The sequence below is a fragment of the Psychrobacter sp. PP-21 genome (assembly GCF_033790785.1).
Classification (GTDB): domain Bacteria; phylum Pseudomonadota; class Gammaproteobacteria; order Pseudomonadales; family Moraxellaceae; genus Psychrobacter.
In genome coordinates, this window is sequence record NZ_JAMYEB010000002.1 from 57,672 (window position 1) to 173,014 (window position 115,343).

At 44.5% G+C, this 115,343-nt stretch carries 95 protein-coding genes and 2 riboswitches (1 of these 97 only partly in view); of the genes, 54 read left to right on the forward strand and 41 right to left on the reverse strand.

The genetic code is table 11. The features are described from left to right. Positions 1-190: 190 nt before the first annotated feature. The 4 genes from ppnP to NJD71_RS03125 all read right to left on the reverse strand — a co-directional run bounded on the left by ppnP (position 191) and on the right by NJD71_RS03125 (position 3,186). Complete coding sequence (gene ppnP, locus NJD71_RS03110) at positions 191-475, reverse strand: pyrimidine/purine nucleoside phosphorylase (RefSeq protein WP_319050494.1); 285 nt, start codon at positions 473-475, stop codon at positions 191-193. Positions 476-536: 61 nt separating this feature from the next. Then, a protein-coding gene (gene prfB, locus NJD71_RS03115; protein WP_319050495.1) for a peptide chain release factor 2 occupies positions 537-1,632 on the reverse strand; the annotation gives its coding sequence in 2 pieces (ribosomal slippage) (positions 537-1,559 and positions 1,561-1,632; 1,095 coding nt in all). A 124-nt stretch (positions 1,633-1,756) separates the two neighbouring features. Beyond that, positions 1,757-2,467 carry an HAD family hydrolase gene (locus NJD71_RS03120; RefSeq protein ID WP_319050496.1) on the reverse strand — a complete coding sequence of 237 codons (711 nt, stop codon included), beginning with the start codon at positions 2,465-2,467 and terminating at the stop codon, positions 1,757-1,759. 182 nt (positions 2,468-2,649) lie between these two features. Continuing rightward, on the reverse strand, positions 2,650-3,186 hold the full coding sequence (locus tag NJD71_RS03125; protein ID WP_319050497.1) for a gamma carbonic anhydrase family protein: 537 nt from the start codon (positions 3,184-3,186) through the stop codon (positions 2,650-2,652). Positions 3,187-3,699: 513 nt separating this feature from the next. Here NJD71_RS03125 and carA point away from each other — a divergent pair. The 7 genes from carA to NJD71_RS03160 all read left to right on the forward strand — a co-directional run bounded on the left by carA (position 3,700) and on the right by NJD71_RS03160 (position 14,677). Next, positions 3,700-4,941 carry a glutamine-hydrolyzing carbamoyl-phosphate synthase small subunit gene (carA, locus tag NJD71_RS03130; RefSeq protein ID WP_319050498.1) on the forward strand — a complete coding sequence of 414 codons (1,242 nt, stop codon included), beginning with the start codon at positions 3,700-3,702 and terminating at the stop codon, positions 4,939-4,941. A 155-nt stretch (positions 4,942-5,096) separates the two neighbouring features. Then, a complete protein-coding gene (gene carB / locus NJD71_RS03135) occupies positions 5,097-8,351 on the forward strand; it encodes a carbamoyl-phosphate synthase large subunit (protein ID WP_319050500.1) in 3,255 nt (1,084 codons plus the stop codon). Between the two features lie 342 nt (positions 8,352-8,693). Continuing rightward, complete coding sequence (greA, locus tag NJD71_RS03140; protein ID WP_057760725.1) at positions 8,694-9,170, forward strand: transcription elongation factor GreA; 477 nt, start codon at positions 8,694-8,696, stop codon at positions 9,168-9,170. 551 nt (positions 9,171-9,721) lie between these two features. Then, positions 9,722-10,624, forward strand: a complete 903-nt coding sequence (locus NJD71_RS03145; RefSeq protein WP_319050503.1) for a hypothetical protein — start codon at positions 9,722-9,724, stop codon at positions 10,622-10,624. Between the two features lie 305 nt (positions 10,625-10,929). Next, entirely contained in the window at positions 10,930-12,198 is a 1,269-nt protein-coding gene (locus tag NJD71_RS03150; protein WP_319050504.1) for a putative DNA modification/repair radical SAM protein, read from the forward strand. A gap of 77 nt (positions 12,199-12,275) precedes the next feature. Beyond that, the gene (locus NJD71_RS03155) at positions 12,276-13,148 is read left to right on the forward strand and encodes a TIGR03915 family putative DNA repair protein (protein WP_319050505.1); all 873 of its coding nucleotides are present in this window, start codon (positions 12,276-12,278) and stop codon (positions 13,146-13,148) included. 149 nt (positions 13,149-13,297) lie between these two features. After that, on the forward strand, positions 13,298-14,677 hold the full coding sequence (locus NJD71_RS03160) for a glycosyltransferase (protein ID WP_319050506.1): 1,380 nt from the start codon (positions 13,298-13,300) through the stop codon (positions 14,675-14,677). A 132-nt stretch (positions 14,678-14,809) separates the two neighbouring features. On the opposite strand, the gene NJD71_RS03165 is transcribed toward NJD71_RS03160, so the two are convergent. The 3 genes from NJD71_RS03165 to NJD71_RS03175 form a co-directional block, all read right to left on the reverse strand. Continuing rightward, positions 14,810-16,252 carry an APC family permease gene (locus NJD71_RS03165; protein WP_319050507.1) on the reverse strand — a complete coding sequence of 481 codons (1,443 nt, stop codon included), beginning with the start codon at positions 16,250-16,252 and terminating at the stop codon, positions 14,810-14,812. Positions 16,253-16,544: 292 nt separating this feature from the next. Further along, positions 16,545-17,804, reverse strand: a complete 1,260-nt coding sequence (gene gabT / locus NJD71_RS03170) for a 4-aminobutyrate--2-oxoglutarate transaminase (RefSeq protein WP_319050508.1) — start codon at positions 17,802-17,804, stop codon at positions 16,545-16,547. Between the two features lie 136 nt (positions 17,805-17,940). Next, on the reverse strand, positions 17,941-19,404 hold the full coding sequence (locus NJD71_RS03175; protein ID WP_319050509.1) for an NAD-dependent succinate-semialdehyde dehydrogenase: 1,464 nt from the start codon (positions 19,402-19,404) through the stop codon (positions 17,941-17,943). Positions 19,405-19,625: 221 nt separating this feature from the next. On the opposite strand from NJD71_RS03175, the gene NJD71_RS03180 reads away from it, so the two are divergent. Continuing rightward, positions 19,626-20,396: an IclR family transcriptional regulator gene (locus NJD71_RS03180; protein WP_319050510.1), complete on the forward strand. Its 771-nt coding sequence runs from the start codon at positions 19,626-19,628 to the stop codon at positions 20,394-20,396. Between the two features lie 51 nt (positions 20,397-20,447). Here NJD71_RS03180 and NJD71_RS03185 read toward each other — a convergent pair whose 3' ends face one another. Further along, entirely contained in the window at positions 20,448-21,656 is a 1,209-nt protein-coding gene (locus NJD71_RS03185) for a CaiB/BaiF CoA transferase family protein (protein WP_319050662.1), read from the reverse strand. A 205-nt stretch (positions 21,657-21,861) separates the two neighbouring features. Further along, on the reverse strand, positions 21,862-23,046 hold the full coding sequence (locus NJD71_RS03190; RefSeq protein ID WP_319050511.1) for an acyl-CoA dehydrogenase: 1,185 nt from the start codon (positions 23,044-23,046) through the stop codon (positions 21,862-21,864). A gap of 205 nt (positions 23,047-23,251) precedes the next feature. On the opposite strand from NJD71_RS03190, the gene NJD71_RS03195 reads away from it, so the two are divergent. From NJD71_RS03195 to NJD71_RS03205, 3 genes are all read left to right on the forward strand, one after another. Further along, positions 23,252-24,079: an IclR family transcriptional regulator gene (locus tag NJD71_RS03195; RefSeq protein ID WP_319050512.1), complete on the forward strand. Its 828-nt coding sequence runs from the start codon at positions 23,252-23,254 to the stop codon at positions 24,077-24,079. A 157-nt stretch (positions 24,080-24,236) separates the two neighbouring features. Beyond that, a complete protein-coding gene (locus NJD71_RS03200; protein ID WP_319050513.1) occupies positions 24,237-26,063 on the forward strand; it encodes an FMN-binding glutamate synthase family protein in 1,827 nt (608 codons plus the stop codon). A gap of 106 nt (positions 26,064-26,169) precedes the next feature. Further along, entirely contained in the window at positions 26,170-26,982 is an 813-nt protein-coding gene (locus NJD71_RS03205; protein WP_319050514.1) for a phosphodiester glycosidase family protein, read from the forward strand. 117 nt (positions 26,983-27,099) lie between these two features. Here the strand turns inward: NJD71_RS03205 and NJD71_RS03210 are convergent, their stop codons facing one another. From NJD71_RS03210 to NJD71_RS03225, 4 genes are all read right to left on the reverse strand, one after another. Continuing rightward, complete coding sequence (locus tag NJD71_RS03210; RefSeq protein ID WP_319050515.1) at positions 27,100-28,323, reverse strand: vWA domain-containing protein; 1,224 nt, start codon at positions 28,321-28,323, stop codon at positions 27,100-27,102. A gap of 57 nt (positions 28,324-28,380) precedes the next feature. Then, complete coding sequence (locus NJD71_RS03215) at positions 28,381-29,229, reverse strand: AAA family ATPase (RefSeq protein ID WP_442967641.1); 849 nt, start codon at positions 29,227-29,229, stop codon at positions 28,381-28,383. A gap of 349 nt (positions 29,230-29,578) precedes the next feature. Then, positions 29,579-30,271 (reverse strand): hypothetical protein, encoded by a 693-nt coding sequence (locus tag NJD71_RS03220; protein WP_319050516.1) that lies wholly within the window; start codon positions 30,269-30,271, stop codon positions 29,579-29,581. A 269-nt stretch (positions 30,272-30,540) separates the two neighbouring features. Continuing rightward, the gene (locus NJD71_RS03225) at positions 30,541-30,861 is read right to left on the reverse strand and encodes a YcgL domain-containing protein (protein ID WP_319050517.1); all 321 of its coding nucleotides are present in this window, start codon (positions 30,859-30,861) and stop codon (positions 30,541-30,543) included. A gap of 261 nt (positions 30,862-31,122) precedes the next feature. Beyond that, positions 31,123-31,274: riboswitch (glycine riboswitch) on the forward strand. A 67-nt stretch (positions 31,275-31,341) separates the two neighbouring features. Further along, positions 31,342-31,490: riboswitch (glycine riboswitch) on the forward strand. A 168-nt stretch (positions 31,491-31,658) separates the two neighbouring features. Here NJD71_RS03225 and gcvT point away from each other — a divergent pair. The 5 genes from gcvT (at position 31,659) to NJD71_RS03250 (ending at position 38,267) form a co-directional block, all read left to right on the forward strand. After that, positions 31,659-32,831: a glycine cleavage system aminomethyltransferase GcvT gene (gcvT, locus tag NJD71_RS03230; protein ID WP_319050518.1), complete on the forward strand. Its 1,173-nt coding sequence runs from the start codon at positions 31,659-31,661 to the stop codon at positions 32,829-32,831. Positions 32,832-32,948: 117 nt separating this feature from the next. Next, positions 32,949-33,329 carry a glycine cleavage system protein GcvH gene (gene gcvH, locus NJD71_RS03235; protein WP_057760766.1) on the forward strand — a complete coding sequence of 127 codons (381 nt, stop codon included), beginning with the start codon at positions 32,949-32,951 and terminating at the stop codon, positions 33,327-33,329. A gap of 318 nt (positions 33,330-33,647) precedes the next feature. Then, complete coding sequence (locus NJD71_RS03240) at positions 33,648-34,421, forward strand: nitroreductase family protein (protein WP_319050519.1); 774 nt, start codon at positions 33,648-33,650, stop codon at positions 34,419-34,421. A 64-nt stretch (positions 34,422-34,485) separates the two neighbouring features. After that, the gene (gene gcvP, locus NJD71_RS03245; RefSeq protein WP_319050520.1) at positions 34,486-37,383 is read left to right on the forward strand and encodes an aminomethyl-transferring glycine dehydrogenase; all 2,898 of its coding nucleotides are present in this window, start codon (positions 34,486-34,488) and stop codon (positions 37,381-37,383) included. A gap of 194 nt (positions 37,384-37,577) precedes the next feature. Continuing rightward, complete coding sequence (locus NJD71_RS03250; RefSeq protein WP_319050521.1) at positions 37,578-38,267, forward strand: esterase/lipase family protein; 690 nt, start codon at positions 37,578-37,580, stop codon at positions 38,265-38,267. A gap of 48 nt (positions 38,268-38,315) precedes the next feature. Here NJD71_RS03250 and NJD71_RS03255 read toward each other — a convergent pair whose 3' ends face one another. The 4 genes from NJD71_RS03255 to NJD71_RS03270 all read right to left on the reverse strand — a co-directional run bounded on the left by NJD71_RS03255 (position 38,316) and on the right by NJD71_RS03270 (position 42,211). Continuing rightward, positions 38,316-39,626: a ribonuclease D gene (locus NJD71_RS03255; protein WP_319050522.1), complete on the reverse strand. Its 1,311-nt coding sequence runs from the start codon at positions 39,624-39,626 to the stop codon at positions 38,316-38,318. 124 nt (positions 39,627-39,750) lie between these two features. Next, positions 39,751-40,344, reverse strand: a complete 594-nt coding sequence (gene recR / locus NJD71_RS03260; protein ID WP_319050523.1) for a recombination mediator RecR — start codon at positions 40,342-40,344, stop codon at positions 39,751-39,753. A gap of 118 nt (positions 40,345-40,462) precedes the next feature. Further along, positions 40,463-40,792, reverse strand: a complete 330-nt coding sequence (locus NJD71_RS03265) for a YbaB/EbfC family nucleoid-associated protein (RefSeq protein ID WP_319050524.1) — start codon at positions 40,790-40,792, stop codon at positions 40,463-40,465. A 111-nt stretch (positions 40,793-40,903) separates the two neighbouring features. Further along, positions 40,904-42,211 (reverse strand): O-succinylhomoserine sulfhydrylase, encoded by a 1,308-nt coding sequence (locus tag NJD71_RS03270; RefSeq protein WP_319050525.1) that lies wholly within the window; start codon positions 42,209-42,211, stop codon positions 40,904-40,906. 423 nt (positions 42,212-42,634) lie between these two features. Between NJD71_RS03270 and NJD71_RS03275 the strand changes: the two genes are divergently transcribed. The 3 genes from NJD71_RS03275 (at position 42,635) to dusA (ending at position 46,904) form a co-directional block, all read left to right on the forward strand. Beyond that, positions 42,635-44,278: a phospholipase D family protein gene (locus tag NJD71_RS03275; protein WP_319050526.1), complete on the forward strand. Its 1,644-nt coding sequence runs from the start codon at positions 42,635-42,637 to the stop codon at positions 44,276-44,278. 224 nt (positions 44,279-44,502) lie between these two features. Then, positions 44,503-45,807: an MFS transporter gene (locus NJD71_RS03280; protein WP_319050527.1), complete on the forward strand. Its 1,305-nt coding sequence runs from the start codon at positions 44,503-44,505 to the stop codon at positions 45,805-45,807. A 113-nt stretch (positions 45,808-45,920) separates the two neighbouring features. Next, entirely contained in the window at positions 45,921-46,904 is a 984-nt protein-coding gene (gene dusA / locus NJD71_RS03285; protein ID WP_319050528.1) for a tRNA dihydrouridine(20/20a) synthase DusA, read from the forward strand. A gap of 84 nt (positions 46,905-46,988) precedes the next feature. On the opposite strand, the gene NJD71_RS03290 is transcribed toward dusA, so the two are convergent. The 4 genes from NJD71_RS03290 to NJD71_RS03305 all read right to left on the reverse strand — a co-directional run bounded on the left by NJD71_RS03290 (position 46,989) and on the right by NJD71_RS03305 (position 53,244). Then, entirely contained in the window at positions 46,989-47,807 is an 819-nt protein-coding gene (locus NJD71_RS03290) for a CPBP family intramembrane glutamic endopeptidase (RefSeq protein WP_319050664.1), read from the reverse strand. A gap of 100 nt (positions 47,808-47,907) precedes the next feature. Then, positions 47,908-48,798, reverse strand: a complete 891-nt coding sequence (locus NJD71_RS03295) for an alpha/beta fold hydrolase (RefSeq protein WP_319050529.1) — start codon at positions 48,796-48,798, stop codon at positions 47,908-47,910. A 264-nt stretch (positions 48,799-49,062) separates the two neighbouring features. Next, complete coding sequence (gene sppA, locus NJD71_RS03300) at positions 49,063-50,118, reverse strand: signal peptide peptidase SppA (protein WP_319050530.1); 1,056 nt, start codon at positions 50,116-50,118, stop codon at positions 49,063-49,065. Positions 50,119-50,307: 189 nt separating this feature from the next. Then, a complete protein-coding gene (locus tag NJD71_RS03305; RefSeq protein ID WP_319050531.1) occupies positions 50,308-53,244 on the reverse strand; it encodes a ComEC/Rec2 family competence protein in 2,937 nt (978 codons plus the stop codon). 299 nt (positions 53,245-53,543) lie between these two features. Between NJD71_RS03305 and NJD71_RS03310 the strand changes: the two genes are divergently transcribed. Continuing rightward, entirely contained in the window at positions 53,544-54,119 is a 576-nt protein-coding gene (locus NJD71_RS03310) for a DUF2062 domain-containing protein (protein ID WP_319050532.1), read from the forward strand. Positions 54,120-54,169: 50 nt separating this feature from the next. Here NJD71_RS03310 and NJD71_RS03315 read toward each other — a convergent pair whose 3' ends face one another. From NJD71_RS03315 to NJD71_RS03325, 3 genes are all read right to left on the reverse strand, one after another. Continuing rightward, positions 54,170-54,478, reverse strand: coding sequence for a hypothetical protein (locus tag NJD71_RS03315; RefSeq protein WP_319050533.1), 309 nt, complete (start codon positions 54,476-54,478; stop codon positions 54,170-54,172). 165 nt (positions 54,479-54,643) lie between these two features. Next, on the reverse strand, positions 54,644-55,324 hold the full coding sequence (lolD, locus tag NJD71_RS03320; protein WP_319050534.1) for a lipoprotein-releasing ABC transporter ATP-binding protein LolD: 681 nt from the start codon (positions 55,322-55,324) through the stop codon (positions 54,644-54,646). A 44-nt stretch (positions 55,325-55,368) separates the two neighbouring features. Beyond that, the gene (locus NJD71_RS03325) at positions 55,369-56,604 is read right to left on the reverse strand and encodes a lipoprotein-releasing ABC transporter permease subunit (RefSeq protein WP_319050535.1); all 1,236 of its coding nucleotides are present in this window, start codon (positions 56,602-56,604) and stop codon (positions 55,369-55,371) included. 444 nt (positions 56,605-57,048) lie between these two features. Between NJD71_RS03325 and NJD71_RS03330 the strand changes: the two genes are divergently transcribed. After that, positions 57,049-58,023, forward strand: coding sequence for a hypothetical protein (locus tag NJD71_RS03330; RefSeq protein WP_319050536.1), 975 nt, complete (start codon positions 57,049-57,051; stop codon positions 58,021-58,023). Positions 58,024-58,163: 140 nt separating this feature from the next. Here NJD71_RS03330 and NJD71_RS03335 read toward each other — a convergent pair whose 3' ends face one another. Next, positions 58,164-58,553: an SCP2 sterol-binding domain-containing protein gene (locus tag NJD71_RS03335; RefSeq protein ID WP_319050537.1), complete on the reverse strand. Its 390-nt coding sequence runs from the start codon at positions 58,551-58,553 to the stop codon at positions 58,164-58,166. A gap of 854 nt (positions 58,554-59,407) precedes the next feature. Here NJD71_RS03335 and ccoN point away from each other — a divergent pair. The 6 genes from ccoN (at position 59,408) to NJD71_RS03365 (ending at position 65,473) form a co-directional block, all read left to right on the forward strand. After that, positions 59,408-60,889: a cytochrome-c oxidase, cbb3-type subunit I gene (gene ccoN / locus NJD71_RS03340; protein ID WP_319050538.1), complete on the forward strand. Its 1,482-nt coding sequence runs from the start codon at positions 59,408-59,410 to the stop codon at positions 60,887-60,889. A gap of 9 nt (positions 60,890-60,898) precedes the next feature. After that, on the forward strand, positions 60,899-61,537 hold the full coding sequence (gene ccoO / locus NJD71_RS03345) for a cytochrome-c oxidase, cbb3-type subunit II (protein ID WP_201601089.1): 639 nt from the start codon (positions 60,899-60,901) through the stop codon (positions 61,535-61,537). After that, a complete protein-coding gene (locus tag NJD71_RS03350; RefSeq protein WP_194197257.1) occupies positions 61,537-61,719 on the forward strand; it encodes a cbb3-type cytochrome oxidase subunit 3 in 183 nt (60 codons plus the stop codon). Before ccoO ends, NJD71_RS03350 begins: the two co-directional genes overlap by 1 nt. Further along, complete coding sequence (gene ccoP, locus NJD71_RS03355; protein ID WP_319050539.1) at positions 61,716-62,861, forward strand: cytochrome-c oxidase, cbb3-type subunit III; 1,146 nt, start codon at positions 61,716-61,718, stop codon at positions 62,859-62,861. The genes NJD71_RS03350 and ccoP overlap by 4 nt, the downstream gene beginning before the upstream one ends. A 439-nt stretch (positions 62,862-63,300) precedes the next feature. Continuing rightward, a complete protein-coding gene (ccoG, locus tag NJD71_RS03360; RefSeq protein ID WP_319050540.1) occupies positions 63,301-64,713 on the forward strand; it encodes a cytochrome c oxidase accessory protein CcoG in 1,413 nt (470 codons plus the stop codon). Positions 64,714-64,891: 178 nt separating this feature from the next. Then, entirely contained in the window at positions 64,892-65,473 is a 582-nt protein-coding gene (locus tag NJD71_RS03365) for a FixH family protein (RefSeq protein WP_319050541.1), read from the forward strand. A gap of 108 nt (positions 65,474-65,581) precedes the next feature. Here NJD71_RS03365 and ttcA read toward each other — a convergent pair whose 3' ends face one another. After that, the gene (gene ttcA / locus NJD71_RS03370) at positions 65,582-66,760 is read right to left on the reverse strand and encodes a tRNA 2-thiocytidine(32) synthetase TtcA (RefSeq protein WP_319050542.1); all 1,179 of its coding nucleotides are present in this window, start codon (positions 66,758-66,760) and stop codon (positions 65,582-65,584) included. A gap of 342 nt (positions 66,761-67,102) precedes the next feature. On the opposite strand from ttcA, the gene queC reads away from it, so the two are divergent. From queC to NJD71_RS03430, 12 genes are all read left to right on the forward strand, one after another. Next, positions 67,103-67,822, forward strand: coding sequence for a 7-cyano-7-deazaguanine synthase QueC (gene queC / locus NJD71_RS03375; protein WP_319050665.1), 720 nt, complete (start codon positions 67,103-67,105; stop codon positions 67,820-67,822). Between the two features lie 230 nt (positions 67,823-68,052). Then, entirely contained in the window at positions 68,053-68,382 is a 330-nt protein-coding gene (locus NJD71_RS03380; protein ID WP_319050543.1) for a hypothetical protein, read from the forward strand. Between the two features lie 175 nt (positions 68,383-68,557). Further along, positions 68,558-69,055, forward strand: coding sequence for a peroxiredoxin (locus tag NJD71_RS03385; protein WP_319050544.1), 498 nt, complete (start codon positions 68,558-68,560; stop codon positions 69,053-69,055). Positions 69,056-69,194: 139 nt separating this feature from the next. Next, positions 69,195-70,682 carry a dihydrolipoyl dehydrogenase gene (locus NJD71_RS03390; RefSeq protein ID WP_319050545.1) on the forward strand — a complete coding sequence of 496 codons (1,488 nt, stop codon included), beginning with the start codon at positions 69,195-69,197 and terminating at the stop codon, positions 70,680-70,682. A gap of 159 nt (positions 70,683-70,841) precedes the next feature. Then, entirely contained in the window at positions 70,842-72,005 is a 1,164-nt protein-coding gene (locus tag NJD71_RS03395) for a mechanosensitive ion channel family protein (protein ID WP_319050546.1), read from the forward strand. Positions 72,006-72,305: 300 nt separating this feature from the next. After that, positions 72,306-74,612 carry a bifunctional 23S rRNA (guanine(2069)-N(7))-methyltransferase RlmK/23S rRNA (guanine(2445)-N(2))-methyltransferase RlmL gene (gene rlmKL, locus NJD71_RS03400; RefSeq protein ID WP_319050547.1) on the forward strand — a complete coding sequence of 769 codons (2,307 nt, stop codon included), beginning with the start codon at positions 72,306-72,308 and terminating at the stop codon, positions 74,610-74,612. Positions 74,613-74,845: 233 nt separating this feature from the next. Continuing rightward, entirely contained in the window at positions 74,846-75,421 is a 576-nt protein-coding gene (locus tag NJD71_RS03405; protein ID WP_319050548.1) for a TerD family protein, read from the forward strand. A gap of 237 nt (positions 75,422-75,658) precedes the next feature. Continuing rightward, positions 75,659-76,726 (forward strand): DUF475 domain-containing protein, encoded by a 1,068-nt coding sequence (locus tag NJD71_RS03410; RefSeq protein ID WP_319050549.1) that lies wholly within the window; start codon positions 75,659-75,661, stop codon positions 76,724-76,726. A 224-nt stretch (positions 76,727-76,950) separates the two neighbouring features. Further along, entirely contained in the window at positions 76,951-77,880 is a 930-nt protein-coding gene (locus NJD71_RS03415; RefSeq protein WP_319050550.1) for a glutaminase, read from the forward strand. Positions 77,881-78,187: 307 nt separating this feature from the next. Further along, entirely contained in the window at positions 78,188-78,763 is a 576-nt protein-coding gene (locus tag NJD71_RS03420) for a TerD family protein (protein ID WP_319050551.1), read from the forward strand. A 164-nt stretch (positions 78,764-78,927) separates the two neighbouring features. Further along, on the forward strand, positions 78,928-79,680 hold the full coding sequence (locus NJD71_RS03425; RefSeq protein ID WP_319050552.1) for a TIGR00266 family protein: 753 nt from the start codon (positions 78,928-78,930) through the stop codon (positions 79,678-79,680). Between the two features lie 60 nt (positions 79,681-79,740). Next, positions 79,741-80,349, forward strand: a complete 609-nt coding sequence (locus tag NJD71_RS03430) for a TerD family protein (protein WP_319050553.1) — start codon at positions 79,741-79,743, stop codon at positions 80,347-80,349. Between the two features lie 150 nt (positions 80,350-80,499). On the opposite strand, the gene NJD71_RS03435 is transcribed toward NJD71_RS03430, so the two are convergent. Beyond that, positions 80,500-81,774 (reverse strand): TerD family protein, encoded by a 1,275-nt coding sequence (locus NJD71_RS03435; protein ID WP_319050554.1) that lies wholly within the window; start codon positions 81,772-81,774, stop codon positions 80,500-80,502. A 294-nt stretch (positions 81,775-82,068) separates the two neighbouring features. Here NJD71_RS03435 and NJD71_RS03440 point away from each other — a divergent pair, with 294 nt between their 5' ends. After that, on the forward strand, positions 82,069-83,214 hold the full coding sequence (locus NJD71_RS03440) for an ATP-grasp domain-containing protein (RefSeq protein ID WP_319050556.1): 1,146 nt from the start codon (positions 82,069-82,071) through the stop codon (positions 83,212-83,214). Positions 83,215-83,378: 164 nt separating this feature from the next. Here the strand turns inward: NJD71_RS03440 and NJD71_RS03445 are convergent, their stop codons facing one another. Further along, positions 83,379-84,119 (reverse strand): MHYT domain-containing protein, encoded by a 741-nt coding sequence (locus tag NJD71_RS03445; RefSeq protein ID WP_319050557.1) that lies wholly within the window; start codon positions 84,117-84,119, stop codon positions 83,379-83,381. Between the two features lie 122 nt (positions 84,120-84,241). Next, positions 84,242-84,949 carry a hypothetical protein gene (locus NJD71_RS03450; RefSeq protein WP_319050558.1) on the reverse strand — a complete coding sequence of 236 codons (708 nt, stop codon included), beginning with the start codon at positions 84,947-84,949 and terminating at the stop codon, positions 84,242-84,244. Between the two features lie 793 nt (positions 84,950-85,742). Between NJD71_RS03450 and NJD71_RS03455 the strand changes: the two genes are divergently transcribed. The 6 genes from NJD71_RS03455 to NJD71_RS03480 all read left to right on the forward strand — a co-directional run bounded on the left by NJD71_RS03455 (position 85,743) and on the right by NJD71_RS03480 (position 92,759). Continuing rightward, positions 85,743-86,966, forward strand: coding sequence for a S1 family peptidase (locus NJD71_RS03455; RefSeq protein ID WP_319050559.1), 1,224 nt, complete (start codon positions 85,743-85,745; stop codon positions 86,964-86,966). 60 nt (positions 86,967-87,026) lie between these two features. Next, a complete protein-coding gene (locus tag NJD71_RS03460; protein WP_319050560.1) occupies positions 87,027-88,115 on the forward strand; it encodes an NYN domain-containing protein in 1,089 nt (362 codons plus the stop codon). Between the two features lie 48 nt (positions 88,116-88,163). After that, positions 88,164-89,507: a phosphoribosyltransferase domain-containing protein gene (locus tag NJD71_RS03465; protein ID WP_319050561.1), complete on the forward strand. Its 1,344-nt coding sequence runs from the start codon at positions 88,164-88,166 to the stop codon at positions 89,505-89,507. 42 nt (positions 89,508-89,549) lie between these two features. Then, positions 89,550-90,368, forward strand: coding sequence for an HAD hydrolase family protein (locus NJD71_RS03470; RefSeq protein ID WP_319050562.1), 819 nt, complete (start codon positions 89,550-89,552; stop codon positions 90,366-90,368). Between the two features lie 74 nt (positions 90,369-90,442). After that, entirely contained in the window at positions 90,443-91,624 is a 1,182-nt protein-coding gene (locus NJD71_RS03475; RefSeq protein ID WP_319050563.1) for a cysteine protease StiP domain-containing protein, read from the forward strand. A gap of 70 nt (positions 91,625-91,694) precedes the next feature. Beyond that, positions 91,695-92,759, forward strand: a complete 1,065-nt coding sequence (locus NJD71_RS03480) for an HpcH/HpaI aldolase/citrate lyase family protein (RefSeq protein ID WP_319050564.1) — start codon at positions 91,695-91,697, stop codon at positions 92,757-92,759. 132 nt (positions 92,760-92,891) lie between these two features. On the opposite strand, the gene NJD71_RS03485 is transcribed toward NJD71_RS03480, so the two are convergent. Continuing rightward, positions 92,892-93,704: an alpha/beta fold hydrolase gene (locus tag NJD71_RS03485; RefSeq protein WP_319050565.1), complete on the reverse strand. Its 813-nt coding sequence runs from the start codon at positions 93,702-93,704 to the stop codon at positions 92,892-92,894. Positions 93,705-94,031: 327 nt separating this feature from the next. Here NJD71_RS03485 and NJD71_RS03490 point away from each other — a divergent pair, with 327 nt between their 5' ends. Then, the gene (locus NJD71_RS03490) at positions 94,032-94,829 is read left to right on the forward strand and encodes an enoyl-CoA hydratase/isomerase family protein (RefSeq protein WP_319050566.1); all 798 of its coding nucleotides are present in this window, start codon (positions 94,032-94,034) and stop codon (positions 94,827-94,829) included. A gap of 157 nt (positions 94,830-94,986) precedes the next feature. On the opposite strand, the gene NJD71_RS03495 is transcribed toward NJD71_RS03490, so the two are convergent. Then, positions 94,987-95,430 carry a PACE efflux transporter gene (locus NJD71_RS03495; protein ID WP_319050567.1) on the reverse strand — a complete coding sequence of 148 codons (444 nt, stop codon included), beginning with the start codon at positions 95,428-95,430 and terminating at the stop codon, positions 94,987-94,989. 230 nt (positions 95,431-95,660) lie between these two features. Continuing rightward, entirely contained in the window at positions 95,661-98,264 is a 2,604-nt protein-coding gene (acnB, locus tag NJD71_RS03500; protein ID WP_319050568.1) for a bifunctional aconitate hydratase 2/2-methylisocitrate dehydratase, read from the reverse strand. A 325-nt stretch (positions 98,265-98,589) separates the two neighbouring features. Between acnB and NJD71_RS03505 the strand changes: the two genes are divergently transcribed. Beyond that, positions 98,590-99,000, forward strand: a complete 411-nt coding sequence (locus tag NJD71_RS03505; RefSeq protein WP_442967642.1) for a carboxymuconolactone decarboxylase family protein — start codon at positions 98,590-98,592, stop codon at positions 98,998-99,000. Positions 99,001-99,148: 148 nt separating this feature from the next. Continuing rightward, on the forward strand, positions 99,149-100,192 hold the full coding sequence (lipA, locus tag NJD71_RS03510) for a lipoyl synthase (RefSeq protein ID WP_319050569.1): 1,044 nt from the start codon (positions 99,149-99,151) through the stop codon (positions 100,190-100,192). A gap of 146 nt (positions 100,193-100,338) precedes the next feature. Here the strand turns inward: lipA and NJD71_RS03515 are convergent, their stop codons facing one another. The 3 genes from NJD71_RS03515 to NJD71_RS03525 are packed head-to-tail and all read right to left on the reverse strand — an operon-like array spanning position 100,339 to position 103,904. Next, complete coding sequence (locus NJD71_RS03515) at positions 100,339-102,375, reverse strand: TRAP transporter permease (protein ID WP_319050570.1); 2,037 nt, start codon at positions 102,373-102,375, stop codon at positions 100,339-100,341. After that, entirely contained in the window at positions 102,347-102,907 is a 561-nt protein-coding gene (locus NJD71_RS03520) for a DUF1850 domain-containing protein (RefSeq protein WP_319050571.1), read from the reverse strand. The genes NJD71_RS03515 and NJD71_RS03520 overlap by 29 nt, the downstream gene beginning before the upstream one ends. Continuing rightward, complete coding sequence (locus NJD71_RS03525; RefSeq protein WP_319050572.1) at positions 102,885-103,904, reverse strand: TAXI family TRAP transporter solute-binding subunit; 1,020 nt, start codon at positions 103,902-103,904, stop codon at positions 102,885-102,887. The genes NJD71_RS03520 and NJD71_RS03525 overlap by 23 nt, the downstream gene beginning before the upstream one ends. Positions 103,905-104,507: 603 nt before the next feature. On the opposite strand from NJD71_RS03525, the gene mtnP reads away from it, so the two are divergent. Then, on the forward strand, positions 104,508-105,401 hold the full coding sequence (gene mtnP, locus NJD71_RS03530; protein WP_319050573.1) for an S-methyl-5'-thioadenosine phosphorylase: 894 nt from the start codon (positions 104,508-104,510) through the stop codon (positions 105,399-105,401). 127 nt (positions 105,402-105,528) lie between these two features. Here the strand turns inward: mtnP and NJD71_RS03535 are convergent, their stop codons facing one another. From NJD71_RS03535 to NJD71_RS03560, 6 genes are all read right to left on the reverse strand, one after another. After that, a complete protein-coding gene (locus tag NJD71_RS03535) occupies positions 105,529-106,572 on the reverse strand; it encodes a methyltransferase domain-containing protein (protein WP_319050574.1) in 1,044 nt (347 codons plus the stop codon). Between the two features lie 72 nt (positions 106,573-106,644). After that, entirely contained in the window at positions 106,645-107,322 is a 678-nt protein-coding gene (locus NJD71_RS03540) for a TIGR04282 family arsenosugar biosynthesis glycosyltransferase (RefSeq protein WP_319050575.1), read from the reverse strand. A gap of 115 nt (positions 107,323-107,437) precedes the next feature. Then, on the reverse strand, positions 107,438-108,160 hold the full coding sequence (locus tag NJD71_RS03545) for a TIGR04283 family arsenosugar biosynthesis glycosyltransferase (RefSeq protein ID WP_319050576.1): 723 nt from the start codon (positions 108,158-108,160) through the stop codon (positions 107,438-107,440). Positions 108,161-108,199: 39 nt separating this feature from the next. Continuing rightward, positions 108,200-109,021, reverse strand: a complete 822-nt coding sequence (locus NJD71_RS03550; RefSeq protein WP_319050577.1) for a DUF547 domain-containing protein — start codon at positions 109,019-109,021, stop codon at positions 108,200-108,202. 210 nt (positions 109,022-109,231) lie between these two features. Beyond that, on the reverse strand, positions 109,232-110,227 hold the full coding sequence (gene arsS / locus NJD71_RS03555; RefSeq protein WP_319050578.1) for an arsenosugar biosynthesis radical SAM (seleno)protein ArsS: 996 nt from the start codon (positions 110,225-110,227) through the stop codon (positions 109,232-109,234). Between the two features lie 221 nt (positions 110,228-110,448). Beyond that, complete coding sequence (locus tag NJD71_RS03560) at positions 110,449-111,603, reverse strand: FAD-dependent oxidoreductase (protein WP_319050579.1); 1,155 nt, start codon at positions 111,601-111,603, stop codon at positions 110,449-110,451. Between the two features lie 554 nt (positions 111,604-112,157). Here NJD71_RS03560 and NJD71_RS03565 point away from each other — a divergent pair. From NJD71_RS03565 to NJD71_RS03580, 4 genes are all read left to right on the forward strand, one after another. Continuing rightward, the gene (locus NJD71_RS03565; RefSeq protein WP_319050580.1) at positions 112,158-113,114 is read left to right on the forward strand and encodes an alpha/beta fold hydrolase; all 957 of its coding nucleotides are present in this window, start codon (positions 112,158-112,160) and stop codon (positions 113,112-113,114) included. A 263-nt stretch (positions 113,115-113,377) separates the two neighbouring features. Further along, positions 113,378-114,199: a 2,3,4,5-tetrahydropyridine-2,6-dicarboxylate N-succinyltransferase gene (dapD, locus tag NJD71_RS03570; protein WP_319050581.1), complete on the forward strand. Its 822-nt coding sequence runs from the start codon at positions 113,378-113,380 to the stop codon at positions 114,197-114,199. Between the two features lie 235 nt (positions 114,200-114,434). Next, a complete protein-coding gene (gene queE / locus NJD71_RS03575; RefSeq protein WP_319050582.1) occupies positions 114,435-115,166 on the forward strand; it encodes a 7-carboxy-7-deazaguanine synthase QueE in 732 nt (243 codons plus the stop codon). Between the two features lie 70 nt (positions 115,167-115,236). Continuing rightward, positions 115,237-115,343, forward strand: partial view of a multidrug resistance efflux transporter family protein gene (locus NJD71_RS03580; protein ID WP_319050583.1) — the 5' end (the start) only. The gene runs 994 nt beyond the window's last position; 107 of the gene's 1,101 nt are visible here — the first part of the coding sequence; it begins with the start codon at positions 115,237-115,239; its stop codon lies beyond the right edge, outside the window.

Genomic DNA, 115,343 nt, shown 5'->3' on the forward strand with positions numbered 1-115,343 from the left:
TTCATGGTCTTAGCATAATTAATGAGTGTTTTTTTTGCTGTTTATTTGGCACAGACAAAGTGTAATGCTGTGTAAAATAGGGTTTTTAAAATGGTAGCTTAAACCTCATTTAAAATACGACACATAAAAAAACGCCAAGCATAAAATACTTGGCGTTTTTCGTTTTGATACTGCTATAACTTAGAGCTTACTATTTACCATACACGCATAAGTAAGCGGTTTCGACATCTACTTTCACTTGGAACTTTTGATTGGCTTCAACCGTGAATTGCTCACCAGCATTAAACGTTTGCCACTCATCACTCTCTGGTAACTTGACGGTTAATGCACCGCTTACCACACTCATGGTTTCAAATTCACTGGTGCCAAACTCATACTCACCACTCTCCATAACGCCGACTGTCGCAGGCTTTGTCGCTGTTTGAAAGGCGATAGAAGTCACTTTATCATCAAAATAGTTATTAACGCTTGGCATAATTTTCCTTAATTAAATGTGGGTAGATATATTAAACAGTTATGAATATCTCGATTCTGTTTTATAGTCCTGCTTTTAGACTGGCTTCGATAAATTGATCGAGGTCGCCATCTAGCACAGCACCAGTATTGAAGGTTTCAACACCAGTGCGCAAGTCTTTGATACGAGAGTCATCGAGCACGTATGAGCGAATTTGACTGCCCCAGCCGACGTCAGACTTACCATCTTCGACCGCTTGCTGTGACTCCATACGTTTTTGCATCTCAAGCTCATAGAGCTTAGCACGTAGCATTTTCATTGCGGTGGCTTTGTTGCCATGTTGACTACGCTCATTCTGACAGGTTACTACCACGCCCGACGGCTCATGGGTAATACGTACCGCAGAATCTGTGGTGTTTACGTGCTGACCACCCGCGCCAGATGAGCGATAGGTATCGATACGCAAATCAGCTGGATTGATATCAATTTCGACATTGTCGTCAATCTCAGGCGACACGAACACCGCAGCAAACGAGGTATGACGACCATTATTACTATCAAATGGTGACTTACGTACCAAACGGTGAACGCCAATTTCGGTGCGCAACCAGCCAAAGGCATAGTCGCCTTTGATCTCAATCGTCGCCGACTTGATACCAGCCACGCTACCTGAGGATACTTCAATCACGTCGATCTTAAAGCCATGCGCTTCCGCCCAGCGTGTATACATACGCAGCAGCATTTCAGCCCAATCTTGCGCTTCAGTACCGCCACTGCCCGACTGGATATCCAAGTAGCAGTTATTTGGATCCATCTCACCGCTGAACATCCGGCGGAACTCTAAATCAGCCACGCGTTTCTCAGCGCTATCTAGCTCGCTCTGCACGTCAGCTAGCAGTGATTCATCTTCTGCTTCGACAGCCAGCTCTAGCATGGCAGTAGCGTCTTCTAACGTGTTTTCAAGTGAGACCACCACATCGATAACACCATCAAGGTGGCTCTTTTCTTTATTAATTTTGGTCGCGCGCTCTGGATCATTCCATAGCTCTGGATTTTCTAATTCCAAATTGACTTCTTCTAAGCGTTCTTGCTTACCATCGAAGTCAAAGATACCTCCGCAAGTCCTGCCCACGCTCGGATAAGTCTTTGATCTGTTCTTGATACGGATTAATTTCCATAAAATTTCCTGTTTTTTCTAAAAAATAAATAACGAATACGGCGCTATTTTAAATGAGATTAAGTATGAATAATTGGCTAATTATCATTATTGTTAGTATTTCTGTTATGTCTAAACCAAACCCTCTACAAAGACCAATCCTCTACTGCCCAGCGATGTGCCAAGGCATGTGCATGTAGCGCATCATCAGGCGATACACAAACGGCCACATCAGCCCATTCGAGCAGTGGAATATCGTTTTTGGAATCTGAATAGGCGTATGTTTTTTCAAAAGTAATGCCAGCAGCTTGTTTATCATTCAGCCACTTGTCTAAATGGTAGATTTTGCCTGCTTGAAAGTTTGGTTTGTCAGTGAGCTTACCTGTATAGCGATCATCTTTAATCTCAAGCGGCGTTGCCAATACATTGGCGGCTTCAATACCAAAACGCTTGGCAATGGCGGATACCACAAAGTCATTGGTCGCAGAAATAATCACCACATGGTGCCCTTGCTCGATATGCTGACACAATACTTCCATCGCTTTTGGACGAATATTTGGCTCGATTTCGCTCTTGATATAATCTTCTCTTAACTCATCAAGTCGATCAAGCGGCAGACTGCTCAAAAATTGCGCGACAAACTCATTGTATTCTGTTGCGTCTAGCGTGCCCTCTATATAATCATTATAAAATTTCTGATTGGCAGTTCGGTACTGAGCCTCATCGACAAGGTCATGCTTGACGATATATTCGCCCCAGAGATAATCGCTATCGACATCGAGTAACGTATGATCTAAATCAAATAATGCCAGTTGTTTTTGTTGTTTTTGTTGTTTTTGTGCTGGATCTGCCTGCATGGTGAGACCTTATCGTTAATTGCGAAAAAATATGAGTGATTTGATAAAAGTGATCTAATAAAAAAGTACAAGAAATGAGGGTGGTCACTAATTAAGAATGACAGCATCAAGCAAGCCCAGCTGCCACCTTATAATATTTTTTTAGAGTCTGCTTCGTCTATATAGACTGGTTTTGTCTGTCTTTAATCAGGCATTGCCACTTCTGTCAGTCCTGTTTTGAACTTCTGGCAACGCTCAGCATAATGTAGCGCTGACATTTTTAGCATAGCAGCTTGCTCATCGGTTAGTGTTTTGACAACTTTTGCAGGCGCGCCCATCACCAGAGAGTTATCTGGAATGACCTGCCCTTCAGTAACCAAGGCCTTTGCCCCTATGAGGCAGTTTTTACCAATCTTGACATTATTGAGCACCACGGCACCAATACCAATAAGACTGTTATCACCAATCTCACAGCCGTGTAGCATCGCCAGATGGCCGATGGTAACATAATTGCCAACTGTGACCTTTATGCCTGCATCGGTATGAATCACACTGTTTTCTTGAACATTACTATAATCACCGATATGAATGCGATCATTATCACCGCGTATCACGGCACCAAACCAAACATTGGCTTGATGACCCAGATACACATCACCCATCACTTGCGCTGAATCTGCTACCCAACCATTGAATGGCGCGGCAAACTCAGGGGTTTTGTCCAAATACTGATAAATCATAACGACTCCTTGTTATCTCCATTTTTGTTATAACAAACGATCATAAAAATTGAGTATATCGCTGCGCTGTTCATTGTGGCAAAGCCAACTGCTAAAATCCAGCGCTATTAATGGCTGATGAATATCGACGTTACTGAAATTCTGGTCGCAAAGTTACTTATTTTAACGCTTAGGCTATTTTAGCAAGCCTATATTGTCCATAAAAACTCAGCTTTCCCTTATATAATGACTATTAATCCAAAGAATCGGCTAGCCATACTCGTCTATTTTATATATAATACGCAAAATCTGTGCCTAAGCGAGCGGACATGATGCAAGTTACCTATTCACTATCTAGTGGGTTTTGTAGTTTTCATCAATAATGTCTTCTCGCTTTTTTGTGGAAAATTTTTGTGTATCGCCCTTTTATGAGCTTTATGTGACAGTCGTCAGATGCCGTAAATAAAAGGATACGGAGCAATATATTGACTAGCGAAACATGATGGCACTCACCAATAATAGCGGAGGCAATCCTTGAATTCATCAGCAGAAACACAAGCAATTTTGGCACTAGCAGACGGTACAATTTTTCGCGGTGTCAGTATAGGCAGCCTAGGTCATCGTGTTGGTGAGGTCGTATTTAATACCGCCATGACAGGATACCAAGAAATCCTAACTGACCCAAGTTATGCACGCCAGCTGGTGACCCTAACGTATCCGCATATCGGTAACACAGGTACCAACGCTGAGGATACTGAGTCTGGTAATGGTCACAAGGTGTGGGCTGAAGGTCTAATCATTCGTGATGCAACGATGGTCACCTCTAATTTTCGCAACTCAGAATCTGTAAGCGACTATCTACAGCGTAATGAGACCGTTGCTATCGCTGAGATTGACACGCGTCAGTTGACACGCCTGTTACGTGATAAGGGTGCGCAAAGTGGCTGTATCATGACCGCATCAGATGGCGAGACTATCAGCACTGATGATGAGCAAAAAGCAATTGAGTTGGCTCAAGGCTTTGCTGGTCTAAAAGGTATGGATCTAGCAAAAGAGTGCTGCACGACAGACAGCTTTGAGTGGACGGCAGGCACATGGGATCTATCAGATACCCTACTCAATCGTGATATCCCTGGTAGCCATGACAGCGGTACGGGCGGCTTCTTTAAACAACTCGGCACCCATGTTGATGCCAAATTCAATGTCGTTGCTTATGACTTCGGTAGCAAAACCAATATCCTACGTATGCTCGTCGACCGTGGCTGCCACGTAACGGTTGTACCAGCACAGACGCCTATCGCAGACGTGCTAGCCATGAACCCAGATGGTATTTTCTTATCAAACGGCCCTGGTGATCCTGCTGCATGTGATTATGCAATCGATAGCGTGCGTCACATTATCGAAGAGACTGATGTACCAACGTTTGGTATTTGCTTAGGTCATCAGCTGATTGGTCTGGCTAGCGGTGCAAATACCATCAAGATGAAAACGGGCCATCATGGTGCCAACCATCCCGTACAAGATCTAGCGACTGGCACGGTCATGATCACCAGTCAGAACCATGGTTTTGCCGTTGATGAAGACACGCTACCTGATAACGTTAAATCTACCCATCGCTCACTATTCGATGGTACTAACCAAGGTATCGAGCTGACCAACAAACCTGTATTTAGCTTCCAAGGTCACCCAGAAGCCAGCCCAGGCCCACATGACTGCGCGCCATTGTTTGATAAGTTTGCTGAGATGATGGAAGCGGCTAAAACTGCGAAAGCTTGAGTGGTTGCTTATTAATAATAAATGAAAGCTTGAATCGCACATTGCGATTCAAGCGACACTGAATAAAAGTAAAACACTACAAGCATAAAACGCTAGACGCGTTATTGAAAATAAAGATTACTCAAAATATCACCCAAACGAAGGTAGCTCTAATTATGCCAAAACGTACCGACATAAAAAGCATTCTTATCATTGGCGCAGGCCCTATCGTCATCGGCCAAGCATGTGAGTTTGACTACTCAGGCGCACAGGCGTGTAAAGCACTAAAAGAAGAAGGCTACCGTGTCATCTTGGTCAACTCAAACCCTGCGACCATCATGACCGATCCTGTCATGGCGGATGCCACCTATATCGAGCCGATCACGTGGCAGACGGTTGAGCAAATCATTGCCAAAGAGCGCCCTGATGCGATCTTACCAACCATGGGCGGACAGACTGCCCTAAACTGCGCACTAGACCTAGACAAGCACGGCGTATTAACCAAATATGACTGCGAGCTAATTGGCGCGACCAAAGACTCAATCGAGATGGCAGAAGATCGCGACTTATTTGACAAAGCGATGAAGCGCATCGGCCTTGAGTGCCCACGCGCTGAAACCGCTGAAACGATGGAAGAAGCCTTTGCCACTCAAGAAAAAATGGGTTATCCCTGTATCATTCGCCCTTCATTCACTATGGGCGGTTCAGGTGGCGGTATCGCGTATAACCGCGATGAGTTCATTGAAATCTGTGAGCGCGGTTTTGATCTATCACCAAACCATCAGCTGCTTATAGATGAGTCATTGATTGGTTGGAAAGAGTACGAAATGGAAGTGGTTCGTGACAAAAACGACAACTGCATCATCATTTGTGCCATCGAAAACTTTGATCCAATGGGTGTGCATACAGGCGACTCAATCACTGTCGCGCCAGCGCAGACATTGACGGATAAAGAATATCAAATCATGCGTAACGCATCACTCGCGGTACTGCGTGAGATCGGTGTAGAAACAGGCGGCTCAAACGTACAGTTCGGTATCAACCCTGATACGGGCCGCATGGTCGTCATCGAGATGAACCCACGTGTATCGCGCTCGTCTGCCCTAGCCTCAAAAGCAACTGGTTTCCCAATTGCCAAAATTGCAGCAAAACTAGCGATTGGTTATACGCTAGATGAATTGCAAAACGACATCACGGGTGGCAAAACGCCAGCGAGCTTTGAGCCTGCGCTTGATTATGTCGTCACCAAGATACCTCGCTTTAACTTTGAAAAATTCCCACAAGCGGACAACATCCTATCGACTCAGATGAAATCGGTCGGCGAAGTCATGGCGATCGGTCGTAATTTCCAAGAGTCTATGCAAAAAGCACTACGCGGTATGGAAACAGGCGCGGACGGTTTTGATGAGCAAGTTGATTTATCCAAAGTAAGTGCTGAAAAGGCTCGTAGCGAGATTATCAATCGCTTAACCATTCCAACTCCTGATCGTATCTACTACGTTGCTGATGCATTCCGCGTCGGTATGAGTGTCGATGAAGTGTTTAACTTTACCAAGATTGACCCATGGTTCTTGGTACAGATCGAAGATATCGTTAAGACAGAAGCCACTGTAAAATCACTGGGTTTTGGCGGGTTAACCGAGAAAAACTTGCGTAGCTTTAAACGTAAAGGCTTGTCAGATTTGCGTTTGGCTAAATTGCTTGGTATCTCACAAAAGCAGCTACGCAAAAAGCGTTGGGATCTAAACGTCTATCCAGTCTATAAGCGTGTTGATACCTGTGCAGCAGAGTTTGCTACTAGCACGGCTTACATGTACTCGACGTACGATAGCGAATGTGAAGCGAATCCAACAGACAAAAAGAAAATCATGGTTATCGGTGGTGGTCCTAACCGTATCGGCCAAGGTATCGAGTTTGATTACTGCTGTGTACATGCAGCGCTTGCCATGCGTGAAGATGGTTACGAGACCATCATGGTCAACTGTAACCCTGAAACGGTTTCAACCGATTATGACACTTCTGACCGTCTATACTTTGAGCCAATCACGTTAGAAGACGTGCTAGAAATCGTCCGTATTGAAAACCCTGATGGCGTGATCGTACAGTTCGGTGGTCAAACGCCATTGAAACTTGCTCGTGCACTAGAGTCAGCAGGCGTTAAAATCATCGGTACGAGTCCTGATGCAATTGACCGTGCCGAAGATCGTGAACGCTTCCAGCATATGATTCAGCAGCTGAATTTAGTACAGCCATCAAACGCACTAGCAACGAGCTTAGAAGACGGCTTGGTGAAAGCAAAAGATGTAGGCTATCCATTGGTTGTACGTCCATCTTATGTATTAGGTGGACGCGCGATGGAAATCGTTTATAACGAAGACGAGCTAAGACATTACCTACGTACTGCGGTACAAGCCTCGAACGAAGCGCCTGTCCTACTAGATCGTTTCTTAGATGATGCTATCGAAGTCGACGTAGACTGTGTATGTGATGGTACTGATGTCGTTATCGGCGGTATCATGCAACATATCGAACAGGCTGGCGTTCACTCAGGTGACTCAGCATGCTCACTACCACCATACTCACTGTCTAAAGAGTTATGTGACGTGATGCGCGCACAGACAGTTGCTATGGCAAAAGAGCTAGGTGTTATCGGTCTAATGAACGTACAGTTCGCGGTAAAAGGCGAAACCGTATATATCCTAGAAGTGAACCCACGTGCTGCACGTACAGTACCGTTTGTTTCTAAGTGTATCGGTACTTCGCTAGCACAGGTTGCTGCTCGCTGTATGGCTGGTACTTCGCTTAAAGATCAAGGCTTTACCACTGAGATTGTCCCGGCATTCTATGCGGTCAAAGAAGCGGTATTCCCATTCGCTAAGTTTCCAGGTGTTGACCCAATCTTGAGTCCTGAGATGAAATCAACGGGCGAAGTCATGGGCGTGGGCAAGACCTTTGGCGAAGCATTTTACAAAGCCATCATCGGTAGTAACGAGCGTCTGCCAGGTCTACCCACTGAAGGCGAGACTAAGACCGTCTTTATCTCAGTACGTGATAGTGATAAAGCGCAAATCGCTCCAATCGCTCGTCAGCTGGTAGACTTTGGCTTCAAAATCGTCACAACGACTGGCACAAAAAAGGTACTGAGCGACGCTGGTATCGAATGTCAGCAAATCAACAAGGTCACTGAAGGTCGCCCGCATATCGTTGACGCCTTGAAAAACGGCAAAATTGACCTTATTATCAATACGACTGAAGGCAAGCAGGCACAAGAGGATTCGTTCTCTATCCGCCGTAGTGCGCTACAGGGCAAAGTCTTCTATGTCACGACACTAGGTGCGGCAGATGCTGTTTGTAAATCTTACGCGATTGACTTACCGTTTGATGTCTATAAGTTACAAGATTTGCACGAGCAAGCAAAGTCTATTGGCTAGTTCTATTGACTTGGTAGAATAATTTCAGTAGATTAAGCATAACCATTAGGCTTGCCTAATCGCTCACAAAGGCATCGCTAAATACAACCGAGCGCTGCCAGAGAGCGACACCTTTATCATGATAGACCCAAAAGCATAGTGGCAATATTGCGACTATGCTTTTTATTACGTAAGCTTAAGTGTGGCTATGCTTGAATTGAGGTGAGATACACTCATAAATGATAGTCAGCTTACTTATTACGACGTCTTAATTATCATTCTTTTATATTTTATATCCATTGCAACAGCACTGACACCATCTCATTATGAGGTGGTGTGGTGTTATTGGTTTAAGGAAAAAACATGCAACGTTACCCAATGACTCCGCAAGGACATGCGGCTTTAGAAGCCGAATTAAAACAGTTGAAAAGTGTTGACCGTCCACGCATCACAGCATCAATTGCTGAAGCGCGTGAACATGGCGATCTAAAAGAGAACGCTGAATACCATGCTGCTCGCGAGCAACAAGGGTTTTGTGAAGCACGTATTCGCGATATCGAAGCCAAACTTGGTGGCGCTCAAGTCATCGATCCTTCGACACTACCAAAAGAAGGTCGTATCGTCTTTGGCGTGAGTGTCGTGATCGAAAATATGGACACTGAAGAAGAGAAGCAGTACAAAATCGTTGGTGATGATGAGGCTGATTTTAAAGCAGGTAAAATCTCAGTCAACTCACCAATCGCGCGCGGTCTGATTGGTAAGTTTGAAGGCGACGAAGTACGCATCGAAACCCCAAAAGGTGTGGTCGAATACGAAGTCATGAAAGTTATCTACGATTAATCATACGCTCTGAATGGTAGACAATTTAAGCAGTACATTATTAGTTAAGGCTTTATATTGCCAGACAATAAACATTTACTTTGTAAGTAGCCGCTCGATTCAATTGTAGACATTTTTCATCATCATAGATGCGACTGTCGATCTAGTGCGTGTCCTCAATGCAACCCATGTTATAACGAAAAGTGACATTACGCATTGATAGCATTTATACCGCTTTGGTTACACAATGCAGCTTTTATACATGATTTGTTTTGGCGCATAATTATTTGAGTTTATGAGTGCGCAATTATTGTGATATTGAGCATCGTTGATATTGAACACAGTCGACGCTACGTCATATCCATGAGCTTTCGAATAAGTTCATACTGCGTTGCTCATTACTCAAGATAATGATGGTCTGATCATAGACACCGGCTATCGTCAGTACTGATACCCTCGTTATTTGGCATACTTTGTGGTGTCAATTGGCGGGGGTTTCGCTTATCTGGGCGTTATTTATTGCTGCTTTACTTACTGCTACTTTGTTTATTGATACTGCTAAGGAGTCTATTATGACCATGAGAACTTATATACCAACAGCGCTAACCACCACTGTATCTGCTATATTCGCAGGTACGATACTTGCCGCCTCTTCAGCACATGCTGCGCCTGAAATCGCTATCAGCTCATCTGCGGGCAGTAGCACTACCGTGGTTGAGCAATACTCCAATGGTCAAACAGCCACTATCACGGCAACACCGAACGGTATTACAATGCAAAATGGCATGCCTTATGCGGTGACGCAGGTCACGAACGTGCCACGCTATGTCGTTCGCCAAGGTGCCAACAGCGCAGTCATCACTCAAGGTAGCACGACGGTGACAAGCGTACCCGTCACCAATCGAATGACCAACAGTGTTACTAAAGTAGATGTCATCGCCACACCTATCAATACCGTGACACAAGTATTACCTGTTACTAGAGCCACTCAGCTGCCGGTCATAAACACGCCAGCAACAACCGTCATCACAAATCAACCTACAACGAGTCAAGTAACTACGACCACGTTAGATACCCTGCAGTTGACCCCTACCTTTAGTACCCCTGGTGTCGTAAACGCGAACACTAAAGTGATGAAAATCATGAAAAATGGTACTGGCCGTGAAGTTGCTGTGCCTGCCAATCATATTGCTCCAGGTGATGTCATTGAATACCACACTACCTATACCAATACTACAGCGCAGCCCGTTAATGATATCAATGCTATGATTTCACTCCCTAGCGGCGTGCAGTTGGTATCATTGAATAGCCCGCTACCGACATTTGCCACCACTGGCGGCGACACCTATCAAACCATCCAGCAAGTTGGCAATACGGTCACCATACAAGAAAATTACTCTGGTCTAAAATGGAACTTGGCAAATCTTAATGCCAATGGCAATCAAACCGTCGTCATACGTGCGAAGGTTCAGTAAACATCTGCCTCGACTATAGCGTATGTTTTTTATACATATCGCTCTAAAACAGGTCTTGAATGTTCAAGACCTGTTTTGACATATGACTCTTCTACTATCGCTATGTTATAACTGGCTCTTTATCATCGCTTCTATAATTCACATCAATCACTATTGATAACTACACCCATCCTCTCCTTCCCATCCCCATTGTCGTATACGACACTATCTGTCGTGTTATTTTTATAATTTTCTTATAAATACAATGACTTAATACATATTTTGGTAAAATAGTCGTTCATTAATTAATTGGTAATAACCGACTTATGGCAAACATCAATTATGAAAGATTACAGGGCAAACTCAATATCTTGGCCGATGCTGCCAAGTATGATGTCTCTTGCTCATCCTCTGCTGGTACACGTAAAAACCAAGGCGGCGGCTTAGGCGATGCCTCAGCAACAGGCATTTGCCACAGCTATACCGAAGACGGTCGCTGCGTCAGCTTGCTAAAAATTCTTTTGACCAACCACTGCATTTATGACTGTGCGTATTGTACCTCACGTAAAAGCAATGACACCCCGCGTGCGGCGTTTAGTGTCGAAGAGGTCGTGGACTTGACCATGCAGTTTTATCGTCGCAACTATATTGAAGGCCTGTTCCTGAGCTCTGGTATCTTCAAAAATGGCGACTATACGATGGAGCGACTGGTCGAAGTCGCCAAACTCCTACGTACCCGCGAGCGTTTCAACGGTTATATTCATCTAAAAACCATCCCTGGCGCGTCAAAGGAACTGCTACTAGAGGCAGGACTCTATGCTGACCGCCTGAGCGTCAATATCGAGATTCCAACCAAATCAGGATTGGCTTTGCTTGCGCCAGAAAAATCACATGAGCAGCTCAAAGCGCCGATGGAAACGGTTAAAGAAGAGATTATCACTATCCGTGAGAGTCGTAAAACCCACAAAAAAGCACCTAAATTTACGCCCGCAGGTCAGACCAGTCAAATGATTGTTGGTGCGAGTAATGAGACTGACTTACAGGTGATACAGCTATCCAGTCATTTTTATAAAACCTATGATCTAAAGCGTGTCTACTATTCAGGTTATGTACCGATGCTCTCTGACAACCGCTTGCCTGCGATTGGCACTCCTGTACCCATGGTACGAGAGAACCGCCTATATCAAGCAGATTGGTTAATGCGTTTTTATGGGTTTGGCGCGCACGAGATTGTCGAGCCAGAGTCACCATTCTTGGATTTAGATTGTGATCCAAAACTGGCTTGGGCGATACGTCATCGCGAGCATTTCCCAGTCAATATTCAGACAGCGACCTATGAGATGATTGTACGTATACCAGGTGTCGGTACCAAAACTGCCAAGAAAATTGTGAAGGCGCGTCGGTTCAACCAATTGACCCTACATCACCTAAAAAAGATGGGCGCTGCGGTCAACCGTGCCAAATACTTTATCGCCACCACTGGCAAGAACGAGCATTTGGCTCACTTGACACGCGATAATTTTCGTCAGTACGTACTGGCACAAACACAGACCAAGTTTAAAGATCAACGTAGCGGACAGCTGGCTTTGTTTTAGATAGTGTTTGCTAAAAAAACAGCCTTTCCGCTACGGTATTTATGATAGCTATTTATGATGAAAATGTAGGACTAACCATGTCAGCACTTATGCAAAACGACGCTTACGCTATCGGTCAGTTAACGCCTAGTATCGTGCTATATGAACCAAGTTTTGAGGGGTGGCTCAGTGCGGTATTTTATGTCTATGCCAACCGATTGCAAAACGACATTTCATTAAAGCTCACCGCTCGAGATTGCTATGTGCCTTCATTGATAGCGCAAGCGACTAGCGTTGCGATGGATGCAGACAACGCTGAGCGCGTGTTGGTAAAGCTAAATACGTTGCTAGGACGCTCTGGTATGCGCAATCTTTTATGGGGATTTTTGTCGGAGAAGGATGATATCGGTACGACGTTGTTTCGTGTGGTCAAGTATGCCATCGACTACCCTAGCCGTCAGATCATGCAAGATTTAGGTCATTTAGACGTTCTGGAGTTAGCACAAACGGTCAAGTCGGTCGGGCGCGAAAAGCATCGTATGGAGGCATTTGTACGCTTTGAGCACACGACTGATGATATTTATTTCGCGCGGGTCGAACCTGACTTCAATGTATTACCATTGATTGGTGAGCACTTTCGCCAGCGCTATCAAGATCAACACTGGGCAATCTATGATCTGACGCGTGGTTATGGCATTTATTATGATAAAAGTAATAGCACGCCTACTCGCCCTGCAGAGCTACAAACCATTACCGATCTCGATGATGCCGTCTTACGCAATCCTGCCAGTATTCATAGCCCTGATGAGCAGCGCTATCAAAAATTTTGGCAGGGTTATTTTATTAACGTCAATATCAAAGAGCGCAAAAACCCCAAGCTACATAGACAGTATCTCCCGCAGCGCTATTGGAAGTACTTGAGCGAGAAGCAAGTACTTCCCAATGCCGAGCATCTACAAAAGCGTCGTTAGTGAGTGTTAAGCATGTCGACCAGACAGGTATACTGATATATTTTAAGAAACCAAACCTCTGAGTCATGTTTGTATCTTGATGGTTGAGTTTTAATCGCTTTTAACTGACAATAGCAGCTCAATATTCTTAACCGGTGACCAACGCTATTATGAAGATTATGCGCTTACTGTCGTCTTTGAAGCATGATGAATCCGAGCGCGGTATTTTTCATCTTGGGCGTGCATTGGTCAAAAACGAGCATACCTCTATCATCGTCTCTAGTGCAGATGAGAGCAATGATCTGGTCAGACGGCTCAAGCGCGATGGTAATATCTATCATCAGCTACATATGAATAAAAAGTCTTGGTTGTCATTGCTGCAGGTCTCAGCACTACGGCACCTGATCGAAAAGTATGAACCTGATGTTATTCATATACATTCGCGTACCCCTGCATGGATACTACATTTAGCGCTGCGCCGTGCACGAGTTAAGCATTTCCCAAAGCTGGTCTCCACCATGTATGGGTTCTACCCTATCAATAAGTACTCCCAAGCGCTACTCAATGTCGATACCATTATTACCGTCTCTGATAGTGTCACCCAATATCTACACAAAGGCCTGCGCCGAGAAGAAGTAGACCCAAAAAAAGTCGTACGTATTCATCGCGGCATTGATACTCGGCGTTATCCTTATCGGCACAATCCTTCGGTCTATTGGCTGCGTCATACGTTTGCCGAATATCCTGAGCTTGAGCACAAGAAGTGGCTCGTTTTTCCAACAGTTATCGGAAATGAGTATGGTCAAGAGTGGCTGATTGATATTTTGGGTAATCTGCAAGAGCAGTTTCCCAATATCCATGTCATTATTATGGATGATGATTACAGAGATGGTGATGTCATTCATGAAGACTTTCGCCAGCGTACCAATAGCTTGGGACTCTCTGAACGTATTACCTATGTGGGCAGCAAGCGTAATGACATGCGCGAATGGCTCTCAGCTGCCAACATCGTTATGGCGCTTGCCAACGAACCTGAATCAATTGGCATCAATGCCCTACAAGCGATACATCTGGGCACACCTGTGATTGGTTGGGATCAGGCAGCCTTTAGTGAGATCCTACAACCGCTCTATCCGCAAGGACTCGTCAAAAAACACAACGCTAACTCGTTATGTAAAGCCGTCCGCAACCAGTTAGAGAGCGTGACTCGTCCTGAAATGACCAACCAATTTACGATGCGTGAGATGATCGAAAAAACGCTCGCGGTCTATCAAAGCTTACATGATACGGCGATAGCAGAAGAGCAAGCCAGAGCCGATGCAATCGCAGTCCGGCGAATCAAAAAAGCACTTAAAAAACCTGCCGTTGGTGCAGCGGTGAAGCATGTCGAGCCTATTCCTAAGCGCCCTAAAGTCAAACTGATTAAGAAAAAATCAGATACAGCAGAGCCAGATGCGGTGGAAGCAAATATAGTAGAACCAAATAAAGTAGAAGCACCATCGAAAATAGACATAAACCCGGAAGCCTCTAAGGATAGTGAGAAGTCATAAGCTGATCGTGATAATTACCTTACACACAAACTCATTTATAACAATTTTAAGAGACATGATTATTTGATTGAGTAAACTAAAAAAGCCTAACGTTTGACGTTAGGCTTTTTTAGTTAGCGAATTCAGATACAACTAGTTTTTATATGGGTTTTCTTTTAGCCACTGCTGGTTAGCAATTTTTAGCTCATGTAATTCATGATCCATGATCTCTTTGCTCTTGCCAGGGTTTTTCATCGTCGCATAGCCATATAATGCAGCCCCTAGAACTGTCCAGCCAAGGAAAATCCACCACTCAATAGCGACGAGTGCTGACGGCATACCTGGTAGATAGAGTGCCAGCATACCCAGACTAAGCAGAATAGTAATGACGCCAACTAGCTTGCCCGCTGGTACTTTAAACGGACGTACCATATTAGGCTCACGGTAGCGCAGCACTAAGAATGAAAGCGCCACACAAGTATAGGCGATGACGATACCGAATCCGCCCGCATCCACAATCCACACGAGCATTTTACGACCAAAGAGTGGCGCTAGTGTTGCAAGGCCACCGATCAACAAGATGGCATTGACTGGGGTGTTGTACTTAGGATGCAGTTTGCATAAGAACTGCGGTAGCATGTGCGTTTTACCCATTGCATATAGCAGACGACTACCACCAATAAGAAACGCATTCCAACTTGACAAAATACCAAGCACACCGCCAATAACCAGTAGCGTACCTGCCCATTTACCATTCCAAGCATTGGTCATCGCATCAGCGGTTGCCAATGTCGAATCTTGCGCTTGTAGTAGTGGCAAGGTTTTGCCCACACTCCATGCGACAGCAACGTACCAAAGCACGGCGATGATAATAGACACAATCAAGAACTTGCCGATGTTTGGACGAGATAAATTAATCTCTTCTGCAGCTTGCGGGATAACGTCGAAGCCCACAAACAAAAACGGTACCATTACCATTACCGTCATGATGCCGCCTATACCACCGATGAAGTTAGGCGCTTGTACGGTAGTAGAGGTCTCAGCATTAAACAATAATGCCCCAACGAATAATAATATACCGACAAGAAAAATACCTACGACGGCCAGCTTTTGAAACCAAGCACTGACTTCTAAACCGCGTATATTGAGCCATGTGACAATCACTGAGCCGAGCATACCGACAGCGACCCATGTAGCATAGACATCCCAGCCAGCGATATTCCAGAGATAGCCTTGGCTATAATTTGGAATGATATACTCAACAACGGTAGGCAATGCGACCGCCTCAAAAGCCACGACAGAGAAGTAACCAAACAAAATACTCCATGAGCAAATAAAGGAAATGTTTACTCCTAGTGCACGATGGGTATATGTATGCTCACCCCCAGTAATAGGCATGGATGCAGCCAACTCAGCATAGGTCACGCCGATGAGCACAACGACCAAACCACCGATTAAAAAGGCACTGATGGCCCCCCATATACCTGCCGAGATGATCCAACTGCCTGCCAGTACTACCCATCCCCAACCAACCATCGCACCGAATGCCAGTGCAATGATGTCAAAAACACCTAACGATTTTTTTAATTCAGACATAACCTACTCCTTGTCTGTGTGTCATCCGTGTACGCCTCTTATAGCTACACTATTTCGATTTATTGGGATAAACCCATCATATTTACTGGTTTGCCCAGACCTTATCGTTTGATATTTTCTAATATTCAAAAAACAAAAACGGCGTCTTGACTGGCAAGACGCCGTTCAGAAACACACCATAAATGAGTGCTACGAGGGCGGCCTTGCCGTTATCTTAAATATAACTTTTTGACCAAAATCCGTGTTTGGTCAAAAGCGATCCATCGCTACAGTAAATGACACTCGGTAACTATTAAGCCGTTAGGATATCTTTGATGATATCAAGACCTTCTTGTAGTACTTCATCTTCAACTGTCAATGGCACCATGACGCGAATAGCATTGCCATACATACCACAAGACGCTAATAGGAGACCTTTTTCAAATGATTTTGCTTTTAGGTTGGCTGCTGCTGTGGCATCAGGCTTGCCTTCGCTATCAATCAACTCGAACGCAAGCATAGCGCCTTTATAGCGGATATGACCGATGCTGCTTAGATTCAAGCCTTTTAGGAAAGACGCAATGGTATCGCCAATCTCCACACTACGCTCTAATAGGTTTTCTTCTTCGATCACTTCCATGACAGCAAGCGCAGCCACACAGGCGAGTGGGTTACCAGAATAAGTACCACCCAAACCGCCAACTTGCGGGGCATCCATGATATCAGCACGGCCGATGACCGCAGAGATAGGATAACCACCTGCCAAACTCTTCGCAGCCGTCATCAAATCAGGCTCAACGCCCAGCTGTTCAGTAGCAAACAACGTACCTGTACGGGCAAAACCACATTGCACTTCGTCAAAAATAAGTACGATGCCATGCTCATCACAGATCTCGCGTAGTGCCTTGGCGAATGATGGCGTCACCTGATGGAAGCCGCCCTCGCCTTGGACTGGCTCAACGATCATTGCGGCCACTTCGCTAGGGTCGATATCTGCTTGGAAGATCATATCAAGGCTATGTAATGCCTGCGCTTCTGTCACATTCAACTCTTCTGCAGGGAACAGCGCATGGAACACAGGTCCTGGCATTGGGCCGAAGTTCTTTTTGTACGGTAGTACTTTACCAGTCAAGCTCATGCACATCATCGTGCGACCATGCCAGCCACCGACAAAAGAGATCACACCTGGACGACGGGTTTTAGCACGCGCAATCTTGATGCAGTTTTCGACCGCTTCTGCACCAGTGGTCAAAAAGAACGCTTTTTTATCACCGCTGATTGGCGCTTTTTCGCACAGTTTTTCTGCCAAGTCTACGTAACACTCGTAGTTGATCATTTGCGCCGCAGTATGCGTAAATTTGTCGAGCTGCTCATGCACACGCTGGGTGATTTTTGGATGGCTGTGACCGGTGTTCAATACTGAGATACCACCGACAAAGTCGATATAACGCTTGCCTTCGATGTCCCAAATTTCTGAGTTCTTTGCTCGTTCTGCAAAGATAGGAAAGGCAACCCCAAGTCCTGTTGGTAAAACAGCTTTGCGGCGCTCAAGTAATGATTGATTGGTAGTCATGGGAATGTCCTTTTCTGTGTTCGTAACATAGATGCCATCTAGGGATTGGCGGTTTGTAGTAAGGGGTGACTTAATTCATACGTGTTGACTATCGAATGGCACCTTTTTCAAGGCACCAAAGATATTCAAAACTTTGTTAGCTGATATCAGAGCACCAGTATTTGGTCGTGATATAGTCTTCGATACCGTATTTTGAGCCTTCACGGCCAAAGCCAGATTGCTTCACACCGCCAAATGGGGCAACTTCTGTAGAAATCAAACCAGTGTTGTGGCCGATGATGCCGTACTCCAGACCTTCGGTAACGCGCCATGAGCGGGCATAATCACTACTATAAAAGTAAGCGGCCAAGCCATAAATCGTATCGTTAGCAGCACGGATAACTTCTGCATCGTCTTTGAATGTGAAGATTGTAGCGATTGGTCCAAAGATTTCTTCAGACGCAATATCCATATCACTGCTGATATCAGTGATCACCGTTGGGTTGTACGTCAGTTCAGAAGCATCATTGACGCTACCACCAGTAACCAGTTTGGCGCCTTTGTCTAGAGCGTCCTTGAGCAGGGCTTGTACTTTATCCAATGCTTTTCGGTTGATTAGTGGGCCAATATCGACGCCCTCTTCCAAGCCATTGCCCACTTTTAGCGCAGCGACTTTTTTGACGAAAATCTCTAAGAACTCGTCTTTAATGCTGTCCTGCACGTAGACACGGTTGGCGCACACACAGGTCTGACCTGCATTGCGGTATTTGGAAGCTATGAGACCTGCAGCGGCTTTCTCAAGATCGGCATCATCAAAAACGATAAATGGCGCGTTGCCACCCAGCTCTAATGACAGCTTTTTGATCGTTGGCGCGCATTGTGCCATAAGCGTACGACCGACTTCTGTAGAGCCAGTGAATGACAATTTGTGAATACGAGCATCGCCCGTTAGGATTTCGCCAATGGTTGATGATTTGCCTGTCACGATCTGTAGTACGCCTGCAGGAATACCTGCTTGCTCTGCTAATGCACCGAGCGCTAATGCTGAAAACGGTGTTTCGGTGGCAGGTTTGACGATAATCGTACAGCCTGCTGCCATTGCGGGTGCAACTTTGCGCGTGATCATCGCTGCTGGGAAGTTCCAAGGGGTGATTGCTGCGCAAACGCCGACTGGCTGCTTGAGCACAACGTGACGCAATTGAGTACTGTTGGCAGGAATGACATCACCATAAACGCGCTTGCCTTCCTCGCTAAACCAGCGAATAAAGCTATTGGCATAGCCAATCTCACCACGTGACTCAGTAAGTGGCTTGCCTTGCTCAGCAGTCATAATGATTGCAAGATCTTCTTTATTGGCATCGATAAGATCCGCCCACTTTTGTAGCAACTCTGAGCGTTCTTTGGCAGTTTTTGCAGCCCACTCTGCTTGTACTTCATGGGCATAAGCAACGGCTTCATTGACATCTTTCGTTGTAAGGCTTGGTACTGTACCGATGAGCTCGTCGTTGAAAGGATTGTTTACATCGAGTGAGGCGTTATCGCTAGCAGCATGCCAGCCGTCTTTGATGAAACAAGATTGTTTGAGTAAGTCTGGATTTGATAACTGTAGCGTATTTGACATATTGACGCTCCTTGTCATATAGATGGTATGGTTATAAGAATGGATATAATCGTGAGTGGTAAATACTTATTGATAAATTTATTATTGTTCAATATACTGAACACGTATTCTATATACGAGACGTCATTATAAGAACGATAAGACGCGATTTGCAACCTTTAATCTCATTATTTTAATAATTACCTTGTATTTTTCTTTTATTTCATTGTTATAGGTTACTTATGAGCTCAACTGCCGTGCCTGCATTAGACAAAACGTTTCAGATTTTGGATTTGATTACCGATAGCTCACAGCCACTCACTGCGGCTCATATCGCAAAAGAGCTTGGGCTACCGCGCAGCTCCACCCACAATATTTTGCAGAGTCTGCTGACCAAGCATGTCATCTATAAAGATACTGACAGCCGCTTTCACCTTGGCTCTTATTTGATGTATTGGGCAGGTAAGTATGAGCAGCAGCAGGGTGTTGTACAGCTATTTAAAGATTTGATTGTGCAGTATCCAGTGCTGCTTCAGCACACTGTCACGTTGTCAAAGCTGGATTTGGGAGAAGTGGTGTTTTTGGCTTGTCATGAATCACCCGCCCCGCTTGGCTTTACGTTTCGTGCCGGCGTGCGCGTGCCTGCGGTGTTTTCAGCGACAGGTAAAGCCATGCTATCTACATTGTCTATGGACAGTATCAAGTCATTGTATGAAGAAAAGTTTCCGGTACCTATGACCCAGCACGGGGTCAATAATTTTGCGGACTTATCCGCTGAGCTTGAGGCAATTCAAGAAAGTCGAATATCACTCGATGATGGGCAACTGCGTGATGGGATGTATTGTTTGGGTACTTATATCCGTAATGCGTCAGGTACAGCGGTTGCTGGTATGGCAGTGAGTTTTTTGCAAGGAGAGTATGAGTCCAAACGAGCTGAGGTCAGTGCGGTACTGATTGAATTGGCGGAGCAGATTGAGCAGTGTTTGGGCTTTAATCCTAACGCTGAAAGATAGCATTAGGATTGAATATCGGTGCAGGTCTAAAAAACAATCCAAAAAATGCTATTAAACAATACCGTCGGCTTTTAGCTTAGCAATCATCCCACTATCATAACCCAAATCAGTAAGTGTACTGTCAGTATGCTCACTGAGCTGCGGTGGTGGTGTACGGTAACTAACAGGCGATGCGGACAACTTAATAGGACTGCCGAGTGCTCTGACTGGGCTACCTTGCTCGGTGAAATTGACGATCATCTCTCGTGCTTGTGCTTGCGGCATGGCCAACGCTTCAGCGACATTATGGATGGCGCCGCACGGAATACCCGCCTGATCTAATACTTCTAGCCAGTATGTACGCGGTTGCTTGGCGAATTGCTGAGTCAACTCACCGCACAGTAGCTCGCGATTGGCAACGCGTTGTGGGTTGGTCGCAAAACGCTCATCGGTATGCCAGTCAACTGCGAGCACATCGCACAGTTTGGCAAACTGACGGTCATTGCCGCAAGCTAAGATAAAGTGCTGCTTACCCTCGCCGGCAAACACCTGATACGGCACGATATTAGGATGCTGATTGCCCAGTCTTGGCGGTATCTTATCTGATGCCAGATGATTCATACCGACATTGGCTAGCATAGACAGCGCACTGTCAAGCAACGCGACGTCTACGTGTTGGCCAGTACCAGTATGTTGACGCGCCAATAGCGCCGCCTGAATACCTATTGTCAGCTGTAACCCTGCAAACAGATCAACCACTGCGACGCCAACTTTGTGCGGTTCGCCATCGCTAGGACCCGTGATACTCATCAGCCCTGATAACCCTTGAATAATATAATCATAACCCGGACGCGCCGCATCTGGTCCTGTCTGACCAAACCCTGTCAATGAGGCATAAATCAAACGCGGATGGTCTTGCTTGAGACTGTCATAGTCTAAGCCGTATTTTTTCAGACCACCGACTTTAAAGTTTTCGACCAAAATATCACTCTCAGCGATGAGCTGCTTAATAATGGTTTGTCCTGTTAGCGTTGTGATATCCACTGTCAATGATTTCTTATTGCGGTTAATGGTCGCGTAATAAGCGGAGGTATCGTCACTGAATACTGGCGGTGCCCAGTGCCGCGTCTCATCACCGATATGTGGACGCTCAACCTTGATAACGTCTGCGCCCAGATCAGCGAGCACTTGCGTGCAAGAAGGCCCTGCCAACACTCTCGATAAATCAAGCACTTTTATACCGTGCAATGCGCCCTCTGGCATATTAGCTATATCAGTCATATCTGCCATAAAACTTCCTTATTGTGTCACGTATTTTTTGTTTTTTTGATTATAGAGTTGTTCTTCAGGATGTAATTGCTAAGCTGTTAAATCATGAAGAACAACTGAAAAACGTACGCTACTGCTTAGATATGCTTCGTAAAAAGCCAAGCAGCAACGTACGTTAGGGCATGTCTTAGATCTGAATGTTTAACTTAACATCAGTTTAAAAGAATGCTTGAATACCTGTCTGGGCACGGCCTAGGATAAGCGCGTGGATATCATGTGTGCCCTCATAAGTGTTGACCGCTTCCAAGTTCATCACGTGACGGATGATATGGAACTCATCAGAGATACCGTTACCACCATGCATATCACGAGCGATACGAGCGATATCTAACGCCTTACCGCAGTTATTACGCTTGATCATGGAGATCATCTCAGGGGCGACATTGCTCTCATCCATCAAACGACCCACACGTAGCGCGGCTTGTAGACCTAGACTGATTTCTGTCTGCATATTGGCGAGCTTCAACTGTACCAACTGTGTTGCAGCAAGTGGACGACCGAACTGCTTACGATCTAGCGTGTACTGACGAGCAGCTTTCCAGCAGAACTCTGCTGCGCCCATCGAGCCCCAAGCGATACCGTAACGGGCTTTATTTAAGCAGCCAAATGGTCCTTTTAGACCACGAATATTTGGGAAAGCATTGGCTTCAGGGACGAATACTTTGTCCATAACGATCTCACCGGTGACCGAGGCACGTAGTGAGAACTTACCTTCAATCTTCGGTGCAGACAGCCCTTTCATGCCTTTGTCTAAAACAAAACCGCGAATCTCGCCCGCATCATCTTTTGCCCAAACCACAAACACATCTGCGATAGGGCTGTTGGTGATCCACATTTTATTACCCGTCAGCTCGTAACCACCATCAACGGCGCGCGCACGCGTTGACATCGATGACGGATCTGACCCCGAATCTGGCTCAGTTAGACCGAAGCAGCCGACGTATTCACCTGTAGCAAGCTTTGGCAGATACTTTTCTCTTTGCTCTTCTGTGCCATATGCCCAGATCGGATGCATCACTAGGCTTGACTGTACACTCATCGCTGAACGGTAGCCCGAATCAACGGCTTCTACTTCCTTAGCAATTAGGCCATAAGCAACACTCGATAAACCAGCACAGCCGTAGCCCTCGATAGTCACACCCAGCAGACCCATCTCGCCCATTTGACGCATGATATTACGATCAAAATTCTCATTACGATTGGCTTCAACGATGCCTGGCATCAGCTCTTTTTGAAAAAATTGGCGAGCGCTGTCGGTGACCATGCGTTCTTCTTCAGTAAGCTGGTCACGTAATAAAAAAGGATCTTCCCAATCAAAGCGCGGGCTGGTAGATGTTGCCATTTAGATCTCCTTGGTATCAGTCATCCCGACTGACAAATAGTGATTGATACATCATTTGGTTTAACAAGTGGTTGACTTCGTTATTCCGCTGTGCGAAACTTAGTTTCATAAATTAAAACTATTAAAACAAACTTTTGCCGCCCTGTAAACCTTTATCAAAAAATAGACATCAAAAGAGATAATCATTAAGACAAATGGAAATAAAATGACAAAACCCTTATCGACAGCTACGCCACTATTAGAACGCATGCATGGCATCATGAAACAGAGCAAAAAAGATAACGATCGCCAGTTTGTGATGGCACTAGGTCGTGGATTGGTCATCTTGGCTGCTTTTGAACATGATGAGCAACTCACCCATCAGCAATTGTGTCAGATGACAGATCTACCAAAAGCAACCATCACTCGCCTTATCCATACTTTAATTACGCTTGGGTTATTGCGTACGAATAAATACGGGCAATATCAATTGGGCAGTAGTGCGGTACGTCTTAGTGCGACTGCATGGAGTCGTCACGATATGGTGGCAGCAGCTGAGCCACTATTACGTCAGTTCGCTAGTGAAAATGAAGTATCAGTGAATCTAGCGACCGAAGTCGAAGGAGAAATGCGCTATCACGCCTGCTGTCGTAGCCCTGCTCGACTATCGGTCAACTTACAGGTTGGCTCCGCTGTACCTGTCGCACGCACTGCCATTGGACGTGCTTTTTATGCGGTAAGCTCGCAAGCGAGACAGACGGTTATCATTAGCAATCTACAAGAGAATTTATCTGATGAAGAATTCAACCATGCGCAAATTGCCCTAGCCAGCGCGGCAGAGCACTATGAGCAGTACGGCTATACCGTATCTGACGGGGAATTCTCTACTGACATACTAGCAGTAGCGGTGGGTGTATACGATGTCGCTACGGGGCAATACGCGTATTCGCTGAATGCCAGTGTGCCAAGTGCCAACTGGGAAGCGGATGAGTATGCTGCGATGATAGTGCCGAAATTGCAAACGTTGGCGGAGCGGATTGGTGGTGGGGTTTAATTAGCTATGGGTGAAAGCCTGATAAAAATTGGCCTGATAAGATAGCATATGCAAGGCTGTTACCCATTGATACCGACGTCGCGACCTCATACGTGTATGATGTACGCGACAAATGTAAGCATCTTATCTATCCAAAGAATAACTATTGAGCCTCGTTATGCCTGAATCTCGCACCAACCTAAATCCTGAAGTCAAAACCAGCTCACCGTATTTTATCGGATTATTGCTGCGTTATAGTATGTTTGGGGCAGCCATCTGTCTACTATTAGCAGGGTTGCTACTGATGCATGGCTGGCTGATTCTGATTGGCGGCTTAGGAGTTGCATTAGGCATTTATGATTTGACTCAATCCAAGCATTCAGTGCTAAAAAACTACCCAATAGCTGGGCATATTCGCTATGTATTGGAAGATTTTCGTCCTGAGATTCGTCAGTATTTGCTTGAGGATGACAAAGAACAAGTACCGTTTTCACGCCAACAGCGTGCTTTGGTGTATCAGCGGGCAAAGAACGTCAGCGACACCAATGCGTTTGGGACCTTGGACAATCTCTATACTCATGGCAAAGAATGGTTTTTGCAATCTGCTATCAGTGCCCCACTAGAAAACAAAGACTTTCGCATCACGGTGGGCGGCGAGCGTTGTCAGCAGCCACACGACATGTCGGTATTTAATATCTCAGCGATGAGTTTTGGTAGTCTATCAGCGAACGCCATTATGGCACTCAATCAGGGTGCAAAAATAGGCGGCTTTACGCATGATACGGGCGAAGGGGCTATCAGTCCTCATCATCGTAAGTTCGGTGGTGATTTGATTTGGGAGTTGGGTACTGGGTATTTTGGCTGTCGTGATGTCGAAGGTAATTTTGATCCACAGTCTTTTGCCGAAAAAGCCATTGATCCACAAGTTAAAATGATCGAAATCAAGCTGTCACAAGGCGCTAAGCCTGGTAAAGGTGGCGTGTTGCCATCAAGCAAAATCACGCAAGAGATTGCGGATACCCGTCAAGTGCCCACGGGTCAAGATTGCATCTCGCCCTCCTCGCACACTGCATTTAGCACACCGCGCGAGCTTGTCGCCTTTTGGCAGCAGCTACGTGACTTATCTGGCGGCAAGCCTGTTGGTTTTAAGCTATGTGTGGGTCAACCTTGGCAGTTTATGGCAATTGTCAAAGCCATGATTGAGACAGATAACTATCCTGATTTTATTGTCATTGATGGTGCTGAGGGTGGTACAGGTGCCGCGCCCGTCGAGTTCATGGACAATGTCGGTATGCCAATGGTTGAAGGATTTTTGCTCGTTCATAATACCTTGGTTGGTGCAGGTATCCGTGACAAGATCAAGCTTGGCGTCAGTGGCAAGATTGTCTCAGGCTTTGATATTGCACGCATGATTGCGCTGGGTGCAGACTGGTGTAACTCAGCACGTGGCTTTATGTTTGCGGTTGGCTGTATCCAGTCTCGCTCTTGTCACACCAATACGTGCCCAACAGGTGTAGCGACCCAAGACCCGTACCGTCAACAAGCACTCGATGTCCCAAGCAAAGCAGAACGCGTTGCCAGCTTCCATAAAAACACGCTAAAATCGCTCGCCAGCATCGTCGGTGCTGTTGGTTTACAGCATCCTAGCCAATTACAGCCTTATCATATCGCTCGCCGTCTCGATGATGGACAGATTAAGCTATTGTCCAAGTTTTTCTATTTTGCGGACAAAGACGCCCTGCTCGATCATAGCGCCCGTGCCGATATTTTCAATCAAATGTGGGTCATGGCAAACCCTGATAGCTTCTTAGCCAATAACGATGCGCTCATTGCTTATAACAAGGACTCACGTGATAAGGGTAAGGAGACGAGTGCGCCAACAGAGCATAGTACTGGATATAACGCTGAATATGACTCTGAACACTCGGATGCTACTAACGGCGGACAACTCATCGGCAATGTCAACAATACCTTTCGTAACTTCCCACCGACTGGCGATTGTTAATTAATGAGTAAAAGATGCTGATTATTGATAAATGCTAATAAAAATTCGACATGCCAGCGAACATTAGTAATCCCATACAACCACCCTGTTAAGAGACGCGTGATCGATGCCGACCTCTATTTTTACTCTATCGCTATCATTGGCAGTGCTTACGCTCAGCCTTAGTGCTTGTCAGCAAGAAGACACTGTTGCCTTGAGCACTGATACAGACAGCTGGTTTTGTCAGACAGCAGACTATCCCTTTACTTATAGCGTCTGCCGTGTGAATGCTAGCGCGTTGACAAGCGCCCGTTATTCGTTACAGTTATTTTGGCAGTCCGCCAATAGTGCTCAGCCGCTACTAACCTTTGATGGATTGTTGACAGCATTACCAGAAGACAAAACCCTCAATTTTGCGATGAATGCCGGTATGTATGATGAGCGCTATGCGCCGATTGGCTACACTATCATTGAGGGCAAAGAGGTCAAGTCACTAAACCTAAAAGAAGGTGGCGGCAATTTTCATCTATTGCCTAATGGGGTGATGTGGTGGGACAAAGCTGGCAACGTGCAAATCACCGAAAGTAACGCGTTAAATGAGCAAATAAACAATGGTGATGTGCAGCCTTGGTATGCGACGCAATCTGGTCCCATGCTGGTCATCAATGATGAGATACATCCGCAATTCAACTCTGATAGTAGCTCAGTCAAACTGCGTAATGGCGCAGGCGTTTGTACTGATGGCAGCATACAATTTGTCAATAGCGATGCACCTGTGACCTTTTATCAGTTTGCAGAATTATTCAAGGATGAGCTCGGTTGTCCAAACGCACTGTTTTTAGATGGCGGCATTGCTTCAGCGTTATATGCGCCTAGTATCGATAAGCAAGACAAAAAAGAGATGGGCGTGATGATTGGACTGGTTGAAAACAAAGAATAGCCGTAGTATTTATTATAAAGTATAAACTTGCCACTATTTGTCACTCATTAAAAAAGCACTTAAGACTATAGCATCGTCTTAAGTGCTTTTTATGTTGCGCATACGAGCGTAGTAGTATTACCGCGCCATGTATTGGGTCATCTCCTCAACACCATGCAAGGTCATCGGATACATCTTATTCTCAAACAGCTTTTTGATCTCAACGATGGTTTGGGTGTACTGCCAGTAGCTTGGATTTTCAGGATTGAGCCAAGTTACTTTATCAAAATGCTCAAGTACGCGCTTGAGCCATACGATACCCGCCTCGTCATTCATATACTCGACGCTGCCGCCTACTGTCATCAGCTCATAGGGTGACATAGAGGCATCACCGACGAAGATGACTCGATACTCGCGACCATATTTATTAAGTAACTCAAAAGTCGGCATCGGGGCGCTATGTCGACGGTTATTATCCTTCCACACATAGTCATACAGGCAGTTATGAAAATAAAAGAACTCTAACGTTTGAAATTCATTCTTTGCCGCAGAAAACAGTTTTTCTAGTGCTTCAACGTGGATATCCATACTACCGCCCACATCGAACAGCATCAGTACTTTGACGCGGTTACGCCGCTCCGCTTGCATATGAATATCGAGCACGCCCTTTTTTGCGGTACGTTTGATCGTCTCATGAATATCGAGCTCATCTGCACTGCCCGTACGTGCAAACTGACGCAGGTTACGTAGTGCCATCTGGATTTGACGGGTACCAAGCTGATTGTTGTCATCGAGGTTACGGTATTTACGCTGCTCCCAGACTTTTGCGGCGCTGCGTTTGCGTGATTCACCGCCGACGCGCACACCTTCTGGATGATCACCGTAAGCTCCAAATGGCGAAGTGCCACCTGTGCCGACCCATTTACTACCACCTTGGTGACGCTCTTTTTGCTCTTTTAACCGCTCCTCTAGCGCCTTCATCAACTCTTCTAATGAGCCATACTTCTTCAGCAGACGTCTTTGCTCTTCGGTTAGGTTTTTTGGATCCAGCTTTAGATCAAGCCACTCTTTGGGTACGTCTGTCAGTTTTGCCAACAGCGAATCCATATCAAGGCTATCTACCCCTTCAAAGTAATCTGCCATTGCCCGATCAAATTTATCAAAATGACGCTCGTCTTTGACCATACACAGCCGAATCAACCGGTACATGTCTTCACGACTCGCAAAAGTAGTGAGTGCTAGGTCTTCAGGATGTGGCTGCATCATCAGCCCTTTATCTAAAGCGGCATTGAGATCAAGCAGTTCACGCGTACTGACTGGCACGCCATAGGTCCGCAAAGTATAGAATAGTTTTATAAACATAAGCACTGCACCACTAATTGACGTAAAACAAAAAAAGCATCTATCACCTATATGCGCTTAACGGCGCATCATATTGGCAAAACGCTGCAATAAATTCACATCCGCTTCGTTTTTGAGCAGCGCGCCATATAGTGGCGGAATAGACTTTTCGCCACGTAGGTTTTCTTCTAGCTCCTCTTGTGCCATATCATCAGCTAGCAACAAGGTCAACCAATCAACCAGTTCAGACGTTGATGGTGGTTTTTTGAGGCCCTGAAGATTACGTAATTTATAGAATATATCCAAAGCATCGTTAACCAGTTTTTCTTGAATATCAGGGAAATGCACCTCAATGATCTGGCGCATGGTTTGCTCTTCTGGAAAGTCGATATAATGGAAAAAACAACGACGCAAAAAAGCATCTGGTAGCTCTTTTTCATTGTTTGATGTAATAATCACTACTGGACGCTGCTCTGCGGTGATGGTCTCGCCCGTCTCATAAACATAAAAAGACATCTTATCAAGCTCATGTAGCAAATCATTTGGGAATTCAATATCTGCTTTATCAATCTCATCGATCAATAGTACGCTACGCTCTTTACTGGTAAAGGCATCCCATAACTTACCTGGCTTGATATAGTTACCAATCTCATAAACCTTGTCATCACCCAACTGTGAATCACGCAGGCGCGATACCGCATCATACTCATACAGACCTTGCTCAGCTTTGGTGGTTGACTTGATATGCCACGTAATCAGCGGCATACCTAAACTTTCTGCGACCTCTTCGGCCAGCAGAGTCTTACCAGTCCCTGGCTCACCTTTGATCAGTAGCGGCTTTTGTAGTGTCATAGCCGCATTCACTGCCAGTTGCAGGTCATCTGTTGCGATATAGTTTTGTGTGCCTGTAAAGGTTTTGTCGGTCATAGTCAGATCTCGATTGTTGTTATAAATAAGGGGTTATAAAAAGTGGATAATAAATTAGATTAGCACAGCCTGACGTATTGCCAAAATACTCATGCGTTCGCAGTTATTAACAATTGTTATGTATGCCTAATAATGTGCCTAATAAGCTGTCATTGTTGATATAACCTACAAACAATCTTGCTCACAAATAGTCTCGCGCGAAAGTAATCTGGCATAAAAACACTCTGACACAAAAAAAGACACGCCTTGGTGTCTTTTTATTTACTCTTTATATTCTAAACGCATTGGTCCATTGTATAGGCAAACCCTACCTTCCTGTCGCTTTCCAGACTCTATCGCTTTCCAAATTCTATCGCTTTTCAGAGATTTTATTATCTGCTTTTTTGGACAGTGTGCTTTCTTTTGTTAGGCTAACGTTATCTGCTTTTGCACTAGCACCGTCTTTATAAATATTGTCTTTATAGCTGCTATCCTTAAGATGACTGGTTTCAGTCTTAGCAGACAGTGTAGACTCATCAGACGGTTCACTCAGCGTAGCACCATCCGCCAAATAGCTGCCTGTCGTCAGTTGCATCGTCGCCTGTGTATCTTCTGCGCTGCGGCTACGTGCTTTGTCCAGACTGGAGGCAAAAGCACCGCGTATCAGCTGCCACAAAAAACCGATGAATAATCCGAAAACCAATACCACTAATATCGGTAACATATTGGCAATCGCCCCTGCAAAATCTTTCATCATGATAGCGTAGACCACACTGATGCTGGCTGGTGCAAGCTCACTGGCATCACCAAGCGCTGTACCTGGCGCTAATAGCACCGCAAATAGTATCATCCAACTCATACCGCCTAGAGGCTTTGGTAGTACGCGTGCGACCAATAGCCACAATACCAGCACCACAATAGCACCGCCAAGATAAGCATACATTGGCAGATCCGCGGGCGGTACGTTCTTTACCATCTGACCCCACCAAATAGCAATCTCGCCGAGAATGTCACTGATAGATTCTAATGGCAAGCTGTGTAAGATATTTTTTAACCAGTCCATGCGTGTGTTGTTACCTGCGTTTATCACCGATGACACATTGTGCCTAGCAGTGTATGGTGCGTGCTATCGTACCAAAATAAGACTCAATAAATAATCGATACATATCATCGGTGCCGATTATTTAATTCTCTATATAGATGTCGCGGACTGTCAGTTTATCACGACTCTCTACCCAAATGCATGTGAACGAATGTGTCACGGACGCTTTAACCATACCGCTGTAGAGACCACACTCTAGATCACTTTGCCATCATACCTCAACCAGCACACTAATCATAAATGCTGTCTTGTGCCTCGCGAGCGCGTAGCTCTGCTTGGCGACGCATCACATCTTGCGGTGGTAGCTGTACAAAATAGCCTTGAGACTGCAGTTTTGCCAGTACTTCCGCTTTATCAACACGTGCAAGTGTTGGCGTCGCTGCCAAATCCAAATGCATGACAAACTTACTACGACCTAACCCTGCACGAAAATCTTTTGGTAACACCCCAAGCCAGTCTTTTATTTCGTCAGTATCATCAGGATAATCAGGACGCGCAATGTAGACATACATGTCGTCATGTTTGGGAAATTTATAAATATCGCAATGCATAAAAACCACCTATCAGAAACTATGGGCGTAGGTTAGCATATTTCAGGTAAATACCAGTAGTTGCTTTGCGTTTTGCTATGGTAATTTTTGCGGTTATGTATGGTTTGAAAGGGTTTAAAAACTGCTGATAGAGACAGAAAATACAATACTAACGCTCGCATACTGTCAGTAAACTGCCCAAACAAAATATAATTTTTGCTAAATTTATCGATTTTAATGGCGCGGATGACTTGTAAAAGCGCTTTGAACCTTTCATAATAAAAGCGTTTTTCAGGAGAGAGTTTGTGGGCATCCATTTTGTAGTGAACCGCATTGGTCATACAAATGGCGATATGAAAATCATAACTGCCATACAACCACCGAAGGCGCATACACCCTGCCAATCGCTCAGGTAAAAGGACTGAAAAACGCATGTCACTGTTGTTTGATAGTGTCGCGCTAATAGCGCACTACACCTTCAAAACACTTTTAAACATAAGGCATAACAAATCTGGAGAGTGGTAAGAACGGACGACGTCTTACCCACCGAAGGGGAGAAAATACGCTATCATCGATTGTAGGGTTTATATCATTACCCATAAATGATGATTCGTGTTGAAAATCTCAGGTCACAGGACAGATGGGGCTTTAGCTCAAATTGACGTTCAGCGTCTATTTGGCTTACGTCTTTATCTTTGCTTTCTGTGTCACCCTTTGATGTAATATTTGCACCTTGCAATATTGCTTCTCGCTACTTTTACGTTGCGCATTATGCCCGGCTCTACTGAGCTTGACTGATGTACACATAAGGATTTGTTATGACTGATACCCAAGATACTCACTCTAAAGCGCCTCAGCGTACCCCTTTTTACCAGTCTCACATTGATAGTGAGGGCAAACTGGTCGACTTCTCTGGTTGGGAATTGCCCATCAATTACGGTTCACAGATCGAAGAGCATGATGCTGTAAGAACAGATGCTGGTATGTTTGATGTCTCACATATGGTAGTGACTGATATCAAAGGTGCTGATACTAAAGCATGGCTACAAAAGCTACTTGCCAATGATGTCAGTAAACTGACCGTCACAGGAAAAGCCCTGTATTCTGGCATGCTCAATGAGCAAGGCGGCGTCATTGATGATTTGATTGTCTACCTGATGAATGCCGATGAAACTGAGTACCGTATCGTCTCTAACGCCGCCACTCGTGATAAAGACTTAGCACAGTTTAATAAAGTTGCTGCAGGTTTTGACATCACAATTACCGAGCGTCCTGAACTTGCTATGCTTGCTGTTCAAGGTCCAAATGCTATTGCCAAACTGGCAGCTACCAAGCCAAGCTGGGCAGATACCTTAGCAGGACTAAAACCTTTCGTTGGTGCTGATTTGACAGATATTGAAGGCACTGATTGGTTTGTGGCTCGTACTGGCTATACTGGTGAAGATGGCGTCGAGGTCATCATGCATGGTGATGATGCCCCTGCTTTCTTTGAGCAATTAAAAGCAAATGGTATCAAGCCTGCTGGTCTTGGTGCACGTGATACGCTGCGCATGGAAGCTGGTATGAACCTGTATGGTCACGATATGGACGAGACCATCAGCCCTTACGAGTGCAACATGGGCTGGACGCTAGCACTAAAAGACGATCGCGACTTTGTCGGCCGTGAAGCATTGGTCAGTAAACGTAAGCAGTCAAAAGAAGACAACACCGCTATGAAACAAGTGGGTCTACTATTGACCACGCGCGGCGTATTGCGTGAAGGCATGACAGTGACTATCAATCAAGGCACTGATAACGAGCAAACTGGCATTATCACCAGTGGCACATTCTCCCCTAGCCTAAAAAACTCAATTGCAATTGCCCGTGTGCCTGCCAGCGTATCAGAAGATGACAGCGTACAAGTCGATCTACGCGGCAAAGGTAAATTCGTCGATGTGCGCGTATTGAAGCTACCTTTTGTCCGTAACGGCAAGCAACAGTTTGACTCTTAGGTCTTATAAATTCTATCATTAGAGCGCGTTGTCATTTTGCACACGATTATAAAAATGACAACATGCCCAGCCTCCATTACTTTTGTTAATTAACCTCTATCATTTAGGAGAGAGACCATGAGCAACATCCCAGCAGAGTTAAAATATATTGCGAGCCATGAGTGGTTACGCCTAGAAGACGACGGTACGATCACTGTTGGTATTACTGACCATGCTCAAGATCTATTGGGTGATGTGGTATTCGTTGAACTACCAGATGTGGGCGACATCATCGCTGTTGATGACGAAATCTCAGTGGTAGAGTCTGTAAAAGCGGCTTCTGACGTGTATGCGCCTATCTCAGGCGAAGTCATCGCAATCAACGAAGCGCTAGAAGATGATCCTGAAATCATTAACTCTGACCCATATGGCGAAGGTTGGTTCTTTAGAATGAAGCCTGACAATATCGCTGACTACGAAGCACTAATGACTGCTGATGAATACGAAAGCGACTTGTAAGACTTTAGAACTTATAAAATATTAGCTCATACAAATTATTAGCTCCGACTAAACGTTATAGATACTAGCAGCAGCTGGTATCTATACTCTCTATTTAGACACCCTGTCTCATCAAAAGCGCTTGGTCGTTTTATGCGTTTGTTATATGAGAATAGTTGTACATAGATCATATAGACCGTCACAAATCATGATCGCTCGATGTTATTGCTCTCAAGCGTTATCTTATTGGCTCGTATTGCTCACATGTTTGACCTTCATTATAGATGTGCCCCAATACCGACTCGGACAGATGACCCAATCCCCAGCATGGATCCTAATATGAACTCAGACGCCGCCACCTTAGAGACCGACAATAAAGACCTCGTTGCCACGCCTACTCACACGCCAAACTTACAAGCGTTTCGCGATATTGTAGAGTCACGCCGTTCAGTACGCCGCTTCACTGACACCCCCATACCTGACGATGTATTGGCAGACTGTCTGCGTTTGGCAATGCTAGCGCCGAACTCTAGCAACCTGCAGCCGTGGGAGTTTTATGTTATCGATGATGCTGACAATAAAAAACGTGCCATCAAAAACTGCATGAATCAAAACGCAGCAAAAACATCAGCACGTTTGATTGCCATCGTTGCTCGTACTGACATTTGGTACGACCACGCTCAGCAAGTATTGCGCGAATACCCTGATCAGCCAGTCCCACAGAAAGTGAAAGACTACTACAACAAAGTCGTCACGATGGACTTTTTGCGCGGTCCAGCCAACGTAGTCTCGGCAGCCAAATGGGGTGCGACGCAAGTGGTTAGACGCGTAAAAGGACCAATCAAGTCGCCTTATTATACGTTTGAAGATACCAAAAACTGGGCAACCAATAACACCTCACTTGCTGCCGAAAACCTCATGCTAGCATTACGCGCTCATGGGTTTGATAGCTGTGCCATGGGCGGCTTTGATGAGCCTGCTATGAAACGCTTACTAGGCTTGGGCGACGATCAACATATCATTATGATGATTGGTGCTGGCGAACGCGCTGACAATGGCGTTTACAATACTCAGTTCCGCTTTGATCAGACTCAGTTTGTGCATTACGTATAACGTACCGCTCACAATGTTTTCTTAATTGCTATTTTGTTTATTACTCCCTTAACCAAGGATTGTCATGACTATCTCTCAAAACCCATCGTTTGATACCTTCCAAGGATTGTTCAACGAAGCTGAATTTGTCTATCGCCACTTAGGCTCAAATGAGACCAAGCAAGCTGACCTACTCAGCGCTGTTGGTTACAAAGATATGCAAAGCTTTATCAATGACACAGTACCTGAGCCAGTACGTTTGCATAAAGAGTTGGATTTGCCAGTAGCAATGAGTGAGCATGCTGCACTGGCCAAACTGCGCACGATGGCAGACGACATCACTGTTAATAAAAGCTACATCGGTCAAGGCTACTCCCCTGTCCGTATGCCTGCTGTTATTCAGCGCAATGTCCTTGAAAATCCAGGCTGGTATACTGCTTATACGCCTTATCAAGCTGAAATCGCTCAAGGTCGTCTAGAAGCATTACTAAACTTCCAACAGGTATGTATCGATTTGACTGGTCTGGAGCTAGCTGGGGCGTCATTGCTTGATGAAGCGACGGCAGCGGCAGAAGCGATGGCGATGTCAAAGCGCGTAAGCAAAAGTAAATCAACACAGTATTTCGTCGATGAGCGTGTCTATCCGCAGACGCTAGATGTTATTAATACTCGTGCCAAATACTTCGGTTGGGACGTGGTTGTTGGTGATTTTGAAACGGCTAAATCTGGTGATTATTTTGGCGCATTATTCCAGTATGTTGGCGTAGAAGGCGACGTTAAAGATTTGACAGACGTTATCAGCGCGGTAAAAGAAAACAAAACCTACGTGAGTGTCGTCAGTGACATCATGAGCTTGGTACTACTCAAGTCGCCAGCCGACATGGGTGCAGACGTGGCACTAGGTAGCACGCAGCGTTTTGGTATCCCAATGGGCTTTGGTGGTCCACATGCTGCTTTTTTTGCATTCTCTGATAAAGCCAAACGCTCAGCGCCTGGTCGTATCATTGGCGTATCAAAAGACGCACAAGGTAATACCGCACTACGCATGGCTCTACAAACGCGTGAGCAGCATATCCGCCGCGAAAAAGCCAACTCAAACATCTGTACCTCACAAGTATTGCTCGCCAACCTCGCTGGTATGTATGCGGTCTATCATGGTCCAGGCGGCGTGAAACGTATTGCCACTCGCATTCATGCGTTTGCGACTGCTTTCGCTGATGCTATCAAAGAAGCCAATGACAGCAGCCTAAATGTGGTACATGATCAATTTTTCGATACAGTCGTGGTTGATTGTGGTTCAGAAAAACTGGCTACTCAAATCTTCAAAAACGCAGACAACGTTGGCTACAACTTATGGCGTCTAAGCGACACCAAATTAAGCGTTGCTTTTAGTGAAACCAGTGATCAGCAAGATTTCAAAATCTTGACTCAGCTATTCGTCAACAAGTCTCACGAGCTACCTGAAACCGCTCGCGTTTCTCTCGATAGTGCGCATCTGCGTACAGATAATATCTTGTCACATCCAGTATTCAACTCGCATCATACCGAGCATGAAATGCTGCGTTATCTCAAGTCGCTCGAAGACAAAGATCTAGCGATGAACCGTAGCATGATTTCACTGGGCAGCTGCACTATGAAATTGAATGCCACCAGTGAGATGCTACCAATCACTTGGCCTGAGTTCGCCAACGTGCATCCTTTTGCACCGCGTGACCAAGTCACCGGCTATATTGCGATGATTGATAGTTTGCAAGATCAGCTCAAAGCCATTACTGGGTTTGATGACGTCTCTATGCAGCCAAACTCTGGCGCCTCTGGTGAATATGCTGGTCTACTCGCTATTCGCCGTTATCACGCGTCACTCGGCGAGACCAATCGCGACGTGTGCCTGATTCCAATGTCAGCACATGGTACCAACCCTGCTACTGCCATGATGATGGGCATGAAAGTCGTCGTCGTCAAAACCGATGAAAACGGCAACGTTGATATCGATGATCTGACAGCTAAATGTGAAGAGCACAGTGATCGTCTAGGTGCGCTAATGATCACTTATCCATCGACGCATGGTGTGTTTGAAGAAGGTATCCGCAATATCTGTGATTTGACTCATAAGCATGGTGGTCAGGTCTATATGGATGGCGCTAACATGAATGCTCAGGTTGGTATGATGCAGCCTGCAGACGTTGGTGCTGATGTATTGCATATGAACCTGCACAAAACCTTCTGTATCCCGCATGGTGGCGGTGGTCCAGGTATGGGTCCTATCGGTATGAAGGCGCATTTGGCACCATTTATGGCCAACCATACCTTGAGCCCTGTACACAACGCGCAAAAAGACTGCTCAGCAGTATCGGCAGCCCCTTACGGCTCAGCGAGCATCTTGCCTATCTCATGGATGTACATTGCTATGATGGGCTGTGATGGTCTGCTAAAAGCGACAGAGCTGGCATTGCTAAACGCCAACTACGTAGCAGCAGAGCTAAAAGGCCACTACCCTGTCCTATATGCGGGTAAAAACGGCCGTGTGGCTCACGAATGTATTATTGATATTCGTCCGTTAAAAGAAGAGACTGGTATCACTGAAAGCGATATCGCTAAGCGCTTGATGGATTATGGTTTCCATTCACCTACGATGAGCTTCCCAGTCGCTGGTACGCTGATGATTGAACCGACAGAGTCTGAGTCAAAAGAAGAGTTGGATCGCTTTATTAGCGCGCTAAAATCTATCAAAGCTGAAGCAATCAAAGCCAAAGCGGGCGAAGATAACTGGACGCTAGAAGACAATCCATTAGTCAATGCACCGCATACTGCTGCTATGATTACTAGCGAAGAGTGGACGCATCCATATAGCCGTGATACTGCTGCATTCCCGCTGCCATACATCCGTGCAAACAAGTTCTGGCCAAGTGTGGCACGCGTTGATGATGCGTACGGTGATAAGAACCTAATGTGCTCTTGCCCAAGTATCGAAAACTATATGTAATCGTTACTATTTAAACGCTACATGTATAAAAAACCTCCAAGCCAGCTACTGGCTTGGAGGTTTTTATTTTGCTGACTTTTTATATACTCGATTAACAGGTACTATTACTGATAGTAGTATTTATAAAAATGGAAAATGTATCCACAACGAGACACTTAACTTAGATTTTTCAAAGCAGTTAATTGGGCAATACTATGCAACACAAATCACCTAAACGAAAGACGCGTGTCATCCTAATACATGGTTTACATCAGACAGCTTGGGTAATGCGCCCACTTGCCAAACGTTTGCAAGCCTCGGGGTTTGATACCTATCAATATAGCTACCGGAGCATGCGTGATAGCATCAAAACCAATAGCGCACGCTTAAACCATTGGTTAGAGAAAAACCATCATCCAGATCATCCCATAGATCTGGTCGGACACAGTTTGGGCGGTCTAATCATTCGTGATTTTGTCGCTCAATACCCTAAATGGCAGATTGGCCATTGTGTGACGCTAGGGACGCCGCATGTCGGCAGTGTTTGTGCCGATTATATCTGGCGGCTGACTCCTGCTGTCGTTGGTCGCTCCTACATCGATGCCTTAGATGGTACTGTCGCACCACTACCACAGCATGTGACCCTTGGCGTGATCGCTGGCAATCGTCCTTATGGTTTGGGTCAAATGTTTTTGCAGTATCACAACCGTAAGCTGCGTAAATCAGATAAGCCACCGCTCAAAGAGCATCTGGCACATGACGGAACCGTCTATATAGAGGAAACTAAGATTGAGGCGGCAGCAGATCATATCACCCTGCCTGTCTCTCATACTGGTATGCTCGTAAACCCAGAAGTCGCTGAGCAGACCAAATACTTCTTAGTGCACGGCGTCTTTAAACGCTAACGATTAAACGCTATCTTGGATATCAGCTCTTAGCTTTACTAGACGTTATTAGGCATTGATACCCATACCTTGACGCAGCTCAGTTTTGTGCTTTTCGATCACTGGTATCAAGGTTTGTATGACCCAGTCATTACGCCAGCCCTTCAGTCCTTGTGGCAATTGGCTGACATCTTTATCGAGAGCGACGACTTCATACAGTTGTCCTAGCCATTTTTTGCGCATTAGTACGCTAGCAGGTACACCAGTCTCTCGTGCATGCTCATCAATCGCTTGTTGCACAGCTTTGGACAGCACTTTATTTTTTGAGCGATATGGCGGCACTAGGCAGTCTGGATGTTCTGTGAATGGCAGGCTCTTTGCCTCTCTTATTACTTTTAGCAGCTCTTCACCATACAGACGCAGCATACTACGGTGCATCGTTGTTTTGTGCGACAGCTCACGCATGCTGTTTGGTTTTTCGGTGACGATCTCACGTACCGCTTGTTTCTTGATGATAAAGGTACGCGGCTGATTAGTCGCACGTGCCAGCTCTTCTCGCCACGTCGCCACTCCTTTGAGGATAGCCATTTGCTGTGAGGTATAGCGATAGTCAGCCATCGTGAGATACATCGCCTCGTCTTCGACATGCTGCGCATCATACAAGTCACTGGCATAGAGCTGACAGTCAGCCCAGACATACTCGTACAGCCCTTGTGATTTTAGTGCATGCTCAATACTCAGATATAACGCTGGCAAGTAGCGCACGTCATCGATTGCATACTGCTCTTGCTCATCTGTCAACGGACGCTGTAACCAGTCAGATTGACTGTGCTCTTTATCGATATGCATATCCAGTTGGTCAGCGAGCGCCTGTTGGTAGCCCATTTGCAATTGACCTGTTAAATAAGACAAGGCAATTTGCGTATCAAAGATATTGGTCAGTGGCGGACAACCAGACAGTAGATAAAAAATACCTAGATCTTCGCCGCAAGCATGCCAAATAGCCACTTCGACTTTACGCAATGCCTCCCATAACTCTGCCAGCTGTAATTGCGGGGCATCCAGCAGATAAACATGATCGCCAGTATTGAGTTGTACCAGTGCCAAACGTGGATAGTAAGTGTCACGCTTGATAAATTCAGTATCTAATGCCACACGTCCGCAAGTTGCTAAGGCGTCAATGACTTCATCTAATTGACTCTGCTCACGCACCCAAGTGATATCAACCGCATCGGCAATATCCAGCAATGCGTCAATGTCTAGTGTATCAACGTCTAACGCTGTTGGCATCGTTTCAGTACGAGCTGATTGCTCTGAGACATCAGTAGTCATGCTATCTGGGTCAGAATGGGCTGGAGCGTTTGGAACATTATTGGACACGGGCAGATACCTGCATATATAAGAGAAAATAAAACGCTAACATGCATCTTATTAAGATTAAAGGAGAATACAATTATAACAACTTCATGAAACAAAGTGGCTAAGACTTAGGCTTTATCAAATACTATAAAAAAGAGCGATTCTGCATGGCTTGACCAAGTGTCATGCTATCAAGATACTCAAGCTCGCCGCCCATCGGCACGCCTTGTGCCAAACGCGTGACTCTACTCACATGACGATTGACTGCTTCGCTAATAAAATGAGCAGTGGTCTGACCTTCAACGGTTGTGCCCGTTGCCAATATAATCTCTTCTACGGGTTCTTGCTTGACTCGCCACACCAGTTGGTCAATATTTAGATCATCGGCACTGATACCATCGATAGGTGATAAATGCCCGCCCAGTACAAAATAACGACCACGGTACCCTGCTGTCTGCTCAATGGCCATCACATCTGCCGCCGTCTCAACCACACATAGCAGACTGTCATCGCGCCTAGGGTCTTGGCACAGAGGACATACCTCTTCATCACTAAAGCTATGACAGCGCTGACACTCAACGATATCGCGCATGGCTTCATCGAGTGCTTGGGCAAGTGCCATACCCTGCGGGCGTTTTTTACTGAGCAGATGTAACGCCATTCGCTGGGCGCTTTTTTGACCGACACCTGGCAAAATACGCAGCTGCTTGACTAGCTGATCAAATTTGGCTGTAAGCAAAGTGACTTTCCTTTAGTTGACTTTATTTAACTGAATTTATAAATCGTAGCTATAAAAATGGGGTCGTATCATGTCGATAACAACCCCATTTTTGACTTCAGTACGACATATTTAGCGCTTAGAACATGCCTTGCATACCTGGTGGTAGACCCATACCTGAGGTCGCGCCTGCCATTGTTTCTTCATACAACTCGTCCGCTTGACGAACCGCATCATTGATGGCTGCCGCAATAAGATCTTCGATCATATCAGGCTCGTCTTCTAGCAAACTTGGATCAATAGTCAAACGCTTGACCACATGACGACCCGTCATCGTTACTTTAACCAAGCCACTGCCCGCTTCGGCTTGTACTTCTTTGTTAGCCAGCTCTTTTTTAGCCGACTCAACGTTTGCTTCTACTTTCTTTTGCATCGTTTGTGCTTGTTGCATCAATGCTTGAATGTTCATAGTTGCCTCTTTATCTTTTATATTTGAATGTTATACGGTGCGCATCGTAATTAGTAGTCATGAACCACGTAAAGTTCATGTCATGCGTGAACAGTGATTATACCGCTATCTTTACAAACTGTCTAAACCGCGTGCCAAGTCTTTGATGATATCTTCGACATCTTCTAAACCGACTGATAGACGAATCAGACCATCTTTAACCCCCGCTTCAGCACGAGCTTCAGGAGTCAGGCGGAAATGCGTGGTCGTTGCAGGATGAGTAATCGTGGTTTTGGCATCACCCAAATTATTGGTGATAGAGACCATTTGGGTCGAGTCAATCACATGCCACGCTGCTTCTTTTGTATCGCGGCTGTTTGACTCATTACTATCAGACGCTTTGACTTCAAAACCCATGATAGCACCATAGCCACCTTTCATATGATGCTGACGTGTGGCAAGTTCGTGTGCGCTATGATCGCTCAAGCCTGAGAAATGCACGGTGCTGACATTAGGATGATTGACCAAAAACTCTGCGACTTTATTGGCATTGTGACAATGCGCCTGCATACGTAATTTAAGTGTCTCAAGTCCTTTAGTAAATACCCATGCATTAAACGGGCTCATGCTGATACCGCCTGAGCGTACCACGGTAAAAGCGTCTTGCATCAGCTTATCACTACCAACCAACGCACCGCCCAATACTCGCCCTTGTCCATCTAAATACTTAGTCGCCGAGTGAATAACCACGTCCGCACCTAAATCTAGTGGGCGCTGTAGAGCTGGCGTGGCAAAGCAGTTATCAACGACCAGTAAGATATCATTGGCTTTGCATAGCTCACTCAAGTAACCAATGTCACAAATCTGCGCTAGCGGATTGCTGGGACTTTCGCAATAAATGACTTTGGTGTTTGGTTGAACAGCATTTGCCCATGCATCATTATCAAAACAATCCACATAGCTGACTTCCACACCGAACTTGGCCATATAGTTGTTAAATAGGCCGATAGATGAGCCAAATAATTGATTGGCTGCGAGTAGATGGTCGCCTGCTTTGAGGTACGCCAAACACATGGTCAAGATCGCGCCCATACCAGAGGCCGTTGCAACAGCACGCTCACCATTTTCTAATGCAGCCAACCGACGCTCAAAAGTACGTACACTTGGGTTGGTATGACGAGAGTAGACATTACCGGTTTTTGTACCGTCAAAATGAGCAGCAGCATCAGCAGCTGATTGGTAGACATAAGAGCTGGTAGTAAAGATAGGCTCTGAATGCTCACCCTCATCGGTACGGTGTTGACCTGCCCGTACAGCAATGGTTTGCATACCATAGTCAAGACCCAAATCTAAGGCATCATTACGCCAGTTTGGATCCAACCCTTTGGTTGAAGTTTTTTGGTTCAAACTGCTTTTATCTTTCGTTTGCGACTGACTCATAGACGTTCCGTTGCTTTACTTTGGTTGGTATAAAATGACTGCTTATTTTTCTGATTATCAAGCAAATTCATCAGGGTTATCATATCATGTCGCCTTATTCTACACATCTGGTTTCAGAGTACCCCGAAATATTATTATCATATACTGCACTGCTCACGTATCCAGATTCTGTTATCGCCATATAAATTGGCTAGATTATAGTAAAAGCAGCCATTTCATCTAACAAAAATAACGTATTTATAATAGGCAGATATGCAAACAGCTGCTAAGCTGAGCGGCGATTTGGGTTTTGCCTTTGGTGATATGATGATAGAGCATCCAATCAATGCTATCATCTCTAAAATAGCTGAATGATTTCAGCACATTACTTATTCATACATTTTATTTAACAGTATTATTTAGACTCACTAAGGTAAACTCGTTATGTCGACGTTCAGTATAAAAGCAAACACTTTATCGCTCAGTCTAACGCTTGGTCTGACTTTGGGTCTGAGTGCTTGCCAGAGTCTACCTGAGCAGCCGCACCTGTCTGATAGCCAAGAGTTATCTGCCCGAGTCAATGCATTATACCAACAGTCAGATAGCCCAGACTCTGAACCAGAAACCACAGCAGAGCCAAGTCCTACTGATCTGGTGACTGCCATCACTGCCCAAAATGAGATCCACCCTGAATTATCAGGCTACCATCCGATTGTTACTGGGGCAAATGCGTTTGCAGCGCGTAGTATCTTGACAGGTATGGCCACGCGCAATATCGATGCACAGTACTATATTTGGCACAATGACCAAGCTGGGCAGTTACTTTTAAAAGACTTATGGGAAGCTGCTGAACGCGGTATCATCGTGCGTTTGTTGTTAGATGATTTTAATAATAGTGCAAAATTTGATCAGCACTTGCTACGTTTTGCTAGCCACCCTAATATCGCAGTGCGCATCATCAACCCTTTGATGCACCGCAAAATGCCGACCTTAAACTACGTCACTGGTTTGCCGCGTATCAATCGCCGTATGCACAATAAGAGCATGACTTTTGACAAGCAAATCACCATCATTGGCGGACGTAATATCGGCAACGAATACCTAAGTAACGATCAAAGCAGTCAGTTTGCAGATTTGGATGTTTTGCTTATCGGAAAGGTGGTCGCAGATATTGACAATAGCTTCGGCAGTTACTGGTCATCTCCTTTGGCGTTTGATATTGAGACCTTAGCCGAATTCGATACTGACGTTACGCCTGACTTTTTAAAGGCTTTGGACAAGCTCGGTATCGATGAGCAAAACAACGACGGCAGCAGTTTGACTGTCTATAAGGCCGCTATCGAAGACTCTACCATTGATACTGATCTGATCAACAAACAGGTGCCTTTTCGTTGGACGGACATGCAGTTCTTGAGTGATGATGTGGGCAAACTGTCTAAAAGCGTCTCCTCTGAAACCAATTTGGTTCACCAACTGCGTACGTTACTTGGTAGCCCAACCAAACAGCTGACCATTATCTCTTCTTATTTTGTACCGACCAAAGATGGCGTCGATACGTTGGTGAAACTGGCTGAATCTGGTGTTGATATCAAAATCTTAACCAATTCATTTGATGCCACTGATGTCACTGCCGTTCACTCTGGCTATAGCCAATGGCGCCCTAACCTACTTCGCTCAGGTGTCAAAATATACGAGCTAAAATCGACGGCTGGTGAAGAAAAACGCGATAATAAACTGTGGCGAGCACGTAGCCAGTCATCGACCAGTTTGCATGCAAAAACCTTTGCAGTTGATGATTATCAAGTGTTTATTGGCTCATACAACGTTGACCCTCGCTCGGCCAATATCAACACTGAGATGGGTGTCATTATCAATGATGACGAGCTAGCAAGACAGCTACACGGTGCGCTTAGTGATGATTTGTTAAATCAGGCTTATGAGGTCAAGCTGCTAGACAATGGCAGTTTAGAGTGGCACACGATGGAAGATGGCAAAGAGGTCGTTTACGAGTCAGAGCCACGAGTCGATATGAGTGATCATATTTGGCTTACTATCATGTCTTGGCTACCCATCGATTGGCTGCTGTAATATGTAAATCCTTTTCTAAATAGTCCTTAAAAGTACAGGATGTGCAGTTTCGCTTCTGGTAAAAGCCAGATCCTGTAATCAAAGTTCTTATTACAACACACACAAAATTACTGTTTCGGCAAATCATTGTTTATATACTTTGATTTGCCGGTTTTTATCATGGCCGATTATCTAAACGATGATCGTCTTAATGGCCACTTTACCCTGTGGAAGCGTGATCTATTATGCCGACTCGTTCTCAATACGCCCTGATGTCTAAAAAAGACAAAAATACAGTCATATTCGTAAGCTTTATCAGCGCTGTAATCTTTTTTGACTTTTTGATTTATTTGTACATTGCAGACATTGTCTCAGCTGCTATTTTTCCCGCTAATAACGATCCTACGGTTGCTAAGCTGCAAGGAATGGGGCTGTTTGTCATTGGTTACTTGGCTCGGCCATTTGGTGGTATTCTGTTCGGGCGTTATGGTGATCTCAAAGGTCGAAAGCCGACCCTTTTTCTGAGCATAATCGTCACGGCAGGTAGCTTGCTTGCGATGGCGTGTCTGCCTACTTATGCGCAGTGGGGTGCGCTTGCACCTGCGTTATTCATATTGCTGAGAATCATACAAGGTATGGCATTTGGTCTTTACGCACCGCTATCTTGGGTATTTGTGGCGGAGCATGTCCCTAGGCAGTATTTGTCAGTGGCTTGTAGCTACATTACGGCTAGCTTTTTGGTAGGTGTACTCTTCTCTAATGCGTTTTTCCTGTGGCTGACTGGCTTTATGACCACCGTACAGTTGACTGATTATGGCTGGCGTTTGCCGTTTTTTGTTGGTGCCTTACTAACCTGTCTACCATTGTTGGTATGGCGACTGGTTAAAGAGACCCCATTTTTCTTGGCGTTAGATAAGCCAAAAACTGGTAAGAATTTGGGTAGACCATTTACGGTGTTATTCAAGCGCTGCAAGCATTCTATCTTTGTCAGTATGGTACTGACTCTAGTGATATCTAGCATTACCTCTGTTATTGTCCTACTACTGCCAGATTTAATAGAAATCAACTTTACTTTAGACAGTGATTTGTTTAGCTTCTCTCACAGTTTGGGCATCGTATTTATGATTCTTGGCTGTGTCTTTTATGGCATGATCTCGACCCATGAGAACTTTGGTAAAATTTTGGTCATTGGTTCTGTTCTACTTATCGCTCAAACGTTGGCGTTCTTTTATCATTTGCAGGCGGGTGGCGATTATATATTGATTATGTATGCACTTTTGGGATTCTGTGCCGGTATCGTGGGCATGGTCCCTGCCATTTTAGTTCAGCTATTTCCGACCAATGTACGTCTCACAGGTATCGCTTTTTGTTATAATATTACCTACGGTATCGTTGGTGTACTGATCCCCTTTGGTCTTGGTTACGCCACGACGCTTATCAGCTTCTCACCAGCGCTATATATTGCCTTTGTGGGCTCTATCGGTATTATTATGGGGCTTTACTTCTATAATTTGCCCGAATTCAAAAAGATTGATCATGTTATTTTATAAATAATGGATCAGTCACTGATTTGAACAAAGTTTAAAACTAAGGTGCAATGGGATGTCTCGTCCATTGCACCTTATCCATTTATTTAAGACACAAATATTAAGGCTCAATAATCATGGTTGATATGACCAACAAACGCCTCTCCGTTGCGCCAATGATCGACTGGACAACGACAGATTATCGCTACTTTGCACGACTGTTCAATCCGCATACGTATCTATATACCGAGATGATCAGTACTGGTGCATTGATACATGGTAACCGAGCACGGCATCTACGTTTTGATACGCTCGAGCACCCGCTTGTATTGCAGCTTGGCGGCGCAGACATTGATGAGATGACGCAGTGTGCTGAGTTTGCTCAGCAGTATGGCTATGACGAGGTCAATATCAATGTCGGCTGCCCCTCTGATCGCGTACAACATAATAAGATAGGTGCTTGTCTGATGGCAGAGCCCAAAACGGTTGCCGACTTGGTCAAGCACATGCAAGCAGCTGTCGATATTCCAGTGACGGTCAAACACCGTATTGGTATTGATGACTTTGACAGCTACGAATTTATGGTCGATTTTGTGCAGACAGTAGCCGCTTCTGGCTGTACACGTTTTATTGTTCATGCACGTACGGCATGGCTACAAGGTCTTAGTCCTAAGCAAAATCGCGAGATACCACCGCTACGTTATGATGATGTCTATCGCTTAAAGCAAGACTTTCCTGAGCTAGATATCGAAATCAATGGCGGTATCGACACGATAGAAGACATCAAAATGCACCTGCAGCATATCGATGGCGTGATGATAGGACGAGCGTTTTATCATAACCCGTACCTATTAGCAGAGGCCAATAGCTTGTGGGGCGAGACAACACCCGAGACTATCCCTAAGCGCTCAGAAATCTTGGCACGGCTATATCCATATCTAGAAGAACAAATTGAAAAAGGCGAAGCACTCCCAACAATGACGCGACATTATTTGGGATTATTTCAGGGGTTGATGGGCGCACGTAAATGGCGACAAGCACTAAGCGGCAAACCTCAGCTTACTCTCGATGATGTCAAAAGAGCGGCAGATGAGGTATTGTTGTTAAATCCTGACGCATAGCACAGATTGGCATGCAGTCAATTTAACAGACTACAGATTTTAGTCACTACTGTCATATTGTCACTATTACAATGTCAATTTTGGCTACGATACTTGTGAGAGATACTGCCACATCGCTGCCCCATTATTAATGATATGTAGTGCGATTGGCAGTAATAGTGACCCTGACTTAATACGGGCATAGCAAAATATCAGTGCCAGTACAACAATAGTGCTGATCTCATAAATACCGTACTGCACATGGATAATAGCAAATATCAAACTTGTCACGATACTTGCTACTATCGCGCCGTGATGCACAGAGTATGACGGCGCTGTGAACTGCTCTGCAATCGCTGACCATAAGATGCCCCGAAAAATAACTTCTTCGTAAATTGGGGCAACGACTACCATCGCAAAGACCAACAGCCATATTGAGCTTACTGATTGATATAGTGGATCGACAAAAACCAGCGGCGTCATATCTAACATATAGGTCAGTGCTTGACTGGCAATCATAAATATCAATAGCACACCCAGCATACCCATACCTACCGCAAATGAAAACGGCTTCAATGTTAGGTACTGACACACCTGACCGCCACGTAGACGAATAATGAGAATACTAGTCGCTACCAACAGTATGCAGCCTATAACTATCGAGATACTCACGACCGTCCCATCATTACTACCAAAAAAGAATATATCCCCCATCGATTCATTTTTTGTAGCAGGTAATACCAGCTTGCCAGCGATATATACGCCTACCAATTGACTGATAAAAAACGCAAATACCATACCTACTGTTAATACAAATACTCCTAAGCGTGAAAACAATGGCGCACGATGAGGCAAGCGTTGCCTATCAGACGGTTCAGCTAGGTTATTTGGCGTAGAGTTATTTGGCGTAGAGTTTTTTAGCATAGGTTTGTTGGACACAGAGTTCTTGGACATATCAATATCACTTAGCAAGTAGACAGTCAGCTCAGATCCAAGAGCCTGACAAATTGATGATACATTACTTTTATTTTGGCAGTTGCTGCTCGATCAAGGCGAGCACCTGCATTGAGACAGACTCTGGATGCTCTAGCGGGAACATATGACCCCCTTTATGCGTCTCATAAGGAATGCCTAAACGCGACTGTATCTGTTGAGGGAAGCGACGTTTTAAAAAGATACTATCTTGACCTATAATCAAGGTAACAGGCACCTTCGGACCACGATTTGGTGCTAGCCAATACCAAGAAGGATTGGTGCGGAACACTTCGACTTCACTGGCTTTGGGAATGGCCAATGTGACCTTACCGTCCGCGCGTTCATGCAAGCCATGATCGATATATCCTTGAAAACTGCGTTCATCAAAGTTTTTAAAAAATCCTTTGTGGCGCATCTTTTCATAGGCCTCATTTCGGTCATCCCATACATCACGGCGATGTTTGGACACGCCTGCTGGTGATAGTTTGTCCATCAAGCGGTTATTCATAAGTGGCAATCTATCTGCTGTTTTTGCCAAATGCCACAATAAGCTGACTTTGCCATAAATCCAAGGCGGATCCATCAGTACGGCTTGAGCAAATAGTTCTGGCCGACGGTACGTTGCCTGCAAGGTACACATGGCTCCTAGGGAATGCCCAACACCTGCGACCTGCGCGACGCCATGCTTGTCACAGGCATCTTTTACACTGTCAATAATCTGCTGCGTTAGACTACGCCAATGATCGTCTACGGGGTAATCGGGGGTATCGCCCAACATGGCGATATATTCAATCGTAAAGAACGCTGACAATCTCTCAAAGAATGGCTCGTAAACAGCGCTTGGCATCCCATTGGCATGGGCAAAATGTAGCACAGGTTTATTGGTGATCTTGGAGACAGGTAGCACCGCAAAGGTCTGCGAATTTATTTCATCACTCATAACAGGCTCTCTTTGAATCGTTTGGTTTGTCTATTATTTTTAGTGGTTGTCATATTATTGCATTGTCATATTGTTGCATTGCCAACATAAATACCAGACATGCTCTATAGCAAGTCTGATAATTGGCATATATACGTCGCTTATCTGGTAATTCTTATAACTTTAAACCATATGTTTTATTTAAGGTTGCACAAAATTAAGGCTGAGCATAATTATATGCCCAGCCTTAACAATCATACACACTATATCTAAAACATAAAACGCTTAACGCATTTTTGCATCACCATCTTCTTGCGGTAAGAAACCATCAAGGCTGACGCTTGAGCCGATACCTGCCCCTAGTTTTACGGCAAAACGATCCATAAACATTTGGAACGGGTCAGTTGGACTATAGCTGATTACGGTATCTAGCTCTAACTGACGACTCAAACTGGTAATGCTACCGTTGTCGTCTGCTAGGCCCAGCTCGATAGACTGCTCACCTGTCCAAAACAGCCCTGAAAACAGTTTGTTTTGTTCAGGGTTTTTGAGACGGTCGCCGCGACCTTCTTTTACTGCATTGATGAAATGCTTGTGCGTATTAGCCAGCACTCCTTCAACATGCTTTTCTTCATAATCAGTCAATGGACGTGACAAGCTTAAGATGTCTTTATACTCACCAGCGGTAATCGTACGATCTTCTACACCAACTTTGTCCATCAGACCTTCGACATTGTAGCTTGGCATAATGACACCGATAGAGCCGACCAAGCTCGATGGGTTGACATAAATCTCATCTGCTGCAGAAGCAATATAGTAAGCACCTGATGCGCCGATATCACCGATCACTGCATAAAGCTTTTTGTCCGGATACTCTTCACGTAATTCCATCATAGTCTGCCAAATTTCATCAGACTGTACAGGTGACCCACCAGGTGAGTTAATATCTAATGCAACGGCTTTAGAATTGCTGTTTGCAAAGGCACTTCTTAGCGCATCATTGACATCGTAGGCGTTGGCCACATCATCGCTACTAATTACACCTTGCAGCTCCACTACAGCTAAATGCGGCGAGCTGGTATCTACGGCATCCATACCTGTTGGCGCGCTACTGCAACCGCGACCTAGGGTCAAAAATATCAATAAAATATAACCAAAGGTTAATAATTTAAAGAAAATGCTCCAGCGACGAGCGCGGCGCTGCTCGACCACACTAGCTAATAAGGTATTTTCTAGCACCTTCCATTCTTGTCCACTCGGCGCGTTTGGTTGCTGCATTTGTGTTGGCTGATGTGGCGAATTATCAGGACGTTTGTTAGGGTCTGGTGGCCAGTTGGGCATATAACTTCCTAAGTCAGAACAAGCTAAAACAGTAAAAAGATGAGGTTGACAGATACCACTAGAAGTAATGGTCTCTATGTCAAATCAGTCATCGGTATTCATGGGGTGCTAAGTATGGTTGTATTTCGACCATGGTTCAATAGTATAACTGTGAAATATCACTATATTGTAACGCTGGTAGTATCAGCATTATTCTTGAGGGCGAACAGCTTCAATATCAACACTATTATCAAGCGTGTTTAACGACAATGCCACTGGTAAAGGCTTATCATCGTAGATCATGACAGTATCAACGCTTTGACGAACCATGACATCGGCTGTCACCTGAGAGGTACTATGACCAAGCCAGGTTGTATTTTCAAATACTGCGCGCTCGTCAGCTAGATCGGCCGTACATAGTAGCGACCACATTTGCCAGACGCGCTGGTGTGTATCGGTATCTAAAATCAGTCGTGAGCGAGAAGTGTCTGTACGACTAGTATCTATACGACTATCATCCAGATAGCTATTGGCTAATTGCAGGTGAGGATTTATAGGTGATGACTTGAGTGGATCAGTGGCATTGTATCTTCGTACTTGTATAGGTGTGCGGCTATCGATGGCAATTGTACAATCCCAAACACTAGCGTCGCCTATCTGGCTCCAGCCTGTCATTGCCTGTATGGATATATCTCCGTTGGCCAGCTGCCATACACTTCCCTGCTCGCAGTTTTGGGCACTGATATTTGTTTGACTCTTGACACCGCTTGTTGTTTTGTATGCTTGCTGAAACGTAAGCCAATGCTCAGAGCGCCCTGCTTGCCAATATCGACTGATCGGTAGGCGCTCTCCCAAGTGAACGACTGTTTTCGGTAATAACTCAGAGTTGTTGGTGCTAGAAATCATGCGTTGATTATCAGAGGTCAGCGTATCCGTCAGTCCGACGCTACTGCTCTGTACTATGACACTCTCCAAACGATTAACCGATAAGCTCCCCAGTTGCTGCTCTAAAGAAGCAGACAGTGTATCTGCTGTCAGGCTATTTGGCGTGGTTCGTGTAGAAGCGGGTCTGTGATTAGCTAAGAACAACCAGTTACTACTTTCTTTGTTTACGGTAGGATATGTCAGCAATGCTGCCGTTATATACGAATCACCCGTCGGTAGGACATACAGTGTCGGCACTATGGTCAGCGACTGCTGATTGGCATACACCGTCATCATCAATAGCGTCAATGGTGGCAGTATCAACCAACGACTGAGCAGACCTCGAGGCAACAACCAAGGCAAAATACTCAATACAACCATAAGCAATATAGCCATACTCACTGGTGTATATAGCCATGCCTCTGACAGTGCTGGCAACGATGTTAACCAACCAATCAGCTCATGCAGGCTGCCGACAATGGTAATGACTAGCGACCAAATGGTGTCGGCTACCATAGGGGATAACAGATAACACAGTCCTGCTAGTAGATTAAGCGGTACAATCACCCAACCAAACAGCCCAATGGCAAATAAATTGACCACCAACCCCCATAATGATGCCTTGCCAAATAAGAGCAATGTGATGGGCAGTAAAGTAAAGAATAGCCAGAACTGTAGCTTAAAAATACGCCAAACAGCTCGCAGAGCATGACCAAATAGCTTTTTGCTTTTGTGAGTGCTTTTACTATTCGTATATGGCACTACCGACTCAGCAGTACTGTGCTGATGTGACGTATCGTCGTACTTGAGCAATAGCGCTACTGCAATGAAGGACAACCAGTATCCTGCCTGCCAGAGCACATAAGGATCATACCATGCCATCAGTATGGCCAGTGCCAACAGTACTCGCATTGTACTAATAGGTAGCAATGTCACTCTCACAAGCCCAATCGCTAGTAGCATCCAAGCCGTACGAGCAGCAGGTACATCAAAACCTGTAAACAACGCGTAGATAAAGGCTGCACCAATCATTGTCCACCAACGCACTTGCCAGCGCGGAATATAACGATAAAGTGCTGGACATAACTGATTAAGCAGCAGCACAATGAGACCACCTAGTACAATAGCCAAGAACAATACGTGCGTCCCTGAGATAGCCAGTAAATGAGAAATACCTGCCAGTTGATACAAATCTTTGGTATCTCGATTAATTAGACTACGATCGCCTGTGAGTAAGCTCAACGTGACAGCTTTAGCCTGCTGTTCTGCTGTCGTTTGTGCTGACCAGTCTCTATAAAAATGCTGTCTTAATTGCCAGCGCCCTATATCAATATGCAAGCGCAAGCGCTCAAGATACGAGTCAGAAGTCGGATCTTGATGTGACGCCTCATTCAGGCTAGCTTTGTTATTACTTACGGTTAGTAGGCTGATAGCCAAGATATTTGCGCTGCCATCAATATGCCGACCTCGCAACCAACGATAGCTATCAAAACCAGAAGCGTTGTTTATTGTTTGATCGGAGGCCACCAATGGCGCAAGTGCTAAACTCATAAATAGCGTATCACCAGGCTGCAAATTATTGAGGTTTGAGAGTGTGGCATCAGTCGATGCACTTTTTGGATAAGAATTAAGTAATGCTCGGTACGTGACGTTACTGTCGTTGTCTTGGTTAGAACTATTGGTGTTGTTATTACTTAGGCTATTTTTTGCTATATAGTCTCTTGTACTATTTGCCAAATCTTGAGGCGTTAATTCAGTTATTAATGGCGTTACATTTGTTAGCACGGCTACTTGTCGATAGCCACTATCTGCGGATGGACTATAGACACTGTCGCTTAGCCCTTCAATACGAACAAGCGCTTGCACACGTATAGGATCGGTGATTTCTGCGGCTGCAGCTTTATGATGTGTCACTAACGCCTGTAGCGCGCTACCTGCTACCAACAAAGTGGCTAATATGGTAAATAAAAAGTACTTAACGATACGAGATGAGCGTTCAGCATTTTTTAATATGCTGCTTGAGGTGTGATGATTTGTTGCTGAGGAGACATGAAACTGAGTAAGTGTCAGTAGAATAATAGAAAATAATATAAGTAAGATAAACAAACCAGACGTACTAGCCACCCCTATCGAAAACAGTTCAGTAGGGATTGCCACCTTGTCTGCGACTGTCAAAGTCCCCATCATAGCAATAACGACGAGGCTGCCAATTAACCAATACACCAGCACTCCTTGCTTGATAGGCAAAATAAGATAACGTCGTTCGCTATGGTTATTTATGCCAATAAAGGCATAGACATAACTACATTTACAGACATATTGGAAGCAACTGAATGAGCATAGTTATGATGCAATAGCATTTATATTTATATTACCCTATACTGATGAGAAATACGAAGGTGATGCCTGTCTGACATCACTGCCCTATGTATACTCACCATTACTTTTTATCCATAATATTACTCTATACCAGCCCCTCAACATCATTGAGCGGACTGTGGTTAACGATTAAAGGCGATCCTGTGCCCCAAAAACGTCTAAAAGACTTACTTCCTACACCAGAAAAAGTCCTAGAAAGTCGCACCTTAAAATTATTCGCGCCGCATTTAGCAGACCCACGTTTATGGCATTTTAATCGCCATAGTCTCAACAAGGCGGTTTATATTGGTGTGCTCAGCGCGTTTTTTCCATTGCCAGGGCAGATGTTATTGGCCTTAATTGGCTCGCTTATTTTTCGAGCCAATGTACCTATGGCGCTCGGTCTGACATGGATTACCAATCCACTGACTAGTCTACCAATCTTTTATGCTGGATATTATATCGGCGCAAAAATTATTGACGCACCTGTGATCAGTTTGCGGTTTATCGGTAGGATGATTGCAGACTTTAGCTTATGGGCGCTATCAGATGGTGCCAATCCATTTATTACCTATAAAGGCACAGTATCGCTGACAGCATTTTGTATCGGATTAACGCTTTTGGCGGTTGTAACCAGCATTATTTGTGGACTTGCCTTTAAGGCAGTGTGGCGCTATAAAACCGTTGCAAGTTGGCAAAAACGTCAGAAAAAACCCGCTGACAAATCCTTTGAGCCTTAATACCACTTATGTCAGTCCAGCGGTATTAAGGTTGTTTTTGATTGATACCGCTACTCTGCTTTGTTCTTATCTATGGCGGCTTTGAGCTTATCTGTAAAGTCTTTGTCCATAGAGACAATCTCAATAACTTCATCGTTTTTGCATAGCGTATAACGTTTACCAGTTGCGCTGTCTTGAACCTTGAGATCAAAATCAACCCCAGCTAGAGTAATCGCATCAAACACTGGCGAGATTAAATCCTTTTGCTCTTGACTATCAATAGTCTCAAACACAGACGGATCGATATAAGGCTTTAATGGCTCATCACCTTCTTCAGCACTACCAAAAGCAGCGATTGGATCGTCATCTAAATTCATCATATGTGTTCCTATAAAATAGATACGGCAGCTGATTGGTAGCCGCCTCAGTATCTCTTGCTATTAAATATCTACTCGATAATACAACAATACATTTCACCAGAACAGCGCTTATTAGCGCCAATAGACAATACTTATGTCAATCTGACATTCTCGTCATATGGAGGGTTAATACTGCTCCCAATGACCATTGCGCAGCAACAATTGACGGTCAGCAAGCGCCGCTAGATTGCGATCATGTGTGACCATTAGTAATGCCGTTTGCATCGTGCTCTGTAGCTCTGACAACAATCCAAAGACGCTTTGCGCATTGTCGTAGTCCAAGTTACCCGTTGGCTCATCTGCCAAGATAAGCGAGGGCTTGGTCACTAGCGCACGCGCAATCGCCACACGTTGACGCTCACCGCCTGACAGCTCACCTGGTCTGTGCATCAGTCGATGCTCAAGACCGACATTCTCCAAAATCTCAACCGCTTGGGTGCGTGCCTGGGTCGTTGATACTTCTGGACGCATGAGCAGCGGCATTGCAACGTTTTCAACAGCTGTAAACTCTGCCAGCAAATGATGAAACTGGTAAATAAACCCCAAATGCTTGTTGCGCATGGCACCGCGTTCAGTCTCATTCATACTATTTAGTAGCTGACCATGTAGCCAGACTTCACCGCTGGTTGGTGTATCGAGACCACCAAGTAGATGCAGTAAGGTACTTTTTCCTGAGCCACTGGTACCAACGATAGCGATGCGCTCACCAGCATGAACCGTTAGATCGAGACCCGTCAATACTTGTGTACTGACTGCACCCTCATCATATATCTTGTTGATATTGGTCGCCTTCAAAATGGCAGACATAGCGCTTCCTTTATTTTATTTATTTTGATATTTGTGCGTTTAGGCTATTCGTAGCGTAATGTTTGAGCTGGCTGAATCTTGGCCGCACGACGTGCTGGATAAATAGTCGCCAAAAAGCTCAGTACAAACGATGCCCCTGTAATCAATAACACATCAAGCAAACGCAGCTGTGAAGGCAAATAATTCACAAAATAAGCGTCAAAAAGATTCAGATTAAAGACTTGATTGATAAAGCCCAAAATATCGCTGACGGTCAGTGCAAATATCACACCCAATATCGTACCAGCAACCGTACCGATCACACCGATAACCACGCCTTGAACCATAAACACTTGGGTAATCAGTCGAGGTGATGCGCCAAAGGTCTTCAAGATCGCAATATCGGCTTTTTTATCAGTAACGAGCATTACAAGACTTGAGACAATATTGAAAGCGGCCACTAAGATGATTAAAAACAGCAGCAAACCGACCATGGCTTTTTCCATTTGAATCGCCCCAAATAGATTACCATGCGTTTGTGTCCAGTCGTTAGGATACAGCTGCTGAGGGGCAATAGCAGCGGCTTTCTCTGCTGCAGCTGGTGCCGTAAAGATATCATCGAGCTTCATACGTACGCCTTGGGCGCCCTCGGGCAGACGTAATAGTTTGGCGGCATCCCCCATCGGGATAAATGCCATGAGACTATCGACTTCTGGGCTAATAGTGAAGATACCTGTCAAGGTAAAGCGCTTAAATCTCGGTATCACGCCTGCGGGTGACGGTGAGGCCTCTGGCAGTACTAGAGTCACCTTGTCCCCTATCTGCAAGCCCAAAGACTGCACCATCTCCTCGCCCAAAACGATACTAAAATCACCACTTTGCAAGGTATCAATACTGCCTTCAATCATGTGCTCATTTATGATGGAGACATCTTTTTCATATTCAGGCTCCACGCCAGTCACCATGATGCCTGCGACTTGACCATTAGATGTCAGCATGCCCTGTAATTGGATAAAGGGTGCCACCGCCGCCACTTCTGGATCTTCTTTTATTTTATCCGCCAATTGTTCCCAATCGCCGATGATCTCAGTAGATACCACCGTGGCCTGCGGCACCATACCCAAAATACGAGTTTTTAGCTCGCGATCAAACCCATTCATGACTGATAGCACCGTAATCAATACGGCAACCCCAAGCGTCAAACCGATCATTGAGATGAGTGATATAAAGGAGATAAAGCCATTACTGCGCTCTGCTCGGGTGTATCGTAAGCCGATAAATAACGCTAAAGGACGAAACATATTCAAACTCTTTATCTTATCTACGTGCGACTTTATATAGGTTGGATAATGAGCAGCAGTCAATGCATCAGACATTTGCTACTGCTCACATATAAATCGAACACAAAAACAGGGTTTCAGACGAGCCAAAGACAGCCGTCAAAAGGGAGCTAGTTTGACACAATTTGGCTGATATGTGCCAGTCATTAGCAAGTACTGAGAGGATTTTTTACCAAAAAACTGGTTTCTGTTATTATTTTTGAGAGAGGGTCTTGCTATTAGCCGTGTCCATACCTATATATTATATGCTAAAGACAATTGTCATTAACCCCACATTGTGATTTGTTCATGCCTTGCTGATCATATCGCTGACATCATAAACCAGTAATTTGAAATACTGAATGGTGTGTAAGTAACAGCAGTATTAGATACAAACCTCACGCTGACTTAATTTTGAGTATTTTCATGACCATAAATTATCAATACAAAAACATTCAATCTCCTACCAAGATCACGTTGACCGACGAGCAGTCTGCAGGTCACGGTGATCACTGGCGTATTTTGACCGATGACATGAGTCAAGATGTGCCAGAGTGGCTACAAAAAATGATTGAAGTCGCCGCCATGCCCAAAGGCCTGAACAACAATGTCAGTGCAAAAGACAGCTGTTTGTTGTTATCAGAAGATCAGCCTTGCCATATCAATCAAGTGCTAGCGATGAAAGATGGCAAGCCTGAGCGCTTTATCAATGCATACCCTTGCGTCGATAGCCCTTATGGTCTTGACTGCAAAATCGAGCGCGTCATCGCCAATGACAACTCGCACGATGCAGTGTTACGCCTGCGTACTGCTGATGGCAGTATCATTTATGCATTTGATCAGCTCTATACGACCAACCGCCATCTGTATCAGCGCGATACCTCTTATTTTGTGAATTTTAGCGCATGGGCACATGAGATTAAGCTAAGCGAACAAAATGAGGTAATCATGGTAGAAGATCAAGAATCTATCCGCTATCACCGTGCCTTTAACGATATCGTTGCAGCAAATGACGGAAAAATTCCAGATGACTTGCAAGCGCAAATCAGTGAGTGGAAACCTGAAACCAAAGAACAAATGGCGCCTGTCGAAATAAATCTAGGTCATATGTGCGCTTACTTGTTTGGCGATACCTTAGGACAAGAAGACGAAGCTTGGTGTCAAGGTCAAGTCCTTGGGAAACAAGAGACTGAATTTAATGGCAAATCCATTATTTTGTTTGATGTGGTGACGCTACGTGAGCAGGATGCAGATCCGTTTGTGGTGCGTATCGGTGCTCTAAACACACCAGAGACCGCCAGTATCAAAGTACACGACTATGTACAAGCCAATGTGTGGTTACAAGCAGCGATATATAAAGAGAATCAGCAAAGCGCAAAACAGCCATCAAAAGCCAGCTAGTTACTGGATAGCTGACTGTATTACGTGCTATGACTCGTCTTCACACAAACAAAAGCCCCTAACTAGTATTAGGGGCTTTTTTGTATCTTATCGACTTTTACCATTCAAAACTCTAGATTAAAAGTCGTACAAATACGTGATTAAGCCATTGTCGTCATTGATTTGATACGAGTATATAGCTCTTTTTGCTCTGCACTTGGGCGAGCAGTTTGTACTGCCATCAACTGTGACATATCACCTTCAACACGAATTTTGCCACTCATAAAGGCACCCATGATTTGGTTGGTGTCAAAATCAGTGATGATGGATTGTAGAATGCTGCGATCCAATAGCAATGTCGTGGTCGCATCGCTATTCAAACCGCGATGCAATAGGCCATTAGCAAAATTGGCTTCGATATCTTTTTCCGTATCAGATACTTTTAGATTGACGATCATATTAGCCAGTGCTGGTGGCAAGTTTAACTCACCCGCTTCACTACCCATCTTCTCTACTTGCTCAAACCATTCATCTGTCAAAAAAACTGCCATGTTATTGTCCTTAATTGGTATTTTGTTGGGTTAATACTACTATTTAGCGTATTAACCTAATTATCAATTTATTGAAATGTTTGTTACTGATAGACTTATAAGACGTCGCTATCACTGATGTTCAGGCTCATTATAAGGGGCGATTTGATAATAAGTAAAACCTATTTGTATCGCTTGTAAGCCCATTGTTACAAAATTATTTTAGAAGCACGTATTTACCTCTAATGAAGTTTGTCTTGGTTTGACACAAATACATATCCAGAATCGTGATAAAATTGAGTATAAAATAAGCAAATAGCGCAATAATAATAAGTTGCTTGCGAATTTTTATACCAAAGAGTTTGTATTTTGGCGCATAGTTCTGATGATATTTGATTAGGATTGCGTTACAATACCCTTAAACAGAGTCGGGAGTTTTAACCTAACATTACATAAAAATATTTTTTGTCAGCCGCCGCTAGCATACATCTATGGTCAGTGCGTTTTTATAGCCCTATAGTATGGGTATCTATCTTCATTAGTACCGATTTTTTCGTAATAATTAAGATATATATTTAGCCTTACAAGATGTTTGATGCTCAAAAACGGCGCGTATTCTTATTTATCTCGATAATCTATTAACAATCCTACTATCGATTGGCTGTAAACAAGGTGCACAAAGCGCCTCTTTTTATCCATCAGTACCTACTGATATAAAACACCAGCCCATATTGATAGTTAATGAGATTATGATGATAAGCACGGCAAAGAACAGTATGTACCGCAGCTATTATAGTTTATCAGTTTTTATAATACCTATAGCGCGGACTGTTGGTTAATTCTGTTGATAATTCGGGCTGTAAAGGAATCATCCAATGAGTTTACAAAACACAGCAGTCGCCCCAGTTGACCGTGAGTACGAAATTACTGTCGTAAGATTTTTTACGATTATGGCTGTCGTTTGGGGCATCTTCGGCATGAGTCTTGGTGTGTTCATTGCTTCACAGTTAGCATGGCCAGGACTCAACTTTGACATTCCATGGCTGACCTTTAGTCATTTAAGACCACTGCATACCAATGCAGTGATTTTTGCGTTCGGTGGTTCTGCCCTGTTCGCAACGTCTTATTACATCGTCCAGCGTACCTGTAAGACACGCTTGTTTGCGCCGTATTTGGCGTGGTTCACCTTTTGGGGATGGCAGGCAGTTATTGTCGCAGCCATCATCACCCTACCGCTAGGTTTGACCACAAGTAAAGAGTACGCTGAGCTTGAGTGGCCTATCGATATCTTGATTGCTTTGGTATGGATCTCTTATGCCATTGTATTTTTTGGTACGCTCATCAAACGTAAAACCTCACATATCTATGTGGCTAACTGGTTCTTTGCCGCTTTCATCATTACGATTGCCCTACTACACATCGTAAACAGCATGGCGATTCCGGTTAGTGCGTTCAAATCTTATTCGCTATTTGGCGGTGCAACTGATGCGATGGTGCAGTGGTGGTACGGGCATAACGCGGTAGGTTTTTACTTAACGGCCGCCTTCCTTGGAATGATGTATTATTTCGTTCCTGTACAGATTGGTCGTCCTATCTATTCGTATCGTTTGTCTATCGTTCACTTTTGGGCATTGATTGCTTCATATATGTGGGCTGGTGGTCACCATTTGCATTATTCAGCGCTTCCTGATTGGACGCAGTCATTGGCAATGGTATTCTCTATCATTCTATTCGCGCCATCTTGGGGCGGTATGATTAATGGTGTACTCACGCTATCAGGCAGTTGGGATAAATTGCGCACCGATCCGATCATCCGCTTTATGATTGTGGCATTGTCGTTCTACGCAATGTCGACGTTCGAAGGCCCAATGATGTCTATTAAGACAGTCAATGCGCTATCGCACAACACGGACTGGACAATTGGTCACGTACACTCAGGTGCACTTGGCTGGGTTGGTATGATTACTATTGGTTCGCTATACGTATTGTTACCACGTATTTATAACAAACCAAAGATGTACTCTATTAGCTTGATCACCACGCATTTTTGGCTGGCGACTGCAGGAACGATTTTCTATATCGTATCTATGTGGATCTCAGGTATTGGTCAAGGCATGATGTGGCTTGCTACGAACCCAGACGGTACTTTGGTATATAGCTTCGTTGATACTGTTGAATTCTCGCATTTCCCATATATCGGTCGTGCTTTTGGTGGCTTCTTGTATGTATCGGGTATGTTTGTTATGGCTTATAACTGCTATAAAACACTCAAGATGCCAGAAGGTAAGCCTGTAGATGTCGCTGATCCAACGGATCATGAACCTAGTGTCGAAAAACCTTCGACAGCTAACGTATAAGGAGCGATCATGGCTGGTACACCGCATGAAATTATTGAAAAAAATACAGGCTTGTTAGTCATTGGTATCGTGATTGCTATTAGTTTTGCAACGCTGGTTGAAATCGTACCATTGATCTATGATAACAAAGGCCCTGAGGAAGGTGGGGTGAATGCTCCCCTACCTGCTATGGAGCCTTGGACAGCGCTTGAATTCGAAGGTCGTGATATTTATATCCGTGAAGGATGTCACGTTTGTCATACGCAAATGGTTCGTCCACTACGTGCAGAAGTCGAACGCTATGGACCGTATTCGCGTGCCGCTGAGTCAACGTGGGATCACCCATTCTTATGGGGATCGAAACGTACTGGACCAGATTTAGCACGTGTAGGTGGTCGTTATTCTGAAGACTGGCAAAAGCAGCATTTGATTGCGCCACGTTCGCTAGTGCCTGAATCAGTGATGCCTGGATTCCCCTGGCTTGCTGAAAATGAAGTAGATGGTGAAGACATTCAAGCTAAAATGCGTCTATTCCGCGATCGTTTTGGTGTTCCTTACACTGAAGAAGACATCGAAGGTGCTCCAGATGCTGTACTTGGTGCCACTGAGCTTGACGCTTTGGTTGCCTATCTACAGCAGTTAGGTACCGCAATGGAAGGACAGCGCTAATGGGTATTGGTGAATTACAAACAATTGCGACCGTTTCTGCCTTTATTGCCTTCGTAGGCGTTGCATGGTGGGCGTATTCGCCAAAAAACAAAAAACGCTTCGAAGAAGATGCACAACTTGCGCTTGATGACGAGGATATTAAATCCTTGTCTGAAGAGCAGCGCAATAAGGATAAACGATGACATTTTTTTGGAGTTCTTGGATCACGCTAATCAGTATCGGCTGCTGGGCTTTTATTCTTGGTGTCTTGTTGTTTGTTATCAAATACAAACCGAGCCTAGAAGACGACGGTACGACTGGTCATGAGTATGATGGCATCCGAGAATACGACAAAGCACTCCCTAAATGGTGGTTGGTAATCTTTTTTGGTTCAATCATTTGGGGCTTTGCTTATTGGGTATTTTTCCCAGCCATGTTCCCTAAACACTGGGAAGGTATCGCAACCGTAGAAGTCGATGGCGAAACAGTGCCTTGGACCTCTAAGAACGAGCTATTTAGTGAGCTTGAGAGCAACAACAAAGTATTTACCGATAACTTTGAAAAGAACATCCTGGTCAAAGCCGATGCAGCGGGTGCAACCGCGACGCTAGGGACACTGAATGAGTTGCAAGCGACCATGCGTCGTAGTGACAACCCACCAGCAGACTTACAGACTCAAATCGATGGTAAAGTAGCAGAACTTGCCCCCTATGTCGAAAAACTGTCTGAAAATCCAAATGCATTGAAAGTCGGTAGCCGTTTGTTCTTGCAGAACTGTGCGGTATGTCACGGTTCAAACGCTAAAGGTGCCACAGGCTACCCTAATCTGACCGACAATGATTGGTTATATGGTGGTGAAGCCAGCAATATCCTAACGACGTTACATAACGGGCGTGTCGGTGGTATGGCAGCATGGCGTGATCAGCTTGGTGAAGATGGCATACGTGCTGTTGCTGAATACGTCTTAGCGATGTCAGGTAATCAAAATGACTATGAACTTGATCAAACGAAAGTGGCTCAAGGTAAGGTTATTTTCAACGAGCCTACCAACTGTGTTCTTTGTCATGGACCAGATGGTAAAGGTATGATTTCAGCGGGTGCACCGAATTTGACTGATAATATTTGGTTATATGGTGGTGACCGCGAGACTATTCGTGAGACGCTACGTTATGGTCGTGCTGGTGTGATGCCTAAGTGGGATACTAAGCTAGGTAATGAGCGTATTATGCTTCTTGCTGCTTACATCTACTCACTATCAGACAAGACTGGTAAATCACCTGAGGGATCAATGGTTACTGCAGCAGCGACTCAGCCTGTAGCAACTGAAGAAGCAACTGCTAACTAAGTATAAATACTGTACATGGACGAGATTTAATGAAGGGAGAACTGTCATTACAGTTCTCCCTTTTTATATATTTTTGCAGAACTTTATTCAAAATGACTATGAATTCAGAATGACTATGATAATCAATCATAGATAGTAAACATTATCACGATATAGCAATTGCTTTTCACGATTATAACCCCATTATTAGTAGGGTTAATGTTAGAATAGCTGTCGTTCAAAATAGCCTGTTAAGTATGACGCTATAAAGTCCTAACTTAGTCTCTACTAACTTGATCTCTATAAGCTACTATTTGGTAAGTGGATGAGACTGGTATTTGTCCAGTTCTCTACCCTCTATTTACTGACATTGATAACATCGTACACTCATATACTTCAACGCTAGAGGTATTTGTTCATCATGCCAGCAGACTGATTCTTTTTTTAAAGAGGCACGTTTATGTCAGCACAACAATCACCCAATAAAATCCCTGTCCAACAGATTGATCTTGATGCGACCAAGCATCGTGTCCACCCGAGGTTTGTCACAGGTTTTTATCAAAACATTCGTGTCATCACGATGTATGCGCTCTTAGCCGCTTTTTTACTTTTGCCGTGGCTGCGCTATAATGGTAGACAAGCAATATGGTTCGATGTGCCCTCACAGCACTACTATATTTTTGGCATGACTTTTTTGACTCAAGATTTTTATTTTATTGCCGCATTTGCCATCATTGCCGCGTTCACTTTGTTTATGGTGACTGTCTATGCAGGCCGTGTTTGGTGTGGTTATGCTTGTCCGCAAACGATTTGGACACATCTGTATCAGTATGTTGAAAAATGGGTCATTGGTGATCGCAATAAACGCATGAAATTTGACAACGCACCCCTGAGTGCGAGTAAAATCTTCAAACGTACGGTGGTCTATTCGATTTGGCTTTTGCTTTCAGTTATCACAGCAGCGACTTTCGTCAGTTATGTGGCGGGCACAGAATCTCTGTATCATAGCTGGCAGACAGTAGGGCTGATCCCTATACCTGATTGGCCCACATGGGTATGGGTATCGATGTTTATCTTTACCTTTGCCACTTATGCCAATGCAGGCTATATGCGTGAGCAGATGTGTGTACAGATTTGTCCTTATGGTCGCTTTCAGAGCGTGATGTTTGATAAAGATACCTTGATTGTCTCTTATGACTATGAGCGCGGTGAGCCGCGCGGTGCCCGCAAAAAAGGCACAAATCCTGAGCATCTAGGTGACTGTATCGAGTGTACTATGTGCGTACAGGTCTGCCCCACTGGTATCGATATTCGTGATGGCCTGCAAGTCGCCTGTATCCAATGTGCAGCCTGTATTGATGCGTGTAATGAGATCATGGATAAGGTTGGCTACCCGCGCGGGCTGATTCGTTATACAACCGAGCGTCAACTGGCAGAAAAAGAGCCTAGCCGCGTACTTCGCCCCAGACTGTTTGCTTATTTGGCTTTATTAGCGGTACTGTGTGGTGGGGTCATATATGCTCTAACAGATCGCGTGCCGTTAGAGATTGATATTCGCCGTGACCGCAATCAATTATCCTCGATCAATACTGAAGGCATGATAGAAAACAGCTATATCGTTAAACTGACCAATAAAACACAAGATGCGCATGCTTATAAAATCACGCTAGCACCGCAAGATGGACTGAGTCTAGAGCTACGCTTTAATGATGTGCCATTAGAAGCAGGCGAAAGCTTTGATATGCCCGTTAGTATTTATGGTGACCCTGATGTGATTGAGTTTGGTCAAACGCCAGTGACCCTAAATGTGGTCAGTGAAGACGGTAAGTATCAGGTCAGTAAACAGAATGTCTTTACCACCCAAGGGCAGTAAACCTTTGGATTTTATATATTTCATTCGATAGTTAGCGATGCAGCCTATTATAAGCTATCGAATGAGGAATCTATTATTGAACTGGCAGCGCTTAGCCGTCAAATTATCCGTTGATACCGTTTGTAGATATCTGATGTATAGATTTCTGATAAATAAGTATCTGATGAATAGGTATTTTATGTCTAATCAAGCACCGAACTTTAAGCATCAAGATACTCAGCCATGGTACAAGAACTATATGGTTGTTATCTTTGTCATAGGCATGCCAGCTGCGGTAGTAATCGCGTGCATCTGGTTTGTTTATTATTCTTACCAAATCCGTGACAGCGTGGTACGTGATGACTGGTATATGGATGGCAAGACGCTCTACCACGATGTATCACGTGATAAGCTCACTTATGATTTAGACTTGCATGGCGAAATGCAATTTGCAGATAATGGCGATATTGTGTTTTATCTTAATTATCCTGAGCAAAGCGTGCAGTCAGGCAAGCTACTAAACGGTGCACCACTCACCTATCCTGATACGCTGGATTTGTCTATCTCGCATGCAACCGATGTCAAAAAAGACCACGACGTCGTACTACAGCATATCGAGGACAATAAATACAGCGCGCAAGTAGATCTTGATGTGGTAAAAGCCAAGTATTATTTGCAAGTGAGCAACGATGGTGAGGATGACTGGCGTATGCAAGATGTGGCAAAACTACCGCGCTCAACAGTTAGCTTTGACCCATTACCAGTCTTCGCTAAGAGTTAATGTTATTAAGTTATATCCTAGCTCTACTATCCATACGCAAAAAAACCAGCCACTCATAACAGTGGCTGGTTTTTTATGGTTTACTCAATGAGTATTTATTTATAAAGGTTAAATAATAGGATTAATCGTTGGGATTTTTTGGGCGGTACGCTCACTTTTTGAGGTACTGTCTGCTGCTAATTCTGGCGCTACCGAATGTAACTTCTCGCTGGCGAACTTTGGATTGAACGTCTGCGTTCTTGGTGATACTGGCAAACCAATATCCGCCAAGCTATCAGTCTGCCCTGCCTGAATATTGTCACCCTCAAACAGACGCTCATCATTATCACGATCAAGACTCAGTGTTTCAAAGTCAAACAACTCACGGTCAGCTAATTGCGATGGCGCTACGTTTTGCATGGCCTTAAAGATAGAAGCCAAACGCTGCGGATGCGCATCATCCCATTCACGTAACATGTCATTAATGATAGCGCGTTGTAGATTGGTCTGACTGCCACACAAATTACAAGGAATGATCGGAAATTCTTTTAATTTGGCATATTCAATGATGTCCTTTTCTTCGACATAGGCTAGCGGGCGAATCAGCATGTTTTGCTTGTCATCGCTCAACAATTTAGGTGGCATTGATTTGAGCGCACCGCCATGGAATAGGTTTAAAAAGAAGGTCGCAAGCATGTCGTCGCGATGATGTCCAAGCGCAATTTTGGTAGCACCGATTTGTTTGGCAAAACCATATAGTGAGCCTCGGCGCAGACGTGAGCACGCTGAACAGTAAGTTTTACCCTCTGGTACCACGCTTTTGACGATACTGTAGGTGTCTTTTTCTAAAATATAATGGGCAATGCCTTGCTCATTGAGATATGCAGGTAAAATATCCTCAGGATAGCCAGGCTGCTTTTGATCCAGATTGACCGCGACGATGTCAAAATGAATGGGGGCAATGCGTTTTAATAACAATAAAATATCCAGTAAGGTATAGCTGTCTTTACCGCCTGAGACGCAGACCATCACCACATCACCATCTTCGATCATATTAAAATCACGAATGGCCCATGACACTTGACGGCGTAGCTTCTTTTGGAGTTTACGAAAGTATGCAGACTCAGTAGGCGCCTGAGTATCGGCAGCTTGCTCAGCAACGACATCCTCATTGCTAGACGCTTTAGCCTCTGTGTCGGTATCGTCCTCTAGAACATAGCTACTAAATCCCGTTTCACTAGACATATGATCAGACATCTCATCAAAACTAGGAGCGATGTTTGGCGTAAATAAAGTTGCTGCAGTCATAAGTTACTCAATATCTTTATAAGAAGGGTTTTGCGATAAAACAGTTTGCAGTAAAGCACAGTGAATGACCTGTGGTGGCTGGTGCTTTTAAAGCGGCAATTATAACAAATATTGCTAACAGATTGAAAAGAGGACAGTCATTTGGACTTTATTTTTATCAGCATACTGACCACGTTCGCCTTGGCTACTTAATGACGCCTGATTGGTCGCTTCATGGTTCTGTAGTCGCTGTATTTTTGCTAAAATAGCCGTTTTCGTAAACCAACAATAGATATCACTATGACTAACGTTACTTTGCAGGATACTTCTCTCCCTCAATCCTCTGATACTGAGCTGGACGCCATTAACAAAAACCAAAACGCTGTTGTCCTATTATCGGGTGGTCTTGATTCGGTCACTTGTTTGTATTGGGCAAAAGCACGCTATGCCTCTGTAACAGCGGTCAGCTTTAATTATGGTCAACGTCACAACAGCGAGCTTGTCGCAGCAAAGACCATCGCAGAGACAGCAGGTGTTAATCATAGAATCATTGATATTGACATCGCCCAACTTGGCGGATCGTCACTCACTGACCATAGCATGATCGTACCAGATGGTGATTCAGATAAGTTCCCTAGCAAAAAGCGTGACGAGATTGACAATGACGCGATCCCAAACACTTATGTGCCTGCACGCAATACAATCTTTTTGTCTTATGCACTAGCCGTTGCAGAAGTAACGGATGCCAACCATATTGTCATTGGGGTCAGCTCAGTTGATTATTCTGGCTACCCAGACTGCCGCCCAGAGTACATAGAAGCCTTTGAGCACATGGCCAATCTTGCCACAAAAGCTGGCGTTACCGGTCATCGCCTGTCTATTCAAACGCCACTGCAACAACTGTCTAAAGCACAAACGATTGAGCTTGGTCTGTCGTTGGGTGTCGATTATGGACAAACGATTTCTTGTTATCGTGCAGATTCAAATGGCCTGGCTTGCGGAGTTTGTGACAGCTGTGCATTACGTCGTCAAGGGTTTAGCCAAGCTGGCGTCACTGATCCTACTCATTATCAAGCAGGATAAAGACGATAGACTGCGGATCAAACAGCGCTACCAATCAACATTAGCGAAACATTCGCTTGCATTAACACAGCACGTCGCCATTGTATTTCAATCGATATAATTGCTATGGTATGAACGATTATCTGTGTCATCAGATGAAATCGATCGTTACAGTCAGCCATATACCGATGAGCTGATGACGCACTGAATACCAAATCTATAAAACTGACGCTACCTGTAAGAGGAAATTTATGAAGTTATTGCCAGTATTACCCCTAGCCTTGGCTGCCGTATTTGCCATGCCACAAGCCAATGCTACCGATATCAAGCAAGATAATATCAACTCTTGTGTCAATGGCGCAGTCAAATATAAAGTTGCTAGTAAAAACGATGCTACTAAACTGTGTAATTGTACTATCGGCGTGCGTAGTAATATGACGATTGGTCAGATGTGGGAGATCGAAAGCTACGCAAAAGACAAAAAGGATCCCTCTGGCTTGCCTTATGTAAAAACCATGCAAAAAGACTTGCAACAGTGTACGGTCGGATTGGATTTGAAGCAGCCACAGAAACCTGCTTAACCGACTACTTATTTGATATACAAAAGACTGGCCATTGCCAGTCTTTTTTGTTGGCAATGAATGAGCAAAGTGTAAAACTGATTATTTATTTCTATTAATCTGCCTATAATAAGAACACGATAAATAAAATCTCAAATAAAACCAACATATAATCAAAACCAACAAGGATTTTACAATGGCAAAGCCAACCACAGAAACCATCGACCTACCTGACTTTCCAGTAACAATAGTACGCAAGCTCGCTGGTAACTTCATCCATGATGAAATCAGTCTAAAAGAGATGGTTGCCAATACGGACAAAGGTCTTATTCTCTATTTTTATCCAAAAGACAGCACCCCTGGCTGTACTACTCAAGCGACTGAGTTTACCGCTCATCTCCACGAATTTGATGATTTAGGTTATGACATCATTGGTGTCTCTCGTGATAGCGTCGAGTCTCACGAAAAGTTCATCGACAAGTATGATCTACAAATCCCGCTTATCAGTGACACTGATGAGCAGCTCTGCCAGTATTTTGAAGTTATTAAAGAAAAAAATATGTATGGCAAGATTACTCTAGGTCTAGTGCGCTCTGCATTTGTATTTGATAAAGACAGTCAATTGACTCATGCGCAGCGAAACCTACGTGCCAAAGACTACACCAGTCGCTTACTGACTATATTAGCATCATAAATTAGCACCATAATCTATAAGCTGAGCCATTTAATCAGCAGTTACGCACTATCCATAAACATGATAGTCGCGTAAACATAAAGGTCTTTGCCAATAATAAAACGCGCTGCTACTACAACCCTTCCTACTAGAGAATAATATGAACAAACCGTCTGATACTACTGATAATGCACCACATAACATCACACGCCACGTTTCTGTTGCCGTTATCGGCGCTGGTACCGCAGGTCAAAATGCATTTCGCCAAGCGAGCAAAATAAAGGACGACGTCGTCATTATCAATGAAGGGTTTTGGACAACAACCTGTATCGCAGTCGGTTGTATGCCTAGCAAGCTACTTATTGCGGCGGCTGATCGCGCACATGATGCCAATAACTCTAGCGAGTTTGGTGTTCATGCAACGGCAACGATTGACGGCAAGCAGGTCATGCAGCGCGTGCGTGACGAACGCAGTCATTTTGCCAGCTACATCAAAAAACAAGTAGACAGCTGGCCCGATCACAAAAAAATCGATGGACGTGCTCGTATCAATGAGCATGGATTGATCGAGGTAAATGACGAGATCATCTCAGCTGAACAAATCATTATGGCGACAGGCAGCTCACCGTTTATTCCTGATGGCTGGGCAGACATGCTTGGCGACACTATGCTCACCTCTAATAGTGTTTTTGAGCTGACAGATTTGCCCAAATCTATGGCCGTCATCGGTGCTGGCGCTATCGGTCTAGAGCTTGCGCAAGCATTCACGCGTTTGGGCGTAGAGGTCACGCTCCTAAACCGTGTCAAACAAGTAGCTGGTCTCAAAGATGAGGATATTAATCACAAAGCCATCGACTGCTTGAGTAGTGAGCTCACCATGCATTTGGGAAGCACCATCAACAATGTCGGCACAACATCAGATAGCGGTAACACGAGTGCGTTTATCGAATATGAGGACAGTGCAGGCACATCTCAGCGATGGCAAGGTGAGTATGTGCTGGTCGCTACTGGTCGCCGCAATAATATCAAACAGCTCGGAGTCGAGAACTTAGGTGTTGAGCTTGATGATAAAAACCGTCCAAAAGACTTAAGTAAGAAGACAGGGCAAATTGGCGACTTGGATATCTATATTGTCGGTGATGCCAATGCCAATATTCCGCTGCTACATGTCGCTAGTGACGAAGGCTATAGTGCAGGCAACATGGTCTGCGAAAATACAGAAAACGCATATATCCGTCCACCTGCCCCGCCTTTTTCTATTGTTTTTTGCTCGCCGCAAATCGTCAATATCGGTATGTCATTACCAGAAATCCAAGACGACTCAGAGCTTGAGTTTGTTATCGGTAGCGTGAGCTTTGACAATCAGGGCCGTAGCCGAGTGATGGGGGTCAATTGCGGGTTGCTACATATCTATGGGTGCAAAAAAACCGATAGGATTTTGGGTGCTAGCATGGTTGGTCCTGATGCTGAATATATCGGTCATATATTAGCTACTGCGATTACCAATGATTTGTGTATCAAACAACTGTTAGACACGCCTTTTTATCATCCTACGATACTAGAGGGACTACGTACGGCGCTGCGTGATGTTCAGGATAAAATGAAAATTCCATATCAGTCTCAAGACACTCAGGAAGACAATTTTTAATTGATGACCAAGCAATCCTATGTAGTCATGAGCAGCATCTTTAGATATAAGTCATGCTCAGTAGTAATATATTTGATTGCTTTGACCACTTGAGGTAATTTATTAGTAGATACCTCATATATAAAAATTTGTACAAACACACCCTGCATGGATGAGACAATGCCGATCGCCAGTGTTACCGACTTTTTCAAAGAGATCATTCGTGACCTGCATACTAGCCTCTACCTTGCTCTGGGTGGCTCCATAGATGAAGAATCCCTTAATTGGTCTTCTCAGGCGGTAGAGCTGACAAGTACTGGCATCAAAATCCTAATACTGCTTGCAGTATTGGGGTTTTTTTATTGGTTGGCCAATTATATCCTGAGACAAAGCAGAGCCAAAATTCATCTGAACGAGCGCCGTACCAAAATCGCTCGCTCAACCCTGCGTTATGTGTGGATTGTGGCGAGCCTGATTGCGATCATGAGTCAAATAAACTTTGAACCGGAAACGATCAAAGCCACAGTAAAAGCAAGCACTTGGGCTGGTATTTACTACGTGCTCTGGGCATCATCAGGTCAAATCATTCATAAAGTATTGCAGCATTACGGTCTCAACGCCTCGATAGAGCAGCTGCTCAAAAATATTTTATCAGTGCTCATATTGGTACTCGGGCTTGCCAGCGTGATGGCACAATTTGGCTTTGATATCGTATCATTGGTTGCTGGTTTGGGCATTGTTGGCTTAGCAGTCGGCTTTGCAGCTCAGTCAACCCTTGCCAACTTTATTGCAGGTATTACGATTTTGCTAGAGCAGTCCTTTCAGGTTGGCGACTGGATTCATATCAATGATAATGAAGGGCGCGTGGTGCTCATTGCTCTACGCACAACCCATATCCTGACGCGAGACAATATCACAGTCATTATCCCAAACTCCAACGTTGCCTCCTCTGAGGTAATCAATTTAACCTCCAAAAATTTCATACGTTTTGATATACGTGTGCGTATTGCCTTCGAAGACGACATCGAGATGGCGCGCAAAGAAATTTTGCAAGTGCTCAGCAATACCGATGCGGTGCTCAATCGTCCTGAGACTTCCGCCACAGTCGCCGAAATCGGAGAGTATGGCGTATTTTTTATTGTGCGTTTTTGGGTAAAACCAGCAGCGGTTGCACGTATACCCAAGATAAAAGAAGTATTGCAAGAAGAGATCAAAGTTGCTTTTGATGCTGCTGAAATCTCAACGCCCTACCCGCATATGCGCCTGCTTATGCCAAAAGACGTTGACTACCCTATCGCGACCAAACCTTTTGCCACTACTACCCAAGTGGTGGCAGAAGAGTGACCTCTAGCAACATATAAGTAGACACGTGAAGTCTATAGACACATAACGTTATGTATCTGATTAGATTCTATGGGTTTGATCATATATAGTCAGCGAACTACTAAACCGCTACGGTGTTATCCTCCCTAGAGGTACTATGTGTACAATCTGCGGTCGACTGCCTTGTAGCTGTTTTAGATTTCTTTGACTATAGGCACGTCCTGATTTTGAACTATCCCACCGTGAATTATGGTAAAATTGCGGGTTACACCGTCCCTCTTATTATTTGCTTTTTTGTCAATTTAGCCCACAGGTATCCGTATGACCGAACAAACTGCCCCCGCATCTCCAGCAACCGCTACACCAGAGTTGATGCTTGATCTTATCATTACCTGTGCCGATGGGCTTGAGGCACCGCTGCAGACTGAGCTGACCAGTTTTGGTATTGAAAGCGACATCAAGAGTACGGGACGTCTTGCCGTCACTGGCAACTTGCGTGACTTATACACTATTTGCTTATGGTCGCGTGTCGCCTCACGAGTATTGATGCTCATCAAACGTCGAAACATCAATGCAGAATATGATGTCGCAGAGCAGCTCTATGGTTTGGCAAAATCGGTCAATTGGACAGAGCAGTTTAGCTTAGAGCAGACCTTTGCGATTCGTCTGTCTGTCGATAAACGTGTCGCAGTGAGCCAGCAGTTTGCCATGCTACGTGTCAAAGATGCTATTGCAGACACTTTCAACGAAGTTTACGACAGCCGCCCTAATGTCGATAGCAAAAACCCAGATTTTTCTATTTTTGCGACCATCAATGACAAGCAAGCCGAGTTGTATCTAGATTTGTCAGGCACCAGTTTGCATCGCCGCGGTTATCGTGTGGCCATGACAGAAGCCCCACTAAAAGAAAACCTAGCAGCCGCCCTACTTTATAGTGCTGGCTGGCATAAGAAAAACGAGGCAGGCAACGCGCCTTACTACAATGCCTTGATCGATCCTATGTGCGGCTCTGGGACGTTTCTGATCGAAGCACTACTCATGCACTGCGATTACGCTGTGGGTATCGACAAAGCTGCTAATCAATTTGGCTTTTATGAGTGGCAGCATCATGATGAGACGCTATGGCAGGAGATGATTGATGATGCTCAGACACGCTTTCGTGATGCCTTAGATATTGCTAATGAGCAACCAGATACCTTGCCACTGATGCTAGGGTTTGATGCTGACAATGGCGCAATCATCGCCACCGAAAAAAATCTAATTGCCGCAGGGTTACAAGACTTACTCCCGCTACTCGATATCGAAACCCGTGCCCTTGATCAACTGGGCAGCACGCTAAAACCACTGGTCAATGACGGTCGATTGAATAACCCCTTGATCATCACTAACCCACCTTATGGTGAGCGTTTGGGTGATGAGGAAATGATTAAACCGTTATACCAAGCAATTGGACTTATTGTTCAGGACAGCTTTGCTGGTAGCGGTATCGACCCAATGCTCGGCATCCTGGCGTCTCGCGTTGAGCAAGTAGATATACTCCCTATCAAAGAACCACGTACTCTGCGCTGTCATAATGGTGCGATCACGGTTTACTTCCGCTATGGAACACTGATCTCTGGGCAAACAGGCCACCTTGTCAGTCAGTTTGAGAAACGTGAAATCGAAGTGGAAGAAGGACAGGATTTTATTAATCGTCTACAAAAGAATCTTGGCAAACTTAAAAAGCTTGCCAAGAAAGGCAACGTGAGTAACATTCGCGTATACGATGCTGATTTACCTGATTTCAAAGTAGCTATCGACTTATATGGTGATTACGCCCATGTACAAGAATATGCACCGCCAAAAACTATCCCACCTGAGACGGCCAAAAAGCGCTTCAACTTGGCATTGATGGGTATTCGTGAAGTGTTTGATATTAACCGCGAACAAATCTTTATCAAAACACGGGCACGCCAGTCAGGTAATGATCAGTACAGCAAACAGAACACCACTGAAAAACGTGGCAAGTTTCATGTTGCCCGTGAAGATGGTGCCTATTTCTATGTTAACTTTACCGATTATTTAGATACAGGCTTGTTCATCGATCACCGTAATATGCGCGCACGCATCAAAGACAACAGTCGCGGTAAAGCTGTCCTCAATCTATTTGCTTACACGTGTACCGCTAGTGTCCATGCCGCTCTCGCTGGCGCTAAAAAAGTCACCAGCGTTGATTTGTCACAGAATTACCTAGATTGGGGCAAACAAAACTTTGTATTGAATGGTCTGGACGTTAGTCGAAACAAGTATCAATTCGTCGCGGCTGATATTTTTGAGTGGATCAAAGACAATACTGAGCAATTCGACGTTATCTTTATTGATCCACCGACATTCTCAAACTCTAAAAAATTCCAAGGTACCTTTGATGTGCAACGTGACCATGCCGCACTGATCAATCGTGCGATGAATCGTCTAACTTCCGATGGTGTCTTGTACTTCTCTAATAACTTCACGCGCTTTGAGCTAGATGAGCAGTTGATAGAGCGCTACGATATCGTCGATATTACGCAAAAGACCATTGGTTTTGATTTTAATATCAAAAAGCCAATTCATCAGAGCTTTGAGATTCGTCATCGCCAAAGCCTATAATGTAGCAAATACGAAGGTTCTTTATATGAGTGGAGCAATGAGCAGTAATCACATAACTGTCTGAAACGTAAGTTTTTTGCTCAATGTATATGAAATATAACCATGACCCAATCGGCTTTGATTGGGTCATTTTTTGTTGTTATGATAGAGCGTTACTAGGCGATGGATTTGCGCAGATATAGCGTAACCATCGCCTTTTATTTCATAGTACTTCTAATAACAAGGATAACATTATGGCTTTATCACTCAATAAAGGCGGCAATCTATCACTCACAAAGACGGATCCAAACTTAACCAAGTTACTTATTGGTCTAGGTTGGGATGAGCGCGCCACCTCTGGTGCTGAATTCGATCTTGATGCCAGTGTGTTTTTGCTAAATGGTGCTGGCAAAGTACGCGGCGATCATGACTTTATTTTTTACAATCAGCTCAAATCTGACAATGGCGCGGTCGAGCACACCGGTGACAACCGTACTGGCGAGGGTGATGGCGATGATGAAGTCATCAAAGTCAACTTAACTCAAATTCCTGCTGACGTAGACAAAGTGGTTGTGACTGTGACCATCCATGACGCGGCTGCTCGTAGTCAAAACTTTGGTCAGGTGGCAAATGCCTTTATCCGCGTAGTCAATGAAGAAACGGGCACTGAAGTCGTTCGTTTTGATCTGGCAGAAGACTATTCTGTTGAGACGGCAATGGTATTTGGTGAAGTATATCGCCATAACGGCGAATGGAAATTCCGCGCTGTTGGTCAGGGTTATTCAGGTGGCCTACAAGCGATGTGTCAGCAGTACGGTGTCGACATCTAAAGGCATATCCGTAAAAGGCGTATCTATATTGGCATTTAGACCCTCATCGGTCCTAAGTATCACGTCCAAAACGTAGAGCAATCATCGTTGCAAATAGTCACAATTTTTAATGCTCAAATGACTAGTAATGCTTTACGTTTCGTTTAAAATTATGCATAAAAAGTGGTTAGCAATAACCACTTTTTTGCGGCTTGTGTCTATACTAGACCAGCTTTACGCAACCAGACAGGATGTGTCATGAGACATTTTTATTTAGATTTTATCTTTACCGCAATTGCGTTGGCAATCGCAGCATGGTGGGGATATTCACATGGCGGTATGGGCGGCTTGATAGCCACGCTCTCGATTACCGCTATTTTGGCCGTCATGGAGATTTCGTTGTCTTTTGATAACGCGGTGGTCAACGCCTCAGTCCTCAAAGGCTGGGACGAGTTTTGGAAAAAGATATTTTTGACCGTTGGTATTTTGATCGCAGTTTTCGGTATGCGCTTGGTATTCCCTATTGTCATCGTCGCTGTTACTGCTGACCTTGGTATGATGCAAGTAATCGATTTGGCATTGAACAACCCTCAAGAGTACTCAGCCAGACTGATGGCACATCATGCTGAAATATCAGCATTTGGTGGTATATTCTTATTACTGGTCTTCTTGAACTTTATATTTGATGACAAAGACGTACATTGGTTTAATTGGCTTGAGAGCCGCCTAGCAAAGCTTGGCAAAGTTGATGCTATGAGTGTGTTTGTTGCGCTTATCGTCTTGATGATTGCCGTATCGTGGGCTTCTGCTGAGCAATCAAGTGCTGTCTTAATCGCTGGTGTTTGGGGTATCTTGGTCTATCTTGGTGTGCAGGTCGTATCCGGTATGCTTGAGGGTGACCTTGAGGAAGACTTAGAGAACGAAGAGAATGGCTCAGGTGCAGCTGCAACCAGCGCTATTATGAAAGGCGGTATCATTGGTTTCTTATACTTAGAAGTCCTTGATGCTTCGTTCAGTTTTGATGGTGTGATTGGCGCATTTGCGATTACCAATGACGTTATCGTTATCATGCTGGGTCTTGCGATTGGTGCGATGTTCGTACGTTCTATGACTATCTTCTTAGTGGACAAAGGCACGCTTGATGAGTTTATCTATCTTGAGCATGGTGCACACTACGCTATCGGTGCCTTAGCAATCATCATGTTGTTGTCAGTCAAGTTCCATGTTCCAGAGATTATTACCGGTCTTATTGGTATTGCCTTTATTGGTTGGGCGCTGCTGGCATCACTGCAGCACCGCAAAGCTGAAAGAGCAAGCTTAAACTAAGACAGATTATTAGTATTGTATCTACTGTTACGCATTTAGGCAGGTCATATCATCAGGTATGACCTGCTTTTTTTCGTCACTTTTAGCGCGATATAACCCCATCCTTTATTCATGTATGCGTATACTACGAGTACGTCATTCTGTATGATGAGCGCTTGACTATAGGCACCTCTTTGCATTACTAGGCGCCTCATCCTTCGACAATACGACAAAAATAAAACCTCATGATTGATATACAGAAAATTCTTGATGATATCGCCGCAGAAATGGCAGTTGAAACCGATCGCGGAAAAGTAGCAGACTACATACCTCAGCTGGCACATGTAGATGCAGACCAGTTTGGTATGGCAGTCGCTACCCCCGATGGACAGCTCTATACTGCAGGAGATGCTAGTACACTCTTCTCAATCCAAAGTATCTCTAAGGTATTTACCCTGACTATTGGTCTTGGCAAGCTAGGTGATGGGCTATGGACGCACGTTGGACGCGAACCATCTGGCGACCCCTTTAATTCGATTGTGATGCTCGAACATGAGACTGGTCGACCGCGCAATCCATTTATCAATGCCGGCGCTATCGCGGTGGTGGATGCTATTATGATGGGTCATAAACCCAAAGAGACATTGGGTGAGATTCTTCAATTTGTTCACCTTATTGCAGATGATGAGTCAATTCGTTTTGATCATAAAGTAGCCGCATCTGAGATGGCGCATAAAGACCGAAACGCCTCTTTAGCACACTTTATGAAATCCTTTGGTCGTTTAAAACATGAGGTGGACAATGTATTGGGTACCTATTTTCATCAATGCTCGATTGCCATGAATTGCCAACAGTTAGCCAGTGCCGGTCTATACTTAGTCTCCAATGGGGTTGATAAGCACTCAGGAGTACGTGTGATCAATGAACACCGAGCACGGCGTATCAACTCACTCATGATGATGTGTGGTCATTACGATGGTTCTGGAGAGTTTGCTTACCGTGTAGGCTTGCCTGGTAAAAGCGGGGTTGGTGGCGGTATTTTGACCATAGCACCCGGTAAAGGCTCTATCGCGGTATGGTCACCAGGGCTTGATCATATAGGCAACTCTAAACTTGGATTAAAAGCGCTAGAGCGTTTTGTGCAAGAAACTGGTTGGTCAGTTTTTGCAGAATAAGCACGACATCTATATGTGCTTAGATTAGACATTTACTTTTCATAACAATATCTTATCCACTATTGCTAAGATGATTAAAAAGTATCAAGTTTGCAGGGTTATTATGTCCCTTGGTAAGCATATAGTAAGCGCACAAAATACGCCTTGCTTAGTGAGCGAACGCTTAGTATAGTAAAACGTAATGATATACAGCATATAGCGTACAGCTCAGTTTTTTGCTGTTCTGGCTGATATATCAGTCACTGCACAACTTTTAATTTATTTTTTATAACCAATCCACTTAACTATTAATCCAAAGGATATTTGTATGGCTATTAGCTTAACAAAAGGCGGCAACGTAAACTTATCAAAAGAAGCGCCAGGTTTAACTAACATTACAGTCGGTCTAGGCTGGGATCCACGCGCAACTGACGGTCAAGAGTTTGACTTAGATGCCATTGGCTTTTTGATCAATGAAGCAGGAAAAGTCCGTAATGACCAAGATTTTATCTTTTTTAACAACCTAAAATCAGATAACGGCGCTGTCGAGCATACTGGTGACAACCGCACTGGTGAAGGCGATGGCGATGACGAAAAAATCAAAATCAATCTTGCTAACATCCCATCTGATGTAAACAAAGTAGCCATCTGTGCCATCATTTATGAAGGTCAGGCACGTAACCAAAACTTTGGTCAAGTTGGCGATGCTTATATCCGTGTCGTAAACGATAATGGCGAATCTGAAATCGCTCGTTACGACCTATCAGAAGACGGTAGTACTGAAACGGCTATGATCTTCGGCGAGTTATATCGTCATAACGGTGACTGGAAATTCCGTGCTGTTGGTCAAGGCTTCAGTGGTGGTCTTGGACCATTAGCAGCCTCTTATGGCGTCAACGTATAATATCAAAATAACGTAAACGTCTGACCAGCCAATTATCGCAATCAGGTGATTGCGATAATTATGAGCCATCAAGTGTGCCCTTTTAACGCATTTGATGGCTTTAAATTTAATTGGCTGACTAAAAAGCTATTTAAAAAAGATATTAGAATAAGGATTTGCCACCCATGTCCGCAACATTCAGTTTGATCGGTACTATTGAGCCTTTTTTACACTGTAATCTCAAAAAAGGCGATTCGATATATTGTGAAGCCAATGCAATGGTAATGATGGAGTCTAACCTTGAGTTAAAAGGTAAGCTCCAAGGTGGACTTATGCAGTCACTCATGCGCCGTTTCGCCAATGACGAATCATTGTTTCAGCAGCAGATTGAAGCAGTCAATGGTGAAGGCGATTGTCTGCTCGCACCTACGCTAGATGGCGATATGCAAATCATCGAGGTCGGCAAACAGCAATATACACTCAGCGATGGTGCGTTTGTTGCCGCGCAGACAGGGGTCGATATTAGAGCCAATATTCAGCGTAATCTGGGCGGTGCCGTATTTGGGGATACTGGTGGCTTCATGGTCATGCAGACCCAAGGTCAAGGACAGGTAGTGGTATCTGGCTTTGGCTCACTATTTGAGATTGAGGTGACGCCAGACAAAGATGTCATCATTGATAACGGTCATGTCGTTTGCTGGGACTCGAACCTTGAGTATAAACTATCAGTTTCGACCAGTAAGAAAAAAGGCATTATGAGCAATATCATCAACTCTGTAACCAGTGGCGAAGGTATGGTTCTGAACTTTTCAGGAACGGGCAAAGTGATTATTTGCTCGCGCAATCGCGATAGCTATCAAGGTTGGTTACAGAGCGTACTAGGCAGTAGCTCAGGTGGACGCGGCGGCGGTGGCGGATTTTTAGATAATATTTTATAGCATTTTTTAATCACGTTTTTATTCGCAGTTTTTACTCACAATTATTATAAGGATACTCACATGGCAGTTAGTCTACAAAAAGGGCAGAAAATCTCCCTAAGCAAAGAAGCTGGCGGCGATCTGACTCAGGTTAAATTGGGTCTAGGCTGGGATGTCGCTCAAGGTCCACAAGATAAAAAAGGTGGCTTTTTAGGCAAACTATTCGGCGGCGGTAGTGGCGGCGACTCTATCGACTTAGATGCTTCATGCATTATGTTCGATGCCAATAAACAAGCAGTTGACGCTATTTGGTTCAGTCAGCTGAAGTCAAAAGATGGCAGTATCGTCCATACAGGCGATAACCGTACTGGTGATGGCGATGGTGATGATGAAGTTATCAACGTCGATCTCTCAAGAGTCCCTGCCAATGTGGTCTCTCTAGTATTCACGGTCAATAGCTTTACCGGTCAAACTTTTGAGACCGTAGAAAATGCGTTTTGCCGTATCGTTAACGCTAACAATAATAGCGAAGTAGCACGTTATAATCTGTCAGCACAAGGTGGACATACCGCGATGGTAATGGCAAAAGTTTATCGTCATAACAACGAATGGAAAATGCATGCGATTGGTGAAACTGCCTCTGGTCGTACCTTCCATGACTTGATGCCTGCTATCACACCACATGCATAATTGACTTGATATTTTGATTGGATAATAATTTATCTGATTTATTGACTCATTTTATAATAAGAAAGCCCGTCTATTCACAGACGGGCTTTCTTATTTGCCCAGTCGCTTTTGTAGTAGTGGGGGTTTTTTCGAGTAGTATGGTTCAAGCCATTACTTACGTCCACGCTTCCAACTAAAACCCCAGTTGAAGGCTTTGTCCATTTCTTGATGGCCTTTAAAGTATTGATTGATGCGCTCTACATTGATACTGCCTTGCTGATTGACCAAACGCGCAATTGCACACATCGGCAAGTTACCAGCCCCTTCTGTTAGACGGGTCTCAATCGGTGACTGGTCCGGTACATGAATGGTCACAACACCATCGGTTTTTTCCCAGTTTGGCGCGCCTTCATAAATAAAGGCGAAAATAAACACCTCCTCAATCTGTGACCACTGCTGACCATTGATATCGAGCCACTCACCGCCACTCACCTGTCCCGTTCTATCATCGGCTCGCAAGCACACATACGGCGCTGTTTGCAGACTACCAAAACGGTCACCCAACGCTTGAATCAAAGTTTTTTCGCCGTTCTTTAGATGAATCATCGCGCCAACATCAAGATCAATACCGCTCGCTTGATGCTGTTTAAATAGATCTCCTAGGATGCCTTTTTTGGGAGCTGACTTGTTACTCTCTGGACGTTGGTTCCAGTCCAAGTTCACTGAAATCTTACCAAAGTCATCGCGTTTTTTAAGATTGATGCTCGATTGGTTTTTGGTTAACGTAATTTTGCTTAGATTAATCGACGGACTGGTAGGAATCGGTGGCGGAGTACTCGCTTGAGAGGTGTTGCCTGCTTTTTGCGTATTGATAGGTCGCTGCGTATTGATCGGTTGCGACTGATTTTGTACAGGGTTTTGCTGCTGCGCTGGTGCCTCATCTGCGATTTCGACTCCGAAATGTTCAGACAACGGTTTTAACCCACCTTCAAATCCTTGAGCAATAAAACGAAACTTCCAACTACCCTGACGACGGTAGCACTCCGCCAAAATAATGGCTTTTTCGTTACGCCCAGCAGCACTCAATTGGCAACTCATGAGTACCTGACTGCCTTGTAGGACTTGAATATCCACGTCGCCAACTTGGGCCAATGCCTGCGCACTAGAAAATGCCAAAGCGATTTTTTCGATACTCGTAGGTTGTGCAGGTAAGTTGATATCAAAAAACCCATCACTATCGTGACCACGAAAGCTAACGCTGCCATCATCGCTACGGGTCTGTCCATAAAATATCATATCGCCATCGCCGCGTACTTTGCCATCTGTGGTTAGGCGATACGCCGCGCAGTCGATAGCGCTTTGGCTCAAGATACGAATACTGATATTGTCAGTTGGTAGCGGTGCATTGGCACCTGCCACTAATGTTTGAGGTTGCACTTGACTCATTATCTGTCCTTTGGATTATTTATTATTTCGCTGTCGTTTTGATTACTATGTCCATCATCGTCATATAGTAGCATGGATATTATGAGAGTTTTGAACCGAGCAATCATACTTTGAGTCATAAAAACACTCTGAAAAACCCATGTGACTATTTCACGAGAGGCATTTATAAGAAGCGCCATTTGTATATAATACATGCTGCTAGATGATATCGTCTTGCCCTTATTGCTACCAGTTTTGCGGTAGCAATGCTGATTGATCCTGTTCCCTACACACAATGATAACGCTGAGAAAACTATGAATAACCTTGCTAACGATAGCGTCCACTCCACACCAGTAGCTGCTTGGTTAGCTGAAGGTCAGTCCAGCCAGCGCGATATGTTAGAGAGCCTGCAGACTCTAAAAAACCAGTTAAACGACTCTTTTAATATTATCGCCTCACACCGTCACAACCGTCCTGAGATTTTTGAATTTGCTGATAGGGTCTATCGCGAACCATATCCAGCAAAAGTAGGCATAGTTGATGAGATAAAAGAAATGACCGAGTCAGCTACGCCGCGCTGGCAATTCGTCTTAGAGCACGCCAAAGCAAACAATGTCCAAGTATTGTTGACTGGGCGTAATGGCGTCGATTACGAAGCACACCGCGAGATATTTGATGCGGCGGGTATTCGTTTGCTAACAGGAGCAACGAGCGTTGCAGCATTGGAGTCAATCGAAGATAAGTTTGCCTTTATGCAGCAGTGTCATGAGCACAGTATTCCTGTCGCTGATGCTTGGCGCTTTGACAATACCGCTGAGCTTGAGGCTTTACTCGCTGAGCACGGTCATCAGCCCCTATGCGTCAAACCTGTCGTCGGTATTTTTGCCCAAGGATTTTGGCGCTTGGATACAGGCAAGTCTGAAGACAGTGCTTACGATAGCTTTGAGCATTTATACTTTACTGAAGAGAAAAAAATAAATACCGCGCAGTTTATCAATGCTTACAACAATAGCGTAATGGTACATAAGCGCCCTATCCCTATGCTGCTTATGCCTTATCTATCAGGGCAAGAGTACTCAATCGATGTGGTCTGCGAATATGGTGAAGTACTAGCGGCCGTTACTCGCTATAAGACAGGCAAGATCCAGCATATTGGCTATGATCGATCAGTCATGGACGTGGTTATTCCATTGATTAAAGCCTTTGGCTGTGACGGTATCGTGAGTGTACAAACCAAAGCTGATGATAACGGACAGCACTGCGTCCTTGAGATTAATAGCCGCCCATCTGGTGGTATTGGTTACACCACGCATAGCGGGATCGATTTGACGCAGGTCGGTTTTGGCTATTGGCTCGGCCTGACCGAGAAACCAAAGTTGGCTGATATCACGCAGAAAATAGAGCCGTGTCAAGTACGCTCTATCATGGTGAGTGTCAAAATTGACGACACTACTGAGTAACTGAAGATGCTGCTGAGTGCCTGATTGCATACTTAAAAATACGACGTGTCAATAACCACATTAGCAGGCTCAAAAAGTAGCCACAAAAAAAGGGTTTTAGATGATTATCTAAAACCCTTTATGCTGTATTTTTGATATATCAATAGCAAAACAGCAACTTAAAACTAGTCACCAAATACCAGTGTTGCTTTTTTAGGTGCATTCTTAGATGCAATAAACCACAACAAGCCCAATACGATAGCCGAACCGATAAAAATCATAATCGATGAAGATATAGCACTGTCATGTGTATAACCCATATCCATCATATTACCAGTCATATTCATCTCCATCGCTGCCATACCAACGTAATGCATACCGCAAACGGCGATGCCCATAATAAACGCACTACCAAAACGCTGTAGCGTACCGCGTAGATTGAAGGCCAACCATAATGCCGCAATAGCAGCCACGATAGCAATCACAATAGATGTAATCAGAAGCGGTATGTTGTATGACATAGTCGCATCCATTTGCATCGAAGCCATACCAGTATAGTGCATGGCTGCAACACCCAGACCTGTCAAAACACCACCGCCGATCAATCTACCGGTGCTAGAGTCGCCGCGTCCTACAATGATAATTCCCACAGCCACAAAGCCAACAGCCAGCAACATCGAGACAATCGTCAGACCTAAATCATACGTAACTGGCATCTTCATATCGACTGCCATCATACCGATATAATGCATCGACCAAATAGCACCACCAATCGCAATCGAAGATAGCGCAACCCAAAAATAAAGGTCTGAACCTGGTTTTGCAGAGGGTACTCGAATGGCAAGATTTAAACCAACATAAGAGCCAAATACTGCAATGGCATAAGAGACCAGTACCAAAAGTAAGTTATATTCAACTTCAATCATTTTTTTGCCTTTTGTGTTTAATAAAAACTGAGCCATATAACACTGATTTGGATCAACTGCAGGACATCATACGCTCGCTATTGGTTTACATAGACAGTGAGTTATCTATGCGTCGTGCTGACCTACCCGATGGTAAATTCGCAAATATTGGTACTACTGGCGCCGCAATTAGTCTCTTTGACTTGCACCCTATCTACAGCAGGGTTACTTGCCAAAAACCCTTCTATGTACCCCACAACAAAGTGGCACCCTGAATGGTTGTGGTTTGCCGACTTGCAAAATGGACATTTGATTAAATAAATGACATTGTCTTTTGCTTTAATTTTGGATAACCCCTTCAGTGCTGGCACAAGCTCACGACTGATTGTCTTGGGCATTTTTAATGGGCTGCCCAGTGAATAATCTCGCTGATAAATACCGCCACCCACCTTGCGTCCCAACTCTTGCAACGCTGTTACACGGCGATCAAAAGGTAGGCTTGCCTCATACTCACTAACAATGTCTGCTATCTTAGGATAATAGGCACCAATGGCGGATAGAACACTTTTTTCGTCTAAAACCTTTTGTGCAGGCGCGGTTGATGAGCTACTCTCGTCATCTATTTCTAAATTAAAAAGCGTGCACCCTTCAATCGAAGAAAGATCATCGATTAGTTCTTCTTGTGTCTTGGAGCCCATACTTCTCGCAATGACGTGGATGATATTGCCACCATTTCCTGATGATTCTTGTCTTTGGGAGACAAGTTGATAACCCGCTTTGATAAGTGGCGAGATGACATTAACCAAACGGACACGTTCAGAAGACGTCTCTAATGCACAAGAAAATTTCAAAGGTCACTCCTTTTCTAAAATACGACTAAGCTGCTATACCGAACCATTTATATATCAGGCAGCATGTCTGATGGAAGCATCGAGCTTCTATACCATTGACTGTTGTGCAATATAGAGATTATGGAAAGGCGATATGTAAAATTCTTTTTTAACCATGCTATTCAGCATAGAATGACTAAACCGTCTTATTTTTAATAACTGATAAACGTGTAGGCATAGTTATCAAACATGGTATTACTTGCAGCTGGGCAACTTTTAGCTTTTCGTATATTTAAAGATAAAAAGTGAGCTTTAAGATAAGATTGGAACGGCTGGTCTTGAGTACTTCAAGTACGTGGTTAATTAGTACTTAGTAAGTGGTTACTTTATAGCTTCTTCATTTACTTCGTTAACAGTAATCTGCAATAAAGTTACTAAACAGTAATGAATTTTAATCGCATTATCATGATATTTATCTAGTCAAGCAAGACTTATTGATAGATTGTCCGATGGATGGTGACTATATCCGATAGATGGCTATCTATTATATAAACAAACATTAGTCTGCTTAATACAACGTTTTAGCATTATCATTGTGCTGTCTTCTATATATACTCTGATCTCTGTCATTTGTGCTTACCACAGATCACCGTTGCTAGTAGATAAACATGCTGCTTATTCTAAAATATAGCGATACTTTTAATTTTCTATTTGTATCATGATGTATGAGCACTACTTTTTATGTCACTAGTACAACTACATTCAACACTATAATGACCATGTAGACAAATAAAACATTCATTAGGACTATATGATGACAGCACAGACCGCGCTCGTGTTAGGCGCCAACACCTTTATCACAAACGCGCAGTGCTCGATTACCTTCTCTACCGCCACTCCGCTTAAATTTGGACAGCAGCTTGGGCTACTATGGCTGCCTCTAGATGCGAATCACAAAGCGGTTTGTAGCCCAGCCTATCTGCATGAACCGAAAGATTGGGCGACAATAAATAATTCAAAAGACCCAAATATATGGCAGCTTGACTTACCTACATTATTTGATAAAAAAGGCGTTTATTTTTTACAGCTGATTGCTTATGTTTATCATGATCCCAATCTCAACCTACCTGCAGTTGAGCTAACGGATGTTTGCTTGACGATCGATGATGGTGCCTTTCGCTATGACTTTACGGCGCGCGAACGTCACGTGAAAGCCGCTATCATATTAGAGATATATCAGCGTAATGGACAATTCAAATGTCGGGCGCTTGGTGAATCATCGACCCAAGGATTGGCAAGTCTTGAGCGGCGCGCACAGGTCAGTCTCGATATGCGACCACCTGATACACATGCGCGCATCATAGAGGCCCAGCAACAGCAAGCGCGTCCTAATAACGAAGTGCGTACGCCTCGTCAAGTGCAGTCAGGTGAGACGTGGACAGGCACAGCATTTGCCATTGATCCGTATCACCTGCTTACCTGTTATCATGTAATCGAGTCAGCCCAAATGATTGGTATACGCCAGCAGGGCCAGCCCGACCGCGAGGCACAAGTGGTACTCAGCGATATCGGTAGCGACTCCGCTATTATCAGAGTTAGCGACCCATTGCCTCACTATATTCCATTGGCGCAGCAGTGTAGTGATATATTGGGTGAAACCATTACAACGCTGGGATTCCCACTATCGGGACTGAGCAGTCAACTACAAGTGACGCAAGGCTGTATTTCAGGGCTAACGGGTTTGAATGATGATATCCGTTATCTTCAGTTTACCGCGCCCATTCAACCCGGCTCTAGTGGTAGTCCATTATTACTACCAACTGGCGAGGTCGTTGGTATGGTAACTGCCAGTCTGGTCCATGAACACGCACAAAACATGAACTATGCGGTAAAATTTCAGTTATTATCTGCGCTGCTTGCAAGCGCTGGTATCAGCTTGGAGAATAGGACTGATAGATCAAGCGATATGACTTTAACCACACCGCAACTCAGCAAGCAAAGCCGTAGCGCGTTATGGCTGGTTGGCTGTCAGGGTTAATGGTCTACTACAATGATAAACTCAAAAGAAAAACGGTATTAAGAAAGGACTGTTATATCAATGAAACTCAAAAGCATAGCCGTTCTTATCGATGCCGATAATGCTTCAGCTAATAACATTAATTATATTTTACATAAGATAGAGGGCATTGGTCACATTGCTTGTAAAAAAATCTATGGTGACTGGGGCAACGTACATATTCAAGGTTGGCAAGAAGCACTGCTAAAGCATGCTATCGACCCAATACAACATTTCGCCTATGCTAAAGGTAAAAATACGACTGATATTGGTCTGGTTATTGAAGCTATGGACTTACTACATAGTAGACACTACGACGGTTTCTGCTTAGTATCTAGCGATAGTGATTTCACCGCTTTGGCGCTACGCATAAGAAAAAACGGTATTAAAGTCTTTGGTTTTGGCAAACAACAGACCGTCAAAGCGTTCACACAAGCCTGTGATAACTTTTACTACGTGGAAGATTTAGTAACTTTACCAAAAACACTACCCATCAGCGAAAACAAAGACGCGCCCAGCCTTGATATTAAGACTAAACCATTGCTTCCTATCACCGAATCCAAGACATCACCCGAAAAATGGACAACCAAAGCACTTCAGAAGCAGACACATCTTATTAGCGTTTTAAACAAGCTGATAAAAGAAGACCCAAATTCTGCCAAAGGCTGGTCAAATTTATCTTATCTTGCTAGCCAGATTAAACAACACCATACAAATATCAAGTTAGATAGATACGGCTATGCAAAGTTTTCAGAATTAATTATAGCAATGGCGTTATATGATATACGCACTGTGAACAAAGTTATTTCTATTAAACTAAAAAACTATGCATTGCCAACTTCAAGTGTAGCGCCAAACGACAATGCCACATCAGTATGGGATGAGAGACGCTTAAAATGTGATACCAAATTATTGAATAGTCTACGCGCCTCCATCATTGATCACCCAAATGCAGATAGCGAACGCTGGGTAAATTTTGGAATAGTTGGTAATGCTATGAAAACGCATTACTCAACCCTAGATCCTAAAAGTTATGGCTATACCAGACTCTCTGACATGATTAAAAATATCAGAATATTTGAAACCAAAACGGTAAACTCTACGCTCTATGTACGTCATAAAGCCAAATGAACATAAGCAATAAATGAGATCTGATAATACATAGGACAACAAGAAACAATGAATGATACAAATCAAAATATACCATCTAACAAAACCTATAAACGCAGCATCACCCTACCTCGCGGCACGCTGGATCTGACCTATCAGACGAATGCAACCACTAATCGTGATTTGACACACAGCGACCACTATCAACTAGAAGACCTGCTTGGTTTTGCTCAGCGTATTAACCCAAAACGGGCGTTTTTGTTTGTCTCAAAAGTATTGGGTCGTCATATTCCCGTGTCACCCAGCACCATGCGAAATGCGTTTACTGATTTGACCAATTTAGTTCCTAATGATTTGCCCGAGCCAATTTTAGTCATCGGTATGGCAGAGACTGCGGTCGGTCTATCGGCAGGCGTGCATCAAGCGCTACAAGTACGCTATCCGCAGGCATTGCTACTGAACTCTACTCGTCATGCTCAGCATGATGAAAGCATTGAACTGGGTGAACAAAGCGTTACTAATGGTGCTAATTCGTTATTCACGACTTTTTGTGAAGATCACAGTCATGCCAGCCAGCATTTGATTTATCAAAGTACAGATAGCATCACACAAGCACAGCTGCTCGCTAGCAAAACGCTAATCATGGTCGATGACGAAGCGTCAACAGGCAATACCTGTGTTAATGTCGTCACGGCTTTACGTGATGCAGGGCTGACACAATTAGAGCAAGTGCATCTAACGACCTTGGTGGATTGGTCATTGGATCAAGAAAATACAAACCAGCAGACAGATGACGCTCAGCCTGGGTGTATGGCGGATCGTTTGATTGGCATTGAGTTTCATCGTCATCACTTACTGTCTGGTGCATGGCAATGGACAGACGCGCCCAACCCAGAGCCTATCACTATGCCATCGGTTGATACTACCGCAGCAGGTAGTCAGGCGCTTGGGTTTACGGGCAACTGGGGACGCTTTCCTACATTGAATAGCACAGATGGGTTTGATAGCTACCTGCTGCGCTTTCAAACAGCATTTGCAGGATTTCATAATCAAGACAGCTTTGATATCGCTCAATTACCAAAAAAAATATTGGTATTGGGCAGTAACGAGTTTGTGTGGTTGCCGTTTTTATTAGCCGAATGGCTTGAGACAATGTCTCAAAATTCCAAATCTGACACAGATGCTATCGTGAAATTTAGTGCGTTGACTCGCTCACCGATTGCGCTTGGCGGTGCCATCACTACCATGCTGAGCTTTCATGATAATTACGGATTGGGTATGACCAACTTTGCTTATAATGTCGATCCCAATGAGTGGGACTTGATTGTGTTGTGTGTAGAAACGGCTGCTGATAGCGTCGATGCGATGTGGCGCAGTTTGGATAATGTTTTGGTGGTCAGTCCGACGACTTAAACCATTCTTTCACCTTCATACTTCCTGTTTATGGACGACGTCATGACTATCCCATTTTTTAAAGCCAATCTCGATGTTATCAAACCATATGCCTTGATGGATTTGGACGATACACTTTTTCAAACCCAACGTAAAATCGACGCATGGGACTTGCCTACTGCTGAAGCTGAAAACTTAGTATGTGCGACGGTCAATAAGCAAAACGAGCCACTCAGCTTTATGAGTCAGCGCCAAGCGAGCTTTTTTAACTGGTTACTGGCTAGTACCGACCTAATAGTCGTTACGGCGCGTGATCGTAGTGAAATTAAGCGTGTTAAATTACCGTTTGACAGTTGGCAAGTATTGACTCATGGTGCCATTATTTTGATGGCTGATGGGCAGCTACTAAGCAAATGGCAGCAACATATGTATGACAAGCTTGCACCATTGCAAGATAAGTTAAACCAACTGAGCGAGCTGTTTGCTAGTCATAGCAAAAGCGAGCAAAGCCAGTTGGTATTTACGCCGCATATTGATTGCTTTAACAATGGCTCTGTCGAGGAAGAATTAACCATTTATTTAGCGATTAAACACGCGCAAAAAGACCATCAAGCATTGGTCGACTTAGCCAAACAATTACCAGCATTGATACGTGATTTTGAGCAAGATTTTTATGTACACGTCAATGCCAATAATCTAGCGATATTGCCTCATGCGGTACATAAGCATCATGCCGTACAGTTTTTGTTAGACAATCATTTAGATCATCAGCGTCCTAGTTTTGGCTTTGGTGATAGCTTAGCAGATTTACCTTTTCTGCAACTGCTTGACTGGTACGGTATGCCAAGCCGCGGTCAAATACATGATCACTATCAGTCTTAGCTATCAGTTTAAACAACTAGTCCAAAAAACAGAGACATAACCTCATTATTATCACGAGTGCCATTATTCATATTATGACTTTACCTAATATACAGACCCATAGAGCCAATCTAAACAATTACGGCTCAGGCAGCTATCTTGCAAGCGATGTGACGGTCCTACTCAATATCGTCGATAAAGATGCTGTTGCCGATGTGCCGGTCAGTCAAAAAGAGGCACTCATTCAAAGTGGGCAACGTCACTACTCTGACATGTTGACCTTAGAGCAAGCGCCTACCGCGATGCATGAGCAGCTATACCGTCAAGCGCTAACGCAAGGTGGTGAGAGAGCCGCAACTGATATCGCACACTTAGCGCATACCCTACGTGATGTCTTTGGTCATGATGTCAGTGATGAGCATCCGCTGATCTTGGTGAGCTTGGTACGGGCAGGTCTACCGATTGGCGTACTATTGCAGCGTGCGCTGTCTGATACAGAGAGTAGCTACTATCTACCAAGCAAGCATTATGGTATCAGTATCATTCGTGATCGCGGGCTTGATCCTGCAGCGCTGCAAATGCTGCTGGACGCGTACCCAAACAGTCCGATTGTATTCGTCGATGGCTGGACAGGTAAAGGCGCGATTTATCAGGAGCTTGCGCGCAGCTTAGATGTATTTAGCGATACGTCTCATGCCAGATTTGCCAATATTTTTCACCAAGGCGCGAATGTCATTCCACTATTGACTCTTGCTGATCCAGCTGGCGTTGCTTGGCTCGCGGCTAGCGCGGAAGACTGGTTAATTCCATCAGGTTTATTAAATAGCACCGTATCAGGGCTGATTTCGCGCAGCTTATATACCGAGCCGCAATCAGGTCTTCATCGCAGTGTTTTTTATGAGGATTTGATAGAGGCAGATCATAGTTTGGCATTTATCGATCATGTCGATGCAACGAGACGCTCACTGACCGCGCCACCAGAGTGTTTGCCAACCTATCAGCAGCCACGCTACCAGACAGCTGCATTGATAGATACGCTCGCAGCAGACTATGGCATCACTAATCGCAACCGTATTAAGCCAACTATCGCCGAGGCGACGCGCGCTATCTTGCGCCGTGATCCGGAGCGTATATTGCTCGCGACCGCGGCGCATCCTGATACCGTACTACTGCGTCATTTATGTGAGCAACGAGGCATCACTATTGACGTATTAGGTGATAAAATACTGCCTTATCAAGCCATCACTCTGATCAAGCAACGCACGACAGACAATTAATACCTGTAGCACAAATTCATCTCGCATGATTGAACGCTTGCCCCTTATTCCTCTATTTATGATGCCAACTATGTCAGATACCAAACACAATGAGTCAGAGCTTTACCACGATACCCAGTCTTATGCACATCTGATTACTGAGCGTCATGCGATGATCAGACCGCATACGCATCATCCCTATCAGCTGGGTGCTAGCCTATACATGCCTGCTACTCGGCAAGATATTTGGCAAGTCATCAAGCGCGACAAGCTACCTACGATCAACAGTATTATTATTTGTCTAGAGGATGCTGTCAGTCATGAGGACGTTGAGCTGGCACTTGAGCGCTTGCGTATATTGCTGGATACTTGGGCTGAACATGTCAACAGCATCAATGCGCCCTCTAGAGCCGCTGCTATTCACGCACAGCATCCCACGCGACCATTGGTATTTATACGCCCGCGTAGTCCATCGATGTTACAACAACTGGCGGACTATGCTCATATCGACCTGATCGACGGTTTTGTTATGCCAAAAGTCGATATGTATAGCCTATCCAATTGGCGGATGGCTTGTCAGAACCTCAGTATCGACCACCTACTCATGCCAACACTCGAAACTGCCGCACTGTTTAGTCCGCATCATAACCAAGAGCTGGCCATTGCTTTTAAGGAGGCCTTTAGTCAGCCTGTATTTGCGCTCCGTATTGGTGGTAATGATCTATTTGCAGCGCTGCGTCTACGTCGACCAAAAAACAGCATTATCTATGATACGCCTATCGGCACCCTTGCCTATCAGCTGCTTGGCTGTTTTGTGCCACATGGGTTTTATCTGAGCGCGCCTGTATTTGAATATCTAGATCAGCCAACACTGTTCATGCAAGAGCTAAACCATGATGTCAGCTTAGGTCTAGTGGGCAAAACGGTCATTCATCCGAGCCAAATCGCCTTAGTACAACAAGCTTACTGCGTGCCACTCAGCACATTAGATGAAGCACAAGCGATTCTACATAGTGAGGCCAAGGCCGTATTTAAGTACAATAATACCATGCTAGAGCCTGCCACCCATCGGGCATGGGCTACCGAAGTTGTCAACCGTGCAGAAGCTTTTGGTACCATTGATGATGGACATACGCCATATAGCTCACGGCGCTAGTCCTCCACTGCTTATTATATCTACAGTAAAAAAAGCCGATATCACAACAGCGATATCGGCTTTTTTATATAGATATTTGCTTAGGGGTTTTCTATAGATATGAGGCTTCAAAGCTCTCGAACAATATCTACATTAAGCACAGCTTTCCAAGAACTTATTAAGCACTCGATTGACCTGATCAGGCTCCTCTACTGTTGAGGTATGGCCTGCCCCTTTGATAACCGCAAGCTTAGATCCAGCAATGGCAAAATGCATTCGTTCAGACTTATCATAAGGCGTTGCTGCGTCTTCATCCCCAACGATGATGAGTGTCGGTGTCGTAATCTCACCCAGTTGCTCATAAGTGCCTGTCCGCTCGATGACGCCCATGGTCGCCTTAACCACACCGCCTTTACGATTACCCTGCAACATAGTGAGCCAGTGCTTACGGTCGGACTTGCGTAGCTTGTCCGTCAAAAACGTACTGCCAAACATAATCGGCATGACTTTGCTACTCACACGCTTTATACCGAGCCAACGAATGGCTTTGACCAGTTTACGATACTGCGGTATGTTTTTTGGATCTTCGGCGTCAGATGATGTCTCTAGTAAGCTGAGCGATAGCAGTAGTTCAGGACGCTTTATGGCGATACGCTGAGCCACAAACCCGCCCATGGACAGACCAACAAAATGACAGCGATCAATACCAAGCGCGTCGATTAGCCCAAGCGTATCTTCGGTCAGTGTCTCCATATCATAGCCAGATTTGGTAATCTGTGACTGACCCTGTCCGCGGAAATCAAAAGCAATGCAGCGATAATCTGATTTAAAATACGCCACTTGTTTTTCGTACATCTGCGAGCTCCACAGCAGACCATGAGCAAACACAATGACAGGCTTTTGCGTATCGTTAGGCGCGCTGTCTTCGTAATAGATATCAGCATTATTGATATTGATAGTTGGCATAATCACATCCTTGTTTGATTCATTGAAAATTTATATGTCACATGACATTCTTCTATGCTCAGCTTAGAATATTAGCATAGTCTATAAATGCATTCGGCAATGACCTCCTTGCTAGACAATCACGTCCTTGGATAATCCTTATCAATTTATACGACAAAACAGCACTCTTGACCAGTGTATAGATGTGTCTTGAGCGCTCATAAAATGCCCTTTTATAATCCGAGCAAGCTGCTATAGTAATTGGTATTGAATCATTTTTACCTTTATCTTATAGCATTCTCACTGATACAAAATATTAAAACCGTCATTTAAATAAGGAAATCTCAGATGTCAGAGCCTTTAGTCGATTATCAAGTTGAAAAACACATTGCGACCATTACCTTTAACGATCCAAAAAGCCTAAATGCTTTTGGTACCCCCCTAAAAAACCAAGTCTTGGTAGCACTAGACAAGGCTGAAGCAGACGATCAGGTACGAGTGATTATCTTGCAAGGCGCTGGCGGTAATTTCTCAAGTGGCGGCGATATCAAAGAGATGCTATCTGAAGGACTGGACAAAGAGGTTGTCTCTACCAAACTAAGAGGTATGGTAGAGGGCGCAGGAGAGGTCAGCTTGAAGCTACGCCAGGTGCATAAACCCATCATTGCCAAACTAGAAGGGGCTGTAGCTGGTGCTGGTATGAACTTGGCACTTACTTGTGACTTCCGAATTGCCGCAGACAACGCAAAATTTGTACAAGCCTTTGTCAATATTGGCCTAGTGCCAGATGCAGGTGGTATTTATTTACTGAATCAATTGGTCGGTGCCGCAAAAGCAACTGAACTTGTGATGCTAGGTGATAAGTTAAAAGCAGAAGATATGGCGCGCTTAAATTTAGTAAATAACGTGGTGAGTGCTGATGAGCTAGATGCTACCGTACAAGCATTGGCGCTACGATTGAGCCAACTACCAGGTAAAGCATTGGCTGCTATGAAGGAGAGCTTCAACGTACACGCCTTTGCTGGTTTGAGCGCAGCGCTAGATACGGAAGTAGAGCAACAGACAGTAATGGCAAAAACCGATGACTTTATAGAAGGGGTTAGCGCATTTATAGCAAAACGTAAACCTGTTTATCAAGGTAAGTAACAGAGTCAATGGCTAGGCAAGCTAAACGCCAAGTTAAATAACGAGACTGTAAGCACTTTAATCTGACAACTGAGTTTGTTTTGCTTAGATGGACTATAAGGATACTATCAAAAAAGGGCTGCCACTATGGCAGCCCTTTTCTATTCAGCGCCCTTTATCAAGAGGCCGTCGCGGGGTCATAATGATAAGGCAAGGTAAATATTTTATCGAAAATAAAGGTAAATACAAAGTTATATATTAAGAAGAAAACCATCAAAGCTGCCTCCATCATAAATGCTTCGATCAAGCCGACATCGTACCAGATGATGTATATTGGTAAGCAAATCAATACCAGACCGATTTCAAAAATCAGCGCATGCGCACTGCGAATCAGCAACGTACGCTCGGCTATACGCCTGCGCTGCTCCCAAGTCTCAAAAGCGGTGTTGTATAAAAAGTTCCAAATAATCGCAGCGAGCGATATCATCATAGCAGCGGGCAGCGATTCTGATGCATCACTATTGCTAAGCTTCATGAGTACAAAGGTAGAGGATATGATTGCCAGAATCTCAAACACAATCACATAGACAATACGGCGTTTAACTGGGGATAAGGTAATCAACCAAGACTCCAAAGCACCTGTATTTAAACAGCAAAGTGCATATCAAAGTATCGGTCCGTCCCGAGATAGAAAAGATAAAGGAAGTGCAGAGCCACGGTTTCCGCCTGCACTTATATTATACATGAGATAGCTTTGGAAGTCAGTTAGTGCTTATATCGCAAAAAACCCCGCATCATTACGATACGGGGTTTTGTTTATTTAAAAACGTTTAACTTAAGCGTCAACCAAAATTAGCTCAACTGAGCAACGTTGATCTTGTCTGCTTCTTCCGTATAGTCTTCCATACGGTCGAAGTTCATGTATTGATAGACTTCATCACCCATGCTGTTTAGCATGCCAGCATACTGCTGATACTCATCGTTGGTTGGCAATTTACCAAGTACCGCTGCAACTGCTGCAAGCTCTGCAGAAGCGAGATATACGTTAGCGCCTTGACCTAGACGGTTCGGGAAGTTACGAGTAGACGTTGATACCGCAGTAGATTTCGGTGCGATACGTGCTTGGTTACCCATACATAGTGAACAACCTGGCATTTCAGTACGAGCGCCAGCTTGTGCATAGATGTTGTAGTAGCCTTCTTCCATCAACTGACGTGCATCCATCTTAGTCGGTGGTGCAATCCATAGACGAGTTTTTAGGCTACCTGCTGGTACGTCTTGTAGCAGTTTACCAGCGGCACGGAAGTGACCGATGTTGGTCATACATGAACCAATGAATACTTCATCAATGGTATCACCAGCGACGTCTGCTAGCGTTTTTGCATCATCTGGATCGTTCGGGCAGCAAAGAATAGGCTCTTTGATTTCGCTCATATCGATAGTGATGTCGATAGCGTATTCAGCATCATCATCAGCACGCATGAGGCTTGGGTTGGCAAGCCACTCTTGCATTTGCTCAACACGGCGACTGATCGTACGCGCATCGCCATAGCCTTCACTGATCATCCACTTAAGCAGCGTGATATTTGAGTTTAGATACTCAGTCACTGACGCTTCAGATAGCGTGATAGTACAACCAGCAGCACTACGCTCAGCTGAGGCATCAGACAATTCGAACGCCTGCTCAGCGGTCAAATCTTCTAGACCTTCGATTTCAAGAATACGGCCGTTGAACTCGTTGATTTTGCCTTTCTTATCAACAGTCAAGTAACCTTCTTTGATCGCTTGATAAGGGATCGCATGTACGAGATCACGTAGGGTGATACCCGCTTGACGCTCACCAACAAAACGAACACGGACAGATTCAGGCATATCAAGTGGCATGACACCAGTTGCAGCTGCGAACGCAACCAGGCCAGAACCCGCTGGGAACGAGATACCCATTGGGAAACGAGTATGCGAGTCACCACCAGTACCAACGGTATCTGGCAATAGCATACGGTTCAACCACGAGTGAATGATACCATCACCTGGACGTAAGCTGACGCCGCCACGGTTCATGATAAAGTCAGGTAGTGTATGCTGAGTCTCAACGTCAACTGGCTTTGGATAAGCAGCAGTATGGCAGAATGACTGCATGACTAGGTCCGCTTGGAAACCCAAACATGCCAAGTCTTTTAGCTCGTCACGCGTCATTGGACCAGTGGTATCCTGAGAGCCGACCGTAGTCATCTTAGGCTCACAATACATACCTGGACGTACGCCTGTTAGGCCACACGCTTTACCAACCATTTTCTGCGCTAGCGTAAAGCCTTTGCCCGTATCGGCTGGCTCTTCTGGCTTAGCAAATACGTCTGAATGACCAAGACCCATATATTCACGAGCACGGTTAGTCAAACCACGACCAACGATCAATGGGATACGGCCGCCAGCACGTACTTCATCAAGCAATGTTGGCGAGTTTAATGCAAACGTTGATAGCACTTCGTCAGAGTCATGCTTAGTGATTTTGCCTTCGTATGGATAGATGTCAAACACATCACCCATGTTTAGGTTATCAACGGCAACTTTTTCGATTGGCAATGCGCCAGAATCTTCCATGGTGTTAAAGAAGATAGGAGCGATATTGTTACCCAATACTAGACCGCCGCCACGTTTGTTTGGCACGTTAGGGATGTCTTCACCCATCAACCACAATACTGAGTTGGTAGCAGACTTACGACTAGAACCAGTACCAACGACATCACCAACATAAGCTAGCGGATGGCCTTTTTCTTTCAATTCTTCAATTTGCTTCATTGGACCAACAACGCCCTCTTCGTCAGCAGTGATGCCGTCGCGAGAGTTTTTGTGCATGGCTAATGAATGCAATGGAATATCAGGACGGCTCCATGCGTCTTGCGCAGGCGACAAGTCATCTGTATTGGTTTCGCCAGTGACTTTGAACGTCGTGTAAGTGGTTTTTTCTGCTACTGCATCACGGTTCAAGAACCATTCTGCGTCAGCCCAAGATTGAACCACTTCTTTAGCAATGGTGTTGCCCGCTTCAGCTTTTTCAGTCACATCATTAAATGCGTCAAATACCAATAGCGTTTTCTTTAGTGCTTCAGCAGCATCTTGTGCAACTTCACTGTCATCAAGGGCAGCAACTAGTGGCTGAACGTTGTAGCCACCTTGCATAGTACCTAGGATTTCAACCGCTTTTTGCTTGCTGATCAATGGTGATGACGTCTCACCCTTTAAGATAGCAGCCAAAAACGCAGCTTTTACGTAGGCTGCTTGGTCAACACCAGCAGGGATAAGGTTTTCTAACAAGTTCATCAAAAATGCATCTTCGCCTGCTGGCGGGTTCTTTAGTAATTCAACCAACTCTGCTACTTGTTTTTCGTTCAATGGTAGCGGAACCGTTCCTAGCTCAGCACGTTCTTCGACATGTTTACGATAAGCTTCTAACACAATAGTCGTCCTCGTCAGTTGGGGTTTAGCACATTGCGTGGGTAGTCAGTATGACTGCCTGCGTCTATATACTATAGGGAATAATTATCCGTGCAATCATAGCTTAAATCGCTCTAAATGTTAATGGCTCAGCCCTGAAAAGGCGCATAGTAAGGCCATATCGAACATTTATTATAAAAATAGTGCCATCAATAATATGATTGTCGCGCTCATTATAACTGGCATTCACTCGTACGCACGTATCAATAAGTGCTTGCTTTATGACTGAACAGACACCATATGACTGTTATACGCTTTTATAAGACATTATTAAGGACGACAAGATATGGACGATAGCAATATGGACAACAATACCAACTATGACAATGGGCTCAAAGTACGCACAGAGGTGATGGGTGAGCAGCATGTGAAGCGCTCGCTTGATGCGGCAACAGGATTTACTCAGCCACTACAAGACTGGATCATTGAGCACGCTTGGGGCAGCACATGGCAAGATGATTCAGTGCTACCGCGCAAGTACCGCTCATTAATTACCATTGCCTTTTTGATTGCACAAAAAAGCCCGACCGAGCTAAAAGGACACATACGCGGTGCCATCAATAATGGGGCTAGTGTCGCTGAGATTCGAGAAGTCCTCATGCATAGCTTGCCATACTGCGGTGCACCTGCCACACAAGAAGCATTTCGCGCCGCCATAGATACACTGAATGAGTTAGAAATCGACATAGATATTTAAAACTATGGTCGCTAGAGCAATCGTAGTAACCTTAATGATATTGTACAAAAAATACCTGCTAAATTTCTGCTATAATATCGCCACTCATAAAACATTTTGATAATTCCATAAACCCTTATAATATAAAGGGTTAAGAGATAATTCTATTATGACAACTGCCGTACAAACACATGTACCTGCTGCTAAGGTCAAACCCAAAAAAGCCATCCAAGGCGAAAAGCTGCGTGGTTACGATAAAGTTGCCCGTATCCCAATTAAAGTGATCCCGACCGTCGAGGCAAAGAAAAAGCCAGATTGGATTCGGGTAAAGATGTCATCGCCTAGCGAGGTGGCACGTATCAAAGCCACTTTACGTGAGCAAAAGCTCTACACCGTCTGTGAAGAAGCCGCCTGCCCTAACCTGCCACAGTGCTTCGCGGATGGTACAGCGACCTTTATGATTATGGGTGATATCTGTACCCGTCGCTGCCCGTTCTGTGATGTCGGTCACGGTCGCCCTAACGAGCTAGATAAGGATGAGCCGCGTCATACCGCTGAGACTATCGAAGGTCTAAAGCTCAAATACGCGGTAATCACCTCTGTCGATCGTGATGATCTAAAAGATGGCGGTGCTGGACACTTCGTTGAAGTACTAAACGAATCAAGAGCCCTTAGCCCAAACTGCTTGATTGAAATCCTAGTACCCGATTTCCGTGGTCGTATGGATATCGCTTTGGACTTACTGACAGAGACCGCGCCTGATGTGTTCAACCACAACATCGAAACCGTGCCACGTCTCTATAAAGCCTTCCGTCCAGGCTCTGATTATCAGCATTCACTCGACTTGCTTAAAATTTACAAAGAGCGTCGTCCTGATATCGCAACCAAATGCGGCTTTATGGTCGGTCTTGGTGAGACCGAAGAAGAGATCTATGCCCTACTTGATGATCTAAAAGCGCATGACGTAGACATGATCACCATTGGTCAGTACTTACAGCCTAGTAAGAATCACGCGCCCGTCGATCGTTACGTCCATCCAGACGAGTTCCAGCGTTATATGGACTACGGCAAAAAAATTGGCTTCTTTAGCATTTGGGCAGGTCCAATGGTGCGCTCAAGCTACTTTGCGGATCGTCAGTACTACGGCGAAGATTGCCCAGCGCCTATCCGTAGCAAAAAAGCATTAGAAGCTGAAGGCAAACTTGGCTGCTAATCTAGCTACAAAGCGATGTAAAAGTAGTTATTAATAACATTTACTAAGAACAGTTTTTGAGAATACGAAAAAAGGGTGAATAACAAATTTGTTATTCACCCTTTTTTTCGCCTTGATAGATTATCAAAGGATTCAAACCCAACGTTTTACACGGTTAAAGTTGGCGTTGGTTTTCCAGCTGTTTTTATGTTGAGTACCGCAATACCTAGTACGATGATACCGCCGATGATACCCGTCAACATCTCAGGATAAATTAATAGCAAAGCACCAATCGCTAAGATGACACGAGTCACGGTATTCATCTGACCTCTAAAATACCCCTCAAGTGCTGAGCTTAGTGCAATCACACCTGTTACTGAGGTCACAACCACCGTGATGATATCTACAATAGGCGGTAGTGGGAAGTCTTTTGCCGTAACAGCGAGTCCAGTTGGGTCAATCATCAGCATCGTAGGATTATAGATGAACATAAACGGTACGATAAATCCAGCGAGTGCCAGCTTGAGCGACAAGAATCCTGTCTTCATCGGATCGCCGCCCGATATACCCGCACCAGCAAAGGCCGCTAGACACACAGGCGGGGTAATATTGGCAAAAATACCAAAATAAAAGACAAACATATGCGCTGACAAAATTGGAATATCAAAACCAGCCAACGCTGGTGCCGCCATCGTCGCCGTAATGATATAGGCAGGAATAGACGGTAATCCCATGCCTAATACCATAGATGCTAGCATGGTTAAAATAAGCGTAAAGAACAACGATCCCGCGCCTAGCGTGACGATAGAAGATGTCATGACCGTACCGAAACTGGTCAGACTCACCACCCCAATGATAATACCAACGACCGCACAGGCCGCCATGACTGCAAGCGACTGACGCGCACCATCTTCCAACGCACCTAAAATATCAGAGAAGCTCATGCGTGTCTCAGCACGTAGCATACTGATGACAACCGTAAAACCAATGGTATAAGCGGCAGCATAACCGACAGGTACATTTTTGATTAACAAGAAAACCAAAAAAACAATCGGCAATAGCATATGACCACGTGCTTTTAGGACTGCTTTTACTGCTGGCAGATTTTCTTTAGCGATACCTTTTAGATCGCGGCGACCAGCGCGGAAGTGTACCTGTGCAATCACACCCAAATAGTACAGCACGGCTGGTAATAGGGCTGCAAGCGCAATCGTGCTATAAGGCAAACCTGTGGTCTCTGCCATAATAAACGCACTGGCACCCATAATTGGTGGCAAAATCTGCCCACCTACAGACGCACTCGCCTCAACTGCACCCGCGAAATCCTTGTGATAGCCGACTTTTTTCATCAGCGGAATCGTAAAGGCACCAGTACTCACCACATTTGATAATGCAGAGCCGTTGATACTGCCCATAAAGCCACTAGAGATGACCGCTACTTTTGCAGGCCCGCCTTTCTTATGACCTGCGATGGCCAATGCCAAATCATTAAACAGCTGCCCCATCCCTGAGCGTGCTAAGAACGCACCGAATAAGATAAACAAGAAAATAAACGTCACTGACGCACCGATCGCGACAGAATACAGACCTTCTGTTTTTAGGAATAATTGACCGAAAATATCACCCATATCATAAGGGCGAGTCAAAAGTCTGTCAGGCATAAAATCCATGTGACTGACAAACGGATAGGCTAAGAATATCCCTGCCAATATCGGCAAAATCCAACCTGTGATACGGCGACTGCCCTCTAACACACAGACTACGGTGATTAGTGAAAATATCACATCCATCTGGTTCGCCATACCGCCGCGCGAGGTCACAATATCTTGATACTCGTAAATCAAGTAGCCCATGCCAGATAAGGACAGCGCAAACCAAAGCCAGTCATACCATGCGACTCGCTTACGACTGCTTTTTTTGCTGGCGGGGAAAATCAAGAAAATCAAGGCAAAACCAACACCCACGTGTACGGAGCGCTGTAACAACGCGGGCATTGGGTTAAAGGTAATATACAAATGAAAGAGCGAATAAAAGATACAAATACCAGCGATAAAGTACTTCACTGGTCCTTGCGTGATATGACGTGTGATTGACTCTCGGTCGTATTTTTCCAATACCGCTCGGTTGACAGCCTCAGCATCTTTATCAACGTCAGCATCTGGCGTGGTATTCACGCTATCGTGATCCGTCACTTGGGAGTTCATGACAAAAGTCCTTTTTAAATCTATCAATTAAACCATACATCTTAGGCATGATTACCACTTCAGAATAGTCTGGCACCCACTGGTGAATCAAGAAACGATGACCACCGTAATCGATCTCACCCTTGGTCAGTCTAGACACGACCCAATTGAGATTGGGCAGTTCTTCATTAATTTGATACCCGAGATAGCCAGGTTTTTGTATGGGAGCGAGTGGTTCAGTTGAGGGGGTCCCAGCACCGAACGCTTCAAAGTAAGTGGTGGTGAGTAATAACGTAGCATCTTCTGTACTGGTTTTATCTAGACGCTGATACTGCTCTTCCCACCACTGCTTCTCTACAGAATGTATCCAGCGCAGCTGAAAATCAGAGTCGGCGAAATAACAAACCTTGTCATCATCACCCTCGACTGCAACTCGCACTTCCACAACGGATTGGAGCATCAAACCCATCCATAGCATAAAAAAAACCAGCGCTACAATGAATGCGGCGCCAGTTGATAACCAACATGAATTACTTGGCTGCTTGTTCGTCATAGTACTTCTTAGCACCAGGATGGATTGGAGCGACCATACCCTCACGAGCCGTTTCTAAGCTGATGTCATTAGCCGCTTGGTGTGCTGTTTTTAGACCGTCCAAATTATCAAACAAAGCTTTGGTTAGTTTATAACCATCAGCTTCAGACAGATCAGAGCTAACCAACAACGCATTCATGATTGCTGCAGTTGGAACATCTGTTTCATTGCCATAAGTGCCCGCAGGGATAGCAAAGGTTTTAAAATAAGGCTTGTTCGCAATGATTTCTTTTAGCTTGTCTTGGTTGATAGTCACAATCTGTAGATCAAGGCCTTGCTCTAGCTCCATTAGAGATGAGTTTGGTAGACCACTACTAAAGAATGCCGCTTCAATCTTACCTGCTTTCATGCCGTCAGCCGCTTCAGCAAACCCTAGATAATCAACGGTGACATCATCATAAGTGATGCCAAACCCTTCTAGTAAGGTGCGAGCGTTTACTTCTGTGCCAGAGCCTTGATCGCCAACAGCGATACGCTTGCCGCGCAAGTCTTCAATATTTTTGATGCCAGATTTTTTCGACGTGACGATTTGCACGACGTTAGGGTACAGTACTGCAATCTGTTGGATGTTCGTGATTGGCTGCTCAAAGTTGTTTTTGCCTTCGACTGCATCAGTGACCACATCACTCAATGCCAATACCATATCGACTTTGCCTTGGGTCAATAGATTGACGTTTTCAACCGATGCACCAGTGGTTTGGGTTTTCGAGTTAACGCCAAAGTTTTTGACATACACCTCAGACAGTGATGTACCGATGATGTTGTAAGGACCAGAGGCGCCGCCGGTCGCGATAGTTACAAATTTAGTATCCAGCGTATCAGTGGCAGCCTCAGTTGCCGTACTATCTGCCGCAGCGGTATCATCACCTTCTGAGCTTGGTGATGAGCATGCGGTCAAGCCTAGTGTGGCGCTTAAAATAGCTGATAAAAGTAATGGAGACTTTAGAGAGTTGAGCATTGAGTTCATCCTTGAAGTAATCGATTTAATACATCTAACGGTATTAATAAATTGGCATTAATCCGTTACAGCTGAGTCATGATATAGCAATTTTTGTCATAAATAAACTAAAGTATTTTTTCTCTTTTGCTTTCAATGCCTTATATACAAGGCGCTTTGAGAAATTAACCTTACTTTACTGTCTGATTTACGCGTTACAATGTTCCGCTAAGTGAAACAGTGTTCCATATATTTAATCAAAGTTTGTTTGCGTTGTAAACCTTTATCGCTATCAATGACTACTCAGCAAATGCTTATCCTTATTTCATATTGTTTATAACAACATAGTCGATAATGGAGAGTGGGTCAGATTTTTCGATTTATTTTTATTACTATTCAAGTTCTGCTATATTTCGTACAGACATTCTTTATTGATGCGGTATCTAAGATATAGTCGGTTCAATATGATTTGGATACAAGGAAGCCGAGTGAAAGTACTACAAGCAGTAGCCTCAGTAAGGCTGACACCGTATCCAGTTTATAGAGGATTGACTATGTATGGATATATGCTTTATCAGCTAAGACAACATCATCGTTTCTTATAACCCAACTTGGATAACTTTTATGACAATATCTACAATAGAAGCATCAGAACCTTTGTCTGCTGATATCGCTATCATTGGCGGTAGTGGTCTTTATCAGATCCAAGCATTGACCAATAAACGCAGTATTACGGTACAGACGCCTTATGGCAGTCCATCTGATAATATTGTTTTGGGTGAGCTAGAAGGTGTGACCGTTGCTTTTTTGACGCGGCATGGTCAAGGTCATAGATTAACCCCATCTGAAGTCCCCTATCGCGCTAATATCTATGCGCTAAAAACATTGGGCGTACGCTATATCGTCTCGGTATCAGCCGTTGGCTCTCTACAAGAATCACTCAAACCATTAGACATGGTCGTGCCAGATCAAATGATTGATATGACCAAGCAGCGAGTAAGTACGTTCTTTGGCGAAGGCGCAGTTGCTCATGTATCAATGGCAGACCCACTATGCCCTGCTTTATCGGATATATTGACACGTGCCTATCACCAAGCAGATATTATCGAGGGTAACTGTCACTCGCAGGCAACTTATATCTGTATTGAAGGGCCTCAGTTCTCAACTCGTGCAGAGTCAGAGTGGTATCGTCAAATGCAAGCAGATATCATTGGCATGACCAACATGCCCGAAGCCAAATTGGCACGTGAAGCCAGCATGGCTTATGCAACATTGGCGTTAGTAACCGATTTTGATTGTTGGCACCCGACCGAAGAAGCTGTCAGTGCAGACTATGCGATAAAAAATCTGCTGAAAAATGCTGAAAATGCTCAACAGGTGATCCAAAAAGCCGTTGCTTTGATTGCTGCTGAAATGCCTGAATCCATCGCTCATAGTGCGCTTGCACAAGCATTGGTCACGCCTGTGGATATGATGGATGAACATACCAAAATCAGATTGGCAGCGTTACTAGCGTAGTCTTAAAGCGTATCCTCCATTGTGAACTGACTACTTCTAATTAAAAAAAGGCTATTATCTCAAATAATAGCCTTTCTTTGCTTTAGCATATAGGTCTGAAATTTATACTAAATACACGCCTTTACTCTTAACAACAGTCGCCCATACCAGACGATGGCATCATAGCCTGATCAAATGGCATCAGTTCACCGCACCCTGCAAAAATACCATAGTGGCGACTGTCATCACCAATAAATTTAAAATGCGGTGCAAAGCGAGATTCTTGTAGCATCCGAAAGGTATTGCCGCAGACAGGAAATACCCGGCCCGCCTCAATCGCATGATGCTTATCTAGATCAAACCGATGCGGGGATTGCTCGATAGATCCTTTGTATATCACCGCTTGTCCATGATCTTCACAGGCATCTTCTAGCGCGGCAATCTTAAACAGGCGATAAGTGGCTGAGAAAAACTGTATATCACCGATTTTGGCAGCCAATACTGGATCTGTAATCTCAAGCGGGCGATCTTCGACCAGACGTGGGTCTAAAAACCCTGCGCCTCTTGATAAACGAACAAAATCTTTCCAGTATAAAGCGCCACTCAAACACTCTCCATATAAGACAGGGTCATCGATTAGATGCTGCGGGATACGGCGATCAGCATAGACGTCAGAAAAATAAAATTCGCCGCCAGGCTTGAGCAGTCTCTGCACGCTCGCCATCACGGCAGCCTTATCTGGTGATAAATTGATAACGCAGTTTGAGACGATAATATCGAAGCTACCATCAGCAAGATCCAGTTCATCTAGTTTTTCGATATAACCATGCAAAAACGTCACATTGTCATAGCCAAACTGCTCAACATGATAGGCTTGATGTTCCTTTGCAACGGCTAATTGCTCGTCAGTCATGTCCACACCGACCACATGACCGCTCTCACCAACCAGTTGCGCGAGTGCATAGACATCGCGACCTGAACCACTGCCTAAGTCCAAAATCCGGCAGCCTTCAAGCAATGCAGGACATACCAGACCGCAACCGTAATAACGATTCAATACTTCATCATGGATATTTGCGAGCAATGGCTTTAACCACACAGGCATATTGCTAATATCACAACATGCCGAGGTTTTTAGATCATCGGTACCTTGCAGCTCTTTTCCATAGTAATTTTGCACGACATCATGCATGACAATATCCTTATTAGTAGTAAGATCCAATTAAAAGTTAAGTGAATAACGGTAGAAAATCATATTTGATTTTTAGATTTTGTTGAGCGTATTGCACCAACCTGACGGTAAATGCTGTAAGTCTTCAGGCTCATCAATATCATGCAACGCTGGTAATAGCGCCAGTGTCCACCCTAATGCCGCGATACGTTGCTTGGTCACGTCAGCGACGCTCGCCGTACTCCAGCTGATGTCTGAAAAAAGGCTGCTATCAATCTGCTTGAACCCAAGCAACACATAACCTCCATCGGTTGCAGGAATCATCACCGTGTCATATTTCTCCAGCTGCTGTACGGCGGTCTGTATACGCTCTGCCGTGAGACTAGGACAGTCTGTCCCAATTAAGACAACTTTTTCACATTTTTCTAATGCGCTCTGACTGGCTATCAACATACGCATGCCCAAATCGCCATCTGCTTGAGCAGACCATTGCATTGACTTGGGTAGATCAAATGCTTGCCAGCACGGGTCGTCTGGCGTGGGACTCACGCATAGCTCGACCGCAAAGTCGGTAGCAACTGCTTGCTCGATACTATGTAGTAGCAGATTTTTTGCCATATGTGCAGCGCCATCAACACCTAATGCAGGCTGTAGACGAGTCTTTGCCATATTTGGTGCAGGATATTTAGCAAATAGAATAATGCCTATTTTTTGCTGGCGTGCTTGCGAGTCAGTTCTCGCGGTGCGAACAGTGCGAGGGCTTGAGTGCATCAGTAAAAGTCCCTTTCTTTTCTTGTCTACAATATCGATAAATTAAGTTGTTTTCTCGCGATTTAAATACTTATCGCAACCTCGGTGTTGAGTGCTTATCGCCGTATTATCTGTGCTACTTGTAATAGCGCTGTTTCAAAACATCAGGCGATACGCCGCGCCAATAATCAAAACGTAAATGCCACATCAAAAAAACCGTGCGAAACTTTCCATGTTGCTGCCAGCGCCGCGCTGATGTCGTCACTTTACTCTTTAGGCAAGCAGGTCTACTGATATTTTTTAAGCGCTTACATAGCTCAATATCTTCCATTAACGGCTGATCAGCGTAACCTCCGAGTTGTTCAAACACGGATCTTTTGACAAAGATGGCTTGATCACCTGTTGCAACACTGACCAAACGCGAGCGCTTATTAATCATTGTACCAACGACTTTAAGAAGCGGATGAGTGCTGTCCAAGCGCACATCAAAACGCCCCCATTTATGCTGACGCACTGCTATCTCTACCTTGTCTATCGCGTCAGTCGGCAGCTGAGTATCTGCATGCAAAAACAGCAATACCTCACCCGTCGCTTGCCCAGCACCAGCATTCATTTGCCGCGCGCGTCCAGCGATAGACTCAATAACAAGCCAGTCAGTCAATGAGTGCGTCCTACTTGACACATCTTTTAGCAACTCTCTAGCGATAGAGACTGAACCATCATTTGAGCCACCATCGACTAGGATAACTTGCTGCGGAACAGGTCTGAGCCTACTGATATGACCAATAAGCTGCGGCAAGTTATCCGCTTCATTTAACAATGGAACAATGATAGAGAGGTTCAATGTATGTACCGTCATAGTAGGCAATTGCTAACCAATATCAATTGGAGCCTCGTCTTATTTTTTGTTCAGATTCCAATCATAATCAGTGTAGCTGATTTTTATCTTGCCCTGCTTTAGATCTGCTGTTTGCGCTTTGTTCAGCCCTAAAGATGAGCCATAACGACCCAAAAACCCTTCCAGATCATTGGTACCACGCCAATTGGTAGCAAAGTCTTCTTTATACCATTTAAAAATCGGGGACACGCTTAGCGTACTTCCCTTTAGGCGGTTACGGCTACTGTCTGCCAAAAACTTAGAAGTTGCCTGCTCTAATTGACTGTTTAGACGTTTACCAGTAAAAGCATCATCTTGCAGTGCAGGACAGCCAATACTGGCACAGTTGACCGCAAAATGAATACGCGGATCGTTGTAACGCTTGGAGCCACGAATGAGATTATGCTCGATATCATCAAGCGAGCGTGTCTTACCTAATAATGGAATAAAATCCTGTTTCCACGGCGAACCAAACAGACCACCGATATCTTTGATGGATTTAATATTCGGATATTTCGTCAATACCAAGTCGACCGTACCAGCATTATAAACATTGATCAAAAATGCCAACTGCTCGTTTTTGCTCCAGCGATTAAACTCTGCTTGAGACACTTTACTCGTCGCCTCAAGATAACTTGTCAGCTTGCTCTTATCCGCCTTCATACCAGCATAATTGACCACAGAGGCTTTGCCACCATTGGTCATGGTTACATGTTTATTTAATAAACTGTCCCAGCTTTGATGGTTAAAGTCAGCATAAGCGGCTGCACTTGATGATAAGATCGCGACCGCAAGGACTGGTTGCACGATTACCGTTTTCGCTGAAAAATTGAATCTTGACATAAAACTAACTCCATTTGAGTCGATGATATTCTTTGTATAACTTTTTCGATGTGCTTCTTACAATCGTGTATATAAACGACAGACAGTATTGACTGCCAATAAGATCTTACTGCACATAGATATTTACGGTACATAAGTGCTTATTACAGGTAGTTGCTTATCTTTGCTAATCACTTACGACCAGTTGTCATCTATTATGGGTATAGAATACTAAATAGCCGTGTCTACTATCGTTTGATCTGTGGTTTCTTCCTCTAGCGCACCGCCGCAACTACTGCCCTGTCCTGCTGTACAGCCGTAGCAATGATCAGCAATGGCAATGGCATCTCCAGAGGGATCTTGAGTCAGCAGATCACGTAGGTGCCGACGCGATTTATTGGGTACAGGAATCTCTAGTTGCTGATTGAAATCACAGTCAAACAATTCACCAAGCCAGTTGACACTGATGGTCGAGCGACACATCACCTCGGCTAAGTTGTCTGCCACGTAGTTTTCTTTGAGCAAGTCCATATAGGGATGGAATTCATTTTTGGCCAGTAGTACTGCACCAAAGCGCTGGATAGGCATATTGGTCAATGCAAACAGATGATTGAACTCGATATTGAAGTGTTCTTTTAGCTCACGCTTATAATCCGCTTCAAGCTGTTGCTGATTGGGCGGCAGCGTAGCACCTTGTGGGTTGTAGACCAGGTTCAACGTTAGGTTTGAATCGGACTTACCGTAGCCTAACTGGTTGAGTTTTTGTAGCCCCAATATACTGTCGTCAAACGCACCCTTACCGCGCTGCTTATCTACGTTTTCTAGGGAGTAGCACGGCAGAGATGCGACTACATCCACTTGATTGTCTGCTAAGAACTGCGCCATATCCTCATAGTCATCCTCCATGAGAATAGTCAGATTACAGCGATCTATCACTTTAACACCCAATGCACGAGCTGCTTTTACCAGATACTTAAAATCTTCATGCATCTCAGGCGCACCGCCCGTCAAATCGAGCGTATCTATATTTTGTGCTTGTAGCACCTTGGGTATCAACTCAACCAACTCACGCGACATCATTTCTGTACGATAAGGGCTGGCTGCTACATGGCAGTGCACGCAGGACATATTGCATAAATAGCCCATATTGACTTGTAGTATTGTCAGTTTACGGCGTTTGATAGCTGGAAAGTCAGTATGCTCAAGTAATTCGATAGTCGATTTCATAATGGTATAAAACCCTGTTAGTCACACAACTAAAAAATAATAGCGCAAAGTCAAAAAAGCTTTAGACAAATACAAGTTACTGCTTTCGCTTACTATTTAAAAAATAGCACCTTGTATACTTCCCCGTTACTTTACGGTTTACCTAACCAATCATACCTCATTGTGAATCAATATTGACAACCAATATTATGGATATTATCTTTTATTCCAAATGAGCATGACTACAAATAGGATTTTACAAAGCGTTTATCAATATACCGTTTGAGATACCATAGCCCGCGACCTTGTAAGCTCCAGTCTCCCCAACTGGCAATGGCGTATTTGTCACCGCAAGACAATAGATACAACGTGCGTGCTTTTGGTTGATACTCTTGCATAGACTCGCCTTTTAGATATGCAAATAGATTATCATCTTCTACCGCACCGCCATGCACCGCATGGACACCTGAATGCGCCACCTCTTTATCTACGCGCGTGGCGACATCACCAACTGCAAACACATTGGGATGAGAGATGCTTTGTTGCAGATTATTAACTGCGACAAAGCCTTTATCTACTGTCTGAAGATCCGTGTTAATCGTCCATGCAGCACCCACTACGCCAGTTGCAGCGATCACAGCATTCATCGGCAACGAGTCATCTGTCGTCGATAGGTGGCCGTTACGATAGTCAATTGCTCGCTCATAAACTATTTTAATACCGTGGCGATGCAGCTGCCTAATAACGCGCTCTTGAAACCGTGCATTAAATCCTGATAACAGTTGCTTACCGCACACCAAGGTCACTTGATGGTTATTGTTGATATGCTGTAGCGCGACTTGAGCGGCCATAACCAACTCGGTCGCGGCAGCCCCTGCGCCAACGATAGCCAGTTGATAGTTATCAGACTGCTGAGCATCCGCCAATATCTGCTGCCAGTGTGTAATGAATGCTGACAATGGACGAATAGCAATCACGCCTGCTAACGACTCTAACCACCTGATATCCGTATCTGCACCCGTGTTGAGTGACAGCACATCATAGTCGAGCGCTAACGCCTTATCATCAGCTAACGTCTCGTCACCAGTCGACATATCATTACCATCAGTCACTACAGTATTTGATGCGGCATGGACCTGAGTAATTGCCTGCTGAATAAATCGTACACCCGCACGCGCGCACAGTGATTTTGTATCGATACTGATGTCATCAAGTTGGTAATGTCCTGCCATCCAACCAGGTAGCATCCCAGAGTATATGGTCTGCGTCTGCTCACTAACCAAACAAATATCAATATCGCTCGTGTCTAGAGATGCGTCACTAATTTGGCGCAGCATACCAATATGAGCGTGACCCGCCCCTGCTAATAAGAGTTTCTTTATCGGTGAAGGTTTCATAGGCAACTTATCAAGGCTGACGGTGTGTTTAAGGGGTGTCTTAATAGACGACTTTAGGGCATATGGTTATTAGATATTTTCTAAAAGTAACATATAATTGAGAGTCTTCTGTTACGGGCAGACAGTAAGAGCGTAAACGGCTTAAAAAGCTCAACGTCTTTTAACAATATTGACCACACTCAGCTTTGTCGTTAAATTGTCCATGGCGTTTGTCCGGCTAATCATGAATTTTGTAAGCATACTGCTCGAAATAATATAAAATTATTTACCTACGCTGATGACAAAACACTTAGTATAGTGAGTCATAATAGAAGCCACGTGATAGAGTGATTTTTTAGAAGGCTATCTTTCAAGTTTTCAAGTAGCTATTTTTGAGACATTATTTTGGAGCATTATTTTAAGATTTTTTCTTTAAAACATAGCTCTTTAAGATCTAACTCTTTGTGACCCTGCTTTGTAAGATACTGCTCTGTGAGATATTGCCCAATGCATTGTCACTCTCAAAACCTATCAACAAAAAATACAGACAATCAAAACCCGTCAAGGAACCTTATATGAGTACCCCTCTCGATACCAATAATGACCATATTCTCTCATCCGATAACACCCATTATTTACATCATGACTTCTTTGAACCTCGTGACAAAGGTATCGATATTCGCGCAACGTTACTGATCGTGCATGGAATGGCAGAACATGGTGGTCGTTATGCAGATTTTGCGCAGTTTTTGGCGGACAATGGTATTGCGGTAGCGACCTATGATCACTTGGGTCATGGGCAAACTATCAAAACCGACGCGGATTTAGGGTTTTTTGGTGAAGAACATCCCGTGCAGTCGCTATTAAAAGACGTGATTGTGATGGCAGACAATCTAAAAGCCCGCCATCCCGATGTGCCGCATTTTGTTATGGGTCATTCTATGGGCTCTTTTATCGTGCGCAACGTGCTCAAACATCACGCACATAACTTTGCTGGGGCGATACTAATGGGCTCGGCGGACGCCAACCCACTGACCAAAGTTTTGCTTCCTATCAATAAGATATTGGCAAAAATAGCACCAAGACAGCCCAATACAGTGCTGGCAAATACCATGAATAAGATACTCAACAGCCAACTGAAAGATCGTACTGCATCATCGAAGTTTGCGTGGTTGAGTGAAAACACGGCTAACATTGAGGCCTATGAAGCCGACCCAAAAACAGGTTTTGACTTTACTAATAATGGCTTTATGACCCTATTTACCCTAATGGATACAGGACTAAATAAAGGCTGGGCAACCACCATCGCCAAGAATTTCCCGATGCTGTTTATTAGCGGTGAGGATGACCCTATTGGTAATATGGGACGCGGTATCCGCAAAGTTGTTGGCCGATTACACAAGCAAAAATTCAATCGTGTTGATATTCAGCTGTATCCTGCTATGCGCCATGAAGTGCTACACGAAACAGACCACCAGACTGTCTACCAAGATATTTTAGCGTGGATAAACAATACCTCGCCAGATGCTTAACAGCGGCAGCTTATTCTTTTTTACAGCATATTTCAGGGATTTTATCATCCATACTGCCATCACGAGACACGGAACTTATTTGCTAAACGCTGCCAAATTAGCGACAATACGGCAAGTAAGTTTTTGACCCAGTGAATCCTATAAATAAGCCACACCTCAAAATCAATTATGTTGTGAGGTATGGCCTATTTGAGATCAGGTCAGACCTGTTATATCATTATAATACTGAGTTACCTCCCCTTTCACTTATCTTAGGAATTTTTATGTCGTTACAACAAACTATCGAACAGGCTTTTGAAAATCGCAATGAGTATAGCCCAAGCACTATGCCACAAGACGTACGTGATGCTATCAGTCAAGTGCTTGAGCAGTTAGATAACGGTAGCCTACGCGTCGCAGAAAAGAAAGATGGCGAATGGGTCGTCAACCAATGGGCAAAAAAAGCCGTACTACTATCATTCCGTATGAACGACAACTATGTTCAAGCAGCGGGCGAGCATGTACAGTTTTATGACAAAGTACCAACTAAGTTTGCTGACTGGACCGAAGCACAGTTCAAAGAAGCAGGCGTACGTGTGGTACCGCCAGCAGTTGCTCGCAAAGGTTCATACATCGCAGCAGGTGCAGTATTGATGCCATCATACGTCAACATTGGTGCCTATGTTGATCAAGGCGCTATGGTTGATACCTGGGCAACCGTTGGTTCATGTGCCCAAATCGGCAAAAACGTCCATCTATCAGGTGGTGTTGGTATCGGCGGTGTATTAGAGCCATTACAAGCAAACCCTACTATCATCGAAGACAATTGCTTCATCGGTGCACGCTCTGAGATCGTTGAAGGCGTGATCGTCGAAGAAGGCGCTGTTATCTCTATGGGTGTCTACATCGGTCAATCTACACGCATCTATGATCGCGAAACTGGTGAGATTCATCGTGGCCGTGTACCAGCAGGCTCAGTTGTTGTACCAGGTAGCTTGCCTTCAGAAGACGGCACGCACAGCTTGTACGCTGCAATCATCGTAAAAAAAGTCGATGCGCAAACTCGTGCAAAAACATCAGTAAATGAGCTATTACGTTTAGCCTAGTATTTTTCATACTCATAGCCTCGTACCCGAACGGTACAGATGGTAATAAATCTTCTTTATCAAAGACGCTGAAGCAAACTTCAGCGTCTTTTTTGCACCTTAATAGATACTGTTGCGTTATAATCCATTTTTTGGCTTTGTCCAAACAAAATCATCTATAACAAAACCTGCCTTTTTTACTACGATTGACAACGGCTTAATCGCTTTGTCAGCCTTTAACTGTATTTGACATATTATGAGTGAATCACTATTACGCAACGCCGCTATTCCTGTTACTGATCCTGAAGCAGGACTGCGTCTGACCGAGATTTTTTATTCTTTACAAGGTGAAGCGATAACATCAGGCTTACCGACGATATTTGTCCGTCTCACAGGCTGTCCGCTGCGCTGCGTTTATTGTGATACTGAATATGCTTTTACTGGTGGCGAACGTCAGTCTTTAGAGACCATTATAGAGACCATCAAAAGCTATCCATGTAAGCGTATCTGCCTGACGGGCGGTGAGCCATTAGCGCAGCCGAATGCTATCGAGCTGATGAAACGCTTGCTGAGCGATGGTTACGAGATATCTCTTGAGACAGCAGGTGCCCTCACCGTAGAGAATGTGCCGCCAGCAGTCAGCAAAGTCATGGATCTCAAAACGCCTAGCTCAGGCGAAGTCGACAAAAACCTATGGTCAAACCTCGACTATCTCACCGAACATGACCAAATCAAATTTGTCATCATGAATCGCGAGGATTACGACTGGGCCAAAGAAAAATTAATAGAGCATAAGCTAGATGAGCTGGTCGGAACCGTTTGGTTTTCGCCAATGTTCAACGTTGCAGATGATATTGATGAGCAGCTTAGCCCTGAAGTACCCGTATTGGCACGGGAACTTGCTGAGTGGATGTTGGCAGATGCCCTGCCTGTGCGCTTTCAGTTGCAGTTACATAAGATTATCTGGGCGGATGCCAAAGGCAAATAACACAACAATCGATGACATATCGTCTATCTAGGATAGATATACAAACCGCAAGCATTTTCAAGGAGGAAATATGATAAGACTGATCTTACTGGGGCTACTGTCAGGTGCGTTTTTTAGCTCAACGTTCGTGTTAAATGAGCTGATGAGTGCGGCTGGTGGGCATTGGTTTTGGTCAGC

Bases quoted from the DNA above. Each gene is read 5' to 3' on its own strand.
- NJD71_RS03485 (WP_319050565.1), bottom strand. From the start codon at position 93,704: ATGCCAACTATCAATATCAATAATGCTGATATCTATTACGAAGACAGC.
- gcvH (WP_057760766.1), top strand. From the start codon at position 32,949: ATGAGCAACATCCCAGCAGAGTTAAAATATATTGCGAGCCATGAGTGG.
- NJD71_RS03505 (WP_442967642.1), top strand. From the start codon at position 98,590: ATGGACGATAGCAATATGGACAACAATACCAACTATGACAATGGGCTC.
- NJD71_RS03350 (WP_194197257.1), top strand. From the start codon at position 61,537: ATGGGTATTGGTGAATTACAAACAATTGCGACCGTTTCTGCCTTTATT.
- NJD71_RS03480 (WP_319050564.1), top strand. From the start codon at position 91,695: ATGTCAGATACCAAACACAATGAGTCAGAGCTTTACCACGATACCCAG.
- NJD71_RS03220 (WP_319050516.1), bottom strand. From the start codon at position 30,271: ATGGACTGGTTAAAAAATATCTTACACAGCTTGCCATTAGAATCTATC.
- gabT (WP_319050508.1), bottom strand. From the start codon at position 17,804: ATGACTACCAATCAATCATTACTTGAGCGCCGCAAAGCTGTTTTACCA.
- NJD71_RS03465 (WP_319050561.1), top strand. From the start codon at position 88,164: ATGAATGATACAAATCAAAATATACCATCTAACAAAACCTATAAACGC.
- NJD71_RS03545 (WP_319050576.1), bottom strand. From the start codon at position 108,160: ATGACGGTACATACATTGAACCTCTCTATCATTGTTCCATTGTTAAAT.
- ppnP (WP_319050494.1), bottom strand. From the start codon at position 475: ATGCCAAGCGTTAATAACTATTTTGATGATAAAGTGACTTCTATCGCC.
- gcvT (WP_319050518.1), top strand. From the start codon at position 31,659: ATGACTGATACCCAAGATACTCACTCTAAAGCGCCTCAGCGTACCCCT.
- rlmKL (WP_319050547.1), top strand. From the start codon at position 72,306: ATGACCGAACAAACTGCCCCCGCATCTCCAGCAACCGCTACACCAGAG.
- sppA (WP_319050530.1), bottom strand. From the start codon at position 50,118: ATGCCCAACTGGCCACCAGACCCTAACAAACGTCCTGATAATTCGCCA.
- lipA (WP_319050569.1), top strand. From the start codon at position 99,149: ATGACAACTGCCGTACAAACACATGTACCTGCTGCTAAGGTCAAACCC.
- NJD71_RS03475 (WP_319050563.1), top strand. From the start codon at position 90,443: ATGACTTTACCTAATATACAGACCCATAGAGCCAATCTAAACAATTAC.
- NJD71_RS03330 (WP_319050536.1), top strand. From the start codon at position 57,049: ATGACCATAAATTATCAATACAAAAACATTCAATCTCCTACCAAGATC.
- NJD71_RS03150 (WP_319050504.1), top strand. From the start codon at position 10,930: ATGGCAAACATCAATTATGAAAGATTACAGGGCAAACTCAATATCTTG.
- NJD71_RS03540 (WP_319050575.1), bottom strand. From the start codon at position 107,322: ATGCACTCAAGCCCTCGCACTGTTCGCACCGCGAGAACTGACTCGCAA.
- NJD71_RS03425 (WP_319050552.1), top strand. From the start codon at position 78,928: ATGTCCGCAACATTCAGTTTGATCGGTACTATTGAGCCTTTTTTACAC.
- gcvP (WP_319050520.1), top strand. From the start codon at position 34,486: ATGACTATCTCTCAAAACCCATCGTTTGATACCTTCCAAGGATTGTTC.
- NJD71_RS03175 (WP_319050509.1), bottom strand. From the start codon at position 19,404: ATGTCAAATACGCTACAGTTATCAAATCCAGACTTACTCAAACAATCT.
- NJD71_RS03215 (WP_442967641.1), bottom strand. From the start codon at position 29,229: ATGACCGACAAAACCTTTACAGGCACACAAAACTATATCGCAACAGAT.
- NJD71_RS03445 (WP_319050557.1), bottom strand. From the start codon at position 84,119: ATGATTGAAGTTGAATATAACTTACTTTTGGTACTGGTCTCTTATGCC.
- NJD71_RS03560 (WP_319050579.1), bottom strand. From the start codon at position 111,603: ATGAAACCTTCACCGATAAAGAAACTCTTATTAGCAGGGGCGGGTCAC.
- NJD71_RS03365 (WP_319050541.1), top strand. From the start codon at position 64,892: ATGTCTAATCAAGCACCGAACTTTAAGCATCAAGATACTCAGCCATGG.
- NJD71_RS03265 (WP_319050524.1), bottom strand. From the start codon at position 40,792: ATGAACATTCAAGCATTGATGCAACAAGCACAAACGATGCAAAAGAAA.
- arsS (WP_319050578.1), bottom strand. From the start codon at position 110,227: ATGAAATCGACTATCGAATTACTTGAGCATACTGACTTTCCAGCTATC.
- ccoP (WP_319050539.1), top strand. From the start codon at position 61,716: ATGACATTTTTTTGGAGTTCTTGGATCACGCTAATCAGTATCGGCTGC.
- NJD71_RS03420 (WP_319050551.1), top strand. From the start codon at position 78,188: ATGGCTATTAGCTTAACAAAAGGCGGCAACGTAAACTTATCAAAAGAA.
- NJD71_RS03395 (WP_319050546.1), top strand. From the start codon at position 70,842: ATGCCGATCGCCAGTGTTACCGACTTTTTCAAAGAGATCATTCGTGAC.
- NJD71_RS03120 (WP_319050496.1), bottom strand. From the start codon at position 2,467: ATGCAGGCAGATCCAGCACAAAAACAACAAAAACAACAAAAACAACTG.
- NJD71_RS03280 (WP_319050527.1), top strand. From the start codon at position 44,503: ATGCCGACTCGTTCTCAATACGCCCTGATGTCTAAAAAAGACAAAAAT.
- NJD71_RS03550 (WP_319050577.1), bottom strand. From the start codon at position 109,021: ATGTCAAGATTCAATTTTTCAGCGAAAACGGTAATCGTGCAACCAGTC.
- NJD71_RS03435 (WP_319050554.1), bottom strand. From the start codon at position 81,774: ATGAGTCAAGTGCAACCTCAAACATTAGTGGCAGGTGCCAATGCACCG.
- NJD71_RS03125 (WP_319050497.1), bottom strand. From the start codon at position 3,186: ATGATTTATCAGTATTTGGACAAAACCCCTGAGTTTGCCGCGCCATTC.
- NJD71_RS03250 (WP_319050521.1), top strand. From the start codon at position 37,578: ATGCAACACAAATCACCTAAACGAAAGACGCGTGTCATCCTAATACAT.
- NJD71_RS03415 (WP_319050550.1), top strand. From the start codon at position 76,951: ATGATTGATATACAGAAAATTCTTGATGATATCGCCGCAGAAATGGCA.
- NJD71_RS03240 (WP_319050519.1), top strand. From the start codon at position 33,648: ATGAACTCAGACGCCGCCACCTTAGAGACCGACAATAAAGACCTCGTT.
- ccoO (WP_201601089.1), top strand. From the start codon at position 60,899: ATGGCTGGTACACCGCATGAAATTATTGAAAAAAATACAGGCTTGTTA.
- NJD71_RS03295 (WP_319050529.1), bottom strand. From the start codon at position 48,798: ATGAGTGATGAAATAAATTCGCAGACCTTTGCGGTGCTACCTGTCTCC.
- greA (WP_057760725.1), top strand. From the start codon at position 8,694: ATGCAACGTTACCCAATGACTCCGCAAGGACATGCGGCTTTAGAAGCC.
- ttcA (WP_319050542.1), bottom strand. From the start codon at position 66,760: ATGACTGCAGCAACTTTATTTACGCCAAACATCGCTCCTAGTTTTGAT.
- NJD71_RS03390 (WP_319050545.1), top strand. From the start codon at position 69,195: ATGAACAAACCGTCTGATACTACTGATAATGCACCACATAACATCACA.
- NJD71_RS03190 (WP_319050511.1), bottom strand. From the start codon at position 23,046: ATGGCAACATCTACCAGCCCGCGCTTTGATTGGGAAGATCCTTTTTTA.
- queE (WP_319050582.1), top strand. From the start codon at position 114,435: ATGAGTGAATCACTATTACGCAACGCCGCTATTCCTGTTACTGATCCT.
- NJD71_RS03405 (WP_319050548.1), top strand. From the start codon at position 74,846: ATGGCTTTATCACTCAATAAAGGCGGCAATCTATCACTCACAAAGACG.
- dusA (WP_319050528.1), top strand. From the start codon at position 45,921: ATGGTTGATATGACCAACAAACGCCTCTCCGTTGCGCCAATGATCGAC.
- NJD71_RS03200 (WP_319050513.1), top strand. From the start codon at position 24,237: ATGCCTGAATCTCGCACCAACCTAAATCCTGAAGTCAAAACCAGCTCA.
- NJD71_RS03520 (WP_319050571.1), bottom strand. From the start codon at position 102,907: ATGACGAACAAGCAGCCAAGTAATTCATGTTGGTTATCAACTGGCGCC.
- NJD71_RS03565 (WP_319050580.1), top strand. From the start codon at position 112,158: ATGAGTACCCCTCTCGATACCAATAATGACCATATTCTCTCATCCGAT.
- dapD (WP_319050581.1), top strand. From the start codon at position 113,378: ATGTCGTTACAACAAACTATCGAACAGGCTTTTGAAAATCGCAATGAG.
- NJD71_RS03335 (WP_319050537.1), bottom strand. From the start codon at position 58,553: ATGGCAGTTTTTTTGACAGATGAATGGTTTGAGCAAGTAGAGAAGATG.
- ccoN (WP_319050538.1), top strand. From the start codon at position 59,408: ATGAGTTTACAAAACACAGCAGTCGCCCCAGTTGACCGTGAGTACGAA.
- NJD71_RS03515 (WP_319050570.1), bottom strand. From the start codon at position 102,375: ATGAACTCCCAAGTGACGGATCACGATAGCGTGAATACCACGCCAGAT.
- NJD71_RS03195 (WP_319050512.1), top strand. From the start codon at position 23,252: ATGACAAAACCCTTATCGACAGCTACGCCACTATTAGAACGCATGCAT.
- NJD71_RS03145 (WP_319050503.1), top strand. From the start codon at position 9,722: ATGACCATGAGAACTTATATACCAACAGCGCTAACCACCACTGTATCT.
- NJD71_RS03410 (WP_319050549.1), top strand. From the start codon at position 75,659: ATGAGACATTTTTATTTAGATTTTATCTTTACCGCAATTGCGTTGGCA.
- NJD71_RS03380 (WP_319050543.1), top strand. From the start codon at position 68,053: ATGAAGTTATTGCCAGTATTACCCCTAGCCTTGGCTGCCGTATTTGCC.
- NJD71_RS03155 (WP_319050505.1), top strand. From the start codon at position 12,276: ATGTCAGCACTTATGCAAAACGACGCTTACGCTATCGGTCAGTTAACG.
- NJD71_RS03275 (WP_319050526.1), top strand. From the start codon at position 42,635: ATGTCGACGTTCAGTATAAAAGCAAACACTTTATCGCTCAGTCTAACG.
- NJD71_RS03460 (WP_319050560.1), top strand. From the start codon at position 87,027: ATGAAACTCAAAAGCATAGCCGTTCTTATCGATGCCGATAATGCTTCA.
- mtnP (WP_319050573.1), top strand. From the start codon at position 104,508: ATGACAATATCTACAATAGAAGCATCAGAACCTTTGTCTGCTGATATC.
- NJD71_RS03205 (WP_319050514.1), top strand. From the start codon at position 26,170: ATGCCGACCTCTATTTTTACTCTATCGCTATCATTGGCAGTGCTTACG.
- carB (WP_319050500.1), top strand. From the start codon at position 5,097: ATGCCAAAACGTACCGACATAAAAAGCATTCTTATCATTGGCGCAGGC.
- NJD71_RS03455 (WP_319050559.1), top strand. From the start codon at position 85,743: ATGACAGCACAGACCGCGCTCGTGTTAGGCGCCAACACCTTTATCACA.
- NJD71_RS03430 (WP_319050553.1), top strand. From the start codon at position 79,741: ATGGCAGTTAGTCTACAAAAAGGGCAGAAAATCTCCCTAAGCAAAGAA.
- NJD71_RS03165 (WP_319050507.1), bottom strand. From the start codon at position 16,252: ATGTCTGAATTAAAAAAATCGTTAGGTGTTTTTGACATCATTGCACTG.
- NJD71_RS03385 (WP_319050544.1), top strand. From the start codon at position 68,558: ATGGCAAAGCCAACCACAGAAACCATCGACCTACCTGACTTTCCAGTA.
- NJD71_RS03490 (WP_319050566.1), top strand. From the start codon at position 94,032: ATGTCAGAGCCTTTAGTCGATTATCAAGTTGAAAAACACATTGCGACC.
- NJD71_RS03535 (WP_319050574.1), bottom strand. From the start codon at position 106,572: ATGCATGATGTCGTGCAAAATTACTATGGAAAAGAGCTGCAAGGTACC.
- NJD71_RS03185 (WP_319050662.1), bottom strand. From the start codon at position 21,656: ATGACTGATATAGCTAATATGCCAGAGGGCGCATTGCACGGTATAAAA.
- NJD71_RS03290 (WP_319050664.1), bottom strand. From the start codon at position 47,807: ATGCTAAAAAACTCTACGCCAAATAACTCTACGCCAAATAACCTAGCT.
- NJD71_RS03525 (WP_319050572.1), bottom strand. From the start codon at position 103,904: ATGCTCAACTCTCTAAAGTCTCCATTACTTTTATCAGCTATTTTAAGC.
- NJD71_RS03160 (WP_319050506.1), top strand. From the start codon at position 13,298: ATGAAGATTATGCGCTTACTGTCGTCTTTGAAGCATGATGAATCCGAG.
- lolD (WP_319050534.1), bottom strand. From the start codon at position 55,324: ATGTCTGCCATTTTGAAGGCGACCAATATCAACAAGATATATGATGAG.
- NJD71_RS03325 (WP_319050535.1), bottom strand. From the start codon at position 56,604: ATGTTTCGTCCTTTAGCGTTATTTATCGGCTTACGATACACCCGAGCA.
- NJD71_RS03225 (WP_319050517.1), bottom strand. From the start codon at position 30,861: ATGCATTGCGATATTTATAAATTTCCCAAACATGACGACATGTATGTC.
- ccoG (WP_319050540.1), top strand. From the start codon at position 63,301: ATGTCAGCACAACAATCACCCAATAAAATCCCTGTCCAACAGATTGAT.
- NJD71_RS03315 (WP_319050533.1), bottom strand. From the start codon at position 54,478: ATGATGAATTTAGATGACGATCCAATCGCTGCTTTTGGTAGTGCTGAA.
- NJD71_RS03270 (WP_319050525.1), bottom strand. From the start codon at position 42,211: ATGAGTCAGTCGCAAACGAAAGATAAAAGCAGTTTGAACCAAAAAACT.
- NJD71_RS03470 (WP_319050562.1), top strand. From the start codon at position 89,550: ATGACTATCCCATTTTTTAAAGCCAATCTCGATGTTATCAAACCATAT.
- NJD71_RS03180 (WP_319050510.1), top strand. From the start codon at position 19,626: ATGAGCTCAACTGCCGTGCCTGCATTAGACAAAACGTTTCAGATTTTG.
- NJD71_RS03210 (WP_319050515.1), bottom strand. From the start codon at position 28,323: ATGTTTATAAAACTATTCTATACTTTGCGGACCTATGGCGTGCCAGTC.
- NJD71_RS03440 (WP_319050556.1), top strand. From the start codon at position 82,069: ATGAATAACCTTGCTAACGATAGCGTCCACTCCACACCAGTAGCTGCT.